113 protein-coding genes, 3 tRNA genes and 1 pseudogene (2 of these 117 running past the window's edge) are annotated in these 113,662 nt (G+C 58.5%); 69 read left to right on the forward strand and 48 right to left on the reverse strand.

Annotated features, from left to right (window positions below):
* The 11 genes from fliP to fliF form a co-directional block, all read right to left on the reverse strand.
* A protein-coding gene (gene fliP, locus AB8804_RS00590) for a flagellar type III secretion system pore protein FliP (protein WP_112010589.1) crosses the window boundary here: on the reverse strand, positions 1-53 show its beginning. The gene continues 685 nt to the left of window position 1, outside the view; 53 of the gene's 738 nt are visible here — the first part of the coding sequence; it begins with the start codon at positions 51-53; its stop codon lies beyond the left edge, outside the window.
* Complete coding sequence (gene fliO, locus AB8804_RS00595) at positions 53-427, reverse strand: flagellar biosynthetic protein FliO (protein ID WP_371181969.1); 375 nt, start codon at positions 425-427, stop codon at positions 53-55. Before fliO ends, fliP begins: the two co-directional genes overlap by 1 nt.
* Before the next feature lie 2 nt (positions 428-429).
* Positions 430-843, reverse strand: a complete 414-nt coding sequence (gene fliN, locus AB8804_RS00600; RefSeq protein ID WP_101737389.1) for a flagellar motor switch protein FliN — start codon at positions 841-843, stop codon at positions 430-432.
* On the reverse strand, positions 840-1,844 hold the full coding sequence (gene fliM, locus AB8804_RS00605; RefSeq protein ID WP_371181970.1) for a flagellar motor switch protein FliM: 1,005 nt from the start codon (positions 1,842-1,844) through the stop codon (positions 840-842). The genes fliN and fliM overlap by 4 nt, the downstream gene beginning before the upstream one ends.
* Before the next feature lie 4 nt (positions 1,845-1,848).
* The gene (gene fliL, locus AB8804_RS00610) at positions 1,849-2,319 is read right to left on the reverse strand and encodes a flagellar basal body-associated protein FliL (protein WP_371181971.1); all 471 of its coding nucleotides are present in this window, start codon (positions 2,317-2,319) and stop codon (positions 1,849-1,851) included.
* A gap of 105 nt (positions 2,320-2,424) precedes the next feature.
* Positions 2,425-3,633, reverse strand: a complete 1,209-nt coding sequence (gene fliK / locus AB8804_RS00615) for a flagellar hook length control protein FliK (protein WP_371181972.1) — start codon at positions 3,631-3,633, stop codon at positions 2,425-2,427.
* Positions 3,630-4,073: a flagellar export protein FliJ gene (gene fliJ / locus AB8804_RS00620; RefSeq protein WP_371181973.1), complete on the reverse strand. Its 444-nt coding sequence runs from the start codon at positions 4,071-4,073 to the stop codon at positions 3,630-3,632. Before fliJ ends, fliK begins: the two co-directional genes overlap by 4 nt.
* Positions 4,074-4,094: 21 nt before the next feature.
* Positions 4,095-5,465 carry a flagellar protein export ATPase FliI gene (fliI, locus tag AB8804_RS00625; RefSeq protein WP_112010595.1) on the reverse strand — a complete coding sequence of 457 codons (1,371 nt, stop codon included), beginning with the start codon at positions 5,463-5,465 and terminating at the stop codon, positions 4,095-4,097.
* The gene (gene fliH, locus AB8804_RS00630; RefSeq protein WP_371181974.1) at positions 5,465-6,172 is read right to left on the reverse strand and encodes a flagellar assembly protein FliH; all 708 of its coding nucleotides are present in this window, start codon (positions 6,170-6,172) and stop codon (positions 5,465-5,467) included. The genes fliI and fliH overlap by 1 nt, the downstream gene beginning before the upstream one ends.
* Positions 6,165-7,163 (reverse strand): flagellar motor switch protein FliG, encoded by a 999-nt coding sequence (gene fliG / locus AB8804_RS00635; protein WP_112010597.1) that lies wholly within the window; start codon positions 7,161-7,163, stop codon positions 6,165-6,167. The genes fliH and fliG overlap by 8 nt, the downstream gene beginning before the upstream one ends.
* Positions 7,156-8,832, reverse strand: coding sequence for a flagellar basal-body MS-ring/collar protein FliF (fliF, locus tag AB8804_RS00640; protein WP_371181975.1), 1,677 nt, complete (start codon positions 8,830-8,832; stop codon positions 7,156-7,158). The genes fliG and fliF overlap by 8 nt, the downstream gene beginning before the upstream one ends.
* A 228-nt stretch (positions 8,833-9,060) precedes the next feature.
* On the opposite strand from fliF, the gene fliE reads away from it, so the two are divergent.
* The gene (fliE, locus tag AB8804_RS00645) at positions 9,061-9,375 is read left to right on the forward strand and encodes a flagellar hook-basal body complex protein FliE (protein ID WP_371181976.1); all 315 of its coding nucleotides are present in this window, start codon (positions 9,061-9,063) and stop codon (positions 9,373-9,375) included.
* 72 nt (positions 9,376-9,447) lie between these two features.
* Positions 9,448-9,861: a lipoprotein YedD gene (gene yedD / locus AB8804_RS00650; protein WP_371181978.1), complete on the forward strand. Its 414-nt coding sequence runs from the start codon at positions 9,448-9,450 to the stop codon at positions 9,859-9,861.
* Positions 9,862-9,957: 96 nt separating this feature from the next.
* Here the strand turns inward: yedD and amyA are convergent, their stop codons facing one another.
* From amyA to fliD, 4 genes are read right to left on the reverse strand one after another with little or no spacing between them, the layout of a single operon-like run.
* The gene (amyA, locus tag AB8804_RS00655) at positions 9,958-11,445 is read right to left on the reverse strand and encodes an alpha-amylase (protein ID WP_371181981.1); all 1,488 of its coding nucleotides are present in this window, start codon (positions 11,443-11,445) and stop codon (positions 9,958-9,960) included.
* A gap of 52 nt (positions 11,446-11,497) precedes the next feature.
* Positions 11,498-11,872: a flagella biosynthesis regulatory protein FliT gene (gene fliT, locus AB8804_RS00660; RefSeq protein WP_371181983.1), complete on the reverse strand. Its 375-nt coding sequence runs from the start codon at positions 11,870-11,872 to the stop codon at positions 11,498-11,500.
* 5 nt (positions 11,873-11,877) lie between these two features.
* On the reverse strand, positions 11,878-12,282 hold the full coding sequence (fliS, locus tag AB8804_RS00665) for a flagellar export chaperone FliS (RefSeq protein WP_112010603.1): 405 nt from the start codon (positions 12,280-12,282) through the stop codon (positions 11,878-11,880).
* A 20-nt stretch (positions 12,283-12,302) separates the two neighbouring features.
* Entirely contained in the window at positions 12,303-13,727 is a 1,425-nt protein-coding gene (gene fliD, locus AB8804_RS00670; RefSeq protein WP_371181985.1) for a flagellar filament capping protein FliD, read from the reverse strand.
* A 403-nt stretch (positions 13,728-14,130) separates the two neighbouring features.
* Between fliD and AB8804_RS00675 the strand changes: the two genes are divergently transcribed.
* The 9 genes from AB8804_RS00675 (at position 14,131) to sdiA (ending at position 22,034) form a co-directional block, all read left to right on the forward strand.
* Positions 14,131-14,955 (forward strand): flagellin, encoded by an 825-nt coding sequence (locus AB8804_RS00675; RefSeq protein ID WP_371181987.1) that lies wholly within the window; start codon positions 14,131-14,133, stop codon positions 14,953-14,955.
* A 61-nt stretch (positions 14,956-15,016) separates the two neighbouring features.
* Positions 15,017-16,213: a flagellin lysine-N-methylase gene (fliB, locus tag AB8804_RS00680; RefSeq protein ID WP_371181989.1), complete on the forward strand. Its 1,197-nt coding sequence runs from the start codon at positions 15,017-15,019 to the stop codon at positions 16,211-16,213.
* 129 nt (positions 16,214-16,342) lie between these two features.
* Positions 16,343-17,062 carry an RNA polymerase sigma factor FliA gene (locus tag AB8804_RS00685; protein ID WP_112010607.1) on the forward strand — a complete coding sequence of 240 codons (720 nt, stop codon included), beginning with the start codon at positions 16,343-16,345 and terminating at the stop codon, positions 17,060-17,062.
* A gap of 54 nt (positions 17,063-17,116) precedes the next feature.
* Entirely contained in the window at positions 17,117-17,668 is a 552-nt protein-coding gene (fliZ, locus tag AB8804_RS00690) for a flagella biosynthesis regulatory protein FliZ (protein ID WP_371181991.1), read from the forward strand.
* An 86-nt stretch (positions 17,669-17,754) separates the two neighbouring features.
* The gene (gene tcyJ / locus AB8804_RS00695; protein WP_371181993.1) at positions 17,755-18,555 is read left to right on the forward strand and encodes a cystine ABC transporter substrate-binding protein; all 801 of its coding nucleotides are present in this window, start codon (positions 17,755-17,757) and stop codon (positions 18,553-18,555) included.
* Between the two features lie 108 nt (positions 18,556-18,663).
* Positions 18,664-19,650: a D-cysteine desulfhydrase gene (dcyD, locus tag AB8804_RS00700; RefSeq protein ID WP_371181995.1), complete on the forward strand. Its 987-nt coding sequence runs from the start codon at positions 18,664-18,666 to the stop codon at positions 19,648-19,650.
* A 21-nt stretch (positions 19,651-19,671) separates the two neighbouring features.
* Complete coding sequence (gene tcyL / locus AB8804_RS00705) at positions 19,672-20,340, forward strand: cystine ABC transporter permease (protein ID WP_371181996.1); 669 nt, start codon at positions 19,672-19,674, stop codon at positions 20,338-20,340.
* Complete coding sequence (gene tcyN / locus AB8804_RS00710; protein WP_371181998.1) at positions 20,337-21,089, forward strand: L-cystine ABC transporter ATP-binding protein TcyN; 753 nt, start codon at positions 20,337-20,339, stop codon at positions 21,087-21,089. The genes tcyL and tcyN overlap by 4 nt, the downstream gene beginning before the upstream one ends.
* 222 nt (positions 21,090-21,311) lie before the next feature.
* Positions 21,312-22,034 (forward strand): transcriptional regulator SdiA, encoded by a 723-nt coding sequence (sdiA, locus tag AB8804_RS00715; protein ID WP_371182783.1) that lies wholly within the window; start codon positions 21,312-21,314, stop codon positions 22,032-22,034.
* A gap of 67 nt (positions 22,035-22,101) precedes the next feature.
* Here sdiA and AB8804_RS00720 read toward each other — a convergent pair whose 3' ends face one another.
* Positions 22,102-22,326, reverse strand: coding sequence for a DUF2594 family protein (locus AB8804_RS00720; RefSeq protein ID WP_112010614.1), 225 nt, complete (start codon positions 22,324-22,326; stop codon positions 22,102-22,104).
* 472 nt (positions 22,327-22,798) lie between these two features.
* On the opposite strand from AB8804_RS00720, the gene uvrY reads away from it, so the two are divergent.
* The 6 genes from uvrY (at position 22,799) to AB8804_RS00750 (ending at position 26,333) form a co-directional block, all read left to right on the forward strand.
* Complete coding sequence (uvrY, locus tag AB8804_RS00725; protein ID WP_371182000.1) at positions 22,799-23,455, forward strand: UvrY/SirA/GacA family response regulator transcription factor; 657 nt, start codon at positions 22,799-22,801, stop codon at positions 23,453-23,455.
* Positions 23,452-25,284: an excinuclease ABC subunit UvrC gene (uvrC, locus tag AB8804_RS00730; protein ID WP_371182002.1), complete on the forward strand. Its 1,833-nt coding sequence runs from the start codon at positions 23,452-23,454 to the stop codon at positions 25,282-25,284. The genes uvrY and uvrC overlap by 4 nt, the downstream gene beginning before the upstream one ends.
* A 56-nt stretch (positions 25,285-25,340) precedes the next feature.
* On the forward strand, positions 25,341-25,889 hold the full coding sequence (gene pgsA / locus AB8804_RS00735; RefSeq protein ID WP_112010617.1) for a CDP-diacylglycerol--glycerol-3-phosphate 3-phosphatidyltransferase: 549 nt from the start codon (positions 25,341-25,343) through the stop codon (positions 25,887-25,889).
* 151 nt (positions 25,890-26,040) lie between these two features.
* Positions 26,041-26,116: transfer RNA gene (locus AB8804_RS00740), tRNA-Gly, on the forward strand.
* Positions 26,117-26,161: 45 nt separating this feature from the next.
* Positions 26,162-26,235: transfer RNA gene (locus AB8804_RS00745), tRNA-Cys, on the forward strand.
* Positions 26,236-26,246: 11 nt separating this feature from the next.
* Positions 26,247-26,333, forward strand: a tRNA-Leu gene (locus AB8804_RS00750).
* A 97-nt stretch (positions 26,334-26,430) separates the two neighbouring features.
* Here the strand turns inward: AB8804_RS00750 and AB8804_RS00755 are convergent.
* The 5 genes from AB8804_RS00755 to AB8804_RS00775 all read right to left on the reverse strand — a co-directional run bounded on the left by AB8804_RS00755 (position 26,431) and on the right by AB8804_RS00775 (position 31,440).
* Positions 26,431-27,147 (reverse strand): ABC transporter ATP-binding protein, encoded by a 717-nt coding sequence (locus AB8804_RS00755; protein ID WP_371182005.1) that lies wholly within the window; start codon positions 27,145-27,147, stop codon positions 26,431-26,433.
* Complete coding sequence (locus tag AB8804_RS00760; protein WP_371182007.1) at positions 27,144-28,019, reverse strand: ATP-binding cassette domain-containing protein; 876 nt, start codon at positions 28,017-28,019, stop codon at positions 27,144-27,146. The genes AB8804_RS00755 and AB8804_RS00760 overlap by 4 nt, the downstream gene beginning before the upstream one ends.
* Entirely contained in the window at positions 28,016-29,293 is a 1,278-nt protein-coding gene (gene livM / locus AB8804_RS00765) for a high-affinity branched-chain amino acid ABC transporter permease LivM (protein ID WP_371182009.1), read from the reverse strand. The genes AB8804_RS00760 and livM overlap by 4 nt, the downstream gene beginning before the upstream one ends.
* A gap of 11 nt (positions 29,294-29,304) precedes the next feature.
* Positions 29,305-30,219: a branched-chain amino acid ABC transporter permease LivH gene (locus tag AB8804_RS00770; protein WP_371182784.1), complete on the reverse strand. Its 915-nt coding sequence runs from the start codon at positions 30,217-30,219 to the stop codon at positions 29,305-29,307.
* Between the two features lie 99 nt (positions 30,220-30,318).
* A complete protein-coding gene (locus AB8804_RS00775; protein ID WP_371182011.1) occupies positions 30,319-31,440 on the reverse strand; it encodes a branched-chain amino acid ABC transporter substrate-binding protein in 1,122 nt (373 codons plus the stop codon).
* Between the two features lie 425 nt (positions 31,441-31,865).
* Between AB8804_RS00775 and AB8804_RS00780 the strand changes: the two genes are divergently transcribed.
* Positions 31,866-32,534 carry a YecA family protein gene (locus AB8804_RS00780; protein WP_371182013.1) on the forward strand — a complete coding sequence of 223 codons (669 nt, stop codon included), beginning with the start codon at positions 31,866-31,868 and terminating at the stop codon, positions 32,532-32,534.
* Between the two features lie 33 nt (positions 32,535-32,567).
* On the opposite strand, the gene tyrP is transcribed toward AB8804_RS00780, so the two are convergent.
* From tyrP to AB8804_RS00800, 4 genes are all read right to left on the reverse strand, one after another.
* The gene (tyrP, locus tag AB8804_RS00785) at positions 32,568-33,779 is read right to left on the reverse strand and encodes a tyrosine transporter TyrP (protein WP_371182015.1); all 1,212 of its coding nucleotides are present in this window, start codon (positions 33,777-33,779) and stop codon (positions 32,568-32,570) included.
* A 238-nt stretch (positions 33,780-34,017) separates the two neighbouring features.
* The gene (gene ftnA, locus AB8804_RS00790; protein WP_371182017.1) at positions 34,018-34,515 is read right to left on the reverse strand and encodes a non-heme ferritin; all 498 of its coding nucleotides are present in this window, start codon (positions 34,513-34,515) and stop codon (positions 34,018-34,020) included.
* Between the two features lie 203 nt (positions 34,516-34,718).
* Positions 34,719-35,057, reverse strand: a complete 339-nt coding sequence (gene yecR, locus AB8804_RS00795) for a YecR family lipoprotein (RefSeq protein WP_371182019.1) — start codon at positions 35,055-35,057, stop codon at positions 34,719-34,721.
* 103 nt (positions 35,058-35,160) lie between these two features.
* On the reverse strand, positions 35,161-37,329 hold the full coding sequence (locus AB8804_RS00800) for an HD domain-containing phosphohydrolase (protein ID WP_371182021.1): 2,169 nt from the start codon (positions 37,327-37,329) through the stop codon (positions 35,161-35,163).
* A 191-nt stretch (positions 37,330-37,520) separates the two neighbouring features.
* On the opposite strand from AB8804_RS00800, the gene AB8804_RS00805 reads away from it, so the two are divergent.
* The 3 genes from AB8804_RS00805 (at position 37,521) to AB8804_RS00815 (ending at position 38,781) form a co-directional block, all read left to right on the forward strand.
* Positions 37,521-38,159: an RpiB/LacA/LacB family sugar-phosphate isomerase gene (locus AB8804_RS00805; protein WP_371182023.1), complete on the forward strand. Its 639-nt coding sequence runs from the start codon at positions 37,521-37,523 to the stop codon at positions 38,157-38,159.
* A 179-nt stretch (positions 38,160-38,338) separates the two neighbouring features.
* Positions 38,339-38,422: a stress response protein AzuC gene (gene azuC / locus AB8804_RS00810; RefSeq protein ID WP_112010680.1), complete on the forward strand. Its 84-nt coding sequence runs from the start codon at positions 38,339-38,341 to the stop codon at positions 38,420-38,422.
* 107 nt (positions 38,423-38,529) lie between these two features.
* Positions 38,530-38,781, forward strand: coding sequence for a DUF2766 family protein (locus AB8804_RS00815; RefSeq protein WP_008500405.1), 252 nt, complete (start codon positions 38,530-38,532; stop codon positions 38,779-38,781).
* A gap of 42 nt (positions 38,782-38,823) precedes the next feature.
* Here the strand turns inward: AB8804_RS00815 and AB8804_RS00820 are convergent, their stop codons facing one another.
* Together AB8804_RS00820 and AB8804_RS00825 are read right to left on the reverse strand one after the other, a co-directional pair.
* The gene (locus AB8804_RS00820) at positions 38,824-40,167 is read right to left on the reverse strand and encodes an anaerobic C4-dicarboxylate transporter (protein ID WP_371182026.1); all 1,344 of its coding nucleotides are present in this window, start codon (positions 40,165-40,167) and stop codon (positions 38,824-38,826) included.
* A gap of 191 nt (positions 40,168-40,358) precedes the next feature.
* Positions 40,359-40,862 (reverse strand): non-heme ferritin-like protein, encoded by a 504-nt coding sequence (locus AB8804_RS00825; protein ID WP_371182028.1) that lies wholly within the window; start codon positions 40,860-40,862, stop codon positions 40,359-40,361.
* Between the two features lie 519 nt (positions 40,863-41,381).
* Between AB8804_RS00825 and AB8804_RS00830 the strand changes: the two genes are divergently transcribed.
* From AB8804_RS00830 to otsA, 6 genes are all read left to right on the forward strand, one after another.
* Entirely contained in the window at positions 41,382-41,939 is a 558-nt protein-coding gene (locus AB8804_RS00830) for a DJ-1 family glyoxalase III (RefSeq protein WP_371182030.1), read from the forward strand.
* Between the two features lie 315 nt (positions 41,940-42,254).
* Entirely contained in the window at positions 42,255-43,244 is a 990-nt protein-coding gene (gene araF / locus AB8804_RS00835; RefSeq protein ID WP_371182032.1) for an arabinose ABC transporter substrate-binding protein AraF, read from the forward strand.
* Positions 43,245-43,314: 70 nt separating this feature from the next.
* Positions 43,315-44,829, forward strand: a complete 1,515-nt coding sequence (gene araG, locus AB8804_RS00840; protein WP_371182034.1) for an L-arabinose ABC transporter ATP-binding protein AraG — start codon at positions 43,315-43,317, stop codon at positions 44,827-44,829.
* A gap of 14 nt (positions 44,830-44,843) precedes the next feature.
* Entirely contained in the window at positions 44,844-45,824 is a 981-nt protein-coding gene (gene araH / locus AB8804_RS00845) for an L-arabinose ABC transporter permease AraH (protein WP_371182786.1), read from the forward strand.
* A 177-nt stretch (positions 45,825-46,001) separates the two neighbouring features.
* Positions 46,002-46,805: a trehalose-phosphatase gene (gene otsB, locus AB8804_RS00850; protein WP_371182036.1), complete on the forward strand. Its 804-nt coding sequence runs from the start codon at positions 46,002-46,004 to the stop codon at positions 46,803-46,805.
* On the forward strand, positions 46,780-48,204 hold the full coding sequence (gene otsA / locus AB8804_RS00855; protein ID WP_371182039.1) for an alpha,alpha-trehalose-phosphate synthase: 1,425 nt from the start codon (positions 46,780-46,782) through the stop codon (positions 48,202-48,204). Before otsB ends, otsA begins: the two co-directional genes overlap by 26 nt.
* A 15-nt stretch (positions 48,205-48,219) precedes the next feature.
* On the opposite strand, the gene uspC is transcribed toward otsA, so the two are convergent.
* The gene (gene uspC, locus AB8804_RS00860; RefSeq protein ID WP_371182041.1) at positions 48,220-48,648 is read right to left on the reverse strand and encodes a universal stress protein UspC; all 429 of its coding nucleotides are present in this window, start codon (positions 48,646-48,648) and stop codon (positions 48,220-48,222) included.
* 794 nt (positions 48,649-49,442) lie between these two features.
* Here uspC and flhD point away from each other — a divergent pair.
* From flhD to cheW, 6 genes are all read left to right on the forward strand, one after another.
* Positions 49,443-49,793, forward strand: a complete 351-nt coding sequence (gene flhD / locus AB8804_RS00865; RefSeq protein ID WP_371182043.1) for a flagellar transcriptional regulator FlhD — start codon at positions 49,443-49,445, stop codon at positions 49,791-49,793.
* A gap of 2 nt (positions 49,794-49,795) precedes the next feature.
* Positions 49,796-50,374, forward strand: coding sequence for a flagellar transcriptional regulator FlhC (gene flhC / locus AB8804_RS00870; protein WP_371182045.1), 579 nt, complete (start codon positions 49,796-49,798; stop codon positions 50,372-50,374).
* Positions 50,375-50,497: 123 nt separating this feature from the next.
* The gene (gene motA, locus AB8804_RS00875; protein ID WP_003859696.1) at positions 50,498-51,385 is read left to right on the forward strand and encodes a flagellar motor stator protein MotA; all 888 of its coding nucleotides are present in this window, start codon (positions 50,498-50,500) and stop codon (positions 51,383-51,385) included.
* A complete protein-coding gene (gene motB / locus AB8804_RS00880; RefSeq protein WP_371182055.1) occupies positions 51,382-52,311 on the forward strand; it encodes a flagellar motor protein MotB in 930 nt (309 codons plus the stop codon). The genes motA and motB overlap by 4 nt, the downstream gene beginning before the upstream one ends.
* A gap of 4 nt (positions 52,312-52,315) precedes the next feature.
* Positions 52,316-54,328 (forward strand): chemotaxis protein CheA, encoded by a 2,013-nt coding sequence (gene cheA / locus AB8804_RS00885; protein WP_371182057.1) that lies wholly within the window; start codon positions 52,316-52,318, stop codon positions 54,326-54,328.
* Positions 54,329-54,347: 19 nt separating this feature from the next.
* Entirely contained in the window at positions 54,348-54,851 is a 504-nt protein-coding gene (gene cheW, locus AB8804_RS00890; protein WP_006176083.1) for a chemotaxis protein CheW, read from the forward strand.
* Between the two features lie 104 nt (positions 54,852-54,955).
* Here the strand turns inward: cheW and AB8804_RS00895 are convergent, their stop codons facing one another.
* On the reverse strand, positions 54,956-56,215 hold the full coding sequence (locus AB8804_RS00895; RefSeq protein ID WP_371182059.1) for a dicarboxylate/amino acid:cation symporter: 1,260 nt from the start codon (positions 56,213-56,215) through the stop codon (positions 54,956-54,958).
* Between the two features lie 432 nt (positions 56,216-56,647).
* Here AB8804_RS00895 and AB8804_RS00900 point away from each other — a divergent pair, with 432 nt between their 5' ends.
* The 11 genes from AB8804_RS00900 (at position 56,648) to cheZ (ending at position 68,256) form a co-directional block, all read left to right on the forward strand.
* Complete coding sequence (locus tag AB8804_RS00900; RefSeq protein ID WP_371182061.1) at positions 56,648-57,220, forward strand: spore coat U domain-containing protein; 573 nt, start codon at positions 56,648-56,650, stop codon at positions 57,218-57,220.
* Between the two features lie 13 nt (positions 57,221-57,233).
* Entirely contained in the window at positions 57,234-57,782 is a 549-nt protein-coding gene (locus AB8804_RS00905) for a spore coat U domain-containing protein (RefSeq protein ID WP_371182063.1), read from the forward strand.
* A 16-nt stretch (positions 57,783-57,798) separates the two neighbouring features.
* A complete protein-coding gene (locus AB8804_RS00910; RefSeq protein ID WP_371182066.1) occupies positions 57,799-58,548 on the forward strand; it encodes a molecular chaperone in 750 nt (249 codons plus the stop codon).
* Positions 58,524-60,908, forward strand: coding sequence for a fimbria/pilus outer membrane usher protein (locus AB8804_RS00915; protein ID WP_371182068.1), 2,385 nt, complete (start codon positions 58,524-58,526; stop codon positions 60,906-60,908). The genes AB8804_RS00910 and AB8804_RS00915 overlap by 25 nt, the downstream gene beginning before the upstream one ends.
* Positions 60,905-61,867: a spore coat protein U domain-containing protein gene (locus tag AB8804_RS00920; RefSeq protein WP_371182071.1), complete on the forward strand. Its 963-nt coding sequence runs from the start codon at positions 60,905-60,907 to the stop codon at positions 61,865-61,867. Before AB8804_RS00915 ends, AB8804_RS00920 begins: the two co-directional genes overlap by 4 nt.
* 85 nt (positions 61,868-61,952) lie before the next feature.
* Entirely contained in the window at positions 61,953-63,617 is a 1,665-nt protein-coding gene (tar, locus tag AB8804_RS00925) for a methyl-accepting chemotaxis protein II (protein WP_371182073.1), read from the forward strand.
* Between the two features lie 43 nt (positions 63,618-63,660).
* A complete protein-coding gene (gene tap, locus AB8804_RS00930) occupies positions 63,661-65,262 on the forward strand; it encodes a methyl-accepting chemotaxis protein IV (RefSeq protein WP_371182076.1) in 1,602 nt (533 codons plus the stop codon).
* Positions 65,263-65,281: 19 nt separating this feature from the next.
* On the forward strand, positions 65,282-66,148 hold the full coding sequence (gene cheR / locus AB8804_RS00935; RefSeq protein ID WP_371182078.1) for a protein-glutamate O-methyltransferase CheR: 867 nt from the start codon (positions 65,282-65,284) through the stop codon (positions 66,146-66,148).
* Complete coding sequence (locus AB8804_RS00940) at positions 66,145-67,194, forward strand: chemotaxis response regulator protein-glutamate methylesterase (protein ID WP_112010704.1); 1,050 nt, start codon at positions 66,145-66,147, stop codon at positions 67,192-67,194. The genes cheR and AB8804_RS00940 overlap by 4 nt, the downstream gene beginning before the upstream one ends.
* A 17-nt stretch (positions 67,195-67,211) precedes the next feature.
* Complete coding sequence (gene cheY, locus AB8804_RS00945) at positions 67,212-67,601, forward strand: chemotaxis response regulator CheY (protein ID WP_371182081.1); 390 nt, start codon at positions 67,212-67,214, stop codon at positions 67,599-67,601.
* A 10-nt stretch (positions 67,602-67,611) separates the two neighbouring features.
* The gene (gene cheZ / locus AB8804_RS00950; protein ID WP_371182083.1) at positions 67,612-68,256 is read left to right on the forward strand and encodes a protein phosphatase CheZ; all 645 of its coding nucleotides are present in this window, start codon (positions 67,612-67,614) and stop codon (positions 68,254-68,256) included.
* Positions 68,257-68,305: 49 nt separating this feature from the next.
* On the opposite strand, the gene AB8804_RS00955 is transcribed toward cheZ, so the two are convergent.
* The 5 genes and pseudogenes from AB8804_RS00955 to AB8804_RS00975 form a co-directional block, all read right to left on the reverse strand.
* Complete coding sequence (locus tag AB8804_RS00955) at positions 68,306-69,457, reverse strand: fimbrial protein (protein ID WP_371182086.1); 1,152 nt, start codon at positions 69,455-69,457, stop codon at positions 68,306-68,308.
* A 1-nt stretch (position 69,458) separates the two neighbouring features.
* Positions 69,459-71,366 carry a fimbria/pilus outer membrane usher protein gene (locus tag AB8804_RS00960; RefSeq protein WP_371182788.1) on the reverse strand — a complete coding sequence of 636 codons (1,908 nt, stop codon included), beginning with the start codon at positions 71,364-71,366 and terminating at the stop codon, positions 69,459-69,461.
* A gap of 147 nt (positions 71,367-71,513) precedes the next feature.
* Positions 71,514-72,014 (reverse strand): annotated as a pseudogene (locus AB8804_RS00965) (FimD/PapC N-terminal domain-containing protein); the annotation flags it as partial.
* Positions 72,015-72,020: 6 nt separating this feature from the next.
* Complete coding sequence (locus AB8804_RS00970) at positions 72,021-72,716, reverse strand: molecular chaperone (RefSeq protein ID WP_371182088.1); 696 nt, start codon at positions 72,714-72,716, stop codon at positions 72,021-72,023.
* A 131-nt stretch (positions 72,717-72,847) separates the two neighbouring features.
* Positions 72,848-73,423 (reverse strand): fimbrial protein, encoded by a 576-nt coding sequence (locus tag AB8804_RS00975; protein WP_371182091.1) that lies wholly within the window; start codon positions 73,421-73,423, stop codon positions 72,848-72,850.
* A 487-nt stretch (positions 73,424-73,910) separates the two neighbouring features.
* Here AB8804_RS00975 and flhB point away from each other — a divergent pair, with 487 nt between their 5' ends.
* The 6 genes from flhB (at position 73,911) to AB8804_RS01005 (ending at position 81,026) form a co-directional block, all read left to right on the forward strand.
* Complete coding sequence (gene flhB / locus AB8804_RS00980; RefSeq protein ID WP_371182094.1) at positions 73,911-75,059, forward strand: flagellar biosynthesis protein FlhB; 1,149 nt, start codon at positions 73,911-73,913, stop codon at positions 75,057-75,059.
* Positions 75,052-77,130, forward strand: a complete 2,079-nt coding sequence (flhA, locus tag AB8804_RS00985) for a flagellar biosynthesis protein FlhA (RefSeq protein ID WP_371182097.1) — start codon at positions 75,052-75,054, stop codon at positions 77,128-77,130. Before flhB ends, flhA begins: the two co-directional genes overlap by 8 nt.
* Complete coding sequence (locus AB8804_RS00990) at positions 77,130-77,522, forward strand: flagellar protein FlhE (protein WP_371182099.1); 393 nt, start codon at positions 77,130-77,132, stop codon at positions 77,520-77,522. The genes flhA and AB8804_RS00990 overlap by 1 nt, the downstream gene beginning before the upstream one ends.
* A gap of 261 nt (positions 77,523-77,783) precedes the next feature.
* A complete protein-coding gene (locus tag AB8804_RS00995; RefSeq protein ID WP_371182101.1) occupies positions 77,784-79,367 on the forward strand; it encodes an MFS transporter in 1,584 nt (527 codons plus the stop codon).
* A 4-nt stretch (positions 79,368-79,371) separates the two neighbouring features.
* The gene (locus AB8804_RS01000) at positions 79,372-80,511 is read left to right on the forward strand and encodes a glycoside hydrolase family 105 protein (RefSeq protein ID WP_371182103.1); all 1,140 of its coding nucleotides are present in this window, start codon (positions 79,372-79,374) and stop codon (positions 80,509-80,511) included.
* Between the two features lie 224 nt (positions 80,512-80,735).
* The gene (locus tag AB8804_RS01005) at positions 80,736-81,026 is read left to right on the forward strand and encodes a hypothetical protein (protein ID WP_371182105.1); all 291 of its coding nucleotides are present in this window, start codon (positions 80,736-80,738) and stop codon (positions 81,024-81,026) included.
* Between the two features lie 179 nt (positions 81,027-81,205).
* Here AB8804_RS01005 and argS read toward each other — a convergent pair whose 3' ends face one another.
* Positions 81,206-82,939 carry an arginine--tRNA ligase gene (gene argS, locus AB8804_RS01010; RefSeq protein ID WP_371182108.1) on the reverse strand — a complete coding sequence of 578 codons (1,734 nt, stop codon included), beginning with the start codon at positions 82,937-82,939 and terminating at the stop codon, positions 81,206-81,208.
* 239 nt (positions 82,940-83,178) lie between these two features.
* Here argS and AB8804_RS01015 point away from each other — a divergent pair, with 239 nt between their 5' ends.
* Both AB8804_RS01015 and cutC read left to right on the forward strand, forming a co-directional pair.
* Complete coding sequence (locus tag AB8804_RS01015) at positions 83,179-83,739, forward strand: VOC family protein (protein WP_371182110.1); 561 nt, start codon at positions 83,179-83,181, stop codon at positions 83,737-83,739.
* A 78-nt stretch (positions 83,740-83,817) separates the two neighbouring features.
* The gene (cutC, locus tag AB8804_RS01020; RefSeq protein ID WP_371182112.1) at positions 83,818-84,561 is read left to right on the forward strand and encodes a copper homeostasis protein CutC; all 744 of its coding nucleotides are present in this window, start codon (positions 83,818-83,820) and stop codon (positions 84,559-84,561) included.
* Positions 84,562-84,754: 193 nt separating this feature from the next.
* On the opposite strand, the gene cmoB is transcribed toward cutC, so the two are convergent.
* The 5 genes from cmoB to AB8804_RS01045 are packed head-to-tail and all read right to left on the reverse strand — an operon-like array spanning position 84,755 to position 88,335.
* Positions 84,755-85,726 (reverse strand): tRNA 5-methoxyuridine(34)/uridine 5-oxyacetic acid(34) synthase CmoB, encoded by a 972-nt coding sequence (cmoB, locus tag AB8804_RS01025; RefSeq protein WP_371182114.1) that lies wholly within the window; start codon positions 85,724-85,726, stop codon positions 84,755-84,757.
* On the reverse strand, positions 85,723-86,466 hold the full coding sequence (gene cmoA / locus AB8804_RS01030; protein ID WP_371182116.1) for a carboxy-S-adenosyl-L-methionine synthase CmoA: 744 nt from the start codon (positions 86,464-86,466) through the stop codon (positions 85,723-85,725). The genes cmoB and cmoA overlap by 4 nt, the downstream gene beginning before the upstream one ends.
* A 40-nt stretch (positions 86,467-86,506) precedes the next feature.
* Positions 86,507-86,902: an MAPEG family protein gene (locus AB8804_RS01035; protein WP_371182118.1), complete on the reverse strand. Its 396-nt coding sequence runs from the start codon at positions 86,900-86,902 to the stop codon at positions 86,507-86,509.
* 51 nt (positions 86,903-86,953) lie between these two features.
* Positions 86,954-87,772, reverse strand: a complete 819-nt coding sequence (locus AB8804_RS01040) for a DUF72 domain-containing protein (protein ID WP_371182120.1) — start codon at positions 87,770-87,772, stop codon at positions 86,954-86,956.
* Entirely contained in the window at positions 87,769-88,335 is a 567-nt protein-coding gene (locus AB8804_RS01045) for a hydrolase (protein ID WP_371182122.1), read from the reverse strand. The genes AB8804_RS01040 and AB8804_RS01045 overlap by 4 nt, the downstream gene beginning before the upstream one ends.
* 262 nt (positions 88,336-88,597) lie before the next feature.
* On the opposite strand from AB8804_RS01045, the gene aspS reads away from it, so the two are divergent.
* From aspS to AB8804_RS01080, 7 genes are all read left to right on the forward strand, one after another.
* The gene (gene aspS, locus AB8804_RS01050) at positions 88,598-90,370 is read left to right on the forward strand and encodes an aspartate--tRNA ligase (protein ID WP_371182126.1); all 1,773 of its coding nucleotides are present in this window, start codon (positions 88,598-88,600) and stop codon (positions 90,368-90,370) included.
* A gap of 1 nt (position 90,371) precedes the next feature.
* Positions 90,372-90,815: a dihydroneopterin triphosphate diphosphatase gene (gene nudB / locus AB8804_RS01055; protein ID WP_371182129.1), complete on the forward strand. Its 444-nt coding sequence runs from the start codon at positions 90,372-90,374 to the stop codon at positions 90,813-90,815.
* 140 nt (positions 90,816-90,955) lie between these two features.
* Positions 90,956-91,696 (forward strand): YebC/PmpR family DNA-binding transcriptional regulator, encoded by a 741-nt coding sequence (locus AB8804_RS01060; protein ID WP_040075122.1) that lies wholly within the window; start codon positions 90,956-90,958, stop codon positions 91,694-91,696.
* Positions 91,697-91,730: 34 nt separating this feature from the next.
* Complete coding sequence (gene ruvC, locus AB8804_RS01065) at positions 91,731-92,252, forward strand: crossover junction endodeoxyribonuclease RuvC (RefSeq protein ID WP_014884319.1); 522 nt, start codon at positions 91,731-91,733, stop codon at positions 92,250-92,252.
* 205 nt (positions 92,253-92,457) lie between these two features.
* Entirely contained in the window at positions 92,458-93,069 is a 612-nt protein-coding gene (gene ruvA, locus AB8804_RS01070; RefSeq protein WP_371182134.1) for a Holliday junction branch migration protein RuvA, read from the forward strand.
* Positions 93,070-93,077: 8 nt separating this feature from the next.
* Positions 93,078-94,088, forward strand: a complete 1,011-nt coding sequence (ruvB, locus tag AB8804_RS01075) for a Holliday junction branch migration DNA helicase RuvB (protein ID WP_371182137.1) — start codon at positions 93,078-93,080, stop codon at positions 94,086-94,088.
* Positions 94,089-94,290: 202 nt separating this feature from the next.
* On the forward strand, positions 94,291-94,740 hold the full coding sequence (locus AB8804_RS01080; RefSeq protein ID WP_371182140.1) for a hypothetical protein: 450 nt from the start codon (positions 94,291-94,293) through the stop codon (positions 94,738-94,740).
* 80 nt (positions 94,741-94,820) lie between these two features.
* On the opposite strand, the gene znuB is transcribed toward AB8804_RS01080, so the two are convergent.
* Together znuB and znuC are read right to left on the reverse strand one after the other, a co-directional pair.
* A complete protein-coding gene (znuB, locus tag AB8804_RS01085; RefSeq protein WP_371182142.1) occupies positions 94,821-95,609 on the reverse strand; it encodes a zinc ABC transporter permease subunit ZnuB in 789 nt (262 codons plus the stop codon).
* Complete coding sequence (znuC, locus tag AB8804_RS01090) at positions 95,606-96,361, reverse strand: zinc ABC transporter ATP-binding protein ZnuC (protein ID WP_371182145.1); 756 nt, start codon at positions 96,359-96,361, stop codon at positions 95,606-95,608. The genes znuB and znuC overlap by 4 nt, the downstream gene beginning before the upstream one ends.
* Before the next feature lie 77 nt (positions 96,362-96,438).
* Between znuC and znuA the strand changes: the two genes are divergently transcribed.
* The 3 genes from znuA to lpxM all read left to right on the forward strand — a co-directional run bounded on the left by znuA (position 96,439) and on the right by lpxM (position 99,807).
* Entirely contained in the window at positions 96,439-97,383 is a 945-nt protein-coding gene (znuA, locus tag AB8804_RS01095) for a zinc ABC transporter substrate-binding protein ZnuA (RefSeq protein ID WP_371182790.1), read from the forward strand.
* Positions 97,384-97,398: 15 nt separating this feature from the next.
* Positions 97,399-98,718: a murein DD-endopeptidase MepM gene (mepM, locus tag AB8804_RS01100; protein WP_371182147.1), complete on the forward strand. Its 1,320-nt coding sequence runs from the start codon at positions 97,399-97,401 to the stop codon at positions 98,716-98,718.
* A 117-nt stretch (positions 98,719-98,835) separates the two neighbouring features.
* Complete coding sequence (gene lpxM / locus AB8804_RS01105) at positions 98,836-99,807, forward strand: lauroyl-Kdo(2)-lipid IV(A) myristoyltransferase (RefSeq protein ID WP_371182149.1); 972 nt, start codon at positions 98,836-98,838, stop codon at positions 99,805-99,807.
* Between the two features lie 49 nt (positions 99,808-99,856).
* Here the strand turns inward: lpxM and pyk are convergent, their stop codons facing one another.
* On the reverse strand, positions 99,857-101,299 hold the full coding sequence (gene pyk / locus AB8804_RS01110) for a pyruvate kinase (RefSeq protein ID WP_371182151.1): 1,443 nt from the start codon (positions 101,297-101,299) through the stop codon (positions 99,857-99,859).
* A gap of 123 nt (positions 101,300-101,422) precedes the next feature.
* On the reverse strand, positions 101,423-102,292 hold the full coding sequence (locus AB8804_RS01115; RefSeq protein ID WP_371182793.1) for a MurR/RpiR family transcriptional regulator: 870 nt from the start codon (positions 102,290-102,292) through the stop codon (positions 101,423-101,425).
* 358 nt (positions 102,293-102,650) lie between these two features.
* Here AB8804_RS01115 and zwf point away from each other — a divergent pair, with 358 nt between their 5' ends.
* The 3 genes from zwf (at position 102,651) to kdgA (ending at position 106,850) form a co-directional block, all read left to right on the forward strand.
* Entirely contained in the window at positions 102,651-104,126 is a 1,476-nt protein-coding gene (gene zwf, locus AB8804_RS01120) for a glucose-6-phosphate dehydrogenase (RefSeq protein ID WP_371182154.1), read from the forward strand.
* 231 nt (positions 104,127-104,357) lie between these two features.
* Positions 104,358-106,169 (forward strand): phosphogluconate dehydratase, encoded by a 1,812-nt coding sequence (edd, locus tag AB8804_RS01125; protein WP_371182156.1) that lies wholly within the window; start codon positions 104,358-104,360, stop codon positions 106,167-106,169.
* Between the two features lie 39 nt (positions 106,170-106,208).
* Positions 106,209-106,850, forward strand: coding sequence for a bifunctional 4-hydroxy-2-oxoglutarate aldolase/2-dehydro-3-deoxy-phosphogluconate aldolase (gene kdgA / locus AB8804_RS01130; protein WP_014884307.1), 642 nt, complete (start codon positions 106,209-106,211; stop codon positions 106,848-106,850).
* Between the two features lie 43 nt (positions 106,851-106,893).
* Here kdgA and purT read toward each other — a convergent pair whose 3' ends face one another.
* Positions 106,894-108,072, reverse strand: coding sequence for a formate-dependent phosphoribosylglycinamide formyltransferase (gene purT, locus AB8804_RS01135; protein ID WP_371182160.1), 1,179 nt, complete (start codon positions 108,070-108,072; stop codon positions 106,894-106,896).
* 171 nt (positions 108,073-108,243) lie between these two features.
* On the opposite strand from purT, the gene AB8804_RS01140 reads away from it, so the two are divergent.
* Both AB8804_RS01140 and ptrB read left to right on the forward strand, forming a co-directional pair.
* Positions 108,244-108,894, forward strand: coding sequence for a tellurite resistance TerB family protein (locus AB8804_RS01140; protein WP_371182162.1), 651 nt, complete (start codon positions 108,244-108,246; stop codon positions 108,892-108,894).
* 85 nt (positions 108,895-108,979) lie between these two features.
* Positions 108,980-111,055, forward strand: a complete 2,076-nt coding sequence (ptrB, locus tag AB8804_RS01145) for an oligopeptidase B (protein ID WP_371182164.1) — start codon at positions 108,980-108,982, stop codon at positions 111,053-111,055.
* On the opposite strand, the gene exoX is transcribed toward ptrB, so the two are convergent.
* The 3 genes from exoX to AB8804_RS01160 form a co-directional block, all read right to left on the reverse strand.
* Positions 111,037-111,699 carry an exodeoxyribonuclease X gene (gene exoX / locus AB8804_RS01150; protein WP_371182166.1) on the reverse strand — a complete coding sequence of 221 codons (663 nt, stop codon included), beginning with the start codon at positions 111,697-111,699 and terminating at the stop codon, positions 111,037-111,039. The genes ptrB and exoX overlap by 19 nt on opposite strands.
* Before the next feature lie 24 nt (positions 111,700-111,723).
* Positions 111,724-112,374, reverse strand: coding sequence for a nitrilase-related carbon-nitrogen hydrolase (locus tag AB8804_RS01155; RefSeq protein WP_371182168.1), 651 nt, complete (start codon positions 112,372-112,374; stop codon positions 111,724-111,726).
* A gap of 109 nt (positions 112,375-112,483) precedes the next feature.
* Complete coding sequence (locus AB8804_RS01160; protein WP_008500465.1) at positions 112,484-112,714, reverse strand: DNA polymerase III subunit theta; 231 nt, start codon at positions 112,712-112,714, stop codon at positions 112,484-112,486.
* A 136-nt stretch (positions 112,715-112,850) separates the two neighbouring features.
* On the opposite strand from AB8804_RS01160, the gene yobA reads away from it, so the two are divergent.
* Together yobA and copD are read left to right on the forward strand one after the other, a co-directional pair.
* Positions 112,851-113,222, forward strand: coding sequence for a CopC domain-containing protein YobA (gene yobA, locus AB8804_RS01165; protein ID WP_371182796.1), 372 nt, complete (start codon positions 112,851-112,853; stop codon positions 113,220-113,222).
* Between the two features lies 1 nt (position 113,223).
* On the forward strand, positions 113,224-113,662 hold the 5' portion of the coding sequence (copD, locus tag AB8804_RS01170) for a copper homeostasis membrane protein CopD (protein WP_371182170.1). Its footprint extends 431 nt past the window's final position; 439 of the gene's 870 nt are visible here — the first part of the coding sequence; the start codon lies at positions 113,224-113,226; its stop codon lies beyond the right edge, outside the window.

Genomic DNA, 113,662 nt, shown 5'->3' on the forward strand with positions numbered 1-113,662 from the left:
GCGGGAGCAAACAGGCCAACGCCCGCAAGCGAAAGGGACAACAAACGGCGCATCACGATCTCCCGGAACGCTTAAGCAAACTCTTCATGACGGACTGAAAATCCGCCGGGTTTTCCGCTACCGCATCCTGTGCGGCGGGAGCCGGCGGCAGCGTGTGCAGCAGGTTAACGTTCGAGGCGGTCACGCCCAGCACCAGGCGCGCGTCTTCCACGTCAACGATGACCACGCGCTCGCGCGGCCCCAGCGAGGCGCTGGCGCTGACCTTCAGGCCGCGCGCGGCGACGGTTTTACCCGCCAGGCCAAAGCGCTTCGCCAGCCACGCGGCGATGAGGATAAAGGCAATAATACCGAACAGCGCGCCGCTCACCTGGAGCAGCGGCGAGCCCGGAACGGCGGAGGGCTGCGATACGCTTGCCTGGGTTTTCATGCTTAGCGGCTCAGGCGGCGCATGCGCTCAGACGGGGTGATGATGTCGGTGATGCGCACGCCGTATTTATCGGCCACCACCACCACTTCACCCTGCGCAATCAGATAGCCGTTGATCAGGATATCCAGCGGCTCGCCGGCCAGCCCGTCAAGCGCTACGACGGAACCCTGCGTCAGGCGCAGCAGCTCCTTGATGGTCATCCGGGTGCGGCCCAGCTCGACGGTCAATTTGACCGGAATATCCATAATCAGATCGATATCCTGAAGCGTGCCGCTCACGTCGCCGCCGCCCAGCTGCTGGAACACGGCGTCCGCCGCGCTTTTGCTCGGGGTCGTTTTCTGCTCGTTTAACGCGTCAGCCCACAGATCGTCCAGTGCTCCGCTGTTCTCATCGGACGGATTGTTCATGTCACTCATTTGGGCTGTTCCTCATTCAGCGAATTTAAAATCGGGTTGATCAAGTGCTCAACGCGTAACGCGTACTGACCGTTAATGGTGCCGTACTGGCTGGTCAGCACCGGTACTCCATCCACATGGGCAATGATGCGGTCGGGTTTATCTATCGGCAGCACGTCGCCGGGTTGTAATTTCAGGATCTGCGAGAGCCGCATTGAGATATCGGCAAAGTTCGCCACCAGCTCGAGCTGGGAATGCTGCACCTGGCGAACCAGGTTTTCACGCCAGTTCTGATCCTCGTTGCGGGAGTTCTCCAGCGGCGGGTTCACCAGCAGCTCGCGCAGCGGTTCGATCATGCTGAACGGCAGGCAGATGTTGAACTCGCCGGTCAGGTTGCCGATCTCCACGTGGAACGGCGTGTTTACCACGATGTCGTTGGGCGAGGTGGTGATGTTGGTAAATTTCACCTGCATCTCGGAGCGCACGTACTCCACTTCCAGCGGGTTGATCGCCTTCCACGCGTCGCTGTAGGACTCCAGCGCCAGCTTCAGCATGCGGTTAATCACGCGCTGCTCGGTGTGGGTAAACTCGCGTCCTTCAACCTTGGTTGGGAAACGGCCGTCGCCGCCGAACAGGTTATCCACCGCAATGAACACCAGGCTTGGGGAAAACACCACCAGCCCGGTGCCGCGCAGCGGCTTCAGGTGAATCAGGTTAAGGTTGGTCGGCACCGGCAGGTTGCGGGCAAACTCGTGGTAGGGCTGAATGCGTATCGCGCCGACGGTAATGTCCGGGCTGCGGCGCAGCAGGTTAAACAGCCCCATGCGGAACTGGCGCGCAAAGCGTTCGTTAATGATCTCCAGCGCCTGCAGGCGCTCGCGCACCACGCGGCGCTGGGTGTTGGGATCGTAGGGACGAATATTGTCGTCGCCGCTCAGACCCGGCTGCGGATCGTCTGTTTTATCGCTGTCGCCGTTGAGCAGCGCGTCGATTTCTGCCTGAGAAAGAATGCTGTCGCCCATGTCGTTACCGCAGAATGAAAGCTGTGTACAGAACGTCAGTGACTTCCTGCTTAGGTTGACCGTTAACCAGCGGCGTTGCCAGCGTCTGCTTAATGGCCTCGACCAGCTTTTGCTTGCCGTCATCGGTGGCAAGCGAGGAGGCGTCCTGACGAGAGAACAGCAGCAGGAGGCGGCTACGCACTTCCGGGAGATAGTCGTTCAGGCGCGCGCGGGTCGCTTCGTCTTTCAGGCGCAGCGTAATGCCCACGTACAGCACGCGGTCCGCATCGCCCAGGTTAACGGTAAAGGTATCAAGCGCAAAGAAGACCGGCGCGGGTGGAGGAGGCGCTTCGGCTTTGGCCGCAGCGGCTGAAGGTTCCTGCTGCATACGCCAGTAACTATAGCCAGCGGTGGCGCAGGCCGCGAGCGTGATTAACACCAGCAGCGGGATCCAGATGGAACGCTTGCTTTTTTTGGTGATAGCGGAGTCTGTCATCTGATACGAGCTTCCTGTTTCGGTACAGCTAATACGGTGATTATCCCGTGTCCTGCACGCGTCAAAGCGTGGAAAAGACGGGGATAATCACGCTACCTCTGGCGTTTAGGCGAAGATATCGACGGCGCCGCTACCGCGCGCGGCGGATTGCAGGGCGGCCGGGGTCGGCAGCAGCTCGTCCGCGTCATCGCCAAATCCGCCCTGCTGGCCGGAGCGCGACGCCTGCTGCTGGTGCTGGGAAGAGGACTGCTGCTGTCCGGCAAAGCTCTCGCTGCTGACGCTGCTCTGCGAAAGCTGAATGCCGCTTTCGGCCAGCTGGGTGCGCAGCACCGGCAGCGCGGCTTCCAGCGCGGCGCGCACGTGGCTGTGCGGGGAAACCATCTGCAGCTGGGCCTGGTTATCGTCGAGCTTGAGCGAGATGTGGACCTGGCCCAGATCTTCCGGGTGCAGGCGCAGCTCCGCGGTCTGCTGGCCCTGCTTCGTGAACAGCGTAATGTGCTGGCCGAGCGCCTGCTGCCATTCGCCGGTGCCGAGCGGCTGGCTCAGCACGGGGGCGGTGGTAACGGTGGCCGCAGGCAGCGGCGCGGAATGGCTCCCCATCACCGGCGCCAGGGTGGCGGTCGGGCTGGTGGAGGTGGCCGCGCTGGCGACGTCCGGCTTCTCTGCCGCGGCAACCGCCGGGGCCGCCGCAGGTAGCGCGTTGTCCGCACTCTGCGCCGCAGGCTGATAGCCAGCCTGCGCTTTTTCATGGCCCGAGGACGCACCGCTCAGCGCGGGCCGCGGGTCCCGGCCCGGCTGAATCTGCGCCCGCGCGCTCACGCCCTCGGCGCGGGTGGTCGGCGCGGCAGGCACCGCCGTCGCCGCCTGCTGGTGCGGCAGCATCGCCATCAGCGCGCTGAGCCCGGCCAGCTCTTCGTCGGTCAGATCGGTTTTACCGTCATCCCTGCTCGCCGTCTGGGTGAGCGATTTCAGGGCGTCGCCGCGCGCGGCGGGCGCTAGCCCGGATACCAGGCTTTGCAGCGTATCGGCGGGCGAGGCGTCATGTTCAGGCTGAATGTCCTGACGGGAGAGGAGAGCCGCAAGCTTCGCCTGCAGCGTGGTGTCGCCGTCCTTATCCGCGGCTTTCGACAGACGGCTTCCGGCGGCCTTCAGATCTGCCAGGGTGAGCGGCGCATCCTTGTCCTGTCCGGTCGCCTCCGTCAGCGCGCCCGCGAGCAGGGAGAGAAAATCCTGCGCCCCCTCGGCGCCTTTCCCCGCTGGCGTGCCGCCGGGCAGGTCGCTGTCGGTCGTCAGCAGCTGTTGTAGTGTGATCATTCCGGTTTCCTCATTGATGCGCGCTGGGCAAACTCATCCATTTTCTTCTGATCCAGACGGTTTTCCGCCAGGGTCGTGGCGGCCACCTGCCGGTCCTGTAGCGTTTGCCACGCCTGCAGCCGCTGTTTTTTCTCGCGCCAGAAGGTCAGCGCGGTATCCACTTTTTCAGTCCACTGGTGTAGCTGCTGGCGATGCTGCTCAATCGCCTTTTCAAGCGTCTGGATAAACTGCTGATAGTTAATCCAGCGCTGGCTGCCAATGCCCTGCGTCATGTCGGTATTAAGGTTGGTGCGATACTCGTGCTGATAGTCGATCAGCATCTTCAGCTGCTCTTCGGCCTGCTGGCATCCGCGCCGCATTGCGCCGAGCTGCAGCGCGGCGTCGTCCACCTCTTTTTCAGCCAGATCTTTTAGCGTTGATAACGCGCTGTTTTGCGCCATGACCTTCGCCCTCCACCTGTGTTACACCTGCGGGAAAATCAGCTCCAGAGCCTGGAGAGAGTCTTCCCAGTCGGCACGTTCAAAAATTCCCTGCTGCAAAAACGCCTCCAGCTGCGGCCAGAGGGCAATCGCCTTGTCGAGCATCGGATCGCTGCCTTTGGCATACGCCCCGACGCTGACCAGATCGCGGTTGCGCTGGAAGCTGGAAAGCAGCTGCTTGAAGTTACGCACGCGGGCGTAGTGCTTCTCGGTAATCAGCGCCGTCATCGCGCGGCTGATCGACGCTTCAATATCAATGGCCGGGTAGTGTCCGGCCTCGGCCAGCCGCCGCGACAGCACGATGTGGCCGTCGAGGATCGCGCGCGCGGAGTCGGCGATCGGGTCCTGCTGGTCATCGCCTTCGGTCAGCACGGTATAAAACGCGGTGATGGAGCCGCCGCCGCTGATGCCGTTCCCCGCGCGTTCAACCAGCGCGGGCAGCTTGGCGAAGACCGAAGGCGGGTAGCCTTTGGTTGCCGGAGGTTCGCCGATGGCGAGGGCAATTTCACGCTGCGCCATCGCGTAGCGGGTCAGGGAGTCCATGATCAGCAGAACGTGCTGGCCGCGGTCGCGGAAATCTTCCGCGATCCGCGTGGCGTAGGCCGCGCCCTGCATGCGCAGCAGCGGCGATACGTCCGCCGGGGCGGCAATCACCACCGAGCGGGCGCGGCCGTCCGCGCCGAGAATGTTCTCGATAAAGTCTTTCACTTCGCGCCCGCGCTCGCCGATCAGCCCCACGACGATCACGTCCGCCTGGGTGTAGCGCGCCATCATGCCGAGCAGGACCGACTTGCCGACGCCGGAGCCCGCGAACAGGCCCATGCGCTGCCCGCGGCCTACCGTGAGCAGGGCGTTGATCGGGCGCACGCCGGTATCCAGCACGTGCTCAATGGCGGTGCGCTGCAGCGGGTTAAACGGCTGGGTGATCAGCGCGCCGGTTTCGGTGGTGTCCGGCGCGGGCAGGCCGTCGAGCGGCTTGCCGCTGCCGTCCAGCACGCGGCCGAGCAGGGCGGGGCCGAGCGGAAGCTGCTTGCCGCTCTGCAGGCCGTCGCCGCTCATGTTTTTGGCGTAAACGCGCGCGCCGGGCAGAATGCCTTCCACCTCTTCAAGCGGCATCAGGAACAGGCGCTGGCCGTTAAAGCCGACCACCTCGCTTTCCACTTCGCGCGTTTCCAGCCCGTCCTGACGCTCAATCACGCAGGTTGCGCCCAGCGGCAGCTGAAGCCCGGTGGCTTCCAGCACCAGCCCGGTGGCGCGCGTCAGGCGGCCGTAGCGGCGCACGGCGGGCAGCTGCGCCATCTTCGTTTCGAAGTTATCGAGCGTGTTGAGCCAGCGGGTCAGGCGAGCGGTCATCAGACGACTCCCGGCGCGGCCAGGCGGCACAGTTCCTGCCAGCGGGTCGCCACGCTGGCGTCAAGATCGCCTTCGTCTGCCGAGACCTTGCAGCCGCCGTGGTGCAGCGACGGATCGCCGCGCAGCCGCCAGCCGTGCAGGCTCAGGGTCGCGCCGAGGCTCTCCTCGACGCGCTGTAAATCGTCAGGGTGCACGCGCAGCTGCGGCTTGCCGCTGAACAGCGGCTCCTGCTGGAGCAGGCCCTGAATCTGCTTGATCAGCGCCGAGTTATCGACGCACGGCGTCTGGCCGATCACCTGACGCGCGGCCTCCAGCGCCATCTGCATCAGGCGGGAGGCAATCACGCTGTCCAGCGCGTCGAGGGTGTTCTGAAATTCGCTGACCAGCTGCTGCATGCGGGCGTGGATCGGGGCCTGCTGCTGGCGGGCCTGCTCGGCACCGTGCTCCAGCCCCTGCGCCAGCCCTTCCTGGTAGCCCTGCTCGTGGCCTTTCTGCCGGCCTTCGTTCAGACCTGCGTTATAGCCCTGCTCGTGCGCCTGCATCTGCAGCTGCGCCAGCATCTGCGCGCGCTGCTCTTCTTCGCTCAGCTCGGGCGCGTCGGCCTCGGCTTCACCCGCTTCGGCCGTGACGATGGCCGGGGTGAACTCCGTCAGGGGAGGGGCCAGATCGTCGGGCGTCCAGCGGGTCCAGGACAGCTCGTTAGACATAGGTGTCGTCTCCGCTGCCGATTACCATCTCGCCGGTTTCCGCCAGGCGGCGAACGATAAGCAGGATCGCTTTCTGCTCGTTTTCCACCTGAGACAGGCGCACCGGGCCGCGGTTGGCCAGGTCGTCGCGCAGGATATCCGCGGCGCGCTGGGACATGTTGCGCAGGAACTTCTCGCGCAGCGGCTGCTCGGCACCCTTGAGGGCGATAAGCAGCGATTCGGAATCCACTTCCTGAAGCAGGCGCTGGATGCTGCGGTCGTCCACCTCGACCAGGTTTTCGAACAGGAACATCTCGTCGATAATTTTCTGCGCCAGCTCGCCGTCGAACTCGCGAACGGCGGTAATGACCGCCTCTTCCTGCTGGGTTTTCATCAGGTTGATGATCTCGGCCGCCGTTCTCACGCCGCCCATTTTGCTGCGCTTGAGATTCTGGCCGTCGAGCAGGTTGTTCAGCACCTCGGTCAGCTCTGCCAGCGCGGCAGGCTGCACGCCGCCGAAGGTGGCGATACGCAGCATCACGTCGTGGCGCAGGCGCTCGTCGAACAGGGCCAGAATATCCGCCGCCTGGCCGCGCTTGAGGTGAACCAGGATGGTAGCGATGATCTGCGGGTGCTCGTCGCGGATAAGGTCGGCGGCGCTCTGCGGCTCCATAAAGTTGAGCGTCTCGATGCCGCTGGCGGTATCGCGGGTTTCCAGAATGTCTTCCAGCAGGCTGGCGGCACGCTCTTCGCCCAGCGCCTTGACCAGCACGGAACGCAGGTAGTCGTTGGCGTTGATGTTGAGCGCGGCAAACTGCTCGGCTTCCTGCTCAAACTCGGACAGCACGTCCGTCAGCTGCTTGTTGGAGATTTGGCGGACGTTGGCCATCGCGGCGCTGAGAATTTGCACCTCGCGCTGGGAGAGGTGCTTAAACACCTCCGCCGCGCGGTCTTCGCCAATGGTCATCAGCAGGATGACGCTTTTATCGGTGCCCGTAAGCGTATTACTCATGTTCGTTACCCATCCACTGGCGGATGACCAGCGCGACGACGCGCGGATCGTTATCTGACATTTCGCGAATGCGCTGGCTCATCACCTCGGCACCCATGCGCTGGTTGGCGCGGCGCTGCTGCATTTGTTCATCTTTGCTGAGGCGCACTTCGACCGCGTCTTCCGTTTCCTGGCGGGAGCTCATCTGCTCCAGCGCGGCTTTCTCGGCTTCCGCCCGGCGCTGCAGCTGTGGACGAATGCCCTTACGCCACAGCAGCCACGCCACGATCAGCACCAGCAGCCAGCGGCCCGCGCCGATCAGCTGGTCGATAAACGCCTGCTGTTGCCAGAACGGCAGCTCGCCGCCGGACTCTTCCGTGGTGTTAAACGGTGAATTGACCACGTTAAGGGTATCGCCGCGCTTCTCGGAATAGCCCATCGCCTCGCGGGTCAGATCCTCGATCTGCTTCATCTGCTCGGCGGTCAGCGGCAGCGGCTTGCCGTCCGGCAGGGTTTTGTAGTTCACGACCACGGCCACGGAGAGGCGCTGAACGTCGCCCACGTTGAGCTTGGTGTGGCGAATTGTGCGGTCGACCTCGTAGTTGGTGGTTTCATTCCGGCTGCTGGTGCGCGGGCCGGAGGCGTTCGCCGTCGAGGTCGTCTGCTGGTTGTTTTGCTGGCCGTTCTGCGGGTTGGCCGGAGCCGTCGAGATCGGCGCCGCGTTAGCCGGAGCGGGCTGGTTGGAGAGCGCGCCCGGCACGCCGCCCGGGTAAGGGCCGCCAACCTGCTCGTTTTCATTCACCTGGCGAGAGCGCATCACCGCCTGAGACGGGTTGCCGTTCGGGCTGTACTGCTCTTCGGTCTGCTCTTTATTGGCAAAGTCGATCTGCGCCGTGACCTGCGCGTGCACGTTGCTGTTGCCGACCACCGGGCCGAGGATCGCTTCGATGCGGCGCTGCAGGCGGCCCTCAACGTCTGCGGCATACTTCAGCTGCGCGTCGTTCAGGTCGCGTCCGGCGGTGTTGGACTGGGTGAGAAGGTGGCCGCTCTGATCGACCAGCGTAACGTTGCCCGGCGGCAGGCCCGCGACCGCGCTGGAGACCAGGTGCGTGACCGCGCTGATTTGCCCCTCGTCGAGCGCGCGGCCCGGTTCGAGGTTGACGGTGACGGACGCCGACGGCGATTTTTGCTCACGCACGAACAGCGACGGCTTTGGCATCGCCAGGTGCACGCGGGCGGTTTTCACCGGGCCCAGGGTTTCAATCGTGCGCGCCAGCTCGCCCTCAAGGGCGCGCTGGTAGTTAACCTGCTCGCTGAACTGGCTGATGCCGAATTTTTCCTGATCCAGCAGCTCGAAGCCGACCGCGCCGCCTTTCGGCAGGCCCTGCTGCGCCAGGCGCAGGCGAAGCTCATGCACTTTATCGGCAGGCACTTCCAGCGCACCGCCGTTATCGGCAAAGCGATACGGGATGTTCATCTGGGTCAGCTGGGTGACGATGGCGCCGCCATCCTGATCGGAGAGGTTGCTGTAAAGCGTGCGGTAATCAGGGCTTTTCGCCCATAGGACCATCGCTACAAGGATCGCAATGGCGGCAGCGCCTGCCACGATCAACGGGATTTTAGGGTTCGCGTGAAGGCGGTTTATCCACTCAGCTGATTTATTCTGTGGCGCCGTTGCTGTTGCACTCATTGCGCACCTCTTAAATCCTGGTGGTTTACGTTATTCGTGTAGAGAAACAAAACTGACTCCCGGGTCGGCAAACACGACAAAAGTTCCATATTGATGGCCCTGCCATTATTTGATGATTCCGGATTTTCTATGCGTCAAATAACCTGGTTTTTTAACGCTATTTACCGCCTTTATCTCATTGACAAACTGTTAGTCTTGACCGCGTAGAAAACCATTCAGGGGAGAGTCATGGCTATACAGGGCATCGAAGGGGTTATCAGCCAGCTGCAGGCAACGGCAATGTCGGCCCGCAATCAGAACGTGGCGGAACAGCCGCAGAGCATCAGCTTTGCCGGCCAGCTGCACGCGGCGCTGGACCGCATCAGCGATACGCAAACCGCGGCGCGCACCCAGGCGGAAAAATTCACCCTCGGCGAGCCGGGCGTGGCGCTCAACGATGTGATGACCGATTTGCAAAAAGCGTCGGTTTCGATGCAGATGGGGATTCAGGTGCGCAACAAGCTGGTGTCGGCGTACCAGGAAGTGATGTCGATGCAGGTGTAGCCGTCGATCTTACGCTGGCGGCGCCATCGCTTTAATGCCACAATATTTTTTTCTTCGCATGCAGGAAAGATGATGAAAAAGATAGCAATTGTTGGCGCGCTGCTGGCGCTAGCCGGCTGTGCTCAGGTCGATAACTATCAGGACGTGGTTAAGCATCCGGCTCCGGCGAACCTGGTGGGCTACTGGCAGTCGGCAGGGCCGCAGAGCAGCCTGGTCAGCCCGGAGGCGATCGCCACGCTGGTGGTGACGCCGGAGGGCGATACGCTGGACTGCCGCCAGTGGCAGCGCGTGATCGCCGTGCCGGGTAAAATCATGCTCCGCTCAGACGATTACCTCAACGTGACCCGCAAGCTGGACGTTTACCCGCTCGATCGCGATGGTTCGCTGCTGGAGTATGACGGCATGGAGCTGCGCAAGGTTGACCGCCCAACGGTGGAGTGCGCAGATTACCTGAGCAAAAATCCGCTAGAGAGTCAGCTGCCGTAAGCGTTTTTAGCCGGGTGGCGGCGTCGCCTTACCCGGCCTACAAAACAGACGCCCTCAGCCCTGTGGGAGAGGGCATCCGTACGCACTTTTCCAGTATTACAGCGCGTCCTCAATCACCCACACGCTGACGCTGCCGCCGTTGCAGGTAAAGGTGCCTTCGCCGTCTGCCGCGGTGGTGACGGTCTCTTCGCGGTTCCCCATGAAGTCACGCCAGGTTTTATTCCCGTAGTTCTCGCCCAGGCAAATCACCTTTTCCCCCTCGTCGCCGTTGGAGAGCACCACCACGCAGCCGGGATCGTCCTCGGTGCCGCTGCGGCTGAAGGCAATGCAGTTGGGGTGATCGAAGAACAGCGTCTGCACGCCGTGGGCGAAGCGCTGGCGGGCGAGGATCAGCTCGTGTAGCTGCTCGATAACCGGCATATCAATATGATACGTCTCACCGTCGCCGCCGGTGTCGTCGTAGGTCGCACCGAACAGATCGGGGTAAAAGACGCTCGGCACGCCGTTTTCGCGCAGCAGGATCAGGGCGTAGGCCAGCGGCTTAAACCAGGCTTCGACCGGGGCCTCCAGCGCCTGCAGCGGCTGGGTGTCGTGGTTGGCAACCAGCGTCACGGCGTGGAACGGATCGGTTTCGACCAGCGTGCCGGTAAAAATCTGGCTCATGTCGTAGTCCCGGCCCATGCGCGACGCCTCGTGGAACTTCATCTGCAGCGGGGCGTCGAACAGCATCGTTTTGCCCTCGACCTGGTCGATGTAGTTCTTCAGCGCGCCGACGTCGTGCGACCAGTATTCCGCCACCACGAACAGCGGCTTTTCCGACACTTCCTGAACGTGCTCGATCCACTCCTTGTAGAACCAGGCGGGGATGTGCTTAACCGCATCGAGGCGGAAGCCGTCGCAGTGGGTCTGCTCCATCACCCAGCGCGCCCAGTATTTGATCTCCTCGGTGACCGCGTGGTTGCGAAAATCGATGTTCTCGCCCATCAGGTAGTCGAAGTTGCCCATCTCGCCGTCGACCTGATCGTTCCAGCCCTCGCCGGTATAGTCGTTGACGATTTTAAAGATGCCGTCCTTGTCGGGGTTTTCGATGTGGTCAATGCCGCTGAAGCATTTGTAGTCCCAGACGAACTGCGAATACTGTCCGGCGCGCACCGGGAAGGTGTAGCGGGTCCAGGCCTCGCACTCGATAATCTCATCGTCGATTTGCGTGCGATCCTGCTCGTTCACGCGCTGAACGCGCACCTGTTCTTTTTCGTCGGCGCCCATTTTGTGGTTCACCACCACGTCCAGCAGCACCGCAATCTCGTTGCTCTTTAAGGCGTTAATGGCTTCCAGCAGCTGGGCTTTGTCGCCGTATTTGGTGGCCACGCTGCCCTTCTGGTCGAATTCGCCGAGATCGAAAAGGTCGTAGGAATCGTACCCGACGGAATAGCCGCCCGATGCGCCTTTGTACGCAGGGGGTAGCCAGACCATGTTGATACCGATTTCATTCAGGTTGGGGGCCAGGGCCGTGACCTCAGGCCACAGCTCACCGCCAGTGGGGTAATACCAGTGAAAGCATTGTAAAAGGGTGGGGTTTTTCATCGTCCGTGCTCCAGAAGCCGTTTGGCTGACTTCTGGAGTATGGATGAAGAAATCATAATTGTGTGTCGCGGGTCAAACTTTCTGGATAAAGAATATTCCCAGACAGCTTTCCGTAGGTCGACGTAACGGATTGCTGTTTGCCGGTTTGATCGATGAGGCTGCGCAGCTCGTCCATGCGGGACTTCAGCATGGCCTTAAGCTGGTTCTCGTTTTCGAGGATCTTCTCCAACAGAAAACGCGCTTGCTCAACCTGAGCGGGGGGGCATGACGTGATGGGGTTTTGCCAAATACTCTCCACCAGTTGGACGTAATGCATTTCCTGCTCGATAAGCTCATCCCATTGGCCGGAACGAGCAAGATTTAGCATGGCAATGCTTTGAGCATGCAAAGCATGCCAGTGACTAAGCGCTGCGCTGGGAATATTCATCAAAATTATCCTGAGATAGAGGACGCATTGGGGCCTATTTGCTTCCACGCATCCGCAATGTTGTTTAATAAACCCTCGACTTCAACAATTGCGTCTACGTCGTTACTCACATTTGCGTGTAACAAACGTCGAACCATATATTCATACAAGGAGGCAAGATTACCGGACAATTCGCTTTCAACCTCCATGTTCAGCCCCGCTTTTAACCCGTTGTCGATAATGTTGATGGCTTTGGATAAGGCTTCGCCTTTTTCCCGAATTTGTCCGGCCTCGAGAAACAGGCGCGCGCGGACAAGGGCGCTGTGCGCCCCGTCAAACAACATCACGATCAGCTGGTGTGGACTGGCATTCATTACTGCACTTTCAACGCCTATCTTTTGATAGGACTGAACACCAGAGGTGCTATACATATCCACTCCTGATACAACGATTATTTCTGTGAGAACTGTTGGGTCAAATAGTTGGCGGTGTTGGTCATTTTGGTTACCAATACGTCCAGACTGGTGAACTGCGTTTTGTAACGCGCCATGGTGGCATCAATCTGCGCTTCCATCGCGTCGTAACGCTCGCCCAGGCTCTTCAGCGTTTTGTTGATCCCGTCTTTGGCGTTTTGAATCACGCCCGCATTGCCCACGCTGGTGCTCAGCATCGAATCCAGCGTTTTGCTCATCTTGGTGGCCATGCCGGTGGTTTTGCCGTCGCCAATAAAGTACTGCTGGATGGCGTCCGGGTTATCCGTCAGGGCTTTTTTCAGCTTATCGCTGTCGACCTTCAGGTTGCCGACGGTGCCGTCTGCGGCCTTGGTCGGGTCCTGCGTAATGCCGAGCTGCGCCATGATCTGAATGGAGCCGCTTTGCGCTTCGGTCAGCAGGCCGCGCAGCTGGGACTGAATGCCGCGCACGTTCGCGTCGCCCACCAGCGCGCCGTTGCTGGCGGACTGGCTGCCGTTACCCGCATCGACAGCCACGTATTTGGTCAGGCTGTTGATGGTGGACTGCAGCGAGTTGTAGGCCGTTACCCAGTCGGTAATCGCCTTCTGGTTAGCGTCGGTCGCACGCGACACTTCCAGCATTTCATCCGCTTTGCTTTCCGCTTTCAGCGTAAACGTCACGCCGGGCAGGGCGTCGGTGATGGTGTTGGATTGACGCTCAATCTCAATATTGTTCACCACCACGATGGCGTTCTGCGCCGCGGTGTTGACCGTCAGCCCGCCGGCCTTCGCCGTGGAATCGTAGCCAATCGCGCTTTGCAGCTTGTCGTCGCCGGTGACGCTGATCGTCATCTCACCGTCGGTACCGGTGGTTTTTGAGGTCAGCATCAGGCGATAATCGCCGTCCTTCGCTTTGATCACGCTGGCCGTCACGTTGCCGTTGGCCTTGTTGATTGCGCTCGCGATCCCGGCCAGCGAGGTGTCATCGTCTGCGACGTTCACTTCCAGCGGCGTTTTAGTGCCCGGCTGGGTGATGGTGATCTTGCGCGTGGTGCCCGTAGTGTCGCCCAGCTGTGCGGTATTGCTGGCATAGGAACCGGTGGTCAACGCCTGCGCTTTCGCCACCTGGTTCACGTTCACCACAAAGGTGCCCACGGACGCGTCTGCCGCCGTTGTCGCGGTGAACGCCGTGTTGGTGCTGCTGACGGACGTGGAGTTCCAGGTCGCGGTTTTACCGAGCGCGGCGGTTGCGGTTTGCAGCGAAGTCATGGCGCTCTGCAGCTTGCCGTAAGCGCTTAACTGTGCGTTATACGTCGATTGCTGGGAAGTAATCGTCGTCAGCTTGGTTCTTTCTGCCGCGTCCAACTGATTATATAAATCCCCGAGTCCTGCAGAACCTATCCCGAGGTTACTGATAGTAGCCATGCATATTTTCCTTAAAATACGAAAGTAGTTCAGGACTCTTATCGGCCTCTTGAGCGAAAAGTTTACGTATAAGAGAAAAAAATAATCCCAGGAATAGGCGCTGCATTAAGCAGTAAATGAAAGGATTGTCGTTAGGGAAATATATCCACAGGCGAAAGTCCGCATAAAAACCACGCCTTGTGGGCGGGTAAATAAAGACCCAAATAGCCCGCAGAATTAGGGGTAATTTACTGCGTTAAATCCTTTTTTGAAATTAAAATCCTTTAAAATCAATATTATGTAATTTTTTCAAAATTGATTTCTAAAGTCTTTTGGGGACCCGTCGATAACCTTGTTGACGGTGAGAGACGCTGTGAGTGTTAGGCACCGGACCTAAAACCCAATTTTTGAAGGAAAGAAAATTATGGCAGTTATCAATACTAACCTGATGTCACTGACTACTCAGAACAACCTGAACAAATCTCAGTCTTCTCTGGGCACGGCTATTGAGCGTCTGTCTTCAGGTCTGCGTATCAACAGCGCGAAAGACGATGCTGCTGGCCAGGCGATTGCAAACCGCATGACTGCTCAGATCAAGGGCATGACTCAGGCAGCGCGTAACGCCAACGACGGTATCTCCATGGCGCAGACCGCTGAAGGTTCCCTGAACGAAATCAACAACAACTTGCAGCGCGTTCGTGAGCTGGCGGTTCAGGCAAGCACCGGTACTAACAGCACCTCCGACCTGGCTTCCCTGCAGGATGAAGTTACCGCGCGTCTGGCTGAAATCAACCGCGTAGCGGGCAAAACCGACTTCAACGGCATCAAGCTGCTGGACGGTACCGCAGGTACTGCTGGCGTTGTTAAAATTCAGGTTGGCGTGAACGACGGTGACACCATCGATCTGGACCTGAGCGGCGCGAAAGCGGACACCACCACTCTGGGCGTGAACGCTATCGACCTGAAAGCAATGACCGCGACCGATCTGGACACCATTGACAAAGCTATCGCTAAAGTGGATACCGCGCGTTCAGGCCTGGGTGCTGTGCAGAACCGCTTCACTTCTGCTATCAACAACCTGAACAACACCTCTAACAACCTGTCTGCTGCTCAGTCCCGTATCCAGGACGCTGACTACGCAACTGAAGTATCTAACATGTCCCGCGCGCAGATCCTGCAGCAGGCTGGTACTTCCGTTCTGTCTCAGGCAAACCAGGTTCCACAGACCGTTCTGTCTCTGCTGCGTTAATTTACGCATAAGGCCCCGCTTCGGCGGGGTTTTTTTGTCTCTGCAATTTGAGTATCCGCCGATGAAACAAATCAGTGTTACCCAACCAAAGCTGGTCGCAGATTTTTCCTGCGTCGGAGGCGCGTGCCGCGAGCACTGCTGCCAGGGCTGGACCATCTCGTTTGATAAATCGTCGGTTAATCGCTATCAGAACAGCAAAAACGCCGCGATTCGCCATACTGCGAAAACGGCAATCAAGGTGACCAAAAAGCAGTACGAGAACTGGGGCGAAGTGATATTCCATGCGGAAAGTAAAAGCTGCCCGTTTATGGATGCGGAAAAGCTCTGCGCGATCCACGGCTCTCTCGGCGCTGAGGCGCTTAGCCCAACCTGCTCAACCTTCCCGCGCGCCAGTCGAATCTATAAAAACGACGTTGAAAAATCACTGAACCTGTCGTGCCCCGAGGTGACGCGGCTTTTGCTGAGCGACCGCGAGTCGATGGCCCTGATGGAATCCACGCACGTTCAGCAGGACGTCAATAACGCGCCGCCGCTGGATATGCGCACGAAGGTGATTAACCTCTTCTGCCAGAATATCCTGAACGTGGCGCACGTCAGCGTTGAAGAGCAAATTTACGCCATGGTGAAATTCCTCATGGTGGCCGAAAAGCTTGAGAGCATTGAAGACGGTATTTCCACGCTTGAAACGGTCTATTTCGCGCTGGTCAATGAGCTTGAGAGCGGCAAAATAAAGGCCGAACTGCAGGGCTTCTCGCAAAACTACGGCCTTAAGTTCTCGCTTATCTCGCTGATGCAAAGCTACTTCTCGCAAAAAATGGCGAGCCGGGGCGGAGCGGTGCTGAACCGCTATTTCAGGCAGCTGTACGCCCAGTTTGACGCGGCGGACGACGCGCAGCGCATCATGCAGGATATCGAAGCGGCATGGCGTAGCGCTTCCGCGGATTTACTCATTCAGAATGACCACCTGTTTAAGAACTTTTTCAAATATAAGCTGTGGCAGCAGGGCTTCCCGCAAAATAACGGCCGCGGCATGCTGAATAACCTCTATTTGATCGTGGCGGAATACTACTATATTAAAACGCTGCTCGCGGGCCATGCGAAGGTGGCGGGGGAAATTCATCACGATAACGTCATCGACGTTATTTATAGTTTTCATTCTCTTAGCCAGCATAATGCCGACGTGCAAAAGCTCTTTCATCAGCAAATAGAGAACGTGAGGATGGGAGACGATCTTTCCCTGCTGCAGCTGTTAATTTAGCGCGGCAAAATGCCCCCGTGCGGGGCAACCTCAGAATAACCTCACTTTAACCCCCTTTTTCATCCAATTGAACGCCCTGCAGAATCGGATAATCATGCCGATAACTCAATTAACGCAGGGCTGTTTATCGTGAATACACTCTATACCGCTGAAGGTGTAATGGATAAACACTCGCTGTGGCAGCGTTATGTCCCGCTGGTGCGTCACGAAGCATTGCGCCTCCAGGTGCGTTTGCCGGCGAGTGTGGAACTGGACGATCTGCTACAGGCGGGCGGTATCGGGTTATTGAATGCAGTTGACCGATACGACGCTCTGCAAGGAACGGCATTTACGACTTACGCAGTTCAGCGTATTCGTGGTGCGATGCTGGACGAGCTGCGCAGCCGCGACTGGGTGCCGCGCAGCGTTCGCCGCAACGCGCGCGAAGTGGCGCATGCGATGGGGCAGCTGGAACAGGAGCTTGGGCGCAACGCGACGGAAACCGAAGTGGCGGAGCGTCTGGGTATTGCTGTTGAAGAGTATCGTCAGATGTTGCTTGATACCAATAATAGCCAACTCTTCTCCTATGACGAGTGGCGCGAAGAGCATGGCGATAGCATCGAGCTGGTGACGGATGAGCACCAGCAGGAAAACCCGTTACACCACCTCATGGAAGGGAATTTACGCCAGCGCGTGATGGAAGCGATCGAGGCTTTGCCCGAGCGCGAACAGCTGGTGTTGACCCTCTATTACCAGGAAGAGCTCAACCTCAAAGAGATTGGCGCAGTGCTGGAAGTGGGGGAGTCGCGGGTTAGCCAGCTGCACAGCCAGGCCATTAAACGCTTACGAACCAAGCTGGGTAAGCTCTAGGTGATTGATTCATCTAACAAATGCCGCACAACGTATTGACAACCAGGAGTTATCATGACGGTGCAGCACCTTAAAAGACGGCCACTAAGCCGCTACCTGAAAGACTTTAAGCACAGCCAGACGCATTGCGCGCACTGCAACAAGCTACTCGACCGCATCACGCTGGTGCGTCGCGGCGAAATCGTCAACAAAATCGCGATTTCTCGTCTCGACACCCTGCTGGACGAAGCCGCCTGGCTTGAAGAGCAGCGGGAGTGGGTAGCGCTTTGCCGTTTCTGTGGCGATCTCCACTGCAAAGAGCAAAGCGACTTCTTTGATATCATCGGCTTTAAGCAATTCCTGTTTGAACAGACGGAAATGAGCCACGGCACCGTGCGCGAATACGTGGTTCGCCTGCGCCGCCTGGGCCAGCATCTTTCCGTGCAAAACATCTCCCGCGATCTGCTTCAGACGGGGTATCTGGATGAAAATCTGGAACCGTGGCTGCCGGCAACCAGCACCAACAACTACCGCATCGCGCTGCGCAAGTACGCGCAATATAAGGTGCAAATGCCCGGCGCGATGAAGCAGAAAGTCCTCGCCGACACAACTTCTGATATATATTAAAAGTGAATAAGATGTAGAGAAGTCGCCTTTGACGTTGTAGGCGAATTCTCTACACTACACAAAAATTCCACTGTATCGGGGTACTTATGAAATTAGCACTTCTGGGTCGTCAGGCGATGTTGGGGATGATGGCCGTTGCGCTGGTCGCGGGAATGAGCGTGAAAACGTTCGCGGCGGACAATCTGTTGAACAAGGTAAAAGAGCGCGGCACGCTGCTGGTGGGGCTGGAAGGGACTTATCCTCCGTTCAGCTTCCAGGGCGATGACGGCAAGCTGACCGGTTTCGAAGTGGAATTTGCCGAAGAGCTGGCGAAGCACCTCGGCGTGAAGGCGTCGCTGAAGCCGACCAAATGGGACGGCATGCTGGCCTCACTGGATTCCAAACGTATTGACGTGGTGATTAACCAGGTCACGATTTCTGACGAGCGTAAGAAGAAATACGACTTCTCCACGCCGTACACCGTGTCCGGTATTCAGGCGCTGGTGAAGAAAGGCAATGAAGGCTCTATTAAATCCGCTGCCGACCTGAAAGGTAAGAAAGTGGGCGTGGGTCTGGGCACCAACTACGAAGAGTGGCTGCGCCAGAACGTGCAGGGCGTGGACATTCGCACCTATGACGATGACCCGACCAAGTATCAGGACCTGCGCGTAGGCCGTATCGACGCCATTCTGGTTGACCGCCTGGCGGCGCTGGATCTGGTGAAGAAAACCAACAATACCCTGGCAGTAGCCGGTGATGCGTTCTCCCGTCAGGCGTCCGGCGTGGCGGTGCGTAAAGGCAATGAAGATCTGGTGAAAGCCATCGACGCGGCTATAGCTGAGATGCAGAAAGACGGCAGCCTGAAGGCGCTCTCCGAGAAGTGGTTCGGCGCAGACGTCACCAAATAAGTCTTTGACCGCTAAAAAAAGGCGCTTATAAAAGCGCCTTTTTTATTTCTGCTGCGACTGCGTGCATAATAAAAAAATATTCTATGGATTTGAGTTACCGGAGGCTTCATGTCACTGCAAAATTTAACGCGCTTTCCCCGGCTGGAATTTATCGGCGCGCCGACGCCGCTCGAGTACCTGCCGCGCTTTTCGGACTACGTGGGGCGCGATATTTTTATCAAGCGTGACGACGTAACCCCGATGGCGATGGGCGGGAACAAATTGCGCAAGCTGGAGCTTCTCGCCGCCGACGCGCTGCGTGAAGGGGCGGATACGCTGATTACCGCGGGCGCGATTCAGTCCAACCACGTGCGGCAGACCGCGGCGGTCGCGGCGAAGCTGGGCCTGCACTGCGTGGCGCTGCTGGAAAACCCCATCGGCACGAAGGCTGAAAACTACCTGACCAACGGTAACCGCCTGCTGCTGGACCTGTTTAACGTGCAGGTCGAAATGGTCGATGCCCTGACCGACCCGGCGGCGCAGCTCGACGAGCTGGCGACGCGTCTGGAAGCGCAGGGCTTCCGCCCGTACGTCGTTCCGGTGGGCGGCTCAAACGCGCTCGGGGCGCTGGGCTACGTGGAAAGCGCGCTGGAAATTGCCCAGCAGTGCGAAGGGGCGGTGAGTCTATCCTCGGTGGTGGTCGCGTCCGGCAGCGCGGGCACGCACGCCGGGCTGGCGGTGGGGCTGGAGCAGCTGCTCCCCGACGTGGAGCTGATCGGCGTGACGGTCTCCCGCAGCGTGGCGGAGCAAAAGCCGAAGGTGGTGACGCTCCAGCAGGCGGTGGCCGGGCAGCTTGAGCTGCAGGCCAGGGCCGATATTTTGCTCTGGGACGACTATTTTGCGCCGGGTTACGGCACGCCAAACGATGAAGGGATGGAGGCGGTCAAGCTGCTGGCCCGTCTCGAAGGCATTTTGCTGGACCCGGTCTACACCGGCAAGGCGATGGCGGGGCTTATCGACGGGATCGCCCAAAAGCGCTTTAAGGATGAAGGGCCGATTTTATTTGTCCACACCGGCGGGGCGCCCGCGCTGTTTGCCTACCATCCTCACGTCTAAAAATCAGGTCGAAGAAGAATAATGCAAGAGAGTATTCAACTGGTTATTGATTCGCTGCCGTATCTGCTTAAGGGCGCGGTGTTTACGCTGCAGCTCAGCATCGGCGGGATGTTCTTCGGGCTGGTGCTCGGGTTCGTGCTGGCGCTGATGCGCATGTCGCAAGTGTGGCCGGTGCGCTGGCTGGCGCGGTTTTACATCTCGGTCTTTCGCGGCACGCCGCTCATCGCCCAGCTCTTTATGATCTACTACGGCCTGCCGCAGTTCGGCATCGAGCTTGATCCGATCCCGGCGGCGATGATTGGCCTGTCCCTGAACACGGCGGCATACACCTCGGAAACGCTGCGCGCGGCCATTTCGTCTATCGACAAAGGGCAGTGGGAAGCGGCCGCCAGTATCGGCATGACGCCGTGGCAAACCCTGCGCCGCGCGATCCTTCCGCAGGCGGCACGCGTTGCGCTGCCTCCGCTGAGCAACAGCTTTATCAGCCTGGTGAAGGACACCTCGCTGGCGGCCACGATTCAGGTGCCGGAGCTGTTCCGCCAGGCGCAGCTCATCACCTCGCGCACGCTGGAAGTGTTCACCATGTACCTGGCGGCGTCCCTGATTTACTGGGTGATGGCGACGGTGCTCTCCGCGCTGCAAAACTATTTTGAGAACCAGCTGAACCGCCAGGAGCGTGATCCGAAATGAGTGCTATCGACGTTAAAAACCTGGTGAAAAAATTCCACGGCCAGACGGTGCTCCACGGCATTGACCTCGAGGTGGAGCAGGGGGAGGTGGTCGCCATTATCGGGCCGAGCGGCTCGGGAAAAACCACGCTGCTGCGCAGCATCAACCTGCTGGAACAGCCTGAGGGCGGCACGATTCGGGTGGGCGATATTACCATCGACACCGCCAAATCCATCAGCCAGCAAAAAGGGTTGATCCGCAGCCTGCGTCAGCACGTGGGCTTCGTGTTTCAGAGCTTTAACCTGTTCCCGCACCGTACGGTGCTGGAGAACATCATCGAAGGGCCGGTTATCGTGAAGGGCGAACCGAAAGACGAGGCCACGGCGCGCGCGCGCGAACTGCTGGCGAAGGTCGGGCTGGCGGGCAAGGAGACGAGCTATCCGCGCCGCCTGTCCGGCGGGCAGCAGCAGCGCGTGGCCATCGCGCGGGCGCTTGCCATGCGTCCGGACGTGATTCTGTTCGACGAGCCGACGTCGGCGCTCGATCCCGAGCTGGTGGGTGAGGTGCTCAACACCATTCGCCAGCTGGCGCAGGAGAAGCGAACGATGGTGATTGTGACGCACGAAATGAGCTTCGCCCGCGACGTGGCCGACCGCGCCATCTTTATGGACCAGGGACGCATCGTTGAGCAGGGCCCGGCGAAGAGCCTGTTTGCCGACCCGCAGCAGCCGCGCACGCGCCAGTTCCTTGAGAAATTCCTGGTGCAGTAGCATTTCTGCTTTAATTTGCTCCAGATTTTTTCTCTGGAGCAAATTATTCTCCCGCGGTTCCCGCTGCCGTGTTTTTTTATTCCAGTCAGAACGAATTAACCCTGTTTAACCTAAAGTTAATCATAATATTGCCGATATTTTATGATTCTAAAAAAGTTTTATGTGATAGGTTATATTCACCATAATAATGATTATCTTTATCAGAGGCTTCATTCAGTAGGTATGAGGGATACAGACTTTTTCACCTGGCGACGGGAATGTTATCTACGATTTCAGGCATTAACCTGTGCCGACGAGGTTTATCAGGAACTTCAGCAGCAAACGCAGCTGCTGGAATATGATTATTTCGCCCTGTGCGTTCGTCATCCTGTACCTTTTACGCGACCTAAGATTTCGATTCATTCCAGCTATCCAAAACCGTGGATGGCGCACTATCGGGCGGAAAACTATTTCGCTATCGATCCCGTATTGAAAGCCGAGAATTTTGTTCAGGGCCATTTGCCGTGGTCGGACGAATTATTCGCCGACGCGCAGGCGTTATGGGATGGCGCGCGCGATCATGGATTGTGCGCGGGAATAACGCAGTGCCTGATGCTGCCGAATCATGCGCTGGGCTTTCTTTCCGTCTCGCGTACTAGCGTTCGGGCTATTGCGATGGCTAATGAGGAAATAGAGCTGCGGCTGCAGATGCTGGTCCAGATGGCATTAACGTCGCTGCTGCGTTTTGAGCATGAAACGGTCATGCCGCCGGAAATGAAATTCAGCAAGCGCGAGCGGGAAATTCTGAAGTGGACGGCTGAAGGGAAGACGTCAGCGGAAATCGCGATCATTCTTTCCATTTCGGAAAATACGGTTAATTTCCATCAGAAGAATATGCAGAAGAAGTTCAACGCGCCGAATAAAACGCAGATAGCGTGCTACGCGGCGGCGACGGGACTCATCTGATCGCAAAATACGTTCTGCGTGCCAGACAAGACAACGGCTGAATGCTTCGCATCCAGCCGTTATTTTTTTACTGGCGGTAGGCTTGTTTAATTTGCTTAACGGTATTGGCGAATACCGCGGACTCAGCCTGGTTTTCCATCTGCGCGATCTGTTTTTCCATCTTAATGATCACCCGGCCTGCATCGGCCTGGCCCATCGCTTGCAGCATGAGCGTCAGGAGTGATTTCAGGCAGTTGACTTCCTGAGCCAGTTCCAGGTTATTCTCGGCCGTGGCGAATTCAGGTGTGCTCATTTATTTTCCTCATTATAAAACAGCGCTCGAGCGCGACGATGAACGTAAGGCGGCGGAGTATACCACAAGGCGTAACAAAAAAAGCAGCGGTTGTTTTTTGTACTTTTCCTCGCTCCGCTTATTTACCACACAGCGTCCACCCGGTAATGTGATCAGCATATAGCATATAAAGTCTATTAATTGTTTATCCGGCGTAGGCGTTCCGTTAATTGTTGTTACAAAAAAATAGAAGGCGCTATTTCTTCTGCCTTCAATGAGAAGGTTTTGTAACTTTTTGAATACAGATGCTTAAAAAGAGTTGTAGGAGCCTGTATTTCGCGGGTTTTGTTTCCAGCATCTGTACAGGCTCATTTCCAGAAACGAGAGCAACGTCCCCTCGCCGAATTTAAACGTTTTAATCTTGGTCCGAAAAACGTTAATATAAACACCATTAGCAGTCAGTAGCGTTATCCCTATTCTGGAGACATTTCCTTTGATCAACGTCCTTCTTGTTGATGACCACGAACTGGTGCGCGCAGGGATACGTCGCATTCTTGAAGATATAAAGGGCATTAAAGTCGCGGGTGAAGCGTGCTGCGGCGAAGATGCCGTGAAATGGTGTCGCGCGAACTCCGCAGACGTGGTGCTGATGGATATGAACATGCCCGGCATCGGTGGTCTTGAAGCCACGCGCAAAATTGCCCGCACGTTTGTCGATACCAAAGTCATCATGCTGACCGTACATACCGAGAACCCGCTGCCTGCTAAGGTCATGCAGGCGGGCGCGGCTGGCTATCTCAGCAAAGGCGCGGCGCCGCAGGAAGTGGTTAACGCCATTCGCTCCGTCTTTGCCGGACAGCGCTACATTGCCTCTGACATTGCTCAGCAAATGGCGCTGAGCCAAATCGAACCGGATAAAACCGAATCGCCGTTTTCCAGTTTGTCTGAGCGCGAATTGCAGATTATGCTGATGATTACTAAAGGTCAGAAGGTGAATGAGATTTCTGAGCAGCTGAATCTCAGCCCGAAAACGGTTAACAGCTACCGCTATCGGATGTTCAGTAAACTGAACATTCACGGTGATGTCGAATTGACGCACCTGGCTATTCGTCATGGTCTGTGCAATGCGGAGTCGTTAGTCAGTCAGTGAGTGAAGTTTTCGATTCAAAAGCGTTTCTAAAAACCGTTACCAGCCAGCCTGGCGTTTACCGCATGTACGATGCTGGCGGTACGGTTATCTATGTCGGGAAGGCGAAAGATCTCAAAAAGCGCCTCTCCAGCTATTTTCGCAGCAATCTGGCCTCCCGAAAGACCGAAGCCCTCGTTGCCCTCATCCAGAATATTGACGTCACCGTAACCCACACGGAGACGGAAGCACTGCTGCTGGAACATAACTACATTAAGCTTTACCAGCCGCGCTACAACGTCCTGCTGCGTGACGATAAGTCGTACCCGTTTATCTTCCTGAGCGGGGACACCCATCCGCGTCTGGCGATGCACCGCGGCGCCAAGCATGCGAAAGGTGAATACTTCGGGCCGTTCCCGAACGGCTATGCGGTGCGCGAAACGCTGGCGCTGCTGCAAAAAATCTTCCCGGTGCGCCAGTGCGAAAACAGCGTATACCGCAACCGCTCGCGCCCGTGCCTGCAGTACCAAATTGGCCGCTGCCTTGGGCCGTGCGTCGAAGGGCTGGTCAGCGAAGACGACTATGCGCAGCAGGTGGAGTACGTACGCCTGTTTTTAGCCGGTAAAGACGATCAGGTGTTAACGCAGCTGATTGCCCGCATGGAGAAGGCGAGCGTCGCGCTGGAGTTCGAAGAGGCCGCGCGCATTCGCGACCAGATCCAGGCCGTGCGGCGGGTCACCGAGAAACAGTTCGTTTCCAATACGGGCGACGATCTGGACGTGATCGGCGTTGCCTTTGACGCCGGGCTGGCCTGCGTTCACGTGCTGTTTATCCGCCAGGGCAAAGTGCTGGGCAGCCGCAGCTACTTCCCGAAAGTGCCGGGCGGCACGGAGCTCGGCGAAGTGGTCGAAACGTTCGTCGGGCAATTCTACCTCCAGGGAAGCCAGATGCGCACGCTGCCCTCGGAGATCCTGCTCGACTTTAATCTGGACGATAAAACCCTGCTGGCGGAGTCGCTTTCTGAACTTGCGGGGCGCCGGGTTAACGTCCAGACCAAACCGCGCGGTGACCGCGCGCGCTACCTTAAGCTTGCGCGCACCAACGCCGCGACGGCGCTCACGACCAAGCTCTCCCAGCAGTCGACGGTTCATCAGCGCCTGAGCGCGCTGGCGACGGTTCTGCAGCTGCCGGAGGTTAAACGCATGGAATGCTTCGACATCAGCCACACGATGGGCGAGCAGACCGTTGCCTCCTGCGTGGTCTTCGACGCGAACGGCCCGCTGCGCGCAGAATATCGACGCTATAATATTACCGGCATTACGCCGGGTGATGATTATGCGGCAATGAACCAGGTCCTGCGCCGCCGCTACGGCAAAGCGATTGAAGAGAGCAAGATCCCGGACGTGATTCTGATCGACGGTGGGAAAGGGCAGCTCGGCCAGGCTAAAGCGGTCTTTGCCTCGCTTGACGTGGAGTGGGACAAAAACCATCCGCTGCTGTTAGGCGTGGCAAAAGGGGCCGATCGTAAAGCCGGGCTGGAGACGCTGTTCTTTGAGCCGGAAGGCGAGGGCTTCAGCCTGCCGCCGGATTCCCCCGCGCTGCACGTCATCCAGCATATTCGCGATGAGTCGCACGATCACGCTATCGGCGGCCACCGTAAGAAACGGGCCAAAGTCAAAAACACCAGCACGCTGGAGACGATCGAAGGCGTGGGGCCGAAGCGTCGTCAAATGCTGCTGAAATATATGGGCGGATTGCAAGGCTTACTCAATGCCAGCATTGAAGAAATTGCAAAAGTTCCGGGTATTTCGCAAGCGCTGGCAGAAAAGATCTACTACTCGTTGAAACATTGAGGGCTCTGTAGCAACATAGAGCTAAATTTTACTGACAACAGACAGTTACCGTCATCATGCAATATAATATCCCTACGTTGCTTACCCTCTTTCGCGTCGTACTTATCCCGTTCTTTGTACTGGCGTTTTATCTGCCGGTTGTCTGGGCTCCCTTTGCCTGTGCGCTCATTTTCCTGATTGCTGCCGTCACGGACTGGTTTGATGGCTATCTGGCGCGCCGCTGGAATCAGAGCACCCGCTTTGGCGCGTTCCTCGATCCGGTAGCAGACAAAGTGATGGTAGCGATCGCGATGGTGCTGGTGGCGGAACACTATCACACGTGGTGGGTGACGCTGCCTGCGGCAACGATGATTGGCCGCGAGATCATCATCTCCGCGCTGCGCGAGTGGATGGCGGAACTGGGCAAGCGCAGCAGCGTGGCGGTGTCGTGGATCGGCAAGGTGAAAACCACCGCGCAAATGGCCGCGCTGGTGTGGATGCTGTGGCGTCCAAACGCCTGGGTAGAGTGGGCGGGGATTGGCCTGCTGTGGGTCGCCGCGGTGCTCACGCTGTGGTCAATGCTGCAGTATTTGAACGCCGCGCGCGGCGATTTGCTTGAACAGTGATCGTTTCGCCGTAATTTTCAGCAAACGATCCGGGGATGCAAAAAATAACGTTGACTCAAAACGTCATATCAGTAGAATGCAACGCATCGAACGGCGGCACGGTTCGCCAGACGATAATGAAATCAAGTGATTAGATAACGCTTGGTGACATGCGGGAATAGCTCAGTTGGTAGAGCACGACCTTGCCAAGGTCGGGGTCGCGAGTTCGAGTCTCGTTTCCCGCTCCAAATTAAAGACATGCGCAACAGCGGGTGTCAGTTTGAAAGATTTACGGCGCGTTAGCAAAGCGGTTATGTAGCGGATTGCAAATCCGTCTAGTCCGGTTCGACTCCGGAACGCGCCTCCACTTTCTTCCCTGGCCGGATGGTGGAATCGGTAGACACAAGGGATTTAAAATCCCTCGGCGTTCGCGCTGTGTGGGTTCAAGTCCCACTCCGGCTACCATGGGAAAAAGCAGAATAATCAAAGCAATAAGCAGTGTCGTATAAACCACCGAAAGGTGGTTTTTTTATGCCTGAAATTCTTGTTCCCGGCATAATTATCACACCCCGCCCAAATACGCCTTCCGCACCTCCTGGTTCCCCAACAGGTCCTCGCCGCTGCCGCTGAGGCGGATTTGGCCGTTGACCATCACGTAGCCCCGATCCGCCAGCTTCAGCGCATGATGCGCGTTTTGCTCGACCAGAAAAATCGTCATGCCGCCGCGGGCCAGTTCCCGCAGCGTCTGGAAAATCTGCTTCACCACAATTGGGGCAAGCCCCAGGCTGGGTTCATCCAGCAGAAGCAGCGTAGGGCGGCTCATCAGCGCGCGGGCGATGGCGAGCATTTGCTGCTCGCCGCCGGACATCGTCATTGCGCGCTGCTTGCGGCGCTCCTTAAGGCGCGGAAACAGATCAAACATCTTCTGCATGTCTTCCGCCGCGTGCGCGTTTCCAATCGGAATGGTCCCCATGAGCAGGTTCTCTTCCACGGTCATGTCCGGAAAAATGCGCCGCCCCTCGGGCGCCTGGGCAATGCCGCCGGAAGCGACGTAGTGGGTGGAGCGGTGGCTAATTTCCTCTCCGCGAAACAGGATCTGCCCGCCGCGGATGCGGGGCTGGCCAAAAATTGACATCAGCAGCGTCGATTTTCCCGCGCCGTTCGCGCCGATCAGCGCCACGGTTTCCCCCTGATTGACCTGCAGTGAGACCTGCTTCAGCGCCTGGATCGCGCCGTAAAACACGTCGACTTCATGAAACTCCAGCATCGGCTCGTTCACAGGGCTACCTCGCTCTCGTCGGTGCCCAGATAGGCGGCGATGACTTTTTCATTATGCTGGATCTCGTCCGGCTTCCCTTCGGCAATCACGTCGCCGTGATCGAGCACGATGATGTTGTCGGAAATGTCCATGACCATCCCCATATCATGCTCAATCAGGAGCACCGTGATCTCATGATGGTCGCGGAGAAAGCGGATGATGCTGCTCAGCTTGTGCGTTTCAACCGGGTTAAGCCCGGCGGCGGGCTCGTCGAGGCAGATCATCTCCGGCCCGGTGCACATCGCCCGCGCGATTTCGAGCCGCCGCTGCTGGCCGTAGGACATCTCACCCGCCAGCCGGTTCGCGCAGTCCACCAGGTCCACCACTTCCAGCCAGTAAAATGCGCGATCCAGCGCGTCGCTTTCCGCGCGGCGGTAGGCGGGGGTGTTGAGTATCCCGGCGAGCAGGTTGCGGTTGACGCGCATATGCTGCGCAACCAGCAGGTTCTCAACCACCGACATCTCGCGAAACAGGCGGATATTCTGAAACGTGCGCGCAAGCCCGGCGCGGTTCACCAGGTGCGTTCCGCCAAACATCTTATAGAACAAGCGCTGCCCAAGCTGCGCAGGGTTGACCCAGTCGCCGGGCTGGAACGCCTGCCCGAGCACCTGAATAACGTCGGTCGTTTTTCGGCGGGTGTTCAGCTGGATAGCGCCGCCGGAGGCCTTATAAAAGCCGGTCAGACAGTTAAACACCGTGGTTTTACCCGCGCCGTTCGGGCCGATAAGCGCGGTTATCGACCCGCGACGCACCTCCAGATTGACGTCATTCAGCGCCTTTATGCCGCCAAAATGCATCATCAGGTGCTCTACCCGCAGTATGGTTGCGTTCATGGCGCCACGCCCTTACGCACGGTAAAACCGCTGCGGTTTATCCTGATCAGGCCGCGAGGCCGCCAAATCATCATTCCCACCATCAGCATGCCAAACAGCAGCACGCGGTATTCCGCAAAGCTGCGCAGCAGCTCCGGCGTGACCGTCAGGACAAACGCCGCCAGCACTACGCCCACGGTCGAGCCCATCCCTCCCAGCACCACGATGGCGAGGATCAGCGCGGATTCAAAAAAGGTAAACGAGGTGGGGTTAACGAAGCCCTGATAGGTGGCGAAGAACACGCCAGCAATGCCCGCCGTCGAAGCGCCCAGCGTAAAGGCCGAAAGCTTCACCAGCACGTGGTTCAGGCCCATCGAGCGGCAGGCAACCTCGTCTTCGCGCAGCGCCTCCCACGCCCGGCCTATCGGCATTCGCGTCAGCCGGTGCTTGATGTAAAGCACCAGCAGCACCACGATGAACAGCACCGCGTAGATGAAGATAAACTTCATGTTGGGGTTATAGGTCAGGCCGAAGAACTCGTGAAACGGCACGCCGCCCTCTTTTGCGCGTCGGCCAAACTCAAGGCCGAAGAGGGTAGGAGGCGGCGCAGAGACGCCGTTCGGGCCGCCGGTAAAGGTCAGCCAGTTATTGAGGATCAGGCGAATAATCTCGCCGAAGCCGAGCGTCACGATCGCCAGATAATCGCCGTGCATGCGCAGCACCGGGAAGCCGAGCAGCGCGCCCGCGGCGGCGGCCATCAGCGCGGCCAGCGGCAGCATGCTCCAGAAACCCAGCCCAAGATACTGATACCCGAGCGCCAGGCCGTAGGCGCCGATGGCGTAAAAGGCGACGTACCCCAGATCCAGCAGCCCGGCGAGGCCGACCACGATGTTAAGGCCCAGGCCGAGCAGGACGTAGATCAGCCCGAGGATGGCGACGGTCAAAACGTACTTGGTGGCGACAAACGGAAAGCAGATCGCAAGGGCGATAATCAGCGGAACAACCCAGCGCAGGCGGCTTTTGTACTCCGGCGGGCGGACGTAAACCCCCGCGCTGTCGGCCTCAAAGCGCGCCTGAAAGCGCGCGCCGGACGGGGTGGCTAAAAATACGCTCAGCAGAAAACGCCCCAGCATCACGATGGCGATGATCCACGCCAGCCGCTTTCCCTCAAAGTTAAAGCTGTAGCCGTCCAGAACAACGCCAGCGACGGGGCCAAAGATAATGAGCGCGATAAGGCCGGAGAAAATCGCGTCCAGCACGCAGCGCTTCAGGGAGAAACCCTCGGATGTTGTCATCTCGCTGTTCCTTATACTTTGGCGACGACGGGGCGGCCAAGAAGCCCCTGGGGGCGGAAGATGAGGATCACGACCAGCAATCCAAACGAGAACACATCTTTGTAGTCGGAGTTCACCATGCCGGAAAACTGCGCCTCGGCGACCCCGAGTATCAGCCCGCCGAGCATGGCGCCGGGCAGGGAGCCAATGCCGCCCAGCACCGCCGCGGTAAAGGCCTTGATGCCGATGACGAACCCGACGTAGAAGTCAAAGGTGCCGTAGTTCATGGTGATCAGCACCCCGGCGAGCCCCGCCATCGCCGCGCCGATCACAAACACCAGCGAGATCACCCGGTCGGTATTAATCCCCAGAATCGACGCCATTTTGCGATCCTGTTGCACCGCGCGGCACATGCGGCCCAGCCGGGTGTGGCTGATGATCCACGTCAGCAGCAGCATGCCCGCAAACGACGCTAATAGGATAAAGATTTTGGTATAGGTGATCTGAACGAACCCCTCTCCCAGATGGACGCGGAACACGCCGTCGAGCATGGTGGGCACCCCCTGCTGGCGCGGTCCCTGGCTGAGCTGGGCGTAGTTTTGCAGTATCAGGGACATCCCGATGGCGGAGATCAGCGGCGCCAGGCGCGTCGAGTTGCGCAGCGGCCTGTAGGCGATGCGCTCGATGGTCCAGCCGTACACCCCCGTCACGACAACGGTGAATACCAGCGTGCCGAGGATAAGCAGGGGGAATGACTGCAGGCCGAAGAACGACAGCAGCGCCAGGCCAATGGCGCAGAGATAGGCGGAGATCATATACACCTCGCCGTGGGCGAAGTTGATCATGCCAATAATGCCGTACACCATGGTATAGCCGATGGCGATCAGCCCGTAGACGGACCCCAGCGTTAACCCATTCACTAGCTGTTGCAGGAAGAATGTACTCATCATCGCGCGCTCGTGTTTTATGCCGCGCGTTGCGCGCGGGCTGCTGCTTATTACGCGTCGGCGGGCGAACCCGTCGACGCTGAGCGTGACTCCGTCCCGTTACTGCACTTCCTTATACTTTCCCTTGTCGTCCCACTGGTACACCACGTAGTCAGACACCTTCAGGTCACCCTTGCTGTCCCACGCCTTTTTGCCCATCACGGTCTCGACGGGATTGGCCTTCAGCCACTCGCTGGCCTTGGCGGAGTCCGTCCCCTTTGTGGCCTTGAACGCGGCGGCGATGGCCTGAATAGAGGCGTAAGAGTAGAGGGTGTAACCCTCAGGCTCGAACTTGCCCGCGCGGAATTTTTCGATAACGGCTTTGCCGTCCGGGATCAGGCGCGGATCTTTACCGAAGGTCATATAGATGCCGTTGGTGTACTGCGGCCCGCCGGCAGCGGTCACCATCTCCTCGTTGACGATGCAGTCGCCGGAGAAGAACTTCGCCTGCACGCCCTGTTCACGCATCTGGCGCACCAGCGGGCCGGCCTCCGGGTGGCAGCCGCCGAAGAAAACAACGTCCGGCTTTTGCGCACCGATTTTGGTGACCAGGGCGTTAAAATCTTTCTCGCCGCGCGACAGCCCTTCGTACATCACGTCCTGCACGCCGCGCTTGGCCAGCGCGGCCTTGGTGGCGTCCGCCAGGCCCTGTCCGTAGGTGTCCTTATCATGGATGATGACCACGCGTTTGGCCTTCAGCTTATCGATAATAAAATCGCTGGCGACCTGGCCCTGCTGGTCGTCGCGCCCGCACATGCGGAACATATCGCTCATGCCGCGTTCGGTGATGAGCGGGTTGGTCGAGCCGGGGGTAATGGCAAGGATCCCCGCATCGCTGTACACCTCCGAGGCGGGCATGGTGGAAGAGGAGCAGAAGTGGCCCACGACGGCCTTCACCTTGTCCTGGTCGACCAGGCGGTTAGCGACGGCCACGGCCTGTTTGGGTTCACAGGCGTCATCGCCCTGTACCAGCTTAATTTTCTCGCCGTTGATCCCGCCCGCCGCGTTAATGTCCTCCGCGGCCTGCGTTGCCCCGTGCCAGTACTGATCGCCATAGGTGGCATTCGGTCCGGTGAACGGCCCGGCGACGCCTATAACAATATCCGCCCGGGCGGAAAACGCCGTCACCAGACACCCGGCCAGCACGAGAGAGAGAGGACTTTTAATAAGTTTCAGCGACATTATGTTGTTCCTTAGCAAAGAGGTTTTTGCACTACGGTCTGTACCCGAGCGCCTGACGGCGTCGTCAATCCAAAAACAAAAGCAAGAACAAAATGCACTTGAGCGGGACACAGTTATCAGCCTGCTTATTACGGCGAGGTTTCCTTGTGCATTTCGGCACGTAAAACAATAAGCAAGAATGCTGCCAGAATGGCCAACCGCAGAGAGCGGGTTGCGACACGTTGAGTATAGAGCGCCGTTTTGCGCGGCCCTGCGGAAGAGAATGAAATTACAGCGGAGATCACATCTCGTTAACAACGATGCCCATAAGTTGTGCAAGCGTCACGGTTTGCACATATATGCAGCAATAAAGGCCTAAACTTCAGATAGGCATGCGGGATGAACTGTGTCAGGATCGTTTCCTTTTTTTATCAGGAGTGACAGCAATGACGGAAGGCCCATTAAATGAAAGCGAAATGGCGTGGCTGGAAGAGACGTTAATGTCCTACGGCCATGACGACGCGTCCGTGATTGACGTGTCCGAGCTCGACGGCATGCTCACCGCAGTGCTTTCCGGCCCGCGCGTGGTTGAGCCGGATACCTGGCTGGTTGCCGTCTGGGGCGGCGAGAAGCATATCCCGCGCTGGAAAAACGATCGTGAGATGAACCGTTTTATCGATCTTTGCTTTAAGCATATGAACGATATCGCCGAGCGTCTGAGCGAGTATCCGGATCAGTTTGAGCCGATGTTTGGCTTTAACGACGTGGACGGGCAGAGCTTTACGGTGGTGGAAGAGTGGTGCTATGGCTACATGCGCGGCGTTGCGCTGACCGACTGGTCTGCGCTGCCGGACGCGCTGAAGGCGGATCTCGAGGCGATTGCGCTGCACGGCTCGGAAGAGTACAGCGAGACGCTGGACGAGCTGACCGAAGAGGAATACACAGCCAGCATTGAACGCATTCAGCCAGCGGCGCTTCGCCTGTACAACTACTGGGTCGAGAATCCGCAGCAGCCCGAGGCGCAAAAGCCGATCGTTAACGGCGCGAAGGTCGGGCGTAACGATCCGTGTCCGTGCGGGAGTGGGAAGAAGTTTAAGAGCTGTTGTTTGCACTGAAAAAATACGGGGCGCATGATGCGCCCCGTATTCTTACCCCACTTCCGGCAGCAGCCCCGCTGCGATCAGGAACTGCACCAGAATAATCACCACGCCGCAGGCGAACACGATGCACAGCAGCGGCTTGCCTCCCGCCACGCGGTAGCCTTGCTCAGGATGCTGCTGGCGGCTTTTCCACGCCAGCAGAGAAGGCAGCAGCAGGGCCAGCACGGACAGCGCCACGCCCGCATACCCCAGCGCCATCACAAACCCGCGCGGGTAAAACAGCGCAAAGGCCAGCGGCGGCAGGAAGGTGATCGCCCCGGTCTGTAAACGTCCGGCAACGGTGTTGCGGCGCTGGAACAGGTCGGCCAGATAATCAAACAGCCCCAGCGCCACGCCGAGGAAAGAGGTGGCCAGCGCCAGATCGGCAAACAGATGCACCGCCAGCTCAACGTGAGACGACGTCACCACGTTGCGCAGCGCCACCAGGAAACCGTTCAGCCCGGAGTGCTCCGCCATGAGCCCAACGAAGGTTGACGAGTCAATGCTGCCCAGCGTCACCAGCTGCCAGAAGATATAGGCGATCAGCGGGATCGCGCTGCCGATAACGAACACGCGGCGCAGCTTGCGGATGTCGCCGTTCATGTAGCTGACGATGCTCGGCACGCTGCCGTGGAAGCCAAACGAGGTGAAAATCACCGGGATGGCGGAAAGCGCCAGCCCTTTTTCAAGCGGCAGCGTCAGCAGGTTGACCTTGTGCACGTGCGGCGCGAGCAGGGCCAGCATCACCACCAGGAAAACGATCTTGGCGCTGAACAGGAAGCGGTTGAACAGATCGACCAGCGACGTGCCGACGCAGACCACGCCGCCGCCGATAAGGGCGAACAAAATGGCCCCGGTTGCGGGCGAGAGGTCAGTACCGAACCCGTCATTAATGCTCGACGCAATCAGCTCCCCGGCGCCGCTGATGTAGGCCGCGGTCAGCGCGTACATCAGGAACATCATGCTGAAGCCCGCGATCCACTGGCCGTAGCGCCCTAGGTAGCGCGCGGCGAGCGATCCCAGCCCGGTATCGGCCGGAACGTGCTGATAAACCTCCAGCAGCAGCAGGGCGGTGTAGCACATCAGCGCCCACAGGCCGCCCAGCAGCAGTAATGTCACACTAAACCCAACGCCTGCCGCCGCCAGCGGCATCGCCAGCATTCCTGCGCCAATCGTCGTACCCGCAACGATAAAAATACTTCCCAGGGTTCTGTTTTTCACGCTTTCCTCTACATCGGGGCCATATCACGACCAAATCTGCGGCGCAGAGTAAGGGAAAAGTGCACAGTCGTCAAATCAGCGTTACAACGCGTGTAACGATAAAATTACAGTGTTGAGGCGGACCCGAAAGGCGGGCGATGAGGGTGAATTTACTGTGAGGGAAGGAAGATTCAATGCGAAAAATAAAATGTGGCGGCATAAATAAAAACGGTGCTGCGAAAACAGCACCGTTTCATTATTAATTCTGGGTATCGAGCGTAGCCAGTTCTTTATCGATGAAGTAAAGACCTTCGCCGGATTTGCCCGCCAGAGACAGTTTATCCAGCACGGATTTAAACAGCTTCTCTTCTTCATGCTGCTCGGCAACATACCACTGCAGGAAATTAAAGGTTGGATAATCCTGGCTGGTCATGGCGGCGTGAACAAGCTCGTTAATTTTTTGCGTAATGAGCTGCTCGTGCTCGTAGGTCGCGCGGAACAGCTCGTCAAGCGAACCGTATTCCGCGAAGGGAGACTGGACCGTTTCGATGCGTGGCAGGCTGCCGGTATCCGTCAGATAATCAAAGAGACGCTGCATGTGCGTCATCTCTTCCTGCGCGTGGCGGCGCAGAAACGCGGCGGCGCCTTCAAAGCTGTGGAAGCTGCACCACGCGCTCATCTGCTGATAGAGCAGAGAAGAAAACAGCTCAAGGTTCATTTGCGCATTAAGCTTGTCGATCATTTCATTTTTCAGCATGGTGAAGCTCCGGTTTATTATTTCTGAATTACGATGAGCGACACTATAATTTGTTATTTAATTATTTGCAAAAAGTAAAATAAATAGTTTTTTATTAAAAATACGAATGGGAATAAAACGCATTAACGAGCTATCTTATTTATTAATGCGAATTACTTCCGTTCTTAATAAGCATAACCGCCAGCGGGCGCTGGCAGCGTTTATTAATACCACGGATTGCTGGCTGCAGGGTTAACGGCATAGCCCGAGCATTTGTACTGGATGGTGACGGTGTCGTTCAGGCACACGGAGCCGCTGGTCAGGCTGCAGGTGGTGATGGGCTGCCCGTAGGCGGACGCGGTGGCATAGCCCATGCTTTGACAGGCCTTGGCCGCGGTGCCGTTGGTTACATACTCATCGTATCGGGCGTTTTGCAGCATCGCCTGGCCGTAGTCGAGCCGAACGATGCCGTTTGGCGCATCCATGCTGCTAACTTCGGCCTGACGGGTCACGCTGCAACCCGCGAGCAGCAGGAGGGCACCGGCAACGAATAACGTTTTCATATGTCGCTCTTGATAAAGGAAGATACGCTATCGTACCCGCAGACGTCCGGCACAATGGCAGGAATAGCCGGACAATCTGCCCTCTCTCTTTTTAACGGGAAGACTAATCGGCCATGCTGTCAAAAATCTCCCTGAAGCGCTGATGGTGCAGGCGGAACAGGGCGATCAGCTGCGGGTCGAAATGCCGCCCGGCCCCTTCCAGGATCAGCTCGCAGGCGCGCTCGTGCGTAAAGCTCGGTTTATATACCCGCTTTTGCCGCAGCGCGTCATAGACGTCCGCCACCGCCAGTATCCGCGCCTCGAGCGGAATGTGCTCGCCGCGCAAGCCCTGCGGATAGCCGCTGCCGTCCCATTTTTCATGGTGGAAGTGAATAATATTTTCGGCCACCGCGCCCAGCCCAAGCCCCTGAATGATGCGCCAGCCCTTGAGGGTGTGGAGCTTCATCTCCTCAAACTCTTCGGCCGTGAGCGGCCCTTGCTTGCGCAAAATGCGGTCCGGCACGGCAATTTTGCCCACGTCGTGAAGGGAGGCGAAATGTTCGATATCCCGAATCATCCTGCGCGAAAGGCCCAGCTCGCGCGCCATCAGGCCGCAGTACTGCGCCACCCGCTGAATGTGGCTTCCGGTTTCGTCGTCGTGGGCGCGGTTAACCTTTTCCAGCGCCTGCACGATGTTGCGGTTCACGATGCGGTTCTGTCGGATATGGCGGCGCATCATTAACAGCATGACGAGGCTGAACAGCACCGTTATCAGCAACATCACGCTGATAATCTTCAGCGTATTGCGGGTGAGTTCCGGAAAGGCGCGCTGCTCTTCACGCCGTTCAATCTGCGTTCGAAATTCAGAGAGGCGATGGATTTGCGAAAGCAGCGTAAACAGCGGGTGATCCGGCTGCACCCACGGGCCAATGATAAATTCCGTGCGCGTCACGCCGGCCACCTTCAGCACGCCGCGGAATAGCTCGTTGCCGCGCAGCGACGACTCCAGGGAGCTGAGATCGCCGAGGATGTAATCGATTTTGTTATTTTCAATGGCATCGATAAGCGCGTCGACGCTGCGGCGCGTCACCACGATCGCGTCGTTGCCAAACCGCTGGCGCAGGTAGGCGGCGGAAAACGATCCTTCCAGCACGCCGACGCGCTGGTTGCGCACGCTCTCTTCATCCCACAGGAAAGGCTGGCCGATGCGGTTGTAATAGGCGTTATGCCACGCAACGTCCGGGCCGATGCGCCCGGCGGCGTGCTCCGGGCTGGCGCTTTCGGCGATGTCCACCAGGCGCACCGGCCAGGCCTCGCGGTGCAGCGCGCGGGTGTAATTATCAACGTAGTGAACGTCCACCGTCAGGCCCAGCAGGTCGCGCATGTCGTTAATCAGGTCAATGGCCGTTCCGTGATAGCCCTGGCGGTCCTTCCAGATGAGCGGCGCGAAGTTTTCGTTTTTCGGCAGCGTGACGTCGAGCCGATGGGTTGCGATCCAGCGCTTTTCCGTGGGCGAAATGACGATGCGGCTCAGCAGATAGTTCCGCCTGCTCTCGTCGAGGGACGTTTGCAGCTCTCCGCTGCGGTGCCATTCGGCGATGACGGTGTTTATTTTGTCTCGCAGGGGGAGCAGATCCGGGCTAAAGCCCAGCACGACCGGAATACGCAGCTCGGGGAAGGGGCGGGAGATGAGGTAATAGCGTTGGGTGTTCTCCATCTCTGAGGCATCGTTGATGTAAAAATCCGCCTCGCGATCGGCAAGCAGCTTAAACGCCTCATCGCTCGACGAGACGAGCCTCAGCGAGCGAAACGCGAGGTTGGGGTAGCGCTGCTGCACGCCTTCGAGCGTGGCGTCGTCCCGGCGAAACAGAACGCGCGCGTGGTTGAGCTGCTCCGCGCTGGTCACCGTCATCGACGGGCTTGCCGCGACCACTTCATTATCGAACAGGCGAGCGGAAAGCGTTTTCGTTTTCGCGCGCGTCTCCGTTCGCAGTACCCCCGCGTAGATGCCGTAGTCGTCGTGGGCAAAGCGCTGCCCGATATCGCTGCCCGATAGCGGCTTCAGCTCAAGGCGCGTGCCGAGCTTCTTATTGATGGCGGCGATCAAATCGGGGTAGAAGCCGCGCAGCTCGCCCTGCGGCGTGCGCCAGGATTCGAAATCATTGGCGTCATAAATCCAGACGGGGACCGGCTTATCTGGCTCAGCGGCATGAAGAAACGGGCAACAGGCCCAGAATAAGGAAAAGATAAAGAGCAGTGAGACGGTGCGTGGCTTCCCGCGTCGCAGATTCACAGGTATCCCCATGTGTCATTATTGTCTTGAGATGAAGTCTAGCTAAGTGCGACGGCTCGGGAAACTGTGAGCCTATCTTAATTTTTTAAAACATCTTTTCATCTAATTTGAAAGCTTGTTTGGATGGTAGTAAGGTGATGGCGAAAAGGTATCCAAAGCGGGAACTCCCGCCACGCATTCAGGAGAAACGAATGAAAATTGCACTGATGATGGAAAACAGCCAGGCAGCCAAAAATGCGATCGTCCTTAACGAGCTCAGGACCGTCGCGGATGAAAAAGGCTTCCCGGTTTATAACGTGGGCATGAGCGACGAGAACGATCATCATCTGACCTATATTCATCTGGGCATTATGGCGAGCATTCTGCTCAACGCAAAGGCCGTAGATTTTGTCGTAACGGGATGCGGCACCGGGCAGGGGGCGCTGATGTCCCTGAATATCCACCCCGGCGTCATCTGCGGCTACTGCATCGATCCGGCCGATGCGTTCCTGTTTGCCCAGATCAACAACGGCAATGCGCTGTCGCTGCCGTTCGCCAAAGGGTTCGGCTGGGGCGCGGAGCTGAACGTGCGCTTTATCTTTGAAAAGGCGTTCACCGGCCGCAACGGCGAAGGCTACCCGCCGGAGCGTAAAGAACCGCAGGTGCGCAACGCCGGTATTCTGAACCAGGTTAAAGCGGCTGTGGTGAAAGAGAACTACCTGGACACCCTGCGCGCTATCGATCCCGAGCTGGTGAAGACCGCAGTATCCGGCCCGCGCTTGCAGCAGTGCTTCTTTGAAAACTGCCAGGACAAAGAGATTGAAGCGTTCGTTCGCGGCATTGTCGGTTAAATAACCTCCGCCGGGCGGCGCTGCGCCGTTCGGCATATACCCCCTCGTAGTCACTCCACTCCGCCGTAACCTATCCATAAGTGTGATGTGTATCACAAAAAGATTGATTTTTGTGATGATGGTCATATTATAAGCGCAAAGACAATAACACCTGCACACCACGTTACCGGAGTACCATCATGAAACTGCGCAAAATCCTGAAAAGCATGTGGGCGAACTACTGCAAAACCTTTAAGGATGTCCCACCGGGCGCCATGTTCTGATGAAAAAACCTGCTTCGGCAGGTTTTTTTGTGCCTGCGCCCGGCGCAGGGGAGATGTTAGGGCGCGCGTTTTGCTACTATGACGGCCTTTAAATAAGGAGAATCCCCATGTCGCAAAACCTGAGCGCCGATCAGGAGCTGGTATCTGACGTCGTCGCCTGCCAGCTGGTCATCAAGCAAATCCTCGACGTCCTCGACGTTATCGCCCCGGTCGAAGTGCGTGAAAAGATGTCCACGCAGCTGAAAAACATTGATTTCGCCAGCCATCCCGCGGCGGCCGATCCGGTTACGCTCCGCGCGATCCAGAAGGCCATCGCGCTGATCGAGCTGCGCTTCACGCCGCAGGGTGAATCCCACTAGGCCAGCGGTGAAGGGCGACCGCGCCGTCGCCCTTCGGCAGCATCAGAAGAAGGTCTGCACCAGCAGGTAGCTCGCCGCGCAGGCGCAGCTCACGCCAATCAGCCCCGGCAGGATAAAGCTGTGGTTGATGATGAACTTGCCGATGCGGGTCGTGCCGGAGCGATCGAAGCCAATGCAGGCCAGATCGCTCGGGTAGGTTGGCAGCACGAAGTACCCGTAGGACGCCGGGAAGAAGGCGATCAGCATCTTTGGATCGATTCCCAGCATCAGCCCCATCGGCGCGACGGCCGTCAGCGCCGCCGCCTGGCTGTTCACCAGCTTCGAGACCAGAAACAGCACGATGGCGTAGGTCCAGGGATGGCTTTTCACCACCCCTTCCAGCGCCATTTTCAGCTCGTCCAGGTGCGCCTGGAAAAACGTATCGCTCATCCACGCCACGCCAAAGACCGAGAAAATTGCCACCATTCCGGCCTTAAACACCGCGCCATTGGAGATGGCTGACGCGTTGACCTTGCAGGCGATCAGCATGACCGCACCGGCAATCAGCATCATCATCTGGATGACAAGGTTCATCGACAGGGCGGTCATTTTGCCCTTCACCTCGAAGGCCGGGCGCAGGTCGGGCAGGGCGCCCAGCAGGACAACCACCGCGATCCCGGCGAAGAAAATCCACGTTGACCAGTACGCCTGCTTTGGGAACCGCTGATTCATCAGGGTTTCCGTGCTGCCGTAGATAAACTCCCGCTGCTTCGGATCGTTCAGCTTTTGCTGGAACTCGGCGTCGTCCGCCAGGTCTTTACCGCGGCGCAGGCTCCACAGCGCCGCGATCGCCACGCCAAACAGCGAGGCCGGTACCGACACGGCCAGAATTTCCAGAATCCCCCAGCCGGTGCCGACGCCGTGCTGGGCGGCCAGAATGGAGACCAGCGACACAACGGCGACCGAAACGGGAGACGCCGTAATGGCCATCTGCGACGCAACGGAGGCCACGGCCATGGGGCGCTCGGGGCGGATGCCTTTTTTCAGCGCGATGTCGGCGATGATCGGAAACATGGTGTACACCACGTGCCCGGTGCCGCAGAGAAAGGTCAGCATCCAGGTGGTAAACGGCGCGAGCAGGGTGATGTGCTGCGGATGCTTGCGCAGAAGGCGTTCTGCAAACTGCATCATTACGTTCAGGCCGCCGGCGGTTTGCAGCGTGGCCGCGCAGCCAATCACGGCGAGAATGGTCAGCATCACGTCGACCGGCGGCTTGCCCGGCTGTAAACCAAATGCGAACGTCAGGATAAACAGGCCGATGCCGCTTATCAGCCCAAGCCCCATGCCGCCAAACCGGGTCCCAACCAGCAGGCAGAGGATAATGACAATAAACTCAATGGTGATCATGATGCTCCCTCGTCGATGATAATGAAATTCGACAAATCATTACACGATGTAAGGTTATTCATTGGGAGCGAGATCTGATTTGTTAAAAATGAGTAAAAGCAGGGAGTTGCTGGCAGATTATTAGAAGGGGATCTGATTAAGGGGAGTACTGTCGCCCGCTGATTGCGAGAGTGGGCGACAGGCGGCGTGGATCAGTGGTGCTGCACGGTCGCAATCTCAAGAAGATGGCGATCGGTCTGCTCCTGGCAGATGCCCGCGCGTTTTGCGTTGCGAATTTCGTCGGCGAGCGTTTTCAACAGCGCGCCGTCCTGGCGTTGCTCTTTATCCATGTCGCGCAGAAAATTCAGCGTGGTATTGTCCTGCTGCGCCTTTGCCTCTGCCGCCAGGCTGCTGAGGGTAAGGCAGCGCTGCTCGTGCTCTTCCAGCGTTTTCTGGAACAATGCTTCCAGGGAATCGTAATCATTGTCCATCGCGTCGAGCGCTTTCACGATAGGGTTGCCCCCGGCGTTTTTCATGAAATTGAAAACGCGCATCATGTGCGTCACGTTGTGTTGCGCCTGGGTACGGAAGAAGGTCGCCGTACCCAACAGGCTATTTTCGGAACACCACTTGCTCAGGGACAGGTGCAAATTTGACGCGTAGAACTCCAGATTCATCTGGGCGTTCAATTTTTGAATCATCGTTTGAGTAGCCATACAAATATCCTTATAGAGCGTGAGGCCGGGGAGGCGTTAGTCGACCCTGAGGGGCAGATTAACGTCCTGAGCCGCACGTGACCTGATTACATAAAGGGTTTTGCTGCTGAAAAATACATGACCTTAATTCACTTCCCGTGTGCGCTATAAATAAGCATACCTTTATCATAGGTCTAAGAAAACTCTTAAGTAGGCTGTGTTTACCGTACATTACAAAGTTTAATATAGTTGAAAGTTTCAACATTGCCTGAGAAATTACAAATTAATTAAATCATTGATTTTATGGTTTAAATTATCTTGCGCTGAGAGGTTTGATTGACGCGGCAGTTTTGGGCAATGCGAAAATTCTGTATTAAAAATCAATTCAGGCTAATCGTTGGAAATATATTCTTCAGGGCGATAATTGATTCAGATCATTTTGCCTCTTTTTCAATGAAGTGTGATCGTCACGGGAGATTGTGCAGACGTGCAACAATAAAATGAAACATTGTTTTAATTGTTGAATTAATGAGGTTGAAAATGAAGAAAGTGGCCGTACTGCTCGCTCCCGGTTTCGAAGAGGCGGAAGCCATCATCACGATTGATATACTGCGCCGTTTGCAGATTGACGTTGAAACGCTGGCCTGCGCCGACTCGCGCGCGGTGGTGAGCTATCACAACATCCCGATGGTGGCCGACAGCACGTTATCCGAGCGAATGGCAACGCGCTATGACGCCGTTGTGCTGCCCGGCGGGCCGCAGGGAAGCATGAACCTTGCCGCCAGCCGGGAGGTGATACGCTTCGTTGCCGGGCACGATGAGGAGGGAAAGCTGATTTGCCCTATTTGCTCCGCGGCGGCGCGCGTGCTGGGTGGCAACGGGCTGCTGAAAGGTCGGCGCTACGTCTGTTCGGGCGACCTGTGGCAATCCGTTGAGGACGGGCAGTACGTGGATGCGCCGGTCGTTGAGGATAAAAACCTGATCAGCGGCAAAGGGCTGGGGCACGCCTTCGACTTTGCGCTGACGCTCGCCGCGCGGCTGCTGGGGGACGAAACGCCCGTTCGCGACCACGCGGATCACATCTATTACCGCTGGTAATTTTCCCGCCGGGCGCTGCGGCGTCCGGCAGACAGGGACGTCCTGACTGATCTTATGGATAATTCTGCTTAACCTGTTTCTATTTGTCAGACAAACCCGGCCGTTTTTATGTCATTTTCCGCTGAATTTATGTACGCAATTACTGTAATTCTGCGGTGTGATGGCGCTCTCTTATGGATGATTAATTTCCCGCTAAAACTATCCCAGCACTCACGCTTATTTCGCGGTAAGCGCTAATGCCTTGTTTTACGTCCGATTAAATAAAAAGCACGCTGATATCCCCTACAGATTAAAACGCTAAAGCTGGAGTTTACCATGCACAAATTCACTAAAGCGCTGGCGGCCATTGGCCTTGCCGCCGTTATGTCACAATCCGCTATCGCCGAAAATGTAAAGCTGGGCTTTTTAGTCAAGCAGCCTGAAGAGCCCTGGTTCCAGACCGAATGGAAATTTGCCGATAAGGCCGGGAAAGACTTAGGGTTTGACGTCATTAAAATCGCCGTGCCCGACGGGGAAAAAACGCTGAACGCCATCGACAGCCTGGCGGCCAGCGGCGCGAAAGGGTTTGTTATCTGTACCCCCGATCCGAAGCTCGGCTCCGCCATTATGGCAAAAGCGCGCGGCTACGACATGAAGGTGATCGCCGTTGACGATCAGTTCGTGAACGCCAAGGGCAAGCCGATGGATACGGTTCCGCTGGTGATGATGGCGGCGACCAAAATCGGCGAGCGTCAGGGTCAGGAGCTGTATAAAGAGATGCAAAAGCGCGGCTGGGATGTGAAAGAGACCGGCGTCATGGCCATCACCGCCGACGAGCTCGACACCGCGCGCCGCCGCACCTCCGGCTCGATGGAGGCCCTGAAGGCGGCCGGGTTCCCGGAAAAACAGATCTACAAAGTGCCCACCAAATCTAACGATATCCCCGGCGCCTTTGATGCCGCCAACTCAATGCTGGTTCAGCATCCGGAAGTGAAGCACTGGCTGGTGGTCGGCATGAACGACAACACCGTGCTGGGCGGCGTGCGCGCAACGGAAGGCCAGGGCTTCAAGGCGCCTGACGTGATCGGTATCGGCATTAACGGCGTCGATGCGGTGAGCGAGCTTTCCAAAGCGCAGGCGACCGGCTTCTTCGGCTCGCTGCTGCCAAGCCCGGACGTGCACGGCTATAAGTCCAGCGAAATGCTCTACAACTGGGTCACCAAAGGGGCAGAGCCGCCGAAATTCACCGAAGTGACCGACGTGGTGCTGATCACCCGCGACAACTTCAAAGAAGAGTTAGCGAAAAAAGGACTGGGCGGTAAGTAATACGCCGTGATTGCGCCCCTCACGCCCGTGAGGGGCCAGACGTTCACACCACACGACTCACGGAGACGTTATGCAACAGTCTGATCCGTATCTCTCGTTTCGCGGCATCGGCAAGACGTTCCCCGGCGTAAACGCGCTGACCGACATCAGCTTTGACTGCTATGCCGGTCAGGTTCACGCCCTGATGGGGGAAAACGGTGCGGGGAAATCCACGCTGCTTAAGATCCTCAGCGGCAACTACGCGCCGACCACCGGCACGCTTGCGCTTCGCGGTGAAGAGGTGGCGTTTGCCAACACCACCGAGGCGCTGAACGCCGGGGTGGCGATCATCTATCAGGAGCTGCACCTGATCCCGGAGATGACCGTCGCCGAGAACATCTACTTGGGCCAGCTTCCCCACCGGGGCGGGCTGGTCAACCGCTCGCTGCTCAACTACGAGGCGGGGCTGCAGCTGCAGCATCTGGGCCTGGACATCGATCCGCAAACGCCGCTGAAGTACCTCTCTATCGGCCAGTGGCAGATGGTGGAAATCGCCAAGGCCCTGGCGCGCAACGCCAAGGTCATCGCCTTCGACGAGCCGACCAGCTCGCTGTCGGCGCGGGAGATTGAAAACCTGTTCCGCGTGATCCGCGAGCTGCGCAAAGAGGGCCGCGTGATCCTCTACGTTTCGCACCGCATGGAGGAGATTTTTGCCCTCAGCGACGCGATCACGGTCTTCAAGGACGGGCGCTACGTGCGCACCTTCGACGACATGCAACAGGTCAACCACGACGCGCTGGTGCAGGCGATGGTGGGGCGCGAACTGGGCGACATCTACCACTGGCAGCCGCGCGAGTATGGCGGCGAGCGGCTGCGTCTGGATCAGGTGAAAGCGGCTGGCGTGCGCATGCCGGTGAGCCTGACGGTGCGCAACGGCGAAATCGTCGGCCTTTTCGGCCTGGTGGGCGCCGGGCGCAGCGAGCTGATGAAGGGGCTGTTCGGCGGCACCCGCATTACTGCTGGGCAGGTGTTTATCGACGGCGAGGCGGTGGATATCCAGAAGCCCGCCCACGCCATCCGCGCGGGGATGATGCTCTGCCCGGAGGACAGGAAAGCCGACGGCATCATCCCGGTGCACTCGGTGCGGGACAACATCAACATTTCGGCGCGGCGCAAAAACATCCGCGCGGGCTGCCTGATCAACGACGGCTGGGAGGAGAGCAACGCCGACCGCCATATTCGCTCGCTCAATATCAAAACCCCGGGCGCGGAGCAGCTGATCATGAACCTGTCCGGCGGCAACCAGCAGAAGGCGATCCTCGGCCGCTGGCTGTCGGAGGAGATGAAGGTCATTTTGCTCGACGAGCCGACGCGGGGGATCGACGTCGGGGCGAAGCACGAAATCTACAACGTCATTTATGAACTGGCAAAGCGCGGCGTAGCGGTGTTGTTCGCCTCCAGCGATCTGCCTGAGGTGCTTGGCGTGGCCGACCGCATCGTGGTGATGCGCGAAGGCGAAATCGCCGGGGAGTTACTGCATGAACAGGCGAATGAACAGCGGGCGTTGAGTCTCGCCATGCCTAAAGTCAGCCAGGCTGTCGCCTGAGAAAGGAGCTAATGATGTCCTCTGTTACTACATCCGGTACGCCGAAGTCGGCCTTTAGCCTTGGGCGCATCTGGGATCACTACGGCATGCTGGTGGTGTTTGCGGTGCTGTTCCTCGCCTGCGCGATTTTCGTGCCGAACTTTGCCACCTTCATCAACATGAAGGGCCTGGGGCTGGCTATATCGATGTCCGGCATGGTGGCGTGCGGCATGCTGTTTTGCCTCGCCTCCGGTGATTTCGATCTCTCCGTGGCCTCGGTGATCGCCTGCGCGGGCGTCACCGCCGCGGTGGTCATCAACATGACCGAAAGCCTGTGGATCGGCGTATTTGCGGGGCTGATGCTGGGCGTGCTGAGCGGCCTGGTAAACGGCTTCGTCATTGCCCGCCTGAAGATCAACGCGCTGATCACCACGCTTGCGACGATGCAAATCGTACGCGGGCTGGCCTACATCATCTCGGACGGTAAGGCGGTGGGGATTGAAGACGAGCGCTTCTTTACGCTCGGGTACGCCAACTGGCTGGGCCTGCCCGCGCCGATTTGGCTGACGGTGGCCTGCCTGATCGTCTTTGGCTTCCTGCTTAACCGCACCACGTTTGGCCGCAACACTCTGGCCATCGGCGGCAATGAGGAGGCGGCGCGCCTGGCGGGCGTACCCGTCGTGCGCACCAAGATCATCATCTTCGTGCTGTCCGGGCTGGTTTCCGCCGCGGCGGGCATTATCCTGGCCTCGCGCATGACCAGCGGCCAGCCGATGACCTCTATCGGCTACGAGCTGATCGTCATTTCAGCCTGCGTGCTGGGTGGGGTTTCTCTGAAAGGAGGCATCGGAAAAATCTCATATGTGGTGGCCGGTATCCTCATTCTGGGGACCGTGGAGAACGCCATGAACCTGCTGAATATTTCGCCGTTCTCCCAGTACGTCGTGCGCGGCCTGATCCTGCTGGCGGCGGTGATATTCGACCGTTACAAGCAAAAAGCGAAGCGTACCGTCTGAGGATTTTCCCCTCCGATTTGTGCTCAACTATTAACCATAGCTGAGCCTTTCGCCGCTCCGCCAGTTTCCCCGGCGGGGCGGTTGTCAAATGGCGAGCGCCGTCACACTGTCTATACTTACATGGCTATGAAGGGGGTAAGATTTTTTACCTGTCGTAAAACTGTAAGGAGGAAAAGGGTGGCTGACCTGTTAACCGCACCGCCTGTCATCACCGGTAACTATGCCTATTTTTTTGACCTCGACGGCACGCTCGCAGGGATTAAGCCCCATCCGGATGACGTTGTGATACCGGATGCGGTACTCGAGAATTTGCATCAGCTCTCACAGATGAACGCGGGAGCACTGGCATTGATTTCAGGGCGCTCAATGGCCGAGCTGGACATGCTCGCCAGTCCATACCACTTTCCGCTGGCCGGTGTGCACGGAGCGGAGCGCCGCGATATCCATGATCAACTGCATATTGTTTCACTCCCCGACGCCTTGATTAACGCGCTGCACGCGCAGCTCACCGCGGCGCTGCAGGCGCTTCCCGGCGCCGAGCTGGAGGCCAAAGGCATGGCCTTTGCGCTGCACTATCGCCAGGCGCCTCACCACGAGGCGGCGATCGTTGCCCTTGCCAGAAGCGTGGCCGAGGCGCATCCGGAGCTGGCGCTCCAGCCGGGGAAATGCGTGGTAGAAATAAAGCCGGAAGGGATCAACAAAGGCGCCGCCATCGGCGCATTTATGGCTGAAGAGCCGTTTAAGGGCAGGACGCCGGTCTTCTTTGGGGACGATCTTACCGATGAGGCCGGCTTTAGGGTTGTCAACCAGGCCGGAGGGATCGCCGTAAAGATTGGGCCTGGAGACACGGCTGCCAAATGGCGTCTGGACAGCGTTGCCAGCGTCTGGCAGTGGATAGATAACGTCGCTAACCAGCAACAACAACAAATAGCGCAACACAACGGGAGAAATCATTATGGGTCGCTTAGTCGTCGTCTCTAACCGCATCGCACCGCCGGACGATAAAAAAGCCAGCGCGGGTGGCCTGGCGGTTGGGGTATTAGGTGCCTTAAAAGCCGCAGGGGGCCTGTGGTTTGGCTGGAACGGTGAAATCAGCGAGGAGGAAAAGCCCCTCGACACGGTAACGCAGGACAATATCACCTGGGTTTCATTTGCCCTGAACGAGAAAGATCACAAGGATTATTACTGCGACTTCTCAAACGCCGTCCTGTGGCCTGCGTTCCACTACCGCCTGGATCTGGTTAAGTTCCAGCGCGAATCGTTTGAAGGGTATATGCGCGTCAATGCGCTGCTGGCGGACAAGCTGCTGCCGCTGCTCAAGGAAGACGATATTGTCTGGATCCACGATTATCACCTGCTGCCGTTTGCTAATGAGCTCAGAAAGCGCGGCGTGAACAACCGGATCGGGTTCTTCCTGCATATCCCGTTCCCGACGCCGGAAATCTTTACCGCGCTGCCGCCGCACGAGGAGCTGCTTGAGGCGATGGCGGACTACGATCTGCTGGGCTTCCAGACGGAAAATGACCGTCTGGCCTTCCTCGACAGCATTTCCGGCAAGACGCGCCTGGTGACGCACGACGGGAAAAGCCACACCGCATGGGGCAAATCGTTCCATACCGAGGTCTACCCGATCGGCATCGAGCCGGACGAGATCGCCGAGCAGGCCGCGGGGCCGCTGCCGCCGAAGCTGGCGCAGCTCAAGAACGAGCTTAAGCACGTGCAGAACATCTTTTCGGTCGAGCGTCTGGACTACTCCAAGGGCCTGCCGGAGCGTTTTCTGGCCTATGAAACGCTGCTGGATAAATACCCTCAGCACCACGGCAAAATTCGCTATACGCAGATTGCGCCCACCTCCCGCGGGGAAGTGCAGGCCTATCAGGACATTCGCCATCAGCTTGAAACGGAAGCGGGGCGGATCAACGGCCGCTACGGCCAGCTCGGCTGGACGCCGCTGTTCTACCTCAACCAGCACTTCGAACGTAAGATCCTGATGAAGGTATTCCGCTACGCGGACGTCGGGCTGGTCACGCCGCTGCGCGACGGGATGAATCTGGTGGCAAAAGAGTATGTCGCAGCACAAGATCCTGCGGACCCCGGCGTGCTGGTGCTGTCTCAGTTTGCCGGTGGGGCGAACGAACTGACCTCGGCGCTGATCGTCAACCCCTACGACCGCGACGACGTGGCCAACGCGCTCAACCGCGCGCTCACCATGCCGCTAACGGAGCGCATTTCACGCCATGCTGAAATGATGGAGACGATCAGGAAGAACGATATCAACCACTGGCAGGCGCAGTTTATTCGCGATCTGCGGGATATTTCCCCCTTAAGCAGCGAGCATCAGCTGCAAAAAAAGATCGCGACCTTTCCTAAACTCGCGTGATTTTCCACGGGGGCATTATGTGCCCCCGAGCGGCACGAGCAGCACATCAACTTTGCTCGACGCAACGATGGATTTTGCGGAACAGGCCGCCCGCGAAAAGAAGCTCTGATTATGATTTCCGCAAATAACCAAATCAATATTCTGCTTATGACACATATCCAGAATATGCTCGCTTAATTCCCCGGTCGCAATTACCGCCTGGTGTATAGGATATTTTGCCCTTTCGGTTAATTCGCGCAAAAACTGCTGGGTTTCCTCCTGCAAAACGCCACGAATATCTTCCAGCATCGGCGCGGCCAGCTGATTATACATTTCGGGTTCGGCGGCGAGGGTGATCAGGCTGATGCGGGCGTTGGTCGGTGCGGCGATAGAAACCGCGCGGGCAACGAGCTGGTGGCTTTCGGGAGAAATGGCTACTGAAACAAGAAGATGGGCGTAACTCATCGCGCGCTCCTTAGATGTCGCTATGACAACGTTTTTTCAGCTTTACCGCGAATTATCGGCTTCTGCAAGAGGGCAATGCGACATTAGTGTGAAGCTTATCATAATTATTCATTAATTATTCTTATAAGAGGAATAATGTAAAAGCCTGTCTGGATGACAAACATTAACAACTTAACGCAAATCTCACCAACCAAGGTCACACTTATCAATTAATTCTAACGCGTTATTAACACGTACGAAATGATCACCTGCCGGGAGTATGTTACAGCGTTAATGTGATAACCCTCTGTTTTTTAACATAGTTAAAACTAGCCGTATGAGCCGCTGTGACGGCCCGGCTTCTGTACGCCCTCAGCCGTGAACCCGGCAATTCCCGTGCCGCTTTTTATCATGCTTATGCATGAGTATTCGGCCTGTCAGAATATATACTGACTCAAATTGTGCAAAAAATAACCAAACAACAAGTCTCGCTGATGGATTAATTGGATATATTCTCCCTAATTATGTGACGTGGATCACATTTTTTTTAAAATTTGGGGAGGGCTGCATTGTATGTGTCAAAACTGACGAGTACAGTTTGCGGCGAATTAGGAAAAATCTTAGTTATTTGTAAGAAATGATAAAACGTGTAAACGTCACGCCTGCGGGTCAGATGTTGCGCGTTTTGCTGCATACAAATCTTAATTCAACTATGCATTTGGCCTTTTCTTTTTATACCGGGTGATTTCCCGGCGACATCACGGGGTGCGGTCTTACCGCATAAAAATAATAGTTGGTTATTCGGGATGGGAAAAATGCATACATCCGAGTTGCTAAAACATATTTATGACATCAACCTGTCATATTTACTGCTCGCGCAGCGTTTGATTGGTCAGGACAAGGCGTCCGCGATGTTTCGTCTTGGCATTACCGAAGAAATGGCTACCATGCTTGGCGGATTAACACTCCCGCAAATGGTAAAACTGGCTGAAACCAATCAACTCGTTTGTCAGTTCCGGTTTGATAATGCCCAGACCATCACGCGTTTGACCCAGGAATCCCGCGTTGACGATCTGCAACAGATCCACACCGGTATTCTGCTCTCCACTCGCCTGCTCAGTGAGATCAGCCAGCCTGATGACGCGGCCCGGAAGAAAAGGGCTTAATCATGAGCGAAAAAAGCATTGTTCAGGAAGCGAGAGACATCCAGCTGGCCATGGAGCTGATTACGCTTGGCGCTCGTTTGCAAATGCTGGAAAGCGAGACGCAGCTGAGCCGTGGCCGTCTCATCAAGCTGTATAAAGAATTGCGGGGTAGCCCGCCGCCAAAAGGCATGCTGCCGTTTTCAACCGACTGGTTCATGACGTGGGAGCAGAACATCCATGCGTCAATGTTCTGCAACGCCTGGCAGTATCTGCTGAAAACGGGACTGTGCAGCGGCGTTGACGCCGTGATCAAAGCCTACAAACTCTACCTCGAGCAATGCCCTCAGCAGGATGATGGTCCTCTGCTGGCGCTCACCCGCGCATGGACGCTGGTGCGTTTCGTTGAAAGTGGGATGCTGGAACTGTCGCGCTGCAACAGCTGCGACGGCAATTTTATTACCCATGCTCATCAGCCTGCTGGCAGCTTCGCCTGCAGTTTATGCCAGCCTCCATCCCGCGCAGTAAAAAGACGTAAACTTTCCCGGGATGCTGCCGATATTATTCCACAACTGCTGGATGAACAGATCGAACAAGCTGTTTAACCCGAACGCGTGGGCAAAATTCCAGCAGCGGTAAGCGATTACCGCTGCTTTTTTTTACCCCGCAAACCGGGAAACGCGTCGGCCTGAACGTCCTGCCTTAGTCACTAGCGGAAGGATGATGTCGTGCTTATCTTATTAGGTTACCTGGTAGTTCTCGGTACAGTTTTCGGCGGTTACATGATGACCGGCGGGCACCTTGGAGCACTCTATCAACCGGCTGAACTTGTTATCATCGGCGGCGCAGGGGTAGGGGCATTTATCGTTGGCAACAACGGTAAATCAATCAAGGGAACGCTGAAGGCCATTCCGCTGCTGTTTCGCCGTTCGAAATACACCAAAAGCATGTATATGGATCTGCTGGCGCTGCTCTATCGCCTGATGGCGAAGTCGCGTCAGCAGGGCATGTTCTCGCTGGAGCGAGACATTGAGAACCCGAAAGAGAGCGAAATTTTCGCCAGCTATCCGCGCATTCTTGCGGACGCCATGATGCTCGACTTTATCGTCGACTACCTGCGCCTCATCATCAGCGGCAATATGAACACCTTCGAAATCGAAGCGCTGATGGATGAAGAGATCGAAACCCACGAAAGCGAATCCGAAGTGCCGGCCAACAGCCTGGCGCTGGTGGGCGACTCGCTTCCGGCGTTCGGCATCGTGGCGGCGGTAATGGGGGTCGTTCACGCCCTGGCCTCGGCGGATCGCCCGGCGGCGGAGCTGGGCGCGCTGATTGCCCACGCGATGGTGGGGACGTTTCTCGGTATTTTGCTGGCGTACGGGTTTATCTCTCCGCTGGCCAGCGTTCTGCGCCAGAAGAGCGCGGAAACCACCAAGATGATGCAGTGCGTGAAGATCACGCTGCTCTCAAACCTGAACGGCTACGCTCCGCCGATTGCCGTTGAGTTTGGTCGTAAAACCCTCTATTCCAGCGAGCGTCCGTCGTTTATCGAACTGGAGGAACACGTGCGCGCGGTGAAAAACCCAAACCAACAGACGACCACTGAGGACGCATGAAAAACCAGTCCCATCCGATCGTCATCGTAAAAAAGCGCAAGCATAAGGGGCACGGCCACGGCGCGCACGGCTCCTGGAAAATCGCGTACGCCGACTTTATGACCGCCATGATGGCCTTCTTCCTGGTGATGTGGCTGATTTCCATCTCCAGCCCGAAGGAGCTTATCCAGATTGCGGAATATTTCCGCACGCCGCTGGCGACGGCGGTGACCGGCGGGCAGCGCATCTCCAACAGCGACAGCCCGATCCCCGGCGGCGGCGATGATTACACCCAGCAGAAGGGTGAGGTGAAAAAAGAGCCCAACATCGACGAGCTGAAAAAGCGGATGGAGCAGGCGCGCCTGAAGAAGCTGCGCGGCGATCTGGACCAGCTGATTGAGGCCGATCCGAAGCTGCGCGCGCTGCGCCCGCACCTGAAGATTGACCTCGTGCAGGAAGGGCTGCGCATCCAGATTATCGATAGCCAGAACCGCCCGATGTTTAAAACCGGCAGCGCGGAGGTGGAGCCGTACATGCGCGACATTTTGCGCGGCATCGCGCCGGTGCTGAACGGCATTCCAAACCGCATCAGCCTGTCTGGCCACACGGATGACTTCCCGTACGCCAATGGTGAAAAGGGCTACAGCAACTGGGAGCTTTCTGCCGATCGCGCCAACGCCTCGCGTCGCGAGCTGGTGGTGGGTGGGCTTGACGATGGCAAGGTACTGCGCGTGGTCGGCATGGCAGCAACCATGCGCCTCTCCGACCGCGGGCCGGAAGACGCCATCAACCGTCGTATCAGTCTATTAGTGCTGAACCAGCAGGCGGAGCAGGCCATCCTGCACGAAAACGCCGAAAGTCAGAATGAGTCACTGGACGATTTAAAACAGCCTGGGGCCGTGCCTTCGGCTGCCGTTCCAACATCGCCACCAGCCAATCCGAGGTGATAGCGTGAGCATGGATATTAGCGATTTTTATCAGACATTCTTTGATGAAGCCGACGAACTGTTGGCCGATATGGAGCAACACCTGCTGGACCTGGTGCCCGAAGCGCCGGATTCCGAGCAGCTCAATGCCATTTTCCGCGCGGCGCATTCGATTAAGGGCGGCGCGGGAACGTTTGGATTTACCATTTTGCAGGAAACCACGCACCTGATGGAAAACCTGCTGGATGAAGCACGACGCGGTGAGATGCAGCTCAATACCGACATTATCAACCTGTTTTTGGAAACCAAAGATATTATGCAGGAACAGCTCGACGCCTATAAAAGCTCGGCAGAGCCTGATGCCGCCAGCTTTGAATACATCTGCAACGCGTTGCGCCAGCTTGCGCTGGAAGCCAAGGGCGAAGTGGCCGCACCGGCGGCAAACCTGAGCGTTGTTGAAGACGTTAACGTAGGCGAAAAAGCGCCTGCCGCCGCGCAGGCGGGCAAGCTGCGCGTGGTTCTGTCGCGTCTGAAAGAGAGCGAGGTCAGCCTGCTTGAAGAGGAGCTGGGCAACCTGGCGACGCTGAGCAACGTGGTCAAGGGCAAAGACAGCCTGGCCGCGACGCTGGACGACGGAATTAGCGAAGACGACATCGTGGCCGTGCTGTGCTTCGTGATCGAAGCCGACCAGATCGCCTTTGAAACCGAAGCGGCCAGCGAAGACGCGCCGGTCGCGGTGGAAGAACCTGCCGCTGCGCCTGCCGCGGTGCCCGCCGCGCCGGTGCTCAAGGCGGTGCCGAAAGAGACGGCCGCGCCCGTGCGGGCCGAAAAGCCCGCGGCGCGCGCCAGCGAGTCCACCAGCATCCGCGTGGCGGTTGAGAAGGTTGACCAGCTGATTAACCTGGTCGGCGAGCTGGTGATCACCCAGTCAATGCTGGCCCAGCGCTCCAACGAGCTGGACCCGGTCACCCACGGCGATCTCATCACCAGCATGGGTCAGTTACAACGTAACGCCCGCGACCTGCAGGAATCGGTGATGTCCATCCGCATGATGCCGATGGAGTACGTCTTTAGCCGCTTCCCGCGCCTGGTGCGCGATCTGGCCGGAAAGCTTAATAAGCAAATTGAGCTGACGCTCATGGGCAGCTCCACCGAGCTGGACAAGAGCCTGATCGAGCGCATTATCGATCCGCTGACGCACCTCGTGCGCAACAGCCTTGACCACGGCATCGAGCTGCCGGAAAACCGCGTGGCGGCGGGGAAATCCCCGGTCGGCAACCTGATTTTGTCTGCGGAACACCAGGGCGGCAACATCTGCATTGAGGTGACCGACGACGGCGCGGGCCTCAACCGCGAGCGCATCCTGGCGAAGGCGATCTCGCAGGGGATGGCGGTCAACGAAAACATGACCGACGAAGAGGTCGGCATGCTGATCTTCGCGCCGGGCTTCTCCACCGCCGAGCAGGTGACCGACGTGTCCGGGCGCGGCGTGGGCATGGACGTGGTGAAACGTAACATCCAGGAGATGGGCGGCCACGTTGAGATCAAGTCTAAGCAGGGCGCTGGCACCACCATCCGCATTCTGCTCCCGCTGACGCTGGCGATCCTCGACGGCATGTCCGTTAAGGTCGCTGACGAGGTCTTCATCCTGCCGCTGAACGCGGTGATGGAATCGCTGCAGCCGCGCGAGGAAGATCTGCACCCGCTGGCGGGCGGCGAGCGCGTGCTCGAAGTGCGCGGGGAATACCTGCCGCTGGTCGAGCTGTGGAAGGTCTTTGAGGTGGACGGGGCGAAAACTGAAGCCACCCAGGGCATCGTGGTGATCCTGCAAAGCGCGGGCCGCCGCTACGCGCTGCTGGTTGACCAGCTGATTGGCCAGCACCAGGTGGTGGTCAAGAACCTCGAAAGCAACTACCGCAAGGTGCCGGGCATTTCTGCGGCGACCATTCTCGGTGACGGTAGCGTCGCGCTGATCGTCGACGTGTCGGCGCTTCAGGGATTAAATCGTGAACAACGTGTGGCGTGCACCGCCGCCTGATTAAGTAAAAGGTAATAACATGACCGGTATGAGTAACGTAACGAAGCTGGCGGGCGAGCCATCAGGACAAGAGTTCCTGGTCTTTACTTTGGGTGACGAAGAGTACGGCATCGACATCCTGAAGGTACAGGAAATCCGCGGTTACGATCAGGTAACGCGCATTGCAAACACCCCGGCCTTTATTAAGGGCGTCACCAACCTGCGCGGCGTGATCGTGCCTATCGTCGACCTGCGCGTGAAGTTCAGCCAGGGCGACGTCGAATACAACGACAACACCGTGGTGATTGTGCTCAACCTGGGCCAGCGCGTGGTGGGGATTGTGGTTGACGGCGTCTCGGACGTGCTGTCCCTGACCGCCGATCAAATCCGTCCCGCGCCGGAGTTTGCGGTCACCCTGTCGACCGAGTACCTCACGGGGCTTGGCGCGCTGGGCGAACGCATGCTGATTCTGGTGAACATCGAGAAGCTGCTGAACAGCGACGAGATGGCGCTGCTGGATATCGCGGCGAGTCATGTAGCGTAGGTAAATGCAAAACGGCAACCGGGTTGCCGTTTTTAGTGTTTGCACCCTCTCCCGGTGGGAGAGGGCCGGGGTGAGGGCATCAGGCCGCACCCCACTTACAGCGCTTACGCCTCCTGCTCCACCAGCTCCGCGCTTTCATCCAATAGTCCCTCATTCTGCGCCAGCATCGCCGTCGCTATCCCATTTCCCAGCACGTTAATTGCCGAGCGGCCCATGTCGAGGAAATGATCGATCCCCATCAGCAGCAAAATGCCCGCCACTGGAATATTAAAGCTCGGAATGGTTGCCGCCAGCACCACCAGCGCCGAGCGCGGCACGCCCGCGATCCCCTTAGACGCCAGCATCAGGGTCAGCATCAGCACCGCCACCTCGGTAAAGCTCAGGTGAATGTTGTACGCCTGGGCGATAAACATTGAGGCGAACGAGCAGTACACCATCGAACCGACCAGGTTGAAGGAGTAGCCGATCGGCAGCACGAACGACACGATATTGCGCGAGCAGCCGAAGCGCACCAGCTGTTCCAGTGTTTTCGGGTAGGCCGCTTCGGAGCTGCTGGTGGTAAACGCCACCAGCACCGGATCTTTCAGCATGCTGACCAGGCGGAAAATCTCGCGCTTCAGCACCATGTAGCCCACGGCCAGCAGCACCAGGCAGGTGAGGACGATAGCCACATAATAACCGCCGATAAACGAGGCGTAGTTAAGCAGAATGCCCAGCCCCTGGGTGGCGATAACCGACGAGATGGCGGCGAAAATCGCCAGCGGCGCAACGTACATCACGTAGCCGGTCACCTTCAGCATAATGTGCGACACCACGTCCAGCGCGGCGACGAGCGGCGCGTTGAACTTTTCGCCGAGCGATGCGCCGCCAATGCCGAAGAACATCGAGAACACCACGATTTGCAGGATCTCGTTATCGGCCATTGCCCCCACGATGCTGGTGGGGATCGTATGGGATAAAAAGCCCTTCAGCGTCATGCCGCCCACGGCAAGGCCGGTCTCAACGGACTCCGTTGGAATGGTCAGGTTCAGGCCGCTTCCCGGCTGCTCCAGGGTGACGATAAAAAGCCCGACCAGGATCGACAGCACCGATGAGCTAATAAACCACACCATCGCCTTGCCGCCGACGCGGCCAATGGTCGAGGTTTCGCCCAGCTTCATAATCCCGACCGTCAGCGTGCTAAACACCAGCGGGGCGATGACCATCTTGATCAGCCGAAGGAAAATATCCGTCAGGAGGGTGATGTTATCCGACCAGGCCTTAACCACATCCTGCGAAGCGTATTCATGAATTGCCGCCCCGGAAAGAATGCCCGCCAGCATAAATATCACGATGAACAGCGTGAGTTTGTTTGCACTTGCCACGAAAAAGAGATCCTCTGATGCACGTAAGATTTCATCTGCGCTAACACATGCAAATTTATTATTTTAACGCAGTGAATTATTCATCATATAAATTGAAGTAAAGCGGGGTGGGATACAACTGCTTTTTAATTTTTATTAGTTTTGTTGCTAATCGCGTGAGGATATATTGTGACGCTAATCACAATCTGTGCGATATATCGGCAGCGCCTGAGAGGATTACAATCAATTTCAGAATGTTAATTATTTGTTTTATATGTAATTAATGCGTCAATACGACGAAAGTCGTGCGTCAAATGGGGAAGGTGGTTGAAGTCGTTTCAATAATCTAAATTCTCCATAACCCCCTCGGTGGAGAGTTAAGCGGGGCTAACATATTGAGCAGTATCAATAAAATGTGGAAAGCGAACGGCAACTTCTTCTGGAGGGTGGTAAATGAAACTCACACGCCTTTTGATTTGCGCTGGCGCTCTGATGTCCGGCGGCCTGGCGATGCAGGCGCATGCGGTCACCAGCAGCGGCTCTATCGGCGTCACGCTGACGCTGACCAACGGCTGCCTGATTAACGGCTCGCCGTCGCAAAACGGCATCAACTTCGGTACCCTGGACTTCGGGACCCATCCCGCAACCTTCTCCACGCTGACGACCCAGCTCACCGGGGCCAGCGGCGGTAACACCTTTACGATCCAGTGTACCACCGCCAGCTACACGGTCGCGGTGACCGGCAACACCAACACCACGGCGCCCGGCACCGTCGCGGGAACGCCGGGGACGCCCGCACGCTATCTGATCAATACGACCAGCACCACCCGCGGCGTGGCGTATAGCCTCTATAGCGACAGCGGCTTTAACAACGTTGTCGCCAATAACGCGGCGCTGCCGATCGCCTCTACGGCCAACGGCGTCGATAGCTATACCCTTTACGGGCGTATAACGGGCGGCGGCAACAGCGTCAGCGTTTTACCGGGGACTTATACCGACACCATCAACGTTAGCGTGAACTACTAGTCCCGCACCTGCCATGAAGGCACTTTTAACAGGTCTGCGCCGCGGCGCAGAGGGACGCGTGCACCTTTTTTTTCTCCTGGCGGCGGCAATCGTGATGATGCCTCCGGCCGGGGCGGTGACGTCGCAGTCGTTTAAGGTCAGCGCGACGATCGTTCCGGGCTGCTCGGTCACGGCCGGAACCGGGGGGATTTTAGGCACGCTTAATTTTGGCACGCATACGGGCGTGGAAAGCGCGCCGGTCAGCACCAGCTTTGTGCCCAACGGCGCGCTGTCGATTGCCTGCACGCCGGGCGTGGCGCTCAGCATGAGCATTGACGGCGGGAAGTATTACTCCTCCGTGCGGCGCATGCAGATAGCGGGCGGAACCAGCGTGGTGGGGTATCGGCTTTACAGCAATAGTTCGCTGGCGGCGAACAGCGAAATCGGGGTCAACCAGCCGGTGGCCGTGACCTATACCAACAGCAACAATATTGCGCTGCCGCTGTTTGGCGTCGCGCTCCTGACGGGGTTTAGCCCCGCAGGCACGTATTCAGATCAGCTCACCGTGACCTTGTCGTGGTGATGAAGGGAGAACGTTCATGAAGCCATCCTTTACATCCGTCTGCCTGATGGGCGCGCTCGGGGCGACGGGCTATGCGCACGCCGCCGCGACGATCCTTCTGTGGCCCATCGATCCCTGGCTCGCGCCGGACACCAAAGCCACGGAGCTGTGGATCCAGAACCAGGGCAACGCCGCCACGACGATGCAGGTGCGCATCGTGCGCTGGCGGCAGGAAAATGGCTTCGAGCGCTACGCCGCCCAGCAGGAGGTGGTCGCTAGCCCGCCGATCGTCACCATCGATAAAGGGGCCAAGCAGCTTATCCGCCTGATCAAGCAGGGCACCGTTGCGCCCGGCGTTGAGCAGGCCTATCGCATTATCGTGGATGAGATCCCACAGCCCGCGGCCGCCGCCGAGCCCGCCATTGGCCTCAAGCTGCAGATGCGCTACTCCATTCCGCTGTTCGCGTACGGGCAGGGGATCGAAACCATAAAAGAGGGGGCGCACCACGCGCTGGTGGAGACCCGAAATCTGAGCTGGCGGGTGGCACAGGAGGACGGCCATCCGGTGCTGGAGGTGCGCAATCAGGGGGATGTGCACGTTAAGCTGAGCCAGGTGTCGCTGACGCAGAACGGGCAGAAGCGCACGGTGGCCGAGGGGCTGCTCGGCTATGTCCTGCCGGACAGCACCCGCCGCTGGCCGATACCCGCCGGGATCCGCCAGCCCAGCCAGCTGAGTGCGCAGATTAATGCCAGGGATACGCTATGGCAGTCGCCCCCCGTCAACTGAAGCCAGCGATGATGATCCTGCTCTGCGTCAGTACGGGTGCCTGGGCCGAAAGCGGCGATGACAGCTTACCGCCGCCGCCGGGCGCGCAGGCGACGAGCGGCGAGGCCGTTTTCCAGCTCGCTATCGTGCTTAACCACTACGATACCGGGCTGGTGGTGCCCGTTACGCAGCGCGACGGCGCGTTCTTTATCTCCAGCGCCGACCTGCTGCGCGCCGGGCTGCCGCCCGAGCATATCCCTGCCGGAGAGGTTAATCTTTCCACGCTGTCGTCCGTGCGGGTGGAATACGACAGCGCCGCGCAGCGCCTGCTGCTGACCGTCCCGCGCGACTGGGTGGCGTCTCGCGTCACCTCCTTTAACGGCCAAACCGCCCAAAGCAAGCCCCACTTCGGCACCGGGGCGCTGCTGAACTACGATTTCTACACCAACCATACCGAGCACGTCGGCGGTCAGGCGTCCCTGTGGCATGAGTTTCGCTACTTCAACGAAAGCGGCTCGCTCTCTTCAACCGGCTACGTGCGCCAGAACTTTACCGGCAACCAGGGGCAGCAGGAGGGATACGTACGCTACGACACCACGCTGCTCATGACCGACGAAGATGATGCCGTAACCTGGAGCGCCGGGGACGTGATCAGCGATGCGCTAAGCTGGAGCTCCAGCGTGCGCATGGGCGGCATCAGCTACGGGCGCGATTTCTCCCTGCGTCCGGATCTGGTGACCTGGCCGCTGCCGGAGTTTTCCGGCGACGCGGCGGTGCCGACGTCGGTCGATCTGTTCATCAATGGCTACCGCTCCGGCTCGACGCAGCTCCAGCCGGGGCCGTTTACGCTCACCAACCTGCCTTACATCAACGGCGCGGGCGACGCGGTGCTGGTCACCACCGACGCGCTGGGCCGCCAGGTCAGCACCACGCTGCCGTTTTACGTCACCAGCGATCTGCTGAAAGCGGGGCTGAGCGACGGCGCCGTCACCCTTGGGAGCCTGCGGCGAAACTACGGCATCGACAATTTCGACTACGGCCCGGCGGCGGCGAGCGGATCGTATCGCTACGGGCTGACGGACTGGCTGACGCTGGAAGGGCACAGCGAAGCGGCGGAGGAGCTGGCGCTCGGCGGCGCGGGCGGCGTCGTAAAGCTGGGCCACTTTGGCGTCGTCAATTCATCCTACACCCGCAGCCGGATGCGCGGAGACGATGGCGGCCAGGTCAACTGGGGCTATCAGTACAGCACCAGCGCCTTTAGTCTCGCCACCCAGCACAGTCGGCGCGACCGCGGGTTTGGCAACCTCGCGCTCTACGATCAGCCAACGATTTATGATGAAAACAACGACCCGATTGCCAGTCTGAGCCGCAACACCGATCAGTATTCGCTGACCTTTAACCTCGGGCAGTACGGCAACGTCGGCGCGGCCTGGATCGGCGTCGAAAGCTTCGACAATCAGAAAACCGAGCTGCTTAACCTCTCCTGGAGCCGCAGCCTGTGGGGCGCCAGCAATATTTACGTGGCGGGCAGCCGCGACCAGCAGCGCGGCGACTGGACCGTTGCGCTCTCTATTCAGGTGCCGTTTGGCGAGCGCGACAGCGCCGCCGTCACCGTCGAAAATACCCCCAGTGCGGGCAGCACCCAGCGCCTTAACTATAACCACGCCATGCCGTCCGACGGCGGCTTTAGCTGGAATATGGCGTGGGCCAACCAGTCGCGCGCCAGCAACTACCAGCAGGGGACGCTGGGCTGGCGCAACAACAGCGTTGAGCTGCAGGGCGGCGGCTACGGCGAGCAGGGCATGATGACCTGGTGGGGCGAGGCGATGGGCGCCCTGGTCCTGATGGACGGCGAAACGTTCGCTGCCAACAAAATCAACGACGCCTTTGTGGTGATCAGCACCGACGGCCACCCCGACGTGCCGGTGAACTATGAAAACCAGCCGGTGGGGAAAACCAACCGCAACGGCTACCTGCTGGTCAGCGGCGTGTCGGCCTATTACCCGGCAAGCTACAGCATCAATACCCTGAACCTTCCGGCGGATACGCGGCTGAAGGAGACCGAGAGGCGCGTGGCGATCCGCCGCCACAGCGGTTACCTGGTGGACTTCCCGATGGAGCAGGAGCGGGTGGCCAGCGTGATCCTGCATGATGCGAACGGCGAGGCGATCCCGGTCGGCAGCCAGGTGCGCCGCGCCTCGCGCGCCAGCGCGGTGGTGGGCTACGACGGCATCGCCTGGCTGGAAAACCTCAGCGACGTTAACGCGCTGGAGGTCACCACGCCGCAGGGAAAACAATGCAAAGCCACGCTGGCGGTGGGGGCCAACCCCGAGCACAAGCTGCAAACCTACGGGCCGCTGACCTGCCGGGAGTCGCCGTGAAGCGCCTGCTTCTGCTGGTGCTGCTGCTGGCCTCCGGCGGCAGCTGGGCCGCCTGCACCGTCAGCACGGTCAACGCCTCGTTTGGCAGCGTGACCTCCTTTGCGCTGAGCGGCACCGGCGAGGTCGAAACCACCGGCACCCTGGTGGTGGCCTGCGACGCGGTGCTCAACCTCCTGACCAACGACTCGGTGACGCTCACCTACTCGGCGGCGTCGGTGTCGGCCAACAGCCGCGCCACGATGAAGCGCACCGATAACGCCACCGTTCCCGACGCGATCCCCACGCGCCTGTGCGGCCTTTCCGGCTGCGCGAGCAGCAGCGAGGTGCAAATCAGCAAAACCTATACCTGGAGCGGCAACACGCTGCTGGGCCTGCTTGGTTCGAAGCAGTACAACATCCCGCTCTACTTCAGGACCGTCGCCGGGCAAAACGTCACCGCCGGGCCGTATCAGGTGCTGCTGACCTTCAGCATTAACTACAACGTTTGCTCGGTGGGCGCGGCGGGGCTGTGCCTGACGCCGCAGACCGGCACGGCGACCACCACCATCCTGCTCAACATGACCGTCACCAACGACTGCAGCGCCATGACCACGCCGGACATCAACTTCAACAGCGCGCCGCTGGTGCAGAACTTTCCCACCGTATCGCAGGCCATTGCCGTCACCTGCACCAAGGGCAGCACCTATACCATTGGCATCAACAACGGTGCCAACGCGCTGAACAACGTGCGGCGCATGGTGAGCGGCAGCAACGCCATGAGCTACGACATCTACAAAGAAGCCACGGCCAACCGCTGGGGCAGCAGCGGGGCGGAGCGCTGGACCAGCGACACCTCGTCGCAGGTCAGCACCGACGGGCTGCTGCGCACCTACAACTACACCGCCAAAGTGCTGACCGGTCAGGCGACGCCCCCTGCCGGCACCTACAGCGACACGCTGATCGTTGACGTCGCCTTCTGACTCCCGCGCTTTTCCCTTTCGCAAATGTAAAGTTCCTGTGGCCTGTGCCGATAACACCGTTAATAAATCTATAAGAAGGTGTTGTATGTTGAACCGTATACGCGTTGTCACCCTGCTGATGATGGTGCTGGTCATTTTCGCACTTCTTCAGCTCATTTCCGGCGGGCTGTTTTTCTCGTCGCTCAAACAGAACCAGGACAGCTTCGCCGCCTCAAACGACCTGCGCGTGCAGCAGGGCGAGCTCACCTCGACCTGGGACCTGATGCTGCAAACGCGCATCAACCTCAGCCGCTCCTCCGCGCGCATGATGATGGATCCGGCGAACCAGCAGAGCAGCGCTAAAACCGACCTGCTGAAAAACGCGCGCGCCACGCTCGCCGACGCCGCGAAGCATTACGACGCCTTCAAAAAGATTGCTCCGCAGCCCGCCATGGCGCAGGTGAGCGCCAGCATTGATGAAAAATATAACGCCTACTTTGCCGGGCTGACGGAGCTTATCCAGTTCCTCGAAAGCGGCAACATGGACGGCTATTTCGCGCAGCCCACGCAGGGGATGCAAAACGCCCTCGGCGCGGCGCTCGGCGACTACGCCAGCGCCAGCGGCCAGCTCTACCGCAGCGCCTTTTCGCAAAGCCAGAACGACTACCGCTTTGCCAAATGGCAGATGGCGGTGATGGCCGTCGCCCTCGCCGTGGTGGTGCTGGGCGTGTGGTGCGGCATTCGCCATATCCTGCTTAATCCGCTCGGGCGCGTCATCGCCCACATTCGCGACATCGCCAGCGGCGATCTGACCAAAGCGCTGGTCGTTTCCGGGCGCAACGAAATCACCGAGCTTGCCGGCAGCGTAGACCATATGCAGCGCGCGCTGGTGGAGACCGTCGCCAACGTGCGTAACGGCTCCGACGCCATCTATACCGGCACAAGCGAAATTGCGATGGGCAATAACGACCTCTCTTCCCGCACCGAGCAGCAGGCCTCCGCGCTTGAAGAGACCGCGGCGAGCATGGAACAGCTCACCGCGACGGTGAAGCAGAACGCCGATAACGCCCGCCAGGCGTCGCAGCTGGCGCAAAGCGCGTCTGACACCGCCCAGCGCGGCGGCCGCGTGGTGGACGGCGTGGTGAAAACCATGCACGACATCGCCGACAGCTCGAAGAAAATCGCCGACATCATCAGCGTCATCGACGGCATCGCCTTCCAGACCAACATCCTGGCGCTCAACGCTGCCGTGGAAGCGGCGCGCGCGGGCGAGCAGGGGCGCGGTTTTGCGGTGGTAGCGGGTGAAGTGCGCAACCTCGCCAGCCGCAGCGCCAACGCGGCAAAAGAGATCAAAGCGCTGATTGAGGACTCCGTTTCGCGCGTGGATACCGGCTCGGTGCTGGTGGAAAGCGCGGGCGAAACCATGAACGACATCGTGAATGCCGTCACCCGCGTGACGGACATCATGGGGGAAATCGCCTCCGCGTCGGACGAGCAGAGCCGGGGCATCGACCAGGTGGCGCTGGCGGTATCGGAAATGGACCGCGTGACGCAGCAGAACGCTGCGCTGGTGCAGGAGTCCGCGACGGCGGCGGCCGCGCTTGAGGAGCAGGCGAGCCTGCTGAAGCAGGCCGTCTCGGCCTTCCGCCTGACCTCCACGGCAAACACGGCCAGCGCGCGGGCGGCGTATCGCGAACCGGCGTCCGCACCGGCGGAAGCGCGCCCTCGCCAGGCGGCGACCGGACAAGAAGAAAACTGGGAAACATTTTGACTGACTGTTAAACCGCGGCGGCTGCCGCTTGATGGGAGCGTGGATGTTAAATCGTATTCGTATCTCGACCACACTGTTTTTGATTCTGATTACGTGTGGGGTGTTGCAGGTTGGCAGTAACGGGTTGTCCTTTTGGGCGTTTCGCGATGGTTATCAGAATTTAAAGGAAGTCGAGGCGAGCAATCAGCAGCGCTCCGCGCTGGCGCAAACGCGCGCCGTGCTGCTGCAGGCAAGTACCGCGCTGAACAAAGCGGGGACGTTAACCGCGCTGAGCTATCCGCCGGACGATATCAAGGGGTTGATGGCAACGGCGCGCGCCAGCCTGAAGCAGGCCGACGCGCAGTTTAAGGCGTTTATCGCGCAGGGCGCGGTGAGTGAAAAAGGGAACGCGCTGAAAGCCACCATGCAGAAAAACTACGCCCAGTGGCACACGGACCTGGAGCATCAGGCCACCTGGCTTGAGAACAACCAGCTGTCTGATTTTCTGACCGCGCCGGTGCAGGGATCGCAGGCCGCTTTTGACGGCAGTTTTGACGCGTGGCAGCAGGACATCAACCAGTTCGTCCAGCGCGCGAGCGATGACGGCCGCAAAAGCTACCGCATGTCGGGCGTGGTGTTCGCCGTGATGGTGATCCTCGCCGCGCTGCTGACCGGCGGCGCGCTGCTCTGGTCGCGCCGGATGATTGTGCAACCGCTGGCGATTATCAGCAGCCACTTTGACAGCATTGCGAAGGGCAACCTGGCGCGCCCGGTGGCGGTGTACGGTAAGAACGAGATTTCGGCGATCTTTGCCAGCCTGAAGGCGATGCAGGGCGCGCTGCGTGAAACGGTCAGCGACGTGCGCCAGGGCAGCTACGCGATGCACACCGGGATTTCCGGGATCGCGGCGGGCAACAACGATCTCTCTTCTCGCACCGAGCAGCAGGCGGCGTCGCTGGCGCAGACGGCGGCCAGCATGGAGCAGCTTACCGCGACGGTGAGCCAGAACGCAGACAACGCCCGACAGGCGTCGGACCTGTCGAGGCAGGCGGCGCTGACGGCGAAGAAGGGCGGCGACCAGGCCTCGCACGTGGCGAGCACCATGCAGGCGATTGCCGCCAGCTCGCAGAAGATTGGCGACATTATCAGCGTGATTGACGGCATTGCCTTCCAGACCAACATCCTGGCGCTTAACGCGGCGGTTGAGGCCGCGCGGGCGGGTGAACAGGGGCGCGGGTTTGCCGTGGTCGCGGGCGAAGTCCGCAATCTGGCGAGCCGCAGCGCCAACGCGGCGAAAGAGATCAAGGGGCTGATCGAAGAGTCGGTCTCCCGCGTTCAGGAGGGATCGACGCTGGTGGACACCGCCGCGCAGACCATGACGGAAATCGTCACCTCCGTCACCCGGGTTAACGACATTATGGGCGAGATTGCCTCCGCCTCCGACGAGCAGCGCCGCGGCATTGAGCAGGTGGCCCAGGCGGTGAGCCAGATGGATCAGGTGACGCAGCAGAACGCCTCGCTGGTCCAGGAGGCGGCCGTCGCCACCGATCGGCTGGCGAGTCAGGCGGACCATCTTACCGGCCTCGTCGCCGTGTTTAACGTGAAAGAGCAGGTTGAAGCCGTAACAGAAGTTGGGCGGCCGCAGGCCGTGCCAGTTGTATCCTGAATGTGATTGAGAAGGCGCTATGACATCACCTATGCCCTCAGGGCAAACGTCATTATTGCAGCAGATGACACAGCGCCTCGCGCTGTCCGACGCGCATTTTCGTCGGATATGTCAGTTAATCTACCAGCGTGCGGGGATCGTGCTTGCCGACCACAAGCGAGACATGGTCTACAACCGCCTGGTGCGGCGTTTGCGTACGCTGGGACTGGACGATTTTGGCCGCTACCTGAGCATGCTCGAAGCGAACCAGAACAGCGCCGAATGGCAGGCATTTATCAACTCGTTAACCACCAACCTGACCGCGTTCTTCCGCGAGGGGCACCACTTTCCGGTGCTGGCGGAGCACGCGCGTCGTCGCACCGGGGAGTATCGCGTCTGGAGCGCGGCGGCCTCCACCGGGGAAGAGCCCTACTCGCTGGCGATCACCCTGGCGGACACGCTGGGCATGGCGCCGGGGCGCTGGAAGGTGTACGCCAGCGACATCGACACCGAGGTGCTGGAGAAAGCCCGCAGCGGCGTCTATCGCCAGGACGAACTGAAAACCCTGTCGCCCCAGCAGCTGCAGCGCTACTTCATGCGCGGCACCGGCCCGCACGAGGGGCTGGTGCGCGTGCGCCAGGAGCTGGCGAACTGCGTCGAATTTGCGCCGGTCAACCTGCTCGACAGGCAGTACAGCGTGCCCGGGCCGTTCGACGCCATCTTTTGCCGTAACGTGATGATCTATTTTGATAAAACGACGCAGCAGGACATTTTGCGTCGCTTTGTTCCGCTGCTCAAGCCCGACGGTTTACTGTTCGCAGGGCACTCGGAAAACTTCAGCAACCTCGCGCGCGAGTTTAGCCTGCGTGGGCAGACGGTCTATGCGCTGAGTAAGGAAAAAACATGAGTAAAATCAGGGTATTGTCGGTCGATGATTCGGCGCTGATGCGCCAGATCATGACCGAAATCATCAATAGCCACAGCGATATGGAGATGGTGGCGACGGCGCCCGATCCCTTAGTTGCGCGGGATTTAATCAAAAAATATAACCCCGACGTGCTGACGCTGGACGTCGAAATGCCGCGCATGGACGGCATCGATTTCCTCGAAAAACTGATGCGCCTGCGCCCGATGCCGGTGGTGATGGTCTCCTCCCTGACCGGAAAAGGCTCGGAAATTACCCTGCGCGCGCTGGAGCTGGGAGCGGTGGATTTTGTGACCAAGCCGCAGCTCGGCATCCGCGAGGGGATGCTGGCCTACAGCGAAATGATTGCCGAGAAGATCCGCACCGCGTCGCGGGCGAAACTGGCGGCGCATAAGCCGATGGCGGCACCGGCCGCGCTGAAGGCGGGCCCGCTGCTCAGCTCGGAAAAACTGCTGGTGATTGGCGCGTCAACCGGAGGAACAGAGGCAATTCGCCACGTACTCCAGCCATTGCCGCTCTCAAGCCCGGGTATTCTGATTACCCAGCACATGCCGCCGGGATTTACCCGCTCGTTCGCGGAGCGCCTGAACAAGCTGTGCCAGATTAGCGTGAAGGAGGCGGAAGACGGCGAGCGCGTGCTGCCGGGGCATGCCTACATTGCGCCGGGCGACAAGCATATGGAGCTGGCGCGCAGCGGGGCGAACTATCAGATCAGAATTCATGACGGGCCGCCGGTTAACCGGCACCGTCCGTCGGTGGATGTGCTGTTTCATTCGGTGGCGAAACACGCGGGGCGCAACGCCGTTGGGGTGATCCTGACGGGGATGGGCAACGACGGCGCCGCCGGAATGCTTGCAATGCACCAGGCCGGGGCCTGGACGATTGCGCAGAATGAAGCAAGTTGTGTGGTGTTCGGCATGCCGCGCGAGGCCATCAATATGGGTGGCGTGAGCGAAGTGGTCGATCTTAGCCAGGTAAGCCAGCAGATGCTGGCGAAAATCAGTGCCGGACAGGCAATACGTATTTGACTCAGGAGTAGAATTAGATGGCGGATAAAGAGCTTAAGTTTTTGGTTGTGGATGACTTTTCCACCATGCGCCGCATCGTGCGCAACCTGCTGAAGGAGCTGGGCTTCAACAACGTTGAAGAGGCGGAGGACGGCGTTGACGCGCTGAACAAGCTCCAGGCGGGCGGGTTTGGGTTTGTTATCTCTGACTGGAACATGCCGAACATGGACGGCCTGGAACTGCTGAAAACCATTCGCGCCGATGCGGGCATGGCCGCTTTGCCGGTGCTGATGGTGACCGCGGAAGCGAAGAAAGAGAACATCATCGCGGCCGCGCAGGCGGGCGCGAGCGGCTACGTGGTGAAACCGTTCACCGCGGCGACCCTCGAAGAGAAGCTCGGCAAAATCTTCGAGAAACTCGGCATGTGAGGGGATGGTCATGATGCAACCTGCAATGAAACCCGTTGAAGAACATTCGCCTACCGACATCATCGTCCGCATTGGCAGCCTGACGCGCATGCTGCGCGACAGCCTGCGCGAGCTGGGGCTGGATCAGGCGATCGCCGAAGCGGCGGAAGCCATCCCCGACGCGCGCGATCGTCTGGACTATGTGGTGCAGATGACCGCCCAGGCGGCCGAGCGCGCGCTGAACAGCGTCGAGGCCTCGCAGCCGCACCAGGACGCGATGGAGAAGGGCGCGAAGGCACTGAGCAAGCGCTGGGATGAGTGGTTCGAAAACCCGATTGAGCTGGCAGACGCCCGCGAGCTGGTGACCGATACGCGCCAGTATCTCGGCGACGTGCCGGGACACACCAGCTTCACCAACGCCCAGCTGCTGGACATCATGATGGCGCAGGATTTCCAGGACCTGACCGGTCAGGTGATCAAGCGCATGATGGATGTGATTCAGGAGATTGAGCGGCAGCTGCTGATGGTGCTGCTGGAGAACATGCCGGAACCGGCTGCCCGTCCGAAGCGCGAGAACGAAAGCCTGCTCAACGGGCCGCAGCTCGATGCGTCCAAAGCGGGCGTCGTGGCAAGCCAGGATCAGGTCGACGACCTGCTGGACAGCCTCGGCTTCTGACGCGTAATGACACCCCTCTGGCTGCCCGCGCAGCCTGAGGGGTGACGCGCTAGCGAAGGTCCATCTTCACCGTCACGTTTCCTTCAAAACTGCCCGGTTCGGGCGTCGCCTCCGTTGTGCTCACCGGCACGGCCTGAATTTTCACCACGCCGTTTCCCTGTTCATCCATCGTGACCGGAAACTCGTAGCTGCCGTCCAGCTCAACGTTCTGGCCGTTTTCATCATAGACCCGCACCCCGAGGTCGTTGCGGTTAAGCAGCCTGGCGATCAAGGGCGCGCTGCTGTCGGCGAGCCCGTGATCGGCGGAGAGGGTGAGCTTTATGCGATCGTTATTGCCGACCGCGTTATCGTCGCAGTGATAGGCAATATCGACGTTTTTCAGGGCATAGCCCTGAGGCGGCTGTCCTTTACTGACAAACTGCTTGCTGACGATACTGCCAAATTCGACCTCAATGGTGCTTCCCGCGTTGATGGTGCAGCTGAGCGGGGCCGAAAGCGTTCCGCCGAACCAGATATCCGAAACGTGCTCGGCCTGCGCGGCATCGCAGTCTGAGCCGCTCCCAAAGTAGAGGCACGCATAGTTCTGGACGATAAGCGTGGGCGGAATGACCTCTTCACCCAGAATAGGCTTTTTGACATGCAGGATAACCGCGGCGACGTTCCAGCGGAATTTGCGCTTGATTCCATTCGAGTCTGCTAACCGAGAGCTATCGCTGCATACGCTTGATTCACCCTCGGACTTCGACAATCGCGTCTCCAGCACGCTGGGCATTTTACCTCGCGAAGTGGGGTACTCGTTTATGGGAAGGTGGTTCAGCGCATTGCCGTCCGGGGAGTTGATCGCATCAGCATAGCCGGTGATATCAGCATCAATTTTATCGGTAAGAAAGCCATAACCGTTTGACCCGGGACCGAGCGGACTTCCGGCGAACGTGACTTCATAGACTACGCTGGAAGAGAAAAGGTTGCCGGGACACGTACAGTTAGCCTCCATCTCAGCGCCCGCGCCGACAAGATGTTCTGGAATGTCGTAATCGTGATTGGCTTTGTTCTCATCAGAGGTAAATTCGTGATCGTACGAGATTGTGTAGGTTTGCGGGGCATCGAAGCAGTTAGGAAGTATTCCTGATGCCTGGCACACGCTAATGGCTGGCAGGCTTAACGCCGCTGCCAGTAGGGCTGAAGCCGTGAGTTTCGTCATTTTATTTATCATGGGAAGAGTCCTGCTGACAGAGCGCACTTACCGAGTAGATGCCGTTAGGGCTTGCGTTTTGCCGCTTCGTCTGGGGGGTGATGAGGGCGCTGCACTGCTGGTCGGGGGCATTGCCCCATTTCACGCTAAGAAGTGCTGATTCTCCAATGCCAGCAAAATAAACGGTGCCGGTATCGTCCACGATGCCGCTCATCGCCGGAGCGTTGCAGCTGGCAATTGCGCCAAAAGGCACGCGCTGGCCGTCCGGTCGCTGCAGGGCAATCAGCATGCGATAGCCCACGCGCGCGTTAAATCGAGCAACCACCGCGGCGTTGCGTGAGGGAATGACGGTGGCCGACGTATCGCTGCTGTCGACGTCTTCAGGCAGGCTGGCGGTGTCGATGCGGATCGTGTTCTCCTGATACGGCGTCAGCGAAGGGATCACCGCGTTGCCTAGCCAGTCCGTCTGCACGCCCCGCTGGTTTTGAAAACGAACCCCGGAGGCGTCGTTGGCCGTTACGATGGCGAACTGGCTGCCGAGCGGCTGTGAAAGCGTAACGCCCTGCGGATGCGCCACAATTCCGCCGCTGATGCCGTAGTTAAGCTGCTTTGAACCGTTGGAAGAGGCGTAATACCCCGCGTTGAGGTTAGCGTACTGCGAACGGTAGCTGCCGTAGACGCTGCTGGTATCGTCCCCGTCGTGGTTAGCGTGGCCCTGCTGAAGAGAGTAGCTCAAACGCTGATCGTCGAGCAGCGTGCCGCTGAGGCCGAGGTTTTGTCGCGTGTAGCCGTGCTGGCTGTTGCTGATGTTATAGCTGCTCCAGGCGCGCGGCAGCCATTTTGACAGCGGGACGCTGAAGCCGAACGAAACCATGCGGTCAGTCGCTTCCCCGTTGGCTTTGCTGTAGCTGTAGGCCATGTGGTAGCTCACGCCGCTAATAACGGTATTAAAGCCTGCCGACAGGCTTCGTTCTTTCTTTGATGTTCCCCAGTAGTCCTGCTGGTAGCCGTTGAGATACAGGCTGACGCCGGAGACGGTCTGGCTGACGCTGGCCTGAAGGCGGCTGCGCTTGTTGTAGCGAAACAGCAGGTCGTCCTCATTTTCGTCCATTTTCTGGTTGGCGTCGGCAAAGCTGTAGTAGCCCCGGCTGGAGTAGCGGTAGCTGCCGAGCGTGAGGTTGGTGTCGGTGGCGTCAATTTTGCCGGTGTAGAGCAGGCGCAGGGAGTGACCCGTATGTTCGCTGTCGTCGTCAAGGCGGGTTTGGGCCAGCGTGACGTCCGCCGAGAGTGAGCCTATCGGTCCGAGAGACATACCCGCGCCGGTGTTGGCCGCATTGTAATCTTCGGATATCGTCAGCCCGCCAAACCAGGTCATGAAGTTATTGAAACCGTAGATCGCGCTGCCCTGCAGAAACTCCGGCTCCTTTTGGCTGCTGGCGCTGTCGGCGCGATAGCGACCGGCCGTCATCTCAAACTTGATATGCCCAGGACGCTGCATGACGGCGATGCTGGAGTAGGGCTGCGTAAAACGGTGTTCGGTGCCGTCGGCCTCTTTGACCGTCACCTCCAGATCGCCGCTGTTGGTGGTCGAGTAAAGATCGTCGATCTCAAACGCGCCCGGCGCGACGTTCTGCTGATAGATGAGATAGCCATTCTGGCGCACGGAGACTTCCGCGTTCGAGCTGGCGATGCCGCGAATAATGGGCGCGAAGCCGCGCTGGCTGTAGGGAAGCATCTCCTCATCGGAGGCGAGGTTGACGCCGCGGTATTGCACGCTATCAAAGACCTCGCCCCGCGTGCTGCTTTCGCCGGCGGTGAACTGCGCCCTAAGCGCATCAACGTCGTGCTGCACGTAGGTGCTGAGGTTTTCCCACTGATTGTCGGTGTCCGACTGGCTCCAGGTGCTGTAGTTACGCAACCGCCAGCCCAGAAGGTTCGCGCCGGTGCGCATGTTGAGGTAGCGGTTAGCCGTGCGGTCGCTGTCGTCGCCCCGATCCTCCGAGCCGGAGAACGTATAGTCGCTGAACAGCACGGGCACGCCGTCGTCCCAGCGCGACGGATCGATATAGTCAGGGCTGGCCTCGCCGACGGCGGCCTGGGGAATGCTTAGCGCCAGGGTCATCGTCGAGAAATCCAGCTGCGCGGAGGCCAGGGGAATATAGACGCCCAGCGGTTTGGGCAGCGTCTCGTTGGGGGCAAGCGCCAGCAGCGAGGGATAGCGATCGACGCTAATCCCCCACGCGCGCAGCATGTCGGGCGTCAGCTGTGGGGTCAGCGACCCGTCCGGCGCGCTGACGTAGCTGATTTTTGCATCGGCGCGGCGGCGCGCGTTGATCGTCACCTTTGACGCGTAGGTGCCCGGAAGCTGGGCGTTGGATTTTGAAAACAAGGAAAGGTCGATTTCCTGCTCGTTCAGCATGTCACCCTCCAGCGAGGAGGGGGAAAAGCGATATTCCCTGGCCTCCAGGGAGCAGCTCGCGACGAAAAGAATGCCTCCCAGACAGCAAAGTTGCGGGTTGAGGCTAAAGAGCCTACTGCATGGCAGCGCGTTACGTCCTGTAAACATGGTGGTTTAGTCGTCCTGCACAAGGGTAGAGGTGTATTTTTCGGACGCATTGCCGTAGTCCGTAATGCAGCGCCAGCTGACGTTTGTGCTCTGCGCGCTGTCCGGAAGGGGAAGCGTGACCCTGGACGCGGGCCCGACCATGTCGGCTTTCTCAATTTTTTTGGTGCCGACCGACAGCGAGTCGAATACGCTGTAGAACGCGCCGTCGTTCATCACGGTGAGCTGCCCGGCGTGGCGGGCAAAGCGCAGATTTTTGCAGGTTTCTGTCGGCGTACCGGCAAGCCCCGTTGGCCGCCAGAACAGCTTCAGGCGCGTTTTGTAGATCAGGCGCAGGACGTTTTTACCGTCATCATCCGCACTGGTGGCGGGAACGGTGCGCACGTTGAGGTAGAACAGCGTCTCTTTATCCGTGGAAAGCGGCGTGCCGTTCCAGGTAATGCGCAGGCTTTGCTCCTTTTGCGCATCGAGGCGACAAAGCGGCGGCGTAACGATAAACGGTCCGCGGGTTTTACCATCCCCGGTATCTGTCCAGGACTGAATAAGCCACGGCAGCTCTTTTTCATTATTCTGCAAGGGCAGGGAAACTTCTTTTTTCGCGGCATCGTATATTATGCGCGTGCGGCCGATTTGTACGCCAGCAGCGTGGCAAAGTGTGCTCGCAATTACGGGAAGGCATAAGAACGCTTTTACTGATGTGCGCATGAAAGACCTTTGGTTTAAAGGAGTGAATGGAAAAAGATAATAGTTCGAAAACGGACTCGAACTATTATCTGAGCTCATCTCCTCAATCGACATAATGCAAATATCGGGAAGTTGACAAGCGCCAGGGCGAATTAACGATAAAGAATGTTTACCGTCATATCCGCATCCGCCGCACCCGCTTTAACTTCAGCAGCAAAGGATTTATAGCGGGCGTTAAAATCGGCCTGAATGGTATCGGCTGCTTTGCTTGCCAGCTCTATATAGACCTGCTCTTCGGCTCCATCCATCGTTATAAACTGTTCGTTTTGACCTGCCGGACTAATAGCAATGCCAAGACCCGTTGCGGCCTCGTCGCCGGCGGTGGTGATTTTGCTTACGTCAAGCAGGGTATTGGTGCCGGTTAAGGCGGTCGGACCGTTGAACGTCAGCTGCACCGCTGGCAGACCGTCGCTTTTTAGCGGGCAGTTAGCCAGAATAACGGAGAATTTCTGAAGCGTGGATTCCTTTCCGACTTCGGTGAAGTAGGACGTTGGAAAGGTTCCCAGAGGGACAGTGCTGTCCGTGCCGCTGTCCCCCTGTATGGTGCAGCTTGGCTCAATAATTTGGCCGGTAAAGTGAATGGTGCCCGCATTCATTTCGGCTGCGAAGCTGCTGAAGGACAGCGTGGCAAATACGACGCCAGTAATAATGTTTTTTGTAAAATCCATCTGCATAATTTCCTAAGTGTGAAAACATTCTTGGTCAGCAATTTTAAAAGTGATGAATTGTCGCCGGTGGGAAGTATAACGACTATTTAGGTTGAGGTAATTGCAGGGAGAATATATTAAATATCATAGCATGAGGATGTTACTCTGCTAATTAATTAAAAATAAATATCTTATATCCTCGGATTATGTAATTCACATATTCTTAGCATCTCGGTAAAATTGCCAATCCAATTGTTCGCTTAATGTAAGGATATATCCATCATTGTGATGTAAGCGAACGGTGAATTAAGTTCTGCTTAATTAATTTTAAATTAAATATAATCCTGTTGGCGCCCCGCGAAGAGAGACCGTGCGTTTTTCGCGCTTCGCTGTGCCCGCCCCAATCCTAAACTGACTAAAAAGACCCGGTTATAGCCCTTTATCCGCCCATTGATAGCATGACGCAGTGGCATGATACCCCTGAATTAATGGGCTGCGAGCAGGCACTGTGGCAGAAGAGAACGACGACAAAACGGAAGCCCCCACACCCCACCGGCTTGAAAAAGCGCGTGAGGAAGGGCAAATCCCCCGATCCCGCGAGCTGACGTCCCTGCTGATGCTGGTCGTTGGCGTGTGCATTATCTGGTGGGGAGGGGAGTGGCTTGCCCGCAGGCTGGCGGGGATGCTCTCTGCCGGGCTGCGCTTCGACCACAGCATGGTCAACGACCCGAACCTGATCCTGAGTCAGATAATCCTGCTGGTAAAAGGAGCGATGGTGGCGCTGCTGCCGCTGATCGTCGGCCTGGTGCTGGTGGCGCTGGTTTCGCCCGTGCTGCTCGGCGGCCTGGTCTTTAGCGGCAAGTCCCTGCAGCCCAAGTTTTCCAAGCTGAATCCGCTCCCCGGCATTGCGCGCATGTTCTCGGCCCAGACCGGCGCCGAGCTGGTGAAGGCGATTCTTAAATCCACGCTGATGGGCAGCGCGGCGGGCTTTTTCCTGCTGCATCACTGGCCCGAGATGATGCGCCTGATCGGTGAATCGCCCCTGAGCGCGATGAGCAACGCGATGAACCTGGTCGGCCTGTGCGCGCTGCTGGTCGCGCTGAGCATTATCCCGATGGTGGGGTTTGACGTCATCTTCCAGATTTACACCCACGTGAAGAAGCTGCGCATGTCCCGCCAGGATATCCGCGATGAATACAAGCAAATGGAAGGCGACCCGCACATTAAAGGGCGCATTCGCCAGATGCAGCGCGCCGCCGCGCGCCGCCGAATGATGGAAGACGTCCCAAAAGCGGACGTTATCGTCACCAACCCGACCCACTATTCCGTTGCGCTGCGCTATGACGAAAACAAAATGAGCGCGCCGAAGGTGGTGGCAAAAGGGGCGGGGCTGATTGCGCTGCGCATCCGTGAGGTCGGAACGGAGAACCGCGTCCCCATTCTGGAAGCGCCACCGCTCGCGCGCGCGTTGTACCGCCACGCGGAAATCGGACAACAGATCCCGGGCCAGCTTTACGCCGCCGTGGCGGAAGTGCTGGCGTGGGTATGGCAGTTGAAGCGCTGGCGCTTAGCGGGCGGTCAACGGCCTGCGAAACCTGAAAACCTTCCGGTGCCTGATGCGCTGGATTTTTTGAACGAGAAGGACACTGATGGCTAATCTGGTGGCAATGCTGCGCCTGCCCGGCAACCTGAAATCGACGCAATGGCAGATCCTTGCCGGGCCGATTCTCATCCTGCTTATTTTGTCGATGATGGTGCTGCCGCTACCGGCGTTCATCCTCGACCTGCTTTTCACTTTCAACATTGCGCTTTCCATTATGGTGCTGCTGGTGGCGATGTTCACCCAGCGCACGCTGGAGTTCGCCGCGTTCCCGACCATCCTGCTGTTTACCACGCTGCTGCGCCTGGCGCTCAACGTGGCCTCTACGCGCATCATCCTGATGGAGGGCCATACCGGCGCGGCGGCGGCGGGGAAGGTGGTTGAAGCCTTCGGCCACTTCCTGGTGGGCGGCAACTTCGCGATCGGCATCGTGGTGTTCGTGATCCTCGTGATCATCAACTTTATGGTCATCACCAAGGGGGCCGGGCGTATCGCCGAAGTGGGCGCGCGCTTCGTGCTGGACGGGATGCCGGGCAAGCAGATGGCGATCGACGCCGACCTCAACGCCGGGATCATCGCCGAAGATGAAGCGAAAAAGCGCCGTGCGGAGGTGACCCAGGAGGCGGACTTCTACGGCTCGATGGACGGTGCGAGCAAGTTCGTGCGCGGTGACGCCATCGCGGGCATCCTGATCATGGTGATTAACGTCGTGGGCGGCCTGCTGGTTGGCGTGCTGCAGCACGGCATGGACATGGGCCACGCGGCGGAAAGCTATACGCTGCTGACCATCGGTGACGGCCTGGTGGCGCAGATCCCGGCGCTGGTGATCTCTACCGCGGCGGGCGTGATCGTCACCCGCGTCAGCACCGATCAGGACGTGGGCGAGCAGATGGTGGGGCAGCTCTTCAGCAACCCGCGCGTGATGCTGCTGGCCGCCGCGGTGCTGGGGCTGCTGGGGCTGGTGCCCGGCATGCCGAACCTGGTGTTCCTGCTGTTTACCGCCGCGCTGCTCGGGCTTGCCTGGTGGATGCGCGGCCGCGAAAGCCGCCCGGCCGCGGAGCCTGCGCCGGTCAAAATGCCGGAAAATACCCAGGCCGTGGAAGCGACCTGGAACGACGTTCAGCTGGAAGATACGCTGGGGATGGAGGTGGGCTATCGCCTGATCCCGATGGTCGATTTCCAGCAGGACGGCGAGCTGCTGGGGCGCATCCGCAGCATCCGTAAGAAATTCGCCCAGGACATGGGCTTCCTGCCGCCGGTGGTACATATTCGCGACAACATGGACCTGCCGCCCGCACGCTACCGCATCCTGATGAAAGGGGTAGAAATTGGCAGCGGCGACGCCTATCCGGGGCGCTGGCTGGCGATTAACCCCGGCACGGCGGCGGGGACGCTGCCGGGCGAGCAGACGATCGATCCGGCCTTCGGGCTGGCCGCTATCTGGATTGAGAGCGCGCTCAAAGAGCAGGCGCAGATCCAGGGATACACCGTCGTTGAGGCGAGCACCGTGGTGGCGACCCACCTTAACCACCTGATCGGGCAGTTCTCGGCGGAGCTGTTTGGCCGTCAGGAGGCGCAGCAGCTGCTTGACCGCGTCACCCAGGAGATGCCGAAGCTGACGGAAGATCTGGTGCCGGGCGTGGTGACGCTCACTACCCTGCACAAGGTGCTGCAAAACCTGCTCGACGAAAAAGTACCGATTCGCGATATGCGCACCATTCTGGAGACGCTGGCCGAGCACGCGCCGCTGCAAAGCGATCCGCACGAGCTGACGGCCGTGGTGCGCGTGGCGCTGGGCCGCGCGATTACCCAGCAGTGGTTCCCGGGAACGGGGGAAGTGCAGGTTATCGGCCTCGACACGCCGCTTGAGCGCCTGCTGCTGCAGGCCCTGCAGGGCGGCGGCGGTCTGGAGCCGGGCCTTGCCGACCGCCTGCTTGAGCAAACGCAGGAGGCGCTGGCGCGTCAGGAGATGCTGGGCGCGCCGCCGGTGCTGCTGGTCAACCACGCGCTGCGTCCGCTGCTGTCGCGCTTCCTGCGCCGCAGCCTGAGCCAGCTGGTGGTGCTGTCGAACCTTGAACTGTCGGACAACCGTCACATCCGCATGACGGCAACCATTGGAGGGAAATAATGCGCAAGTGGTTATTCATTTTACTCTTCCCGCTGGCGGCGCAGGCCGCGGGCGAGGGGATGTGGCAGGCCAGCAGCATGGGCATCACCCTCAATCATCGCGGTGAGTCGATGTCATCGAACCCGCTGTCGGCGGGCGAGCCGGTAAACGGCCTGATGAGCCTGGTGGTCTGGAACTATAGGCTGAATGGCCCAACGCCCGCCGGGCTGCGCGTGCGCCTCTGCTCCCAGACCCGCTGCACCGAACTTGATGGTGAAAACGGCAGCACCCAGGCCTTCAGCGGCGTGCCCGCGGTCGAGCCGCTGCGCTTTATCTGGGAAGTGCCTGGCGGCGGTCGCCTGATCCCCGCGCTCAAGGTTCAGAGCAACTCCGTCATCGTTAACTACCGCTAACTGCCTGCCTTTTCGCCAGCTATCAGTCGATTCTGATGGCTGGCTCTCAAAATTGACAATGCCTTTTGATGCAATAGAAACGCTGTTTTATAAATCAGTGACACGCGTAACGACGCTCTTTGCATTTTTGCCATCCGCCGCGCCGTGATGGCAGAAACAAAAAGGTATCAACAAAGCGATACTTTTACTGTAGCCGTGTAAAAACTCCTGGATGAGGCTTGCTTACAGGGAGTCTCCCAAAACTTCGTAGGGTTGACGGCAATGAAAACACGTAAAATTGGACTCGCAAACTATCTTGCATACGGGTCAGGGGATTTCCTCGGGGCGGGAACAACCGCCCTGACGGCCGCCTGGCTTTTGTATTTCTACACCACCTTCTGTGGGCTCACGCCGATTGAGGCGACCTTCATTTTTGCCGCGGCCAGGGTATTAGACGCCGTGGTCAGCCCGCTGATGGGCTTCCTGACGGATAACTTCGGCACGACGTGGCTCGGCAAGCGCTTCGGCCGCCGCAAATTCTTTATTCTGCTGGGGATCCCCTGCGTGTTCAGCTACTCGCTGATGTGGGTCGGGGACATGAGCTTCTGGTACTACCTGCTGACCTACCTGGTGTTCGACATCGTCTACACCATGATTCTGGTGCCGTACGAAACGCTGGTGCCGGAAATGACCGACGACTTTAAGCAGAAAACCAAGTTTTCCGGCGCGCGTATCTCGATGGCACAAATGTCCGCGATCCTGGCCTCCTTCCTGCCGGGCATTTTGCTGACGCAGTTTGGCAAAGACAATGCGGTTTCCTTCTTCTATGCCAGCCTGGTCTTCTCGGTGCTGTGCGCGCTAATGCTGACCTTCGTCTGGTGCTTCACCTGGGAACGCCCGCGCGAAGAGTGGTCCGAAGCGGCGCTGCGCGCGGAAGAGGAGAAGAAAAAGCTCACGCTTGGCCAGAGCCTCAACCGCCTGATCGTGGAGCTCAGCTCTACGCTGCGCATCAAAATTTTCCGCCAGCATCTGGGCATGTACCTCGGCGGCTATATCGCCCAGGACGTCTTTAACGCGGTGTTCACCTATTACGTGGTGTTCGTGCTGATGCAGGAGGCGTCGATGGCGTCGAACCTGCTGGGGACAATGGCTATCTTCCAGTTCATCGCCGTAATCGCCATGATCCCGCTCTGCATTCGCTTCGGGCCCGCGCCGTCCTACCGCATGGTGGTGGTGCTCTTTGGCCTGGCCTCGCTCTCCTATGCCGTTCTTTACTACGCCGGGCTGAGCGACGTTTACGCGCTGCTGCTGTTGCTCTCCGCGGTGGCCGGACTGGGACGCGGCGGCATCAACTACGTGCCGTGGAATACCTACACCTATATCGCGGACGTGGATGAGGTGATCACCGGTCAGCGTCGGGAAGGCATTTTCGCCGGGATCATGACCCTGACCCGCAAGGCCTCGCAGGCCGGTGCGGTGATGCTGGTGGGGATCGTGATGCAGATGTCCGGCTTTGTCAGCGGCCAGAAGGTTCAGCCCGCCGAGGTGAGCCACACCATTCTGATGATCCTGAGCGTAGGGACGATTCTGGTGCTGTTCTGCGGCTTTATGGTCTCGCTGCGCTTTAAGCTCAACCTGCAGACGCACAGCACCCTGCGCGAAGAGACGGTGAAAATGCGCGAGTCCGGCCGCGCCGTGCCGGAAGCGGCGACGCCGCAGGCCCGTGCGACGGTGGAAATGCTTGCCGGCATGCCGTTTGCGTCGCTGTGGGGCAATAACAACATCGGTTATCTCAACCGCAATAAGCCAGCGGCGCCTCCGCTGAACGAGACCGCGGTACTCAATTCGACATACAACAGAGGTTAAGAAGATGAAAGTTTGGCCTGTCAAACATAGCCCCCTCCTGTGCCAGCCCGAGCGCTTTATCGCCCGCGACGAGCTAAAAGCGCTGATCGAAAAGGTGACGCACAGCCTGGTTAATATTCACGACAAAACGGGTGAGTTTTTGCTTCGGCTGGACGACGGGCGCGTGATCGACACCAAGGGCTGGGCAGGATGGGAATGGACGCACGGCGTGGGGCTGTACGGTATCTGGCAGTACTACTGCCAGACCGGCGACGAGGGCATGCGCGACGTGATTGATAGCTGGTTCGCCGCGCGGTTTGCGGAGGGCGCGACCACCAAAAACGTCAATACCATGTCGCCTTTTTTAACCCTGGCCTACCGCTACGAAGAGACGCGTAACCCCGCCTGGCTGCCGTGGCTGGAGAGCTGGGCGGAATGGGCGATGAACGAAATGCCGCGCACCGAGCACGGCGGCATGCAGCACATCACGCTGGCGGAGGAGAATCATCAGCAGATGTGGGACGACACGCTGATGATGACCGTGCTGCCGCTGGCGAAAATCGGCAAGCTGCTGAACAGGCCGGAATACGTTGAGGAAGCGGTGTACCAGTTCCTGCTGCACGTCCAGAACCTGATGGACCGAGAAACCGGGCTGTGGTTCCACGGCTGGAACTACGACGGCAAGCATAACTTCGCCAACGCCCGCTGGGCGCGCGGCAACAGCTGGCTGACCATCGTGATCCCTGATTTCCTAGAGCTGGTCGACCTGCCGGAAAACAACGCCGTGCGCCGCTATCTGGTTCAGGTGCTGAATGCGCAGATCGCCGCGCTGGCGACGTGCCAGGACGACAGCGGCCTCTGGCATACGCTGCTCGACGATCCTGACTCGTACCTTGAGGCGTCGGCAACGGCAGGCTTTGCCTACGGGATATTGAAAGCGGTTCGCAAGCGCTACGTGGGCGCAGAGTATGCCGACGTGGCCGAGAAGGCCATACGGGGCATCGTGAAAAATATCTCGCCGGAAGGGGAGCTGCTGCAAACGTCGTTCGGCACCGGGATGGGCAGCGATCTTGAGTTTTATCGCCAGATCCCGCTGACCTCGATGCCGTACGGCCAGGCGATGGCGATCCTCTGCTTGACGGAATATTTGCGGAAATATTTCTAATTTATCTTGTTAAATCTCGCGCCACATTATGGGACTGCCGTAATGTGGCGTTTTTATTTATTCATTTAAATATTGAATGCGCGGTTATTTATTTAAATGATGAATGCATTTAAGGAAAATATTACAGATTCCCCATAATGTGAGCGGGGACACAAAGCCTTAAATAGTTGAGGGGTATTTTTAACGGGCATCAGAACAATCTCTACTACTCAAGGAATATTATTATGGAAAATCATCCTGGTGGTTGGGTAATTAACCCGACGGTAAATATGCACATGCCTGAAATGTCTGAGAGCCAAATATCCATGTTTGAGGCGGCTTTTCGCGATATGGACGGTGCGGGCTTTACGCCGCTGCTCTATCTCGGCAGCCAGACCGTCGCCGGAACGCTCCATGCCTGGATTGCGCAGCGGCGCTTAATTACCTCACACCCCGTGCATCAGACTGCTGTCAAAGTCGTTATATTCGAATCGCTGGATAAAAAGCTAAGCATTCATTCAATATCCGAAATTTAATATTGCCTGAATCTACAAAGTTGAATAAAGGAATATTTGCGAAAGCGCGGGACGCCGCCTAAGCAACCGTTGCGCCTGGCTATGCGGGTAAAGAAAATAAGCGTGATAGCGTCCAGCGGTGAGATAATATAGTCACTCAAAATAAAGAACCCGGCTTAGCGCCGGGTTCTTTTTGTGCGTTACATACGCTCTACGGTTTCGATACCCAGCGTATCCAGCCCCAGCTTCAGCGTTTTCGCCGTCAGCTGCGCCAGCTTCAGGCGGCTGTTGCGAACCGCTTCGCTCTCGGCGGACAGAATAGGGCAGTGCTCGTAGAAGCCGGAGAACAGGCCAGCAAGGTCGTACAGGTAGGCACACATCACGTGCGGCGTACCGTCGCGCGCGACGACGGTCAGCGTCTCTTCGAACTGCAGCAGGCGCGCCGCCAGCTGCGCTTCACGGTCTTCGCTGAGGGTCACGGTTGCGTTCGCCAGCACGCTTTCGTCGATGTTGGCCTTGCGGAACACGGACAGCACGCGGGTGTAGGCATACTGCATGTACGGCGCGGTGTTGCCTTCAAACGCCAGCATGTTATCCCAGTCGAAGATGTAGTCGGTGGTGCGGTTCTTGGAGAGATCCGCGTATTTCACCGCGCCGATGCCCACGGCGTTTGCCAGTTTTTCCAGCTCGTCTGCTGGCATGTCCGGGTTCTTCTCGGCCACCAGACGGCGGGCGCGCTCCAGCGCTTCGTCCAGCAGGTCGGAAAGCTTAACGGTGCCGCCCGCGCGGGTTTTGAACGGCTTGCCGTCTTTACCCAGCATCATGCCGAACATGTGGTGCTCCAGCGGCACGGAATCCGGCACGTAGCCCGCTTTACGCACGATGGTCCACGCCTGCATCAGGTGCTGGTGCTGACGGGAGTCGATGTAATACAGCACGCGGTCGGCGTGCAGGGTTTCGTAGCGGTATTTCGCGCAGGCGATATCGGTGGTGGTATAGAGGAAGCCGCCGTCCTTTTTCTGGATGATGACGCCCATCGGTTCGCCTTCCTTGTTTTTGTACTCATCAAGGAACACGACCGTTGCGCCTGCGCTTTCAACTGCCAGGTTTTTCGCTTTCAGATCTGCCACGATGCCCGGGAGCATCGGGTTGTACAGGCTTTCGCCCATCACGTCGTCGCGGGTCAGGGTAACGTTCAGGCGGTTATAGGTCAGCTGGTTCTGGGACATGGTGATGTCGACCAGCTTGCGCCACATCTCAAGGAAGTATTGATCGCCGCCCTGCAGCTTCACGACGTAGCTGCGCGCGCGCTCGGCGAAGGCTTCGTCTTCGTCATAATGCTTTTTCGCTTCGCGGTAGAAGCCTTCCAGGTCCGCCAGGGCCATTTCGCCCGCGTTTTCCTGCTGCTGTTTTTCCAGGTAAGCAATCAGCATGCCGAACTGGGTGCCCCAGTCGCCGACGTGGTTCGCGCGGATCACCTTGTGGCCGAGGAACTCCAGCGTGCGCACTGCCGCATCGCCGATAATGGTGGAGCGCAGGTGGCCAACGTGCATCTCTTTCGCCACGTTCGGCGCTGAGTAGTCAACGACCACGGTCTGCGCGGCGGGCTGAGCCACGCCCAGGCGGTCGGATTTCAGCGCCGCGTCAACGTGGCCTGCCAGGAACGCAGGGTCCAGGAAGATGTTGATAAAGCCCGGCCCGGCGATTTCGGTTTTGCTGGCAATGCCGGTGAGATCCAGATGCGTCAGTACCTGCTCAGCGAGCTGTCGCGGCGGCATGCCCAGTTTTTTAGCCACTGCCATCACGCCGTTAGCCTGATAGTCGCCAAACTGTACTTTTGCTGACTGACGAACCTGCGGTTCGCAATCCGCAGGGGCGCCTGCGGCAATCAGTGCCTGACTGACTTTTTCTGAGAGAAGAGCCTGAATATTCACCTGGATACCTTACGTTTTTGATGCGGATAAAAATCTACCCGCGCCAGTTTAAGAATTTAGGGCGGGAGTATACTGCAAATGGCCCTTGCCGTCAGCACCGCGCGCCGCGGAGTTCGTACAGAAAATAAGCGGAGAAAGCGTGCATGATCATGCAGTCGGTAAATCTGCCAATCGGCGGTTGGTTGCAGCCCGGCAACGGAGTAAATTAGCGGCTTTGCGACACGATAAGAGGCTGACGTATGGCGAACTGGCAATCCATTGACGAACTGCATGATATTTCCGCAGATTTACCGCGCTTCACCCAGGCGTTCACAGAACTTGCCACCCGCCTGGGCCTGGATATCGCGCCGCTTGAGGCCGATCACATTTCCCTGCGCTGCCATCAGAACGCCACCGCCGAGCGCTGGCGTCGCGGTTTTGAGCAGTGCGGCGTGATGCTTTCAGAAAATATCATCAACGGTCGGCCAATCTGCCTGTTCAAGCTTCACGAGCCGGTATGCGTGGCGCACTGGCAGTTTACGGTCATCGAGCTGCCGTGGCCGGGAGAGAAACGCTACCCGCACGAGGGCTGGGAGCATATCGAGATTGTGCTGCCGGGCGAGCCCGAAACCCTGAACGCGCGCGCGCTGGCGCTGCTCTCCGATGAAGGCTTAAGCAAGCCGGGGATTTTTGTGAAAACCAGCTCGCCAAAAGGCGAGCGCGAGCGCTTGCCGAACCCGACGCTGGCGGTGACCGACGGGCAGGTGACGGTGAAGTTTCACCCCTGGACGATCGAGCAGATCGTGGCCAGCGAAGCGTAAGAGTTGTGACGCTACGCGAAGACCCCCTGCGGGGAGCGTGTCACGATAGCGTGTTGAATCGATTTTAGGGAGGAAAAGATGGCGCTACTGGAGATTTGTTGTTACAGCGTGGAGTGTGCCGTCACGGCGCAAAAGCACGGGGCCGACCGCATTGAACTCTGTGCGGCACCGAAAGAGGGCGGGCTGACGCCGTCGTACGGCGTGCTGAAATCTGCCCGCCGGGAGGTCACGATCCCGGTGCACCCCATCATCCGCCCTCGCGGCGGTGATTTTTGTTACACAGCGGATGAATTTGCTGCCATGCTTGAAGATATCGCCGCCGTGCGTGATTTAGGATTCCCCGGGCTGGTCATCGGCCTGCTCGATGAAGACGGCAATGTCGATCTTCCCCGCATGCGTCAGGTTATGGATGCGGCAAAGGGAATGGCGGTCACTTTTCATCGTGCGTTTGATATGTGTGAAAACCCTCTGCAAGCGTTTGAAACGCTTGCAGAACTGGGCGTGGCGCGCGTCCTGACGTCCGGGCAGCAGTCGTCTGCGGATAAAGGTTTAAAATTAATTACGGAACTAAAATCACACTCCCGTGTTCCAATACTTATGGCTGGCGCAGGTGTACGCGCCGGGAATCTGGAACTGTTTTTAAACGCAGGGGTAGAGGAGCTTCACAGCTCTGCGGGCAAGTGGATGCCATCGCCCATGCGTTATCGCAATACAGGGTTGTCTATGTCGACGGATGCCGAAGCGGATGAGTACTCGCGCTACGGCGTAGAGGGAGAGTCGGTTGCGGTGATGAAATCGATAATTGAGCGTTATCACGTGTAGCAACGTACCGATTTTTACCGCGCATCATGTCGCCCAATATGATGCTTGCTTGTACCAGGCCCCTGCAATTTCAACAGGGGCCTTTTTTTATCCCCCTCACCCCGGCCCTCTCCCCAAAGGGGCGAGGGAGAAAAGACCGCACCGAGCGATCCCCTCTCCCCTATGGGGAGAGGGTTAGGGTGAGGGGTATATGCTACGGCTTTGTCGCAATCAGCACCGCGCGCATCGGTGCCGGATAGCCTTCCACGGTTTTGCTGTGGTCTTCCGGGTCGAGGAACTGCTCCAGCGATTCGGTGATCATCCAGTCCGTGCGGCGCTGCTCCTCAAGGGAGGTTACGCAGACGTCGGCAATGCGCACGTCCACGAAGCCGCACTTCTCCAGCCAGTTCTTCAGCGCCAGCGCGGAAGGAATAAAGTAAACGTTGCGCATCTGCGCGTAGCGATCGCCCGGCACCAGCACCGCATTTTCGTCGCCTTCAATCACCAGGGTTTCCAGCACCAGCTCGCCGCCGCTGACCAGCTGATCTTTCAACTGCCACAGGTGCTCAAGCGGGGAACGACGGTGATAGAGCACGCCCATCGAAAACACGGTATCAAACGCCTTCAGGGCGGGCAGTTGCTCAATACCCAGCGGCAGAAGGTGGGCGCGCTGGTCGTTGCCGAGCAGCTTACGCACCGCTTCAAACTGGCAGAGGAACAGCTGCATCGGGTCGATACCGACCGCCAGATGCGCGCCCGCGCCAATCATGCGCCACATGTGATAGCCGCTGCCGCAGCCGACGTCGAGAATGGTGCGTCCGCTCAGGTCCGAAAGATGCGGAAGCACGCGGTCCCACTTCCAGTCCGAACGCCATTCGGTATCGATATCAATGCCGTAAAGCGAGAACGGCCCCTTGCGCCACGGCATCAGGTTGCGCATCAGCGTTTCGATGCGGTTGCGCTGTCCGTCAGAGAGCGGCGCTTCGCTTTCCGCCGTCACGCTGTGCAGCAGATCCAGACGATGCGGCGTCAGCTCGGGCAAAAACTCCACCGCGTTTGACCACTGCTTCAGCAGGCCATGCTGCTGATCGCGCTGCCAGGTGGCGATTTGCGCAGGCAGGGTTTCCAGCCAGTGGGAGAGGTGGTTTTTGGCAATCAGCTGATAGAAATTACCAAAGTCGATCATGCCGCGTCCTCGCCCTTCAGCGCCACAAGCGAGCCAAAGTTGAAGCACTGGAACCACAGTTCGCTGTGCTGGAAGCCGGCCTTGCGCAGGCGCGCTTTGTGCGTTTCAACGGAGTCCGTCAGCATCACGTTTTCCAGCATGCTGCGCTTCTGGCTGATCTCCAGCTCGCTGTAGCCGTTTGCGCGCTTGAAGTCGTGATGCATGTTGAACAGCAGCTCGCCGACGTTCGCATCTTCAAAGCTGAACTTCTCAGACAGCACCAGCGCGCCGCCGGGGTTCAGGCCTTTATAAATTTTGTCCAGCAGCAGCTGGCGCTCTTCCGGCACCAAAAACTGCAGGGTGAAATTCAGCACCACCATTGAGGCGTTTTCAATCTCTATATCGCGGATATCGCCCTCCACGACCTCAACCGGCGTCGGCGCCTTATAGGCGTCGATATGGCGGCGGCAGCGTTCAATCATCGCCGGCGAGTTGTCGACAGCAATAATTTTACAGCCGTCCTGACGAACGTTACGACGTACCGACAGCGTTGCCGCGCCGAGCGAACAGCCCAGATCGTAAACCTGCGTGCCGGGCTGAACGAAGCGCTCAGCCAGCATGCCGATCATGGAAATGATGTTGGAATAGCCCGGTACAGAGCGCTGGATCATATCCGGGAAGACTTCGGCTACCCGTTCATCGAAGGTCCAGTCGCCCAGGCTGGCGATAGGCGCGGAAAAAAGCGTGTCGCGATCTGACATAACGTAAAAATCCGGGAAAAATAAAGTGGCGTATTGTGCGCTAATGGAAGGAGAAAACCAACTCCCACGGCATATACCAAAGGTTAGCCAGCACCATCAGCAAAAGCGAGCACCAGGTTGCGCTCATGCCGGAACGACGCCAGCGGAATAAGCGGTGGTGAAAACCGTAGTAATGCATCAGCCTGCCCGCGATCAGCAGCAGGCCGCAAACGTGTACCATCCACGTTTCCGCGCCGTTCATCTCCATAAACAGCAGCAGGATGAGCGCAACGGGAATGTATTCGACGGCGTTGCCGTGGATGCGGATAGCGCTTTGCAGCTCTGAAAAGCCACCGTCACCGTAGGAAACGCGGTACAGCATCCGCAGGCGCACGACGTCAAAAGAAAACTTAATCAGCAGTAACGCACCTAACACGGCATACAGCGCGCTGACCATACTTACTCCCTGTTTTTGGCAGATGGCACGTGACTATGATAGGTGCCTTACTCAGAAAAGAGAAGATTGTTGTGGGATGGACGGGGCGCTCCCCACCGACGGCACCGCGTCCCGCAAGGGCTGCCAGAGAGCATCGACCAGTTCAGGCGCCTGCGCGATATCCGGGGTGTGCAAAAAAAGATACGGCGTGGTGGTGTGTTCCCATTTCGGTAACGCCTGCAGCCAGACGGCGAACAGCTCTTTGTTTTGCTGCATGTTGTCGCTGCCGATAAACCTCACCATCGGGTTTTGCGCCGTGACGACTGCGTGCACCGGCACCTTTGGCTTTTTGCGCTGCGCGTCGATAATCGCTTCGCTGTGCGGCACGGCGCTGTGCACAGGGCGGCTGTCCAGAATTACGCGGTTCACGCCGCGTTCGTGCAGCCCGCGGTTGAGCGCTTTTTCCGTCTCCCCCTTGGCAAAGAACTCGGGGTGCCTGACCTCAACGCCATAGGTAAATTCGCGGGGGAGGGCGTCGAGAAACGTCCACAGCGCGGGCATGTCGCGCGGGCCAAACGCGGCGGGAAGCTGGAGCCAGTACTGGCCGATGCGATTCGCCAGCGGCGACATCCGCGTAAAAAATTCTTCCGTCAAATCGCCGCAGTTTCGCAGCGCGGCGTTGTGCGAGATGGTGGCCGGAAACTTAAAGCAGAAGCGAAACGCGTCGGTGGTTTGCTCCCGCCAGCGCTCGACGATCTCCGCCCTCGGCAGGGCGTACAGCGTGGTATTGCCTTCGACGCAGTTGAAGTGTCGGGCATACTCTTCAAGACCGGTGATGCCCAGGCGCACCCACTTCGGGTGCGACCACTGGGGCAGGCCCACGTAGATCATAGCGCGCGCAATACCTCGTCGGTACTGCGCACGCGGCCGATGCGCGGGAAGATATTCGTCATGCTGCCCTGGTGCTGGTCCGCCGAGGCGGCGCTGCAGGCATCTTCTGCGATGACCAGGTTGAAGCCCAGCTCCCAGGCGTTGCGCGCGGTGGATTCCACGCCGATGTTGGTCGAAATTCCGCACAGGATGATGGTGTCAATGCCGCGACGGCGCAGCTGTAGCTCAAGATCGGTGCCGTAGAAGGCGCCCCACTGGCGTTTGGTCACTTCGATATCCGTATCGCGTTTACCCAACGACGCCGGGTACGTCCACCAGTTGTCCGGCAGCGCGTGCGCCGCGGCCTGGGCGTCGACGGGCTGTTTTAGCGCTTCGGCGAAATCGGCGGACCAGCCGACGCGCACCATGACCACAGGCGCACCGGCGGCGCGGCATTTTTCCGCCAGGCGGGCGGCGCGGCTGACCACCTTGTCAGCGCCGTGCGGGCCTCCGGCAAACGGCAGGATCCCTTCCTGTAAATCAATCACCACAAGTGCGGTTTTGGCGGCATCGAGTGTAAACATAATAACTCCAGTCAAATGAATCGCTTTGCTACACCTTACGACGTGATGTGCTGTTATCGGTCGGATAATTTTGTTAATTTTTGTGAGAATGCGCAATAAGAGCGCAGCAAACGAGCGGCAGAGCGCGCTTCGCTCTTATCGTCCGGCGGAATTTCCAGTATAATAGCCGCCTTTTTTCATCCAGTTGTGACATACAGAAAGCTGCGACATAGTAGCCTGATATCAGGCAACGTTTAGCCTGCGGCTAATTAAGGGATATCTCATGCGTACAGAATATTGCGGGCAGCTGCGTCAGTCCCACGTCGGGCAGCAGGTCACCCTGTGTGGTTGGGTCAATCGTCGTCGCGATCTTGGTAGCCTTATCTTCATCGATATGCGCGACCGCGAAGGTATCGTACAGGTGTTCTTCGATCCGGATCGCGCGGACGCGCTGAAGCTGGCTTCCGAGCTGCGTAATGAGTTCTGCATTCAGGTCACCGGCACCGTGCGTGCGCGTGACGAGAAAAACGTCAACACCGACATGGCGACCGGCGCAATTGAAGTGCTGGCGTCCGACCTGACGATCGTTAACCGTTCAGACGTACTGCCGCTGGACTTTAACCACGTCAACACTGAAGAAGCGCGTCTGAAATATCGCTACCTGGATCTGCGTCGCCCGGAAATGGCCCAGCGCCTGAAAACCCGTGCGAAAATCACCAGCCTGGTGCGCCGCTTTATGGATGACCACGGTTTCCTCGATATCGAAACCCCGATGCTGACCAAAGCCACGCCGGAAGGCGCGCGCGATTACCTGGTCCCGTCCCGCGTCCACAAAGGCAAATTCTACGCGCTGCCGCAGTCGCCGCAGCTGTTTAAACAGCTGCTGATGATGTCCGGCTTTGACCGCTACTATCAGATCGTGAAATGCTTCCGCGACGAAGACCTTCGCGCTGACCGTCAGCCAGAATTTACCCAGATCGACGTGGAAACCTCCTTCATGACCGCCGAACAGGTGCGTGAAGTGATGGAAGCGCTGGTGCGCGGCCTGTGGAACGACGTAAAAGGCATTGAGCTGGGCGATTTCCCAATCATGACCTTCGCCGAAGCCGAGCGTCGCTACGGCTCCGACAAGCCGGACCTGCGTAACCCAATGGAGCTGGTGGACGTGGCGGACCTGGTGAAAGACGTTGAGTTCGCGGTCTTTGCCGGCCCGGCTAACGACGCGAAAGGTCGCGTTGCGGCCCTGCGCGTGCCCGGCGGCGCGGCCCTGAGCCGCAAGCAGATTGACGGCTACGGCGACTTTATTAAGATCTACGGCGCGAAAGGTCTGGCCTATATTAAAGTGACCGAGCGTGCGAAAGGCCTGGAAGGCATCACCAGCCCGGTGGCGAAATTCCTGAACGCGGAGATCGTGGAAGCGATCCTCGAGCGCACCGGCGCGCAGGACGGCGACATGATCTTCTTCGGCGCAGACAACAAGAAAGTGGTTGCGGATGCGATGGGCGCGCTGCGCCTGAAGGTCGGCAAAGACCTGAACATCACCGATGAAAACAAATGGGCGCCGCTGTGGGTTATCGACTTCCCAATGTTTGAAGACGACGGTGAAGGCGGCCTGACCGCGATGCACCACCCGTTCACCTCGCCAAAAGACATGACGGCGGCTGAGCTGAAAGCGGCACCGGAAGACGCGGTAGCGAACGCCTATGACATGGTGATTAACGGCTACGAAGTAGGCGGTGGCTCCGTGCGTATTCACAGCGGTGATATGCAGCAGACCGTGTTCGGCATTCTGGGCATCAACGAACAGGAACAGCGCGAGAAGTTCGGCTTCCTGCTGGATGCCCTGAAATACGGTACGCCGCCGCACGCGGGCCTGGCGTTCGGTCTTGACCGTCTGACCATGCTGCTGACCGGCACCGACAACATTCGCGACGTTATCGCCTTCCCGAAAACCACCGCCGCAGCGTGTCTGATGACTGAAGCGCCGAGCTTTGCCAACCCGGCCTCTCTGGCCGAGCTGGGCATTGAAGTGGTGAAGAAGGAAGAGAAAAACTGATATGGCATATAAGCGTCCCGTTTCTGTTCTCGTTGTTATTTATGCAGAAGATACGAAGCGGGTGCTGATGTTGCAGCGGCGCGACGACCCTGATTTCTGGCAGTCGGTTACCGGCAGCCTGGAAGAGGGGGAAACCGCGCCGCAGGCCGCCGCGCGCGAAGTAAAGGAAGAGGTCACCATTGACGTTGCTCGTGAGCAACTGACCCTGAAGGACTGTCAGCGCACGGTGGAGTTTGAAATTTTTAGCCATTTACGTCATCGCTACGCGCCGGGCATTGAGCGCAATACGGAATCATGGTTCTGTCTCGCGCTTCCCCACGAGCGGGAGATCGTGTTCACTGAACACCTGACCTACCGCTGGGTGAATGCGGCGGATGCCGCCGCGCTCACCAAGTCGTGGAGCAACCGGCAGGCGATTGAAGAATTTGTAATCAATGTTAATTAATTTCCAAGCATTTCAGTTACCAGGAAGGCGGCAACGCTGAGAATCGCCAGGAGCTTACGTTGGTAAGTGACTGGCGTGAGCGGGCGTAGCCAACGCATCTGGTGACTGAAAGGCGCAGGATAATTTTTGGAGAACTTTTTATGGCAGGTCATAGTAAGTGGGCCAACACCAAACACCGTAAAGCGGCACAGGATGCCAAGCGCGGTAAAATCTTTACCAAAATCATTCGCGAGCTGGTAACGGCTGCGCGTCTGGGCGGCGGCGATGCGGGCTCTAACCCACGTCTGCGCGCGGCTATCGATAAAGCGCTGTCTAACAACATGACGCGTGACACCCTGAACCGCGCCATCGCGCGCGGCGTGGGCGGCGATGAAGACGCGAACATGGAAACCATCATTTATGAAGGTTACGGCCCTGGCGGCACTGCGGTCATGGTGGAGTGTCTGTCCGACAACCGTAACCGTACCGTTGCGGAAGTGCGCCATGCGTTCACCAAAACCGGCGGCAACCTGGGCACCGACGGCTCCGTAGCCTATCTGTTCAGCAAAAAAGGCGTGATCTCCTTCGAGAAAGGCGACGAAGACGTGATCATGGAAGCGGCGCTGGAAGCGGGCGCGGAAGACGTGGTGACCTTCGACGACGGCGCGATCGACGTGTATACCGCGTGGGAAGAGATGGGGGCCGTGCGCGATGCGCTGGAAGCGGCTGGCCTGAAAGCGGATAACGCTGAAGTGTCGATGATCCCGTCTACCAAAGCCGACATGGATGCAGAAACGGCACCTAAGCTGCTGCGCCTGATCGACATGCTCGAAGACTGCGACGACGTGCAGGAAGTTTACCACAACGGTGAAATCTCTGATGAGGTTGCAGCGACTCTCTAATGAGAGCGTTTAAACCGTTTACAGGAGACGCGTGATGTCGATTATCCTCGGGATTGACCCCGGCTCACGCGTCACTGGCTATGGCGTCATCCGTCAGGTTGGGCGCCAGCTAACCTACCTCGGCAGCGGATGTATTCGCACAAAAGTGGATGATTTACCGTCGCGTCTGAAGCTTATTTATGCGGGCGTATCGGAAATCATCACTCAGTTCCAGCCGGACTTTTTTGCCATCGAGCAGGTCTTTATGGCGAAAAACGCCGATTCGGCGCTAAAGCTCGGTCAGGCGCGCGGCGTCGCGATTGTTGCCGCAGTGAACCAGGATCTTCCGGTGTTCGAATACGCCGCGAGGCAGGTCAAGCAGACGGTCGTTGGGATTGGCAGCGCGGAGAAAAGCCAGGTGCAGCACATGGTGCGCACGCTGCTAAAGCTCCCTGCTAACCCGCAGGCCGATGCCGCCGATGCGCTGGCGATTGCGATTACCCACTGCCACGTCAGCCAGAACGCGATGCAGATGAGCGAGTCGCGGCTTAATCTGGCGCGAGGCAGGTTACGATAATGACAAATCAGGCTGGATGTTTATCCAGCCTTTTTTTATTATACCCGTCATACTTCAAGTTGTATGTGCGTTGGCTGCACTCGTTCACCCCAGTCACTTACTCATGTAAGCTCCTGGGGATTCACTCCCTTGCCGCCTTCCTACAACTCGAATTATTTAGGGTATATGTCGTCAGTAAATTTTTTCCAGAACGCAGGAGCGTCACGTGATAGGCAGACTCAGAGGCATCATCCTTGAAAAACAACCCCCGCTAGTGCTGCTGGAGGTGGGCGGCGTAGGCTATGAAGTCCATATGCCGATGACCTGCTTCTACGAGCTGCCGGACGCGGGCAAAGAGGCGATTGTCTTTACCCAGTTCGTGGTGCGTGAAGATGCGCAGCTGCTCTACGGCTTTAATAACAAACAGGAGCGGATGCTGTTCCGCGAGCTGATTAAAACCAACGGCGTGGGGCCAAAGCTGGCGCTGGCGATTCTGTCCGGAATGTCGGCTCAACAGTTTGTGAACGCCGTTGAGCGCGAAGATCCCGCCGCGCTGATTAAGCTGCCGGGCATCGGTAAGAAGACCGCAGAGCGCCTGATCGTCGAAATGAAGGACCGCTTTAAGGGCCTTCACGGGGATCTCTTCACGCCGGCTGCCGACCTGGTGCTGACCTCGCCGGGCGCACCAACGTCCGACGACGCCGAGCAGGAAGCGGTTGCCGCGCTGGTGGCGCTGGGCTATAAACCTCAGGAAGCCAGCCGAATGGTAAGCAAAATTGCCACGCCGGATGCCAGCAGTGAAACCCTGATTCGTGAAGCGCTACGCGCCGCATTGTGAGGTAAAGGATGATTGAAGCAGACCGCCTGGTCTCGGCCGCCAGCAGCATGCCGGAAGATGTGGTGGATCGCGCGATCCGCCCAAAACTGCTGGATGAATACATTGGTCAGCCCCAGGTTCGCTCCCAGATGGAAATCTTCATCCAGGCGGCCAAGCTGCGCGGTGATGCGCTCGATCACCTGCTGATTTTTGGCCCTCCAGGGTTAGGCAAAACCACGCTGGCAAATATCGTCGCCAACGAAATGGGCGTTAACCTGCGCACCACGTCCGGCCCGGTGCTGGAGAAAGCGGGCGATCTGGCGGCGATGCTCACCAACCTTGAGCCGCATGACGTGCTGTTCATCGATGAAATTCACCGCCTGTCTCCGGTCGTTGAAGAGGTACTTTACCCGGCGATGGAAGATTATCAGCTGGATATCATGATTGGCGAAGGGCCGGCCGCGCGCTCCATTAAAATCGACCTGCCGCCCTTCACGCTGATCGGGGCCACGACGCGCGCCGGGTCGCTGACCTCACCGCTGCGCGACCGCTTCGGCATCGTGCAGCGCCTCGAGTTCTACCAGGTTCCCGATCTTCAGCATATCGTCGGGCGCAGCGCGCGCTATATGGGGCTGGAGATGAGCGAAGAGGGCGCGTTTGAAGTGGCGAAGCGCTCCCGCGGCACGCCGCGTATCGCTAACCGCCTGCTGCGCCGCGTGCGCGACTTCGCCGAAGTGAAGCACGACGGCACCATTTCCGCCGACATTGCCGCGCAGGCGCTGGACATGCTTAACGTGGATGCGGAAGGGTTCGACTATATGGACCGCAAGCTGCTGCTGGCGGTGCTGGATAAATTCTTTGGCGGCCCGGTCGGGCTGGACAACCTCGCGGCGGCGATTGGCGAAGAGCGTGAAACCATTGAAGACGTGCTGGAGCCGTATCTGATTCAGCAGGGCTTCCTGCAGCGCACCCCGCGTGGGCGTATGGCGACGGTGCGGGCGTGGAATCATTTCGGCATCACCCCGCCAGCAATGCCGTAACGATCGGCAGGCGGGAGATTTAATTCCGCCTGCGACGCTCACAGTTTATTGATCTCATCCACTTAATCATCCTTATTATTTTGGATAATTCGCTTATTTTAGTTATGATGAATTTATAGCGATATAAATGCTATATTTTATACATGCTATATTTTATATACGTTATATATATAAATCTTATCAATCTATCTGGAATAATAAAATGAAATCAATGACGATTATATCTATTGCCGCTCTGACTATGGCGGCTTTCTCTGGCGTCGCGAATGCCGCTATTTCCGAAACCCAGAAATGGAAAATGGTAGATCACAGACTTGAAAATACCAGTAACGGAAAAAAATTATGTATGACTGCCGTTGCTTTCGAACCGGCAACGATGGAAGTATGTGGTTCTCATCCAGAAACGCAGAATCTTCGTGAGCCCAATTTCGCTTTGAATGGGGTACTGATGCTGGATGCATATCCAGAGTATGCGTATGCACCACTCGACGATGAAATTTATATTCGCGATTACTCTACTGAGAGTTATTGGGACTATATTAACGGACAGCTGAAAAAAACCGATCGCGATGGTGTTCTCAAATGCCTCGATATTGAAGGCGGTAAAAACGTCCCAGGCGCCAGATTGTATTTAGAAACCTGTACCAAATAATAAAATAAGCACCGATAATTTCATCGGCGCTTAATTACGAGTGCGCCCAGTATGGGCGCACTCCTGCGGGTGTCAGGCCCTTAAGTATTCGGCTGTTTTTTCAACATGCTGAAAATAAACAGCAGTGCAGCGCAAAGCACGACGGATGGACCTGCCGGCGTGTCATAGAACGCTGAGAAGGTTAGCCCACCGGTAACGGCTATCATCCCAATTCCGACCGCAATCCCCGCCATCTGCTCCGGCGTACGGGCGAAACGACGCGCCGTAGCCGCAGGGATAATCAGCAGGGACGTAATAATCAGCGCGCCAACAAACTTCATCGCCACGCCAATGGTTAACGCCGTCACCAGCATCAGCAGGAGCTTCACGCGCTGCAGCTTCACGCCGTCGACGAACGCCAGGTCCGGGCTGACGGTCATCGCCAGCAGGTTGCGCCACTGCCACAGCAAAATGCCAAGCACGATCGCTACGCCAACCGCGATGGAAATTAAATCTTCCGGCGTGACGGCAAGTAAATCCCCGAACAGGTAGGCCATCAGGTCAACGCGGATATTCGACATCAGGCTGACCACCACCAGGCCCAGCGACAGCGCGCTGTGCGCCATAATCCCCAATAGGGTATCGATGGCGAGGTGAGGGCGCTTTTCCAGCCAGACCAGGCCCGCCGCGAGGAGCAGCGTGACCACGATTACCGCATAAAACGGATTTACGTCCAGCAGCAGCCCGAAGGCCACGCCAAGCAGGGAGGCGTGGGCCAGCGTGTCGCCGAAATAGGACATTCTGCGCCATACCACAAACGAGCCAAGCGGGCCCGCGGCGCAGGCAAGCATAATCCCGGCCAGCCAGCCGGGTAGTAACAGTTCAATCATGAGTGTCCATTTCCCCGACGCAGGACGATTCGTCCCTGTAAATCATGGCGGTGATTGTGATTGTGACGATAAATACCGAGCTGTTCGGCGCCGCGAGGGCCAAACATTGAGATAAACTCGGGATGCATAGAAACCACTTCCGGCGTGCCGGAACAGCAAATATGGTGGTTCAGACACAGCACCTCATCCGTCTTTGCCATCACCAGATGCAGGTCGTGCGACACCATCAGAACCGCGCAGTTAAGCTCCTGACGCAGCTGATCGATGAGATCGTACAGCGCGACCTGACCGTTAACGTCCACGCCCTGAGTGGGTTCATCCAGCACCAGCAGCTGAGGGCTGCTCAACAGGGCGCGGGCAAGAAGCACGCGCTGGGTTTCGCCACCGGAGAGCTTTTGCATTGGAGCGTCAATCAGATGGCCCGCCTGAACGCGTTTAAGCGCCGGGAGGATATCCGTTTTGCGCGTACCGGGACGCAGGCGCAGGAAGCGGCTGACCGTCAGCGGCAGGGTCGCGTCCAGATGCAGCTTTTGCGGCACGTAGCCGACGCGAAGCTGGCCGTCACGCTTGATGACGCCTTCATCAGGTGCTACGAGCCCAAGCACCACGCGCACGAGCGTCGATTTGCCCGCGCCGTTAGGGCCCAGCAGCGTCAGAATTTTTCCGGGCGTGAGCTGCAAAGAGACGTCAGCGAGGACGCGGCGCTGGCCGAAAGAGACCGAAACATTTTCAAGAGAAACCAGAGTAGTCATGTCAATTTATGCTTGCAGAAGTCAACGAATGTTATAATATCACATTCCCCGCATTCATTACGATGATAAGTTGCATTATGTTACATAAAAATACGCTTCTTTTCGCAGCATTATCGACCGCCCTTTGGGGCACAACAGCACAAGATGTTAACGCCGCCGTTGTTGCGTCGCTCAAGCCGCTTGGCTTCATTGCCTCAGCCATCGCCGATGGCGTAACCGAGACCCAGGTTTTGCTGCCTGATGGTGCCTCCGAGCATGATTATTCCCTACGTCCTTCGGATGTAAAACGCTTACAAAACGCAGACTTAGTTGTCTGGATTGGTCCAGAAATGGAAGCGTTTATGCAAAAGTCAGCGAAGCGGGTTCCGGCACAAAACCAGGTGACCATTGCCGAGCTGTCAGGCGTGAAACCGTTGCTCATGAAAGGCGCCGATGATGATGATGACGCGCACGGGCATAATCATGCAAACGAGGAAAAAGGTGACGAACATCACCATCATGGCGAGTACAACATGCATCTTTGGCTCTCCCCAGAGATAGCGCGGCTCTCGGCGGTTGCAATCCATGACAAATTAGTGGAACTTATGCCGCAAAGTCGAGCCAAACTAGACGCCAACCTGAAGGATTTTGAGGCACAATTAGCCGCAACCGATAAGCAGGTGGGTAACGAGCTCGCGCCGCTGAAAGGAAAAGGGTATTTCGTTTTTCATGACGCCTACGGCTATTACGAAAAACACTACGGTCTGACCCCGCTGGGTCACTTTACCGTCAACCCTGAAATTCAGCCTGGTGCGCAGCGTTTACATGAAATCAGAACACAGCTGGTTGAGCAAAAAGCGACATGCGTTTTTGCTGAGCCACAGTTCAGGCCAGCGGTCGTAGAAGCCGTGGCCAGGGGAACTTCCGTGCGCATGGGAACCCTTGACCCGCTAGGAACGAATATCCAGTTGAGCAAAGCGAGCTACTCGCAGTTTCTCAGCCAACTGGCGAACCAGTATGCGAGCTGCCTGAAAGGAGATTAACGAGGAAGTGAATACGTGCAACAGATAGCCCGCTCTGTCGCCCTGGCATTTAACAATCTGCCGCGTCCCCATCGCGTTATGCTGGGGTCGCTTACCGTTCTCACACTTGCGGTCGCCGTCTGGCGGCCGTACGTTTACCACCCCAGTTCTGCCCCTATCATCAAGACCATCGAGCTTGAGAAAAGTGAGATTCGTTCACTGTTGCCTGAGGCCAGCGAGCCGATCGATCAGGCCGCCCAGGAAGACGAAGCGATTCCTCAGGATGAGCTGGATGAAAAAACCGCTAACGAAGCGGGCATCCATGAGTATGTCGTCTCAACGGGCGATACCCTGAGCAGCGTCCTGAATCAGTACGGCATTGAGATGGGCGATATCAGCCAGCTTGCCGCCTCGGACAAAGAGCTGCGTAACCTGAAAATTGGTCAGCAGCTTTCCTGGACCCTGACCGCAGACGGTGATTTGCAGCGTCTGACCTGGGAAATGTCGCGTCGTGAAACGCGTACCTACGATCGCACTGCAAACGGTTTCAAAATGACCAGCGAGATGCAGCAGGGCGAGTGGGTCAACAGCGTGATGAAAGGCACCGTTGGCGGAAGCTTTGTTGCCAGCGCGCGCGATGCGGGCCTGACAAGCGCTGAAATCAGCTCGGTGATCCGCGCGATGCAGTGGCAGATGGACTTCCGCAAGCTGAAAAAAGGCGATCAGTTCTCCGTTCTCATGTCCCGTGAAATGCTGGACGGCAAACGCGAGCAGAGCCAGCTGGTGGGCGTACGCCTGCGTTCAGACGGCAAAGATTATTACGCCGTTCGCGCAGAGGATGGCAAATTCTACGATCGCAACGGTACCGGTCTGGCGAAGGGCTTCCTGCGCTTCCCAACGGCGAAGCAGTTCCGCGTCTCTTCTAACTTTAACCCGCGTCGTCTGAACCCGGTTACCGGGCGCGTCGCGCCGCACCGCGGCGTAGATTTCGCCATGCCGCAGGGTACGCCTGTGCTGGCGGTGGGTGACGGTGAGGTGGTAGTCGCCAAACGCAGCGGCGCGGCGGGTTACTACGTGGCGGTTCGTCATGGCCGCACCTATACCACCCGCTACATGCACCTGCGCAAGCTGCTGGTGAAGCCGGGTCAGAAGGTGAAGCGTGGCGATCGCATCGCGCTCTCGGGCAATACCGGGCGTTCGACCGGGCCGCACCTGCACTATGAGGTGTGGATCAACCAGCAGGCGGTTAACCCGCTGACGGCGAAACTGCCGCGCACCGAAGGCCTGACGGGTAAAGATCGTTCCGAATACCTGGCGCAGGTGAAAGAGGTTCTGCCGCAGCTGCGCTTCGACTAAGCCCTGAATTTCATCATCAAGCCGGCCTCCCCATGCGCCGGCTTTTTCTTTTGTGTGCGGGCCGCAGCCTCGCTACACTATTGCATTATATTTGCGTCACCAGACCCTGGAACCAGCATGGAACCCAAAAAAAATAATAGTGAATACATTCCCGAGTTTGAAAAATCATTTCGCCATCCGCGCAACTGGGGATCGTGGCTGGGCGTCTATGCCTTTGCGGGCATTGCTTTGCTGCCCGCCTCCGTGCGCGATCCGGTGCTGGGTAAAATCGGCCGCATTGCCGGGCGTTTAGGCAAAAGCGCGCGTCGCCGCGCGCAGATCAACCTGTACTACTGTTTCCCTGAAAAAAGCGAGGCCGAGCGCGAGGCCATCATTGATGAGATGTATACGACCGCGCCTCAGGCGATGGCGATGATGGCCGAGCTGGCACTGCGCGGACCGGAAAAAATCGTTAATCGCGTGGACTGGAAAGGGCTGGAAATCATCGAAGAGATGCGCCGCAACGACGAAAAGGTTATTTTCCTCGTGCCGCACGGCTGGGGCGTGGATATTCCTGCGATGCTGATGGCGTCCCAGGGCCAGAAAATGGCGGCGATGTTCCACAATCAGGGGAATAAGATTTTCGATTTCGTCTGGAATACCGTTCGCCGCCGCTTTGGCGGGCGCCTGCACGCGCGCAACGACGGCATTAAGCCGTTTATCCAGTCCGTTCGACAGGGATACTGGGGTTACTATCTTCCGGATCAGGACCACGGCCCCGAGCACAGCGAATTTGTCGATTTCTTCGCCACCTATAAAGCGACGCTGCCCGCCATTGGCCGTCTGATGAAGGTGTGCCGCGCCCGCGTCATTCCTCTGTTCCCGGTTTACGACGGTAAAACGCATCGCCTGAGCATCGAGGTGCGTCCGCCGATGGACGATTTGATGACCGCAGACGATAACACCATCGCGCGTCGGATGAATGAAGAGGTCGAGATTCTGGTGGGGCCGCATACCGAACAGTACACGTGGATATTGAAGCTGCTCAAGACGCGCAAGCCGGGCGAAACGGAGCCGTACAAGCGCAACGAACTGTTCCCGAAGAAATAAAATTCCCCCTCACTTTGCCCCTCTCCCGTAGAGGAGAGGGGATCGTACGTTATTCGACGGTCAATACGCGGGTGGTGTTGGTAGAGCCGATGGTGCTCATCACGTCGCCCTGGGTCACGATGACGATATCACCGGAAACCAGATAACCCTTGTCGCGCAGCAGGTTAACGGCATCGTGCGCGGCGGCTACGCCGTCGCTGGAACTGTCGAAGTGAACCGGGGTCACGCCGCGGTACAGCGCCGTCAGGTTCAGCGTGCGCTCGTGGCGAGACATCGCAAAGATCGGCAGGCCGGAGCTGATGCGCGACGTCATCAGCGCGGTGCGCCCTGACTCGGTCATGGTGATGATCGCGGTCACACCCTTCAGGTGGTTCGCGGCGTACATCGCGGACATCGCAATCGCCTCTTCCACGTTGTCGAACTGGATGTCCAGGCGGTGCTTAGACACGTTAATGCTTGGGATTTTTTCAGCGCCCAGGCACACGCGCGCCATTGCCGCGACGGTTTCCGCCGGGTACTGGCCCGCCGCCGTTTCCGCAGACAGCATCACCGCATCGGTACCGTCCAGCACGGCGTTCGCCACGTCCATCACTTCCGCACGGGTTGGCATTGGGTTGGTGATCATCGACTCCATCATCTGGGTCGCGGTGATCACGGCGCGGTTCAGCTGGCGCGCGCGGCGGATCAGCGCTTTCTGAATGCCGACCAGCTCAGGGTCGCCGATTTCAACGCCGAGGTCACCGCGGGCAACCATCACCACGTCGGATGCCAGGATTACGTCGTCCATCGCGTCCTGATCGCACACGGCTTCCGCACGCTCAACCTTGGCCACGATTTTTGCATCGCAGCCTGCGTCACGCGCCAGGCGGCGGGCGTAGTTCAGATCTTCACCGCAGCGTGGGAAGGAGACGGCCAGGTAATCCACGCCGATTTGCGCCGCGGTGACGATGTCCGCTTTGTCTTTCTCGGTCAGCGCTTCCGCTGAAAGACCGCCGCCGAGCTTGTTAATGCCTTTGTTGTTGGAAAGCGGGCCGCCGACGGTCACTTCGGTAAAGACCTTCATGCCCTGAACGTCGAGCACTTTCAGCTGCACGCGGCCATCGTCGAGCAGCAGGATGTCGCCGGGCACAACGTCGGCCGGCAGGCCCTTATAGTCGATGCCGACTTTCTCTTTGTCGCCTTCGCCCTTGCTCAGGTTGGCGTCGAGCAGGAATTTATCGCCAATGTTGAGGAAAACTTTGCCTTCTTTGAAGGTGGATACGCGAATTTTTGGACCCTGGAGATCGCCGAGGATGGCAACGTGGCGGCCCAGTTTAGCCGCGATCTCGCGCACTTTATCGGCACGTAACTTATGGTCTTCTGGCGTACCGTGAGAGAAGTTCATTCGCACCACGTTGGCGCCTGCGGCAATAATTTTTTCGAGGTTATTATCGCGGTCGGTGGCCGGGCCTAAGGTGGTGACGATCTTGGTTCTGCGAAGCCTTCTGGACATGTAATACTCCGTTGACTGAAACAACTTTGGTGTTGCGTGAACATTGAATCGGCCTTCTTTCTGCTGCAAGGCAGCAGGGAGCGGGCCGGATGCCGTGAATCGTTACAACTTAGTTATTTACTATTAGGATATATCGCTCTTTATAAGCAATTCTTTATCAAAACGCGATTCCTTAAGCGCTTCTTTGACCCGCTTCAAGTTATCTCTGAATTTTGCGCCGCGTCGTAAGGTAAAACCGGTCGCCAGCACGTCGATGACCGTCAGCTGCGCCAGGCGAGACACCATCGGCATATAGATGTCGGTATCTTCCGGCACGTCCAGGGTAATCGCCAGCGTCGCTTCGCGCGCCAGCGGCGTGCCCGCGGTGGTCAGGGCGATAACCATCGCATCGTTTTCACGCGCGAGCTGCGCCAGTTCGACCTGGCTTTTGGTGCGCCCGGTGTGCGAGATCAGGACCACGACGTCATCCTCGCTACAGTTCATACAGCTCATGCGTTGCAGCACGATGTCATCAGAATAGATAACCGGCACGTTGAAGCGAAAGAACTTGTTCATGGCATCATGCGCCACGGCGGCCGACGAGCCCAGGCCAAAGAACGCGATGCGCTTGGCCTGCGTCAGCAAATCGACGGCGCGATTGACCGCGCTCATATCCAGCGACTGACGAACGTGGTCGAGCGTGGCCATAGCGGATTCAAAAATTTTTGCGGTATAGGCATCAACGCTGTCGTCTTCGTCCACATTGCGATTAACATACGGGGTGCCGTTTGCCAGGCTTTGCGCCAGATGCAGCTTAAAATCCGGGAAGCCGCGGGTTTCCATGCTCCGGCAGAATCGGTTGACCGTGGGTTCGCTGACGCCTGACTCCAGCGCCAGAGCGGCAATGCTTGAATGAATGGCCTGAGCGGGGGAGGCGAGAATAACTTCAGCCACTTTTCGCTCGGATTTGCTAAGGTGTTCCAGTTGAAACTGAATTTTTTCCAGCATGTTCATCATTAACACGGCGCTCGTGGGGACAAAACGATTTCATCTATAGATGAAATGTTGATTCGATTTAGCCGATATTACCCCTGTGGCCTCTTTAAAGGGTATCAGGCGACGCGAAAAGTTGTTGTTTTTTTTCATAACTTGATCGCTGTCGGATTTTGCGCAAGCGTGACAGAACAAAGAATAATCGGATCTTTACGGCATTTTCACCCCGCACGCGCCGGACGGGTAAAAAATCGCGTTATCGCACGCGACGTTAAGCGCTAATGGTTTCGGGAATGACGTAAAAGCAGTACAGTGCATTGTAATAAAATTACAACGATACCTGGCAGAAGCACCAGGTTATCCAACTGAGGAGAATGACATGGCGGTAACGCAAACAGCCCAGGCATGTGACCTGGTCATTTTCGGCGCGAAAGGCGATCTTGCACGCCGAAAATTGCTGCCTTCCCTGTACCAACTGGAGAAAGCGGGCCAACTTCATCCGGATACCCGTATCCTGGGCGTAGGCCGCGCCGACTGGGACAAGGACGCGTACACAAAAATCGTGCGCGAAGCGCTCGAAACCTTCATGAAAGAGAAAATTGATGAAGCGCTGTGGGATACGCTGAGCGGACGTCTCGATTTCTGCAACCTGGACGTTAACGACGTGAAGGCGTTCAAGCGTCTGGGCGACATGCTCGACCAGAAAAATCGTGTCACCATCAACTATTTTGCCATGCCGCCAAGCACCTTCGGCGCGATCTGCAAAGGGCTGGGCGAAGCGAAGCTGAACGCCAAGCCGGCGCGCGTGGTGATGGAAAAACCGCTGGGTACCTCGCTTGCCACCTCTCGTGAAATCAACGATCAGGTCGGGGAATATTTCGAAGAGTGCCAGGTGTATCGTATTGACCACTATCTCGGCAAAGAGACGGTGCTGAACCTGCTGGCGCTGCGTTTTGCCAACTCGCTGTTCGTGAACAACTGGGATAACCGCACCATCGACCACGTGGAAATTACCGTGGCTGAAGAGGTGGGCATCGAAGGGCGCTGGGGCTACTTTGACCAGGCCGGCCAGATGCGCGACATGATCCAGAACCACCTGCTGCAAATTCTGTGCATGATCGCCATGTCTCCGCCGTCCGATCTGACGGCAGACAGCATCCGCGACGCAAAGGTGAAGGTGCTCAAATCATTGCGCCGCATCGACCGCTCAAACGTGCGTGAGAAAACCGTGCGCGGTCAGTACACCGCCGGGTTCGCTCAGGGCAAAAAAGTGCCGGGCTACCTGGAAGAAGAGGGAGCCAACAAGGCCAGCAATACCGAGACGTTCGTGGCGATCCGCGTTGACATCGACGACTGGCGCTGGGCGGGCGTGCCTTTCTACCTGCGCACCGGCAAGCGTCTCCCGGCGAAGTGTTCAGAAGTCGTGGTGTACTTCAAAAACCCAGAGCTGAACCTGTTCAAAGAGTCCTGGCAGGAGCTGCCGCAGAACAAGCTGACCATTCGCCTGCAGCCGGACGAGGGCGTGGATATTCAGATCCTGAACAAAGTGCCGGGGCTGGATCACAAGCACAACCTGCAGACCACCAAGCTCGACCTGAGCTACTCCGAAACCTTCAACCAGACGCACCTGGCCGACGCTTACGAGCGCCTGCTGCTGGAAACCATGCGCGGTATTCAGGCGCTGTTCGTTCGTCGTGACGAAGTGGAAGAGGCCTGGAAGTGGGTCGACTCCATCACCGAAGCCTGGGCTGCCGATCAGGACGCGCCGAAACCGTATCAGGCGGGAACCTGGGGACCGGTTGCTTCCGTGGCAATGATCACCCGCGACGGACGTTCCTGGAACGAGTTTGAGTAACGGCGCTCTAACCCACAGGTGTTATTTTACCGGTAACATGATCTAACACAGATAGTGGAATAATATTTAAATTTAAAGCTCCGCGTGGATTCACCCGCGGAGCTTTTTTTATTACACTGCCGGAAGTGATTTTGCCCCTGAGCTCCGGACATCAAGCGTTTCAGCGTTGTTAATAACCGTCAGATACGTTGTAAACTCCCGAGCCTGGCCAGATAAATTTGAGGAGCCTTTATGAATCCGACATTGTTACGCGTAACACAGCGCATCATCGACCGCTCGAAAAAGACCCGTTCTGCCTACCTCGCTCGTATCGAACAGGCAAAAAGCGACACCGTTCACCGCTCCCAGCTCGCCTGCGGCAACCTGGCCCACGGCTTTGCCGCCTGCCAGGCCGAAGATAAAGCCTCGCTGAAAAGCATGCTGCGTAACAATATCGCTATCATCACCTCCTATAACGACATGCTCTCCGCGCACCAGCCCTACGAGGTCTATCCGGACATCATCCGTAAGGCCCTGCACGGCGTGAATGCGGTAGGCCAGGTGGCGGGCGGCGTGCCAGCCATGTGCGACGGCGTCACCCAGGGGCAGGACGGCATGGAGCTCTCCCTGCTCAGCCGCGAAGTGATTGCCATGTCGGCCGCCGTTGGCCTCTCCCATAACATGTTCGACGGCGCGCTCTACCTCGGCGTGTGCGACAAAATTGTCCCGGGGCTGGCGATGGCGGCGCTGTCGTTTGGTCATCTGCCTGCGATCTTCGTGCCGTCCGGCCCGATGGCCAGCGGCCTGCCGAACAAAGAAAAAGTGCGCATTCGCCAGCTGTATGCCGAAGGCAAAGCGGACCGTCAGGCGCTGCTGGAAGCCGAAGCCGCGTCCTACCACGCGCCGGGAACCTGCACGTTCTACGGCACCGCCAACACCAACCAGATGGTGGTGGAATTTATGGGGATGCAGCTTCCCGGCTCGTCCTTCATTCAGCCGGATGCGCCGCTGCGCAAAGCGCTGACCGAGGCCGCCGCGCGTCAGGTCACTCGCCTGACCGGCAACGGCAACGAGTGGATGCCGCTGGGCAAAATGGTTGACGAAAAAGTTATCGTCAACGGCATCGTGGCGCTGCTGGCAACCGGCGGGTCGACCAACCACACCATGCACCTGGTGGCGATGGCGCGCGCGGCGGGCATTTTAATCAACTGGGATGACTTCTCCGACATCTCAGCCGTGGTGCCGCTGATGGCGCGCCTGTACCCGAACGGCCCGGCGGACATCAACCACTTCCAGGCCGCGGGCGGCGTGCCGGTGCTGATGCGCGAGCTGCTGAAGGGCGGCCTGCTGCACGAAGACGTGAACACCGTGGCCGGATTTGGCCTGCAGCGTTACACCCTTGAGCCGTGGCTGAACAACGGCGAGCTGGACTGGCGCGAAGGGGCTGAAGCGTCTCTGGATGCGCAGGTGATCGCCACCTTCGACAAGCCGTTCTCGCCTCACGGCGGCACGAAGGTGCTGAGCGGCAACCTGGGCCGCGCGGTCATGAAAACGTCCGCGGTGCCGGAAGAAAATCAAATCATCGAAGCCCCGGCCGTGGTATTCGAAAGCCAGCACGACGTCCTGCCTGCGTTTGACGCGGGCCTGCTGGATAAGGATTGCGTGGTGGTGGTGCGCCATCAGGGACCGAAAGCGAACGGCATGCCAGAATTACATAAACTTATGCCGCCGCTTGGTGTATTATTGGACCGCCGTTTCAAAATTGCGCTGGTCACCGACGGTCGCCTCTCTGGCGCATCCGGCAAAGTGCCTTCTGCGATCCACGTGACCCCGGAAGCGTATGACGGCGGCCTGTTGGCAAAGGTTCGCGACGGCGACATGATTCGCGTGAACGGCCAGACGGGCGAACTTACCCTGCTGGTTGATGACGCTGAGCTGGCTGCACGACAGCCGCATATTCCTGACCTGAGCGCGTCGCGCGTGGGCACCGGACGCGAAATGTTCAGTGCGCTGCGTGAGAAGCTGTCCGGCGCGGAGCAGGGCGCAACCTGTATGACGTTTTAAGACGACGTGATTTAATCGATCTGGCGAGAGAAGACTCTGATGAAAAACTGGAAAACAAGTGCAGAAGCAATCCTGACCACTGGCCCTGTCGTGCCGGTTATCGTGGTGAACAAACTGGAGCACGCCGTTCCGATGGCGAAGGCGCTGGTTGCCGGCGGCGTGCGCGTGCTGGAAGTGACGCTGCGTACCGCCTGCGCGATGGACGCCATCCGCGCGATCGCCAAAGAAGTGCCGGACGCCATTATCGGGGCGGGTACCGTTCTGAACGCCCAGCAGCTGGCGGAAGTGACCGAAGCGGGCGCGCAGTTCGCAATCAGCCCGGGGCTGACCGAGCCGCTGCTGAAAGCGGCCACCGAAGGCACCATTCCCCTGATCCCGGGCATCAGCACCGTTTCTGAACTGATGCTTGGCATGGACTACGGTCTGAAAGAGTTCAAATTCTTCCCTGCGGAAGCGAACGGCGGCACTAAGGCGCTGCAGGCGATCGCGGGCCCGTTCTCTCAGGTGCGTTTCTGCCCGACCGGCGGTATCTCTCCGGCCAACTACCGCGACTACCTGGCGCTGAAAAGCGTGCTGTGCATCGGCGGCTCGTGGCTGGTTCCAGCGGATGCGCTGGAAGCCGGCGACTGGGACCGCATCACTAAGCTGGCTCGCGAAGCGGTTGAAGGCGCGAAGCAGTAAGCGACCTGACGCGTAAAAAAAACGGGCCAAACGGCCCGTTTTTTTATCCTGCGACCTTCACGGCTGCCGCGGCCGCTTTGGCTCTCGCCACCGCCTCGTCGACGTTTTCTCCCGTCGCGAGCGCCACGCCCAAACGGCGCGCGCCGTCAATCTCCGGCTTGCCGAACAGGCGCAGCTGCAATCCTGCGCCGACGGCGCCGTCAACGCCATCAAACGTGACGTTCTGGCTGGTCAGCTGCGGCAGGATCACCGCCGATGCGGCGGGACCATACTGGCGGATGCCGCCAACGGACAGGCCGAGGAAGGCGCGCACGTGCAGGGCGAACTCGGAGAGATCCTGCGAAATCAGCGTTACCATCCCGGTATCGTGCGGGCGAGGGGAGACCTCGCTGAAAATCACCTCGTCGCCGCAGACGAACAGCTCAACGCCGAACAGGCCGTAGCCGCCGAGCGCCAGCACGGTCTTGCGTGCAATCTCCTGCGCGCGCTCCAGCGCCAGATCGCTCATCCGCTGCGGCTGCCAGGACTCACGGTAGTCGCCGTCTTCCTGACGGTGGCCGACAGGCTGGCAGAAGTGGACGCCGTCGACGGCGCTGACGGTCAGCAGGGTGATTTCGAAGTCAAACTTCACCACGCCTTCAACAATTACGCGTCCCGCTCCGGCGCGGCCCCCCTGCTGGGCATAGTCCCAGGCGCTGTCCAGCTGGGTCACATCGCGAATAAAGCTCTGCCCCTTTCCGGACGAACTCATGACCGGCTTTATGATGCACGGGTAGCCAATTTCGCTGACCGCCTGCACAAACTCGTCTTTATCTCCGGCGAAACGATAGCGGGGGGTCGGCAGCGCCAGCTCTTCCGCCGCCAGGCGGCGTATGCCCTCGCGGTTCATGGTGAGCTTCGCGGCTTTGGCGGTGGGCACCACGCGCTGGCCTTCCTGCTCAAGCGCCACCAGCGTGTCGGTGGCAATCGCTTCGATTTCCGGCACGACGTAATCAGGCTTCTCCCGAGCGATCAGCGCGCGCAGGGCGTCACCGTCGAGCATGTTAACAACGTGCGAGCGGTGGGCGACGTGCATGGCGGGCGCGTCGGCATAGCGGTCTACGGCAATCACCTCAACGCCTAAGCGCTGGCACTCGATGGCGACCTCTTTCCCCAGTTCACCCGATCCTAACAGCATGACGCGCGTGGCGGCAGGGCGCAGCGCGGTTCCTAAACGAGTCATAGCATCCCCCTAAAAAAGTTGCGCGCAGTATAAACGAAAACGTTTGCGTCTGTCTCGGCCGCGCAGAGGTAATGGCGAAACGAAATTTGCGCTTCTTTAGCGCAGCCAGACATTTCCTGACGTCCGCTCGCATAGGCTGTGATCGTTAATCACCGTTAAGCGAGGGAAATCATGTCAGGCTGGTTGAATCAATTGCAATCGATGTTGGGCCAGAAAGCGTCATCTTCCGGCGAGCAGGGGCTAAGCAAGCTGCTGGTGCCCGGCGCGCTTGGCGGGCTGGCGGGGCTGCTGGTGGCCAATAAATCATCGCGCAAGCTGCTGGCGAAGTACGGCACCGGCGCGCTGCTGGCGGGCGGAGGAGCCATTGCCGGCTCGGTGCTGTGGAACAAGTACAAAGACAAGGTGCGTACCGCGCATCAGGGCGAGCCTGATTACGGCGAACATACCTCGCCGCTGGATCTGCGCACCGAGAGGCTTATCCTCGCGCTGGTCTTCGCGGCCAAAAGCGACGGGCACATTGACGACAAGGAGCGGGCCGCCATCGAACAGCAGATGCGCGAAGCGGGCGTTGAGGAGCAGGGCAGAGCGCTGGTGGCGAAGGCCATCGAGCAGCCGCTCGATCCCCAGCGCCTGGCGCAGAGCGTCAAAAACGAAGAGGAGGCGCTTGAGCTCTATTTCCTGAGCTGCGCCGCCATCGACGTCGATCACTTTATGGAGCGCAGCTACCTCAGCGCGCTGGGGGATGCGCTGAAGATCCCGCAGGACGTCCGCGAAGGCATCGAAAAAGATATTCAGGCGCAAAAGCAGGCGATACAGGGGTAACGACAGCGGTGGTGGTCACGTTTCGCTTGCATCATGCGCGTGTTTTGCCAACCTTATAGGGTGTGAAACTGACAAGTAAATCGCTATGCCACCGAAAGCCCGACGTACTCCCTACGCCATCACCACCCACGGCGATACGCGCATCGACAACTATTACTGGCTGCGGGACGACACCCGCTCGCAGCCGGACGTGCTCGACTATCTACACGCCGAGAACGACTATGGCCGTAAGGTCATGGCCAGCCAGCAGGCGCTGCAGGACGCGCTTCTGGCCGAGATGGTGCAGCGCATTCCCCAGCGCGACATCTCCGCGCCGTGGACCAAAAACGGCTACCGCTACCGCAATATCTACGAGCCGGGCAACGAGTATCCCATCTATCAGCGCCAGTCGGTGCTAAGCGCGGAGTGGGACGCGTGGGATCTGCTGCTGGACGCCAATAAGCGCGCCGCCCACAGCGAGTTCTATACCCTGGGAGGGATGTCGATCTCCCCGGATAACGCAATCATGGCGCTGGCCGAAGACTATCTCTCCCGCAGGCAGTACGGCCTGCGCTTTCGCAATCTGGAAACGGGAAACTGGTATCCGGAAATGCTCGACAACGTTTCTCCGGACTTTGTCTGGGGTAATGATTCGGAAACCGTCTACTACGTCAAAAAGCATGCCTCCACGCTGCTGCCTTACCAGGTCTGGCGACACACGGTGGGAAGCGCGTCCGCGCAGGACGAGCTGGTGTATGAGGAGAAGGACGAGACGTTTTACGTCAGTCTGCATAAAACCTCGTCGCGCCACTACGTCATTATTCACCTCGCCAGCGCGACGACCTCTGAAGTGCTGCTGCTGGACGCCGAGCTGCCGGACGCGCAGCCGCTCTGCTTCCTGCCGCGTCGTAAGGACCACGAGTACAGCCTCGACCACTTCCAGCACAGCTTTTACCTGCGCTCTAACCGCGAGGGCAAAAACTTTGGCCTGTACAAAACCAAGGTGCGCGACGAGCGCAAGTGGGAGGTGCTCATTCCCGCGCGCGAGCAGGTGATGCTCGAAGGCTTTACGCTGTTTACCGACTGGCTGGTGGTGGAGGAGCGCCAGCGCGGGCTCACCAGCATCCGGCAGATCAACCGCAAAACGCGCGAGGTGGTGGGGATCGCCTTTGACGATCCGGCGTACGTGACGTGGATCGGCTTTAACCCCGAGCCGGAGTCATCCCGCCTGCGCTACGGCTACTCTTCAATGACCACTCCGGACACGCTGTTTGAGCTTGATATGGACACCGGGCAGCGCCAGGTGATCAAGCAGGCCGAGATCGGCGGCTTCGATTCCGAACTGTACCGCAGCGAGCACCTGTGGGTGATTGCCCGCGACGGCGTGGAAGTGCCGGTATCGCTCGTGTACCGCAAGGACTGTTTCCTGAAGGGAAAAAATCCGATCCTCGTTTACGGATACGGTTCCTACGGCTCCAGCATCGATGCCGACTTCAGCAGCAGCCGCTTAAGCCTGCTCGACCGCGGGTTCGTCTACGCCATTGCCCACATTCGCGGCGGCGGCGAGCTGGGGCAGCACTGGTACGAAGACGGCAAATTCCTGAGAAAGAAAAACACCTTTAACGATTATCTCGACGTCTGCGACGCGCTGATTGACCAGGGCTATGGCGATCCGTCGCTCTGCTTCGGCATGGGCGGCAGCGCCGGCGGCATGCTGATGGGGGCGGCAATCAACCAGCGCCCCGATCGCTTCAAGGGCGTTATCGCCCAGGTGCCGTTTGTGGACGTGGTGACCACGATGCTCGACGAGTCGATTCCGCTGACCACGGGCGAGTTTGAAGAGTGGGGGAATCCGCAGGACGAAACCTATTACCGCTACATGAAAGAGTACAGCCCTTACGACAACGTTGAGGCCAAAGCCTATCCGCATCTGCTGGTGACGACCGGGCTGCACGATTCGCAGGTGCAGTATTGGGAGCCGGCAAAATGGGTCGCAAAGCTCCGCGAGCTGAAGACCGACGATAATTTGCTGCTGCTGTGTACCGATATGGACTCAGGGCACGGCGGGAAATCCGGGCGGTTTAAATCCTACGAGGGCGTGGCGCTGGAGTATGCGTTTCTGATTGGCCTGGCGCAGGAGACGCTGCCAGGCCGCAGGGAAGGTCAGGCTTCGCCCAAATAGTGCTTAAGGGTCAGGCGCAGCTCCGGGCTCATCTTGTCGAGGTTGTTGTACAGCCAGCGCAGGTAGCCCGGATCTTTGTCCGCCACTTCCGCCACCGGTTTGCCGCGATATTTGCCGAAGGGGAAGGTGGTCATCAGCGCGGGACGGCCGGTAATCGTCGCCATATCATCCGGCGTCCAGCCGGACGCGTTCATGATATCAATCAGCAGCGCGGCGGTGATGTAGCAGTCGTACAGCGCCCGGTGATGATGTAAACCTTCCGGCGTGCGCACGCTCAGCTTGCGGGATTTATAGAGCGCCATATTGCTGTATTTGATCCCCGGCCACAGGCGGCGGGCCAGCTTCATGGTGCAGATCCATTCGCCCGGCATCTCTGGCAGCACGCGGCGGTCAAAGCTGGCGTTATGCGCGACGTACCACGGGCTGCCGTAATAGTGGGGAATCACCTCTTCAATCCACGGTTTATCCGCCACCATTGATTCGGTGATGCGGTGAATCGCCATCGCCTGCGGGCTGATCGGACGATCCGGGCGGACCAGATGACTCATTGGGTTGACTATTTTTCCGTCGATAACGTCGACAGAAGCCACTTCCACTATTCCGCCCTGAAGATCGCAGGTTTCGGTATCGATGACGCGCAGCATTGATCGCTCCTGACCATAAAACGTTTAGCCTAAAGGAATGATATCGCCTTGCCAACCCCGTCGGCTCAACGAACCGGTTAACAGCAGCTCGCCTTTGTCCGCGCGAACGATCAGCTGGCCTTTTTCATCCCACAGGGCGCTGCCGCTGCGCGCATTCGCCATCAGCACGGCAATGGCGTATTTATGCGCAAAGCGTTGCAGCATGCCGATCGACTGGCGCCAGCTATTGTCGCCGACCGCCTGGCTGCTGGTGAACAGCGTGGCCTGCGGATCGAGGTCCGGCTCGTCTGAATGCGGGTCAATCATGGTGAGCTGTTTGTCCCCCGGAATCAGGCTCGCGCCGCTGCCCTGCGGATAGCGCAGAATGGCCTCGCGCTTGGGGGAGAAGAGGGTGAGACCTTTATAGCGTTGACCCTGACGGTCGATGGTGATACCGGCGATGAGCGTGATGCGATGCTCTCTGGCGGCGGCCAGCAGAGGGGCAAGCTGACGGTCGTCCGGCGGCGCGGGGAGATAGGCCGTCGCGGGCCCCGTCAGCGAAAGCTCGGGGAATACCAGTAAATCACACTGCTGGCGGGCGGCTTCGATGATAAACCGAAGATGGTGTTCTACATGTTCCTCAACGTGATGATGCTGCGCTGCGTATTGGGCAGCGGCAATATTCCATCGTGACATCGTGATTTCCTTATGCACAGAGTCGCAGAATTTAAGAATACACCTAAATTAATAAGGGTTTTCTAATCCTGCCATATTCCGTGTAAGGAAGTGTAACGTCTCGTTAAGCTTATTTAACTTTCGGCTCGTAGGGGAGGCGCGACAGGTTAACCGAGGCGAGGCGGTGCGCGATGAGGCGCTCGCGGAACCAGTCGCGCAGGTGCGCAGGCTGTTCACGCTCAACCACTTCCGCCACGACAGGCATGTTGTAACGCTCTTTGAAGGCAACGCCTGCGGCGGCGAGATCCACATTCACTTTATCCATTTCGTCCTGAGGAAGGGCGGCCAGATTGATCTTCATTTCCTTCTCCTTTTTATGCGGCGGCAACGTTACCGCGATTGCACGACGATGACAAGCGGGGCAGGATGATCCTCGACTCGGCTATTATACAGAGTTATTCTTGACCATACAGGCATAACAAAAAGGAATGATTATGATGGGCTTATCCGCTTACCGCGCGGTTTGCGCGCTCGTTTTTTTGGCTTCCGCCGCGGTCGCGCCGTCCGTCTGGGCGCATGCGCATCTGAAGCAGCCTACGCCGGCCGCAAACAGCGTGGTTAACGCCCCGCAGCGCATTACGCTGGCGTTTTCTGAAGGCGTGGAGCCGGGCTTCAGCGGCGTCGTCATCACCAACGCCCAGCAGCAGGTCATTAAGACCGGCGCGGTAAAACGCGATGAGCAGGACAAAGCTCTGCTCATTGTCCCGCTTGAGCACGCGCTGGCGGCTGGAACCTATCAGGTCGACTGGCACGTGGTCTCCGTTGACGGCCACAAAACCAAAGGCAGCTACAGCTTCAGCGTGAAATAACATGCTGGCGCTTTGCTATGTCGCGCTGCGCTTTGTTCACTTTGGCGCATTAATGCTTTTCTTCGGCAACGCGCTGTACAGCGCCTGGCTCGCACCTTCTTCGCTGCATCGCCTGATGACGCGCCGCTTCCAGACGCAGCAAAAGATCGCCGCGCTGGTGAGCCTGGCGAGCGCGCTAGCCATGTTTGCCGTACAGGGCGGATTAATGGGCAACGGCTGGGGCGACGTGCTGCGTCCAGAGATCTGGCGCATCGTGCTTGGAACGCAGTTTGGCAGCGTCTGGCTGTGGCAGATTATTCTGGCCCTGATTACCGCCTGCGCGGCGTGGCTCGCGCCCGTGAAAGGATCGCGCCTGCTGCTGCTCGCCGCGGGGCAATTTATGCTGCTGGCCGGGGTCGGGCACGCGACCATGCACGAGGGGCTGGCGGGGGCCGCGCAGC

The sequence above is a fragment of the Enterobacter sp. KBR-315C3_2022 genome, from assembly GCF_041399425.1.
In the GTDB taxonomy this organism is placed as follows: Bacteria; Pseudomonadota; Gammaproteobacteria; order Enterobacterales; family Enterobacteriaceae; genus Enterobacter.

Bases quoted from the DNA above. Each gene is read 5' to 3' on its own strand.
- AB8804_RS00970 (WP_371182088.1), bottom strand. From the start codon at position 72,716: ATGCGCACATCAGTAAAAGCGTTCTTATGCCTTCCCGTAATTGCGAGC.
- fliD (WP_371181985.1), bottom strand. From the start codon at position 13,727: ATGGCTACTATCAGTAACCTCGGGATAGGTTCTGCAGGACTCGGGGAT.
- livM (WP_371182009.1), bottom strand. From the start codon at position 29,293: ATGACAACATCCGAGGGTTTCTCCCTGAAGCGCTGCGTGCTGGACGCG.
- cheW (WP_006176083.1), top strand. From the start codon at position 54,348: ATGACCGGTATGAGTAACGTAACGAAGCTGGCGGGCGAGCCATCAGGA.
- AB8804_RS01080 (WP_371182140.1), top strand. From the start codon at position 94,291: ATGAAATCAATGACGATTATATCTATTGCCGCTCTGACTATGGCGGCT.
- tcyL (WP_371181996.1), top strand. From the start codon at position 19,672: ATGCAAGAGAGTATTCAACTGGTTATTGATTCGCTGCCGTATCTGCTT.
- fliS (WP_112010603.1), bottom strand. From the start codon at position 12,282: ATGTATAGCACCTCTGGTGTTCAGTCCTATCAAAAGATAGGCGTTGAA.
- AB8804_RS00825 (WP_371182028.1), bottom strand. From the start codon at position 40,862: ATGGCTACTCAAACGATGATTCAAAAATTGAACGCCCAGATGAATCTG.
- fliF (WP_371181975.1), bottom strand. From the start codon at position 8,832: ATGAGTGCAACAGCAACGGCGCCACAGAATAAATCAGCTGAGTGGATA.
- pyk (WP_371182151.1), bottom strand. From the start codon at position 101,299: ATGTCCAGAAGGCTTCGCAGAACCAAGATCGTCACCACCTTAGGCCCG.
- fliN (WP_101737389.1), bottom strand. From the start codon at position 843: ATGAGTGACATGAACAATCCGTCCGATGAGAACAGCGGAGCACTGGAC.
- fliM (WP_371181970.1), bottom strand. From the start codon at position 1,844: ATGGGCGACAGCATTCTTTCTCAGGCAGAAATCGACGCGCTGCTCAAC.
- AB8804_RS00830 (WP_371182030.1), top strand. From the start codon at position 41,382: ATGAAGAAAGTGGCCGTACTGCTCGCTCCCGGTTTCGAAGAGGCGGAA.
- yobA (WP_371182796.1), top strand. From the start codon at position 112,851: ATGGGCTTATCCGCTTACCGCGCGGTTTGCGCGCTCGTTTTTTTGGCT.
- fliL (WP_371181971.1), bottom strand. From the start codon at position 2,319: ATGACAGACTCCGCTATCACCAAAAAAAGCAAGCGTTCCATCTGGATC.
- AB8804_RS00805 (WP_371182023.1), top strand. From the start codon at position 37,521: ATGAAAATTGCACTGATGATGGAAAACAGCCAGGCAGCCAAAAATGCG.
- ptrB (WP_371182164.1), top strand. From the start codon at position 108,980: ATGCCACCGAAAGCCCGACGTACTCCCTACGCCATCACCACCCACGGC.
- AB8804_RS00770 (WP_371182784.1), bottom strand. From the start codon at position 30,219: ATGAGTACATTCTTCCTGCAACAGCTAGTGAATGGGTTAACGCTGGGG.
- fliB (WP_371181989.1), top strand. From the start codon at position 15,017: ATGAAACAAATCAGTGTTACCCAACCAAAGCTGGTCGCAGATTTTTCC.
- tar (WP_371182073.1), top strand. From the start codon at position 61,953: ATGTTGAACCGTATACGCGTTGTCACCCTGCTGATGATGGTGCTGGTC.
- cheY (WP_371182081.1), top strand. From the start codon at position 67,212: ATGGCGGATAAAGAGCTTAAGTTTTTGGTTGTGGATGACTTTTCCACC.
- AB8804_RS00990 (WP_371182099.1), top strand. From the start codon at position 77,130: ATGCGCAAGTGGTTATTCATTTTACTCTTCCCGCTGGCGGCGCAGGCC.
- flhC (WP_371182045.1), top strand. From the start codon at position 49,796: ATGAGCGAAAAAAGCATTGTTCAGGAAGCGAGAGACATCCAGCTGGCC.
- ftnA (WP_371182017.1), bottom strand. From the start codon at position 34,515: ATGCTGAAAAATGAAATGATCGACAAGCTTAATGCGCAAATGAACCTT.
- yedD (WP_371181978.1), top strand. From the start codon at position 9,448: ATGAAAAAGATAGCAATTGTTGGCGCGCTGCTGGCGCTAGCCGGCTGT.
- uspC (WP_371182041.1), bottom strand. From the start codon at position 48,648: ATGAGTTACGCCCATCTTCTTGTTTCAGTAGCCATTTCTCCCGAAAGC.
- amyA (WP_371181981.1), bottom strand. From the start codon at position 11,445: ATGAAAAACCCCACCCTTTTACAATGCTTTCACTGGTATTACCCCACT.
- AB8804_RS00940 (WP_112010704.1), top strand. From the start codon at position 66,145: ATGAGTAAAATCAGGGTATTGTCGGTCGATGATTCGGCGCTGATGCGC.
- exoX (WP_371182166.1), bottom strand. From the start codon at position 111,699: ATGCTGCGCGTCATCGATACCGAAACCTGCGATCTTCAGGGCGGAATA.
- tcyN (WP_371181998.1), top strand. From the start codon at position 20,337: ATGAGTGCTATCGACGTTAAAAACCTGGTGAAAAAATTCCACGGCCAG.
- araG (WP_371182034.1), top strand. From the start codon at position 43,315: ATGCAACAGTCTGATCCGTATCTCTCGTTTCGCGGCATCGGCAAGACG.
- AB8804_RS01140 (WP_371182162.1), top strand. From the start codon at position 108,244: ATGTCAGGCTGGTTGAATCAATTGCAATCGATGTTGGGCCAGAAAGCG.
- AB8804_RS00820 (WP_371182026.1), bottom strand. From the start codon at position 40,167: ATGATCACCATTGAGTTTATTGTCATTATCCTCTGCCTGCTGGTTGGG.
- znuC (WP_371182145.1), bottom strand. From the start codon at position 96,361: ATGACTACTCTGGTTTCTCTTGAAAATGTTTCGGTCTCTTTCGGCCAG.
- AB8804_RS01045 (WP_371182122.1), bottom strand. From the start codon at position 88,335: ATGTTTACACTCGATGCCGCCAAAACCGCACTTGTGGTGATTGATTTA.
- flhA (WP_371182097.1), top strand. From the start codon at position 75,052: ATGGCTAATCTGGTGGCAATGCTGCGCCTGCCCGGCAACCTGAAATCG.
- motB (WP_371182055.1), top strand. From the start codon at position 51,382: ATGAAAAACCAGTCCCATCCGATCGTCATCGTAAAAAAGCGCAAGCAT.
- znuA (WP_371182790.1), top strand. From the start codon at position 96,439: ATGTTACATAAAAATACGCTTCTTTTCGCAGCATTATCGACCGCCCTT.
- araF (WP_371182032.1), top strand. From the start codon at position 42,255: ATGCACAAATTCACTAAAGCGCTGGCGGCCATTGGCCTTGCCGCCGTT.
- cmoA (WP_371182116.1), bottom strand. From the start codon at position 86,466: ATGTCAGATCGCGACACGCTTTTTTCCGCGCCTATCGCCAGCCTGGGC.
- cheR (WP_371182078.1), top strand. From the start codon at position 65,282: ATGACATCACCTATGCCCTCAGGGCAAACGTCATTATTGCAGCAGATG.
- AB8804_RS01015 (WP_371182110.1), top strand. From the start codon at position 83,179: ATGGCGAACTGGCAATCCATTGACGAACTGCATGATATTTCCGCAGAT.
- AB8804_RS00815 (WP_008500405.1), top strand. From the start codon at position 38,530: ATGTCGCAAAACCTGAGCGCCGATCAGGAGCTGGTATCTGACGTCGTC.
- AB8804_RS01005 (WP_371182105.1), top strand. From the start codon at position 80,736: ATGGAAAATCATCCTGGTGGTTGGGTAATTAACCCGACGGTAAATATG.
- fliI (WP_112010595.1), bottom strand. From the start codon at position 5,465: ATGACCGCTCGCCTGACCCGCTGGCTCAACACGCTCGATAACTTCGAA.
- AB8804_RS00995 (WP_371182101.1), top strand. From the start codon at position 77,784: ATGAAAACACGTAAAATTGGACTCGCAAACTATCTTGCATACGGGTCA.
- AB8804_RS00900 (WP_371182061.1), top strand. From the start codon at position 56,648: ATGAAACTCACACGCCTTTTGATTTGCGCTGGCGCTCTGATGTCCGGC.
- fliT (WP_371181983.1), bottom strand. From the start codon at position 11,872: ATGAATATTCCCAGCGCAGCGCTTAGTCACTGGCATGCTTTGCATGCT.
- AB8804_RS00780 (WP_371182013.1), top strand. From the start codon at position 31,866: ATGACGGAAGGCCCATTAAATGAAAGCGAAATGGCGTGGCTGGAAGAG.
- AB8804_RS01000 (WP_371182103.1), top strand. From the start codon at position 79,372: ATGAAAGTTTGGCCTGTCAAACATAGCCCCCTCCTGTGCCAGCCCGAG.
- AB8804_RS01155 (WP_371182168.1), bottom strand. From the start codon at position 112,374: ATGTCACGATGGAATATTGCCGCTGCCCAATACGCAGCGCAGCATCAT.
- araH (WP_371182786.1), top strand. From the start codon at position 44,844: ATGTCCTCTGTTACTACATCCGGTACGCCGAAGTCGGCCTTTAGCCTT.
- AB8804_RS01160 (WP_008500465.1), bottom strand. From the start codon at position 112,714: ATGAAGATCAATCTGGCCGCCCTTCCTCAGGACGAAATGGATAAAGTG.
- tap (WP_371182076.1), top strand. From the start codon at position 63,661: ATGTTAAATCGTATTCGTATCTCGACCACACTGTTTTTGATTCTGATT.
- cheZ (WP_371182083.1), top strand. From the start codon at position 67,612: ATGATGCAACCTGCAATGAAACCCGTTGAAGAACATTCGCCTACCGAC.
- ruvB (WP_371182137.1), top strand. From the start codon at position 93,078: ATGATTGAAGCAGACCGCCTGGTCTCGGCCGCCAGCAGCATGCCGGAA.
- cutC (WP_371182112.1), top strand. From the start codon at position 83,818: ATGGCGCTACTGGAGATTTGTTGTTACAGCGTGGAGTGTGCCGTCACG.
- AB8804_RS01040 (WP_371182120.1), bottom strand. From the start codon at position 87,772: ATGATCTACGTGGGCCTGCCCCAGTGGTCGCACCCGAAGTGGGTGCGC.
- AB8804_RS00720 (WP_112010614.1), bottom strand. From the start codon at position 22,326: ATGAGCACACCTGAATTCGCCACGGCCGAGAATAACCTGGAACTGGCT.
- lpxM (WP_371182149.1), top strand. From the start codon at position 98,836: ATGGAACCCAAAAAAAATAATAGTGAATACATTCCCGAGTTTGAAAAA.
- azuC (WP_112010680.1), top strand. From the start codon at position 38,339: ATGAAACTGCGCAAAATCCTGAAAAGCATGTGGGCGAACTACTGCAAA.
- otsA (WP_371182039.1), top strand. From the start codon at position 46,780: ATGGGTCGCTTAGTCGTCGTCTCTAACCGCATCGCACCGCCGGACGAT.
- fliG (WP_112010597.1), bottom strand. From the start codon at position 7,163: ATGAGTAATACGCTTACGGGCACCGATAAAAGCGTCATCCTGCTGATG.
- fliO (WP_371181969.1), bottom strand. From the start codon at position 427: ATGAAAACCCAGGCAAGCGTATCGCAGCCCTCCGCCGTTCCGGGCTCG.
- yecR (WP_371182019.1), bottom strand. From the start codon at position 35,057: ATGAAAACGTTATTCGTTGCCGGTGCCCTCCTGCTGCTCGCGGGTTGC.
- fliK (WP_371181972.1), bottom strand. From the start codon at position 3,633: ATGATCACACTACAACAGCTGCTGACGACCGACAGCGACCTGCCCGGC.
- nudB (WP_371182129.1), top strand. From the start codon at position 90,372: ATGGCATATAAGCGTCCCGTTTCTGTTCTCGTTGTTATTTATGCAGAA.
- flhD (WP_371182043.1), top strand. From the start codon at position 49,443: ATGCATACATCCGAGTTGCTAAAACATATTTATGACATCAACCTGTCA.
- AB8804_RS00905 (WP_371182063.1), top strand. From the start codon at position 57,234: ATGAAGGCACTTTTAACAGGTCTGCGCCGCGGCGCAGAGGGACGCGTG.
- AB8804_RS00910 (WP_371182066.1), top strand. From the start codon at position 57,799: ATGAAGCCATCCTTTACATCCGTCTGCCTGATGGGCGCGCTCGGGGCG.
- zwf (WP_371182154.1), top strand. From the start codon at position 102,651: ATGGCGGTAACGCAAACAGCCCAGGCATGTGACCTGGTCATTTTCGGC.
- edd (WP_371182156.1), top strand. From the start codon at position 104,358: ATGAATCCGACATTGTTACGCGTAACACAGCGCATCATCGACCGCTCG.
- fliJ (WP_371181973.1), bottom strand. From the start codon at position 4,073: ATGGCGCAAAACAGCGCGTTATCAACGCTAAAAGATCTGGCTGAAAAA.
- fliE (WP_371181976.1), top strand. From the start codon at position 9,061: ATGGCTATACAGGGCATCGAAGGGGTTATCAGCCAGCTGCAGGCAACG.
- dcyD (WP_371181995.1), top strand. From the start codon at position 18,664: ATGTCACTGCAAAATTTAACGCGCTTTCCCCGGCTGGAATTTATCGGC.
- ruvC (WP_014884319.1), top strand. From the start codon at position 91,731: ATGTCGATTATCCTCGGGATTGACCCCGGCTCACGCGTCACTGGCTAT.
- AB8804_RS00675 (WP_371181987.1), top strand. From the start codon at position 14,131: ATGGCAGTTATCAATACTAACCTGATGTCACTGACTACTCAGAACAAC.
- pgsA (WP_112010617.1), top strand. From the start codon at position 25,341: ATGCAATATAATATCCCTACGTTGCTTACCCTCTTTCGCGTCGTACTT.
- fliH (WP_371181974.1), bottom strand. From the start codon at position 6,172: ATGTCTAACGAGCTGTCCTGGACCCGCTGGACGCCCGACGATCTGGCC.
- AB8804_RS01060 (WP_040075122.1), top strand. From the start codon at position 90,956: ATGGCAGGTCATAGTAAGTGGGCCAACACCAAACACCGTAAAGCGGCA.
- kdgA (WP_014884307.1), top strand. From the start codon at position 106,209: ATGAAAAACTGGAAAACAAGTGCAGAAGCAATCCTGACCACTGGCCCT.
- AB8804_RS01115 (WP_371182793.1), bottom strand. From the start codon at position 102,292: ATGAACATGCTGGAAAAAATTCAGTTTCAACTGGAACACCTTAGCAAA.
- purT (WP_371182160.1), bottom strand. From the start codon at position 108,072: ATGACTCGTTTAGGAACCGCGCTGCGCCCTGCCGCCACGCGCGTCATG.
- AB8804_RS01035 (WP_371182118.1), bottom strand. From the start codon at position 86,902: ATGGTCAGCGCGCTGTATGCCGTGTTAGGTGCGTTACTGCTGATTAAG.
- fliZ (WP_371181991.1), top strand. From the start codon at position 17,117: ATGACGGTGCAGCACCTTAAAAGACGGCCACTAAGCCGCTACCTGAAA.
- AB8804_RS00760 (WP_371182007.1), bottom strand. From the start codon at position 28,019: ATGAACGCAACCATACTGCGGGTAGAGCACCTGATGATGCATTTTGGC.
- tcyJ (WP_371181993.1), top strand. From the start codon at position 17,755: ATGAAATTAGCACTTCTGGGTCGTCAGGCGATGTTGGGGATGATGGCC.
- aspS (WP_371182126.1), top strand. From the start codon at position 88,598: ATGCGTACAGAATATTGCGGGCAGCTGCGTCAGTCCCACGTCGGGCAG.
- AB8804_RS00915 (WP_371182068.1), top strand. From the start codon at position 58,524: ATGGCAGTCGCCCCCCGTCAACTGAAGCCAGCGATGATGATCCTGCTC.
- AB8804_RS00955 (WP_371182086.1), bottom strand. From the start codon at position 69,457: ATGACGAAACTCACGGCTTCAGCCCTACTGGCAGCGGCGTTAAGCCTG.
- AB8804_RS00775 (WP_371182011.1), bottom strand. From the start codon at position 31,440: ATGTCGCTGAAACTTATTAAAAGTCCTCTCTCTCTCGTGCTGGCCGGG.
- cmoB (WP_371182114.1), bottom strand. From the start codon at position 85,726: ATGATCGACTTTGGTAATTTCTATCAGCTGATTGCCAAAAACCACCTC.
- znuB (WP_371182142.1), bottom strand. From the start codon at position 95,609: ATGATTGAACTGTTACTACCCGGCTGGCTGGCCGGGATTATGCTTGCC.
- AB8804_RS00975 (WP_371182091.1), bottom strand. From the start codon at position 73,423: ATGGATTTTACAAAAAACATTATTACTGGCGTCGTATTTGCCACGCTG.
- sdiA (WP_371182783.1), top strand. From the start codon at position 21,312: ATGAGGGATACAGACTTTTTCACCTGGCGACGGGAATGTTATCTACGA.